Origin of the sequence: Psychrobacter sp. NZS113 (assembly GCF_015864825.1) — a bacterium.
Classification (GTDB): Bacteria; Pseudomonadota; Gammaproteobacteria; order Pseudomonadales; family Moraxellaceae; genus Psychrobacter.
This window is the reverse complement of sequence record NZ_JADYWL010000005.1, coordinates 230,687-316,880: the sequence shown is the minus strand read 5'-3', so window position 1 is coordinate 316,880 and position 86,194 is coordinate 230,687. Positions and strand designations below refer to the sequence as shown.

Below are 86,194 nucleotides of genomic sequence, written 5' to 3'. Positions count from 1 at the left end.
AAGTTGTCATATTTTTCTCGGAATTGGACTTGGCTTTTTTCTGTATTTGGATAGGGATATAACATTAACTGCTCCTTGTTGTGAGAAAGGCATATTAAATGCCTTAAACTGATCTTCCTGATCGAGTCTTAATTTCATGCTACTGATATTCTTATTCAAGTTAAAGCTAATTTTTACGTTAAACATTTCAATTATCTATTACTAAAAGTTATAGCTTTAAATAAAGGCGGATGGGTCTCTTTGAGAGTATTTTCCATGTTATTTTTTGAGTAAAGTTCGAAGAACAATCTAGTAGTACAAATCGACAATTTTTTATAGCTTAATTTTTCATGGATCACTTTCAATGATTAATAAAAGCTCTGATCGTTACGATCAAACACTCCCTAAGGAAGTGCAGCTGAAACAGTTGGGGGTAATGTGAATAGAAAGTGAGATTGCAGAGTGAATTAATATTAGTATTGTTGAGCGTTCATCCTAAACCTGTTAATCGGCCTTAACGCTAAGAGTGATGCGGTTTATTTTTTCGTATTTATCAATAACAGAGTCAGATAAACGATATATTATAAAGAACAAATGTTTATATATGGAACGCGGATGTATCACTAAAGACAAGGTCGCATTGATAGATTGGTACAGCAAAGCTTAAAAAAATGGTGATATATTCATTCCACTATAAAAGTATTACAGCATTAACCTCGCTTAAAGTATTACATAGGCCTCTAAACTCAGTTGCCTGGTACTACTTTTAAATCAAATCAACTATAAGCTCAGCTGCGACGCTCATCAAAAACTGAATGAGAAGGAATAGTTGTCATGCAAAAACTTAATAAGATATTAATTCATAAAATGATGATAGTAGGATTATCAAGTGGTTTAACCATACCTGCTGTTGCAGATCTTGGCATTGTAAATACTTTAATGAACAAAGGACTCGCTACTACTCAAGCCACTCTTGGCTATATGTACAGTACCGGTGATGATGTTAGTCAAGATGATGTTAAAGCATTTGAATGGACTAAAGCCGCTGCTAATAGAGGAAGGGCATTTTCCCAATATGCACTTGGAGAGATGTACAGCAATGGCACTGGTGTACGTCAAAACGATGCCAAGGCCATTGAGTGGTATGAAAAAGCTGCCAATCAGGGAAATGCTGAGATTCAATTTAATCTTGGCGCTTTTTATCAGCACGGCGAAGGTATTCCTCAGGATTATGATAAAGCAGTTGAATGGTATCGGCAGTCAGCCGATAAAGGTTTTGCACTAGCTCAGTATAATCTCGCTGGAATGTACGATAAAGGCCAAGGGGTGAGTCGGGATTATGCAGAGACACTCAAATGGCTAAGAAAGGCTGCTGCTCAAGGATATGCGGGAGCTCAAAACAATATTGGTGATATGTACGAAACTGGTAGAGGGGTTAAAATTGATAATGCAAAAGCGGCTGAATGGTATCTGAAAGCTGCAAATCAAGAAATAGCCGAAGCGCAGAACAGTCTGGGCTTGATGTACTTTGAGGGCAGAGGGGTGGAGCAGGATAAAGCTAAGTCCCAAGAGTGGTATAGCAAATCTTGTGACAACGGATATCAGCCGAGTTGTGATGAGTTGTCGCTAATTGAATAGTAGAAACTGTCATTCTAAAAAATTAAAACAGACATTTATTTATCAAGTGTTAGCCATGAGGTTATCACTTGGCATAACTTTGTCAGCTGGAGCCGATGAGTTCTTTGAAAGTATGACTGTTTTAGCAGAGCAGAATGGTTCTTCAAATTCAGTACACTCAATGTGCATGGATTGGGATAGATAGAGCAGGACAGTATGGAACGCCAGATACAACAGAGCCCCTGATATCAGGGGCTCTAGATGTTCTATAAGATAGTATAGGACTATGTATTGGTACCAGTGGTCGGACTCGAACCGACACGCTTATTAGGCAACGGATTTTGAATCCGTCATGTCTACCAATTCCATCACACTGGCATGTTAGGTAATAATATCTATCAGATAGGTATTATCGAATTGGGCTACAGGGTTAACTCTGTATAGGCTGCGTATTATAGCAGGCTATTTTTGATCGTCAAGAATTATTTTATATAATTTGCGATTAAATCAAAAAAAGCCTATGTATTCTATATATCACTTATCCTACAAAGGCACGTTCAACTGCATAATCTGCTTGAACACCCATACGTGGTGAGACGGTTAGACCAAAGTCATCCAAAATAGCAGAAACTTCTGCGTTGAATGGCATGCTACCGCAAATCATCACACGATCATCTTCTTTATTCATCGGTGGTAAGCCAATATCTTCAAAGAACTTGCCCGATTTCATAAGGTCAGTGATACGGCCTTGGTTTCTAAACTCTTCACGAGTCACAGTCGGATAGTAAATGAATTTTTCGCGGAACCATTCACCAAAGATTTCATCATTGGCCAACTCGGTTTCGAACATCTCACGATAGGCCAAATCTTTGGCATGACGTACGCCATGTACCAAAATGATTTTATCAAAACGCTCGTACACTTCAGGGTCACGTGCTAACGCCAAAAATGGTGCCAGTCCTGTGCCAGTTGAAAGCATGTATAAATGCTTGCCCGGTAATAAATCATCTAGTACCAGTGTCCCTGTCGGTTTTTTGCTAACCAACAGCTCATCACCTACTTTAATGTGTTGCAGACGTGAGGTCAGTGGGCCATCTGGCACTTTAATAGAGAAGAACTCTAATTGGTCTTCATAATTGGGGCTAGCAATCGAGTAAGCACGTAATAATGGCTTGCCATCGACGACGATACCAATCATCGCAAATTCACCATTACGAAAACGTAGGCCGTCGTCGCGAGTGGTTTTTATACTAAATAGAGAGTCATTCCAATGACGAACCTCTGTAACCGTTTCGGTGCGAAGTTTTGACATAAAGTCCTCGTTAAGTAGTCGCTGTGTGCGTCAACAGTATTAATTGAATGTGTCATTAGGGGTTAGCACTGCATCAAATTTTTATTATGATGACGATTAAATGGTCAGGCAGTGTCCAAATGTCGACGTATATTTTATATCTTATTAATGAGATAAAGGCCACTATTATCGTGATGCAATCTATTCTCAATAATAATTCTCGCTCATAATACCAAAATTTAAAATAAAAATCCGCCTAGCCGCTACTATGTGGCATGATAAAATGGAATATCGTTAGTGAGTAATTGTGTATCACTGGATAAAACTGGTTTATATTGGCAGGTTTTGGTTATTAGTAGATTTCTTGGAGACTTTTATGTCTGGTGACGATGCACAGTTAGATAACCATCATCATGCACCCATAGTGGGCTATCACCGTGCACCATTATCACAAAAATTTGGTGCGCCACGTCAGCCAAATTTGGTAGCGCTAACCAGTGTTATCGAAATGCTCGCGCCTTACGATACACCAGCAGCATTCGTGGGCTTGGAAGCGTTTAGCCATATCTGGATCAGCTGGCAGTTTCATCATAACTATAAAATAAAAGACAACGCTGTGAATGAGGCAGATAGTAGCTTTCGCCCACAAGTACGACCACCACGATTAGGTGGCAATCAAAAAATAGGTGTGTTTGCCAGTCGTAGTATGTATCGTCCGTCGGCACTAGGATTGTCTGTCGTCAAGCTTGAGCGCGTAGAGGTAATACAGGGACGAGCATTTCTTATTATTAGCGGTGCGGATATGATAGATGGTACGCCTATTGTCGATATTAAACCGTATGTGGCGTATAGCGATGCGCTTGTAGAGGCAGAGAGTGGATTTGCACCTTCTGCTCCTGAGCTGTTAGCGGTGACGATAACTGAATCTGCTTACGAGCAGTTTTTAGCGTTAGCTAATACTGGACAGCTTATTAATAATGACGAAGAGATAAATATAGAGCAGGATACGGTTACGACGCTTATGCATCAGATGCAAAGTCAATTATTACTCTCTGATATCGATATTATTAAGGCACTCATTGCGCAAGATCCTCGTCCAGCGTATCGTCGTACTCAAATAAATATGCCGTTTACCATGCGCTATAAATCTGTTGATGTGAGCTTTCAGTTGATAGCGGTAGATGAGCTACAAATAACCGCCGTTGTAGAAGTGATATGAATTGATATCATTCTCGACTATATACTCTAAAATGATAAAAGAAGAAAAATATGTCTGAGCAGAAATATTCAATAGTGATTGATTTACGTTGGTGTCTAGATGAGCTGTTGGCAGATAAAGTTATTGACCAACGGGGCTATAATTTAGTCATTACTAGTCGCCGTGATAAGACACAGCATCCACTGTTGACCATCAACGAGTTTGGTTTACCAAATGGCCATGCGCTTGATAGTGACTCTGAGAGCAAATTAACATTGCCGTGGCTCAATCAATGGTTGGCTGCTAAAGCGGGTATGCCACTCGTGCGTATCGACCCTCTAAAAGTTGATGTCCCTGCTGTGACGCAGCTGATGTCCTTCGAATATGCACGCTCACAGCATATTTTGCCTATTGAAGTCACACTAGATGAAGTCGTCATCGGCACAGATCAGCCGTTTCATACCGATTGGCACTCAAATATTGAAAAGCTGATTAAATCTAAAACTTATCGTACGGTCTATATTAATCCTGAACAGATTAATCGTTATCGACAAGAGTTCTATCAAGTCACGCAAGCCATTGCAGGCGCGAATAGTGTTCACAAGCGTGCGGCAGCTGATGTCACCAATGTCGAAGCGTTATTGCAATTAGGTGATAACACCAATCCCGATGCGAACGATCAACATATCGTCAGAGTTGTTGACTGGCTGTTGCAATATGCTTTTGAGCAGCGTGCCAGTGATATTCATTTAGAGCCGCGGCGTGAGACTGGCAAGGTACGTTTTCGTATCGATGGCGTGCTGCATACCGTCTATGAGATGCCTTTAGCAATTATCGTTGCGGTCACGGCACGAATCAAAATCTTAGGACGACTTAATGTCGCAGAAAAGCGTAAACCACAAGATGGACGACTAAAAACCCGTACGCCAAAAGGGTTAGAAACTGAGCTACGTCTTTCTACCATGCCTACTGCGTTTGGTGAAAAATTGGTCATGCGTGTATTTGACCCTGAAGTACTGGTGCGTTCATTTGCGCAGCTTGGCTTATCCGGCAAGCAGCTTGAGACGTGGCATGAGCTGACGGCGCATCCCAACGGTATTATTTTGGTCACAGGTCCAACGGGATCGGGTAAAACCACTACGTTATATAGTACGCTCAAGCAGCTCGCCACAGAGCAGGTTAACGTTTGTACGATTGAAGATCCTATCGAGATGATTGAGCCTGCTTTTAACCAAATGCAGGTAAATCCAGGCGTTGATTTGCATTTCGCGGAGGGTATTCGCTCCTTGATGCGTCAAGATCCAGACATCATTATGGTCGGGGAGATTCGTGATGCAGAAACGGCAAATATGGCTGTGCAAGCTTCTCTAACTGGGCATTTGGTGCTTTCGACGTTACACACCAATGATGCACCCAGCTCTCTCACTCGTTTGCATGATTTGGGTATTCAGCCGTTTTTAACCTCTGCTACTATACTAGGAGTGATGGCACAGCGCCTGCTACGTACATTATGTACGCATTGCAAGCAAGCCGTTGATGTCACGCCAGATAGTGAGATTGCGATTCAGTGGCAAGAGTTGGTACAGCCTTGGCGCGCGCCAGCCCCAGCACAAATCTATACTGCAAATGGTTGTGAGCACTGCCGTCATACAGGTTACCAAGGGCGTGTGGGCCTCTATGAAATCATGCCGTTGTCAAACGAGCTAAAAAAACTGGTTGCAGCTGACTCGAGCTTAGACGTACTTAAGCAGCAAGCGTACCGTGAAGGTGTGCAGCCACTAAGGTTGTCTGGTGCAAAACGTATTAGTGAAGGGGTAACGACCATAGAAGAGGTAATGCGAGTAGTACCCCTTAATTAAGGATCAAATCGTGAACCGCTTTTAGCGCTCCCAACGTACATTTTGACGAATGATTTTGGCTGGCGTGCCGGCAACCATGCAGTTTGGTGTTTCGACTGGCTTGTTGACAAACGAGCCAGCTGCGATAATGCAGCCACTAGCAATAGAGACATTTTTAGAAATGGTCACATTGGCAGCAATCCAGATATGGTCCCCTAAAATGACGTCAGAATGTGCTTTGTTTACTCGTACATTGGTCTCTATATCATAAACCTTGTGGACGTCAGTAGCACGAATCTCAATACCACGAGATATCATGCAAGATTCACCAATGGTCACGCTTTTATCACGTGCCAAAATATAGCAGTCAATGGCCGTAGTATGGTTACCTATATGAATGTGCAAATGATTACCAACAATCAATAATTGCCCAGAGAATTTAACCTTCTCTCCAATGGTTATGCGATTATGACTGCCATTGATGTCTATTTTTAGCTTATTAAATTTACCATGCTCACCGATATTAATTTGATTGTCATCACCTTGACGAATGGTAATAACTGAATTGCCAATAATACGTGCATCTGCGGCAATATCGATATGGTTACGATGCCCTTTGTCTTGTAATAAAAACCGTTGTCCGTACAGCTGTTTGGGCAATAATGTCTTGATAATAGGAGGCAGGGTAATGATTTTTTTATGGGTCATAATAAAGGGCTTATGCAAGTCGTCAAAAGGATAAAAGTGTCTGCTGGTTAAGCGTTTTATAGTGTACCGTCAAACAGCACTTGAAAATAGCCTATTCTAGAGCAATAAATACAGTTATCTATAGTCAATCCTCTATAAAATAGTTACAGCGTTAACCTTGCTTGAAGTATCAGATATACATCTGCACTCGGTTGCCTTGTATCTCTTTTAAACTGAATCAACTATATTCGAAGCTTTAACTTTAATATCTTTTATTTATCAATTTTTATTAACGAGATTTTTATGTTTACTGATACTCACTGTCACCTTAACCGTTTAGATTTAACAAAGTACGATGGCCAAATGTCTGGCGCAATAGCCGCTATGAAAGAAGCCAATGTCACTCGTGCGATGGCGATTATGTGTGATTTTGCCGAATATGATGATATCGCTGACATTATCAAAACGTATGCGGATGAAACACTGAATCTTGGTATGAGTGTGGGCATTCATCCTTGTGAAGATATGGCTATATTACAATCAGCGACCGTTGAGCGCCTGATAGAAACGGCCAGTGTTGATCATGTATGGGCAATAGGAGAGACAGGATTAGATTATTACTGGTCAACGGAAAATAAAAAAGAACAACAAGCCAGCCTTGCCCGTCATATCCATGCCAGTCAAAGTCTGAAAAAGCCACTCGTCATCCATATGCGTGATGCTAAAGAAGATACAATCGACATCTTAAAATCTGAAGGAGCAGAACACGGTATTATCCACTGCTTTACCGAGGATTGGGAGACTGCAAAAAAAGCACTCGATTTAGGGTTTTATATTTCATTTTCAGGTATCGTCAGTTTTAAGAGTGCGCAACAAATCAAAGACGCCGCAAAAAATATGCCTAGAGACAGACTGCTTATCGAAACCGATAGCCCTTATCTAGCGCCTGTGCCTAAACGTGGTAAACCTAATGAGCCAGCCTATGTGCCCTACGTGGCCAGTTGTATCGCAGAGATGTATGGCTGTAGTAGTGAAGACGTTGGTGCATTGACTGCAAAAAACTTTGAAAATTTACTGGCACAGTATCATTAAAATGGTTATGCTATGACCAATCAGTCATTTACCATGTAGCCTTATAATGACCTGCTCCAAGCAGACGTAATTATATGATTGCTAATGACTATATTAGAAAATATGAGCATATTCCTTGTCGACCTCGCGCAGTCTCTGTATGGCTCCATACTCTTGATGTTAGTGTGTTAACGCAAACGACAGTCATATGCTTAATCTTATTAAGTTTTGGGAGAGACTATGAGTCGTCAGCATCAGTTCAAGGTACGAGAAGAAAATATCTTAGCAATGGCAGAGCAATTGCTACTTGAGTCGGGCGATGGTGATATCACTTTAGACAGTTTGGCAGACCAGCTAGATTTGGCTAAAGGGACACTATATAAGCATTTCTCCAGCAAAGATGAGCTCTATTTGCGTATTATTATTCGTTACGAAGAGCATCTGTTTAATATCAATCGTATTGATGATTGTCCATCGGCAGGTGTCGCTCGGATGATTTTTCAGCAGCTGTTCAATCCACAAAAAGCAATGCTACTGAATCAAATCGAAGAGCGTTTGGCTGCATCGGTAACAGGGCTCAATCGATTATTTGGTGAGTTGTATGATATCCGTCGTCAGCGTATGAAACGTTTGATTGATATCATCAGTGCTTATTTGAAAGATGAGCACAGCAGTTTGAGTACGCGAGATTATCTATCGTCTATTTGGGCCATGGGTCAAGGCGGTGCTGGACTATTGAATTCGAGCTTTTACCAGCGTTACTTGGGTCGCCGAGATACTTTGCGTTATGCGTTTGTCCAGCAAATACTAGAGTTGCCTAGTCATTATCCTGCTGTGGACGATGAGGTGATGGATGAGGATATGCAGGAATTGGTAGAACAAATTGAGACTGAGTCAGAAGAGCATCGCAATACCAATTATTAAGCGGTTTATTGCCTCTTAATACTGTCTATTCAGTTTTAATGTCATAAGCAATATCATTATAAGAGCTGTGTGTTGTCATATTTATCATGGCAACACACAGCTCTTAGTTTTTTATAGCTTTCAAAAATTAATGAAGCATGCCGAGCCCTACAGCACGCTAGTCTTCTAATAGGGTTTCTTCCGTAGATTTCCAGTTATAAGCACCATAAAACAGCATCTGTGCTTGACGAGTACAGTTATGCAGCATCATCTGTTTATTCTCTTCAATCTCGTTCAAGTCGATCTCGTCATCATGGTCTTCCGTATACGTCAACTCCAACCAGTCGATAATCCAAGAAAAGAACATATTGACCCCAGCTTCAGCCAATAACCGACGGTCATAGTCATTGATATGAGTAAATGCGGGCTGCAGTGCTAGGTCATCTGCCAAGCCTTGAGCATGCTTCTTTGTGAGCTCATTGATGGCTTTTCGGACAGACTCTGAGCCGCCATAACGTTCACTGACCAAAAACTGCCAGTAATAAGGCTGATCGCTCACCATATATAAAAACAGCTGAATACTCTTGGCAATTTGACGATCGAAGCTACGCTTGCGGCCAATCTGTAAGCTATCGCTTAATATGGCCAATGTGCCTCCTAACTCTTCAACCACCAACGCACGTCCGAGCGACTCCATATCATCGAAATGTCGATAAAATGCGGTCGGTACTACGCCGACTTCACGCGTGACTTGTCTTAGGCTGATAGAGCTAAAAGATTGCCCTGTCATACATAAATCGAGTACGGCATTAAAAAAGGCGTGCCGAGTTTGAAGTTTCTTTTGTTCGCGACTGCTCATAATATTTCAAAATTGTCCGGTAGGTGTTTATCATACTCATTTCAGCGCAAAAATACGAATGAAATACGCAACTTGTATTCATTTACTAAACCATACACTGGTCTTTTAAACCATTGTGCCCCAATGACCCTGCAATTCCTGCGCCAATCGATACGCTTCATGGTCATTCATGCCAGTAATAAAATCTAAAATATTTAAAATATTGTGATAAGTATTATCTGATAACTCGCGGCGATGTTCGCAAAGGTGAGGTTGTAGCAGCATAGACAGACGTTGCTGCTCAAAGGACATAGATTGAGGGTCAGATGTTACTCTACTACCTGTCCAAGCCAATGGCATAAAAGCATCTAATAAACGATGCAAGCATTGGTTGGCCATTAGCTCCATTCGTACTTTGTTTGGGTGATTGAATATTTTCTCACGTGCCAACTGCTTAGCTTGGTTAATACCACTTTGTACACTGATATCACAGTGGTCAAATAAACTGCCTTGGAGTTTTCCGGCAAGCAAGGCATCACTATTGGAGACAAAGGCGTCGGTCACCGTGTTTACCAAACGCATCATGGCACGTGCTCGCAATGAGGCAAGACTCTGCCTAACGGACATGTGTGCTGGTAAGTTAATACTATTAGGGCGCTCACCAATCAGCTCATAAAATATCGTGGCGACTTCCTCGTAAGTGAGCATGTTAAGGTTGATGCCGTCCTCTAAATCTATGAGCGCGTAACAGATATCATCGGCTGCTTCTAGCAAATACGCCAGTGGGTGTCTGGCAAAGCCATCATGTTGCTCTGAGCGCGGCAGATTCAAGCAAGCTGCTAACTCTTCTAGCTGATCCGCTTCGCTATAAAAGCAGCCAAATTTTTGCACGTTGGTTGCAATGCCGCCTGAATGTAAGCTGTGAGAGGTATCGTTGCTATGTGTCGCTAGCCAAGGGTATTTCATAAAGGCACCTAAGGTCGCACAAGTAAGGCGCATGCCACCTTTGTCCGGATGGTGCTCATTACGTGCCAATAGCCGAAACCCTTGAGCATTACCCTCGTATGCTAATAGGTCCAAGCGCTCGTTGCTGTTCAAAGCTTGCAAAACAGTGTGACGATCCGGATTGATAAACCAATCACGAATGGCATACTCTCCTGCATGACCAAAAGGTGGGTTGCCAATATCATGAGCGAGGCAGGCGGCTTGTACAATAACGCCGACGTCCGCTGGCGAGATACCTGATGGTAAGCCATTGCCTAATTTATCATGGAGCTTTTCTGCTGCCATCATTGCTAAAGAACGTCCAATACACGAGACTTCAAGCGAATGCGTTAAGCGAGTGTGAATCCCGAGCTGATTGGTCAACGGATGGACTTGGGTCTTTTGATTGAGCTGTCGAAAGGAATGTGAAAACACCAGTCTGTCATAGTCTTTATGAAACTGAGAGCGGGTACTCGTATTGGCGTTAAACTTTTTGGAAGCGCCAAGACGCTGTGAGTTGAGGAGATGAGACCATTGGACGGTAGGGGATGACAAAGAGGTGGGTGTACTTAGCATATTAAATATCCGAAACCAAGGGAGTCTATAGCATAGCAAAATAGCGCCCTTGGTACAGATATATAGTCAGAGAACTACATTAAGATTTCTGGCAGTTAAAAAGGACGTCTTCCTTTTCGATAGCCACATTACCGTCCAATGTTTTATTGAGTAGTGTTGCCTTGTCACCATTTACTTGCCAGATGATGCCATGGGTATCATCTAGGCCAATATCACTCATATAGATTTTTTTATCGGTGCTTTCATTGAGATCAGAGGCAGCAGTCAAGTAATACTCTAGACCATCGATGAGCAGGGTCGCTGTCTGTGGCGTACTGTCGTTACCGTAAGAAACATCAATAGTAGCAGTAGGCTCACAAGAGAATGGTGTGCCTGCACTGGCATGGTCATGGCCTTCGTGCTCATCATGATCGTGCCCTTCATGTTCTTCGTGATCGTGTCCTTCGTGGTCATGACCCTCATGTCCTTCGTGCTCATCATGATCGTGTTCGTCATGCTCTTCGTGCTCATGCCCTTCATGATCATCTACAGCGGTTACTACCTCAGCGTCAGTGCTAGGTTGACAGCCCAATAGTGAGCCTGTCACCACACTGCCTATGAGCGCAGCACCTGCGAGTTTAGAAAAAGAGAAATAAGCAGCCATAATATACGTCCTCAAATAAGCAAAAATAAAGATATGTTATAATATAACAATTAATGCACAAAATAAAGCCGATGATAGAGAATATCCATCATCGGCTCATTAATTTTAAATGCTATTTAACGCTTAAAGTTATACGTTAAAACGGAAATGCATCACGTCGCCATCTTGCACGATGTATGTTTTGCCTTCTAAACGTGATTTACCAGCAGCAGCTGCGCCTTTTTCACCATTGTGTTCGATGAAATCATCATAAGCAATAACTTCGGCACGAATGAAACCACGCTCAAAATCAGTATGAATCACGCCAGCAGCTTGCGGTGCGGTTGCGCCAATAGCGACGGTCCAAGCACGTACTTCTTTAACACCAGCGGTAAAGTAAGTTTGCATGTCAAGTAAGTCATAACCACCGCGAATGACTTGATCAAGACCAGCTTCTTCCATATCCATCTCAGCTAGGAAGTCTTTTTTGTCGTCTTCATCAAGCTGAGCGATTTCAGATTCGATTTGGTTACATAGAGCGATGACGATAGAGTCTTCACCAGTCGCATAGTTGCGAACGGCATCAAGGTAAGGGTTGTTTTCAAACCCATCCTCAGCGACGTTAGCGATATACATCGTAGGCTTTAGTGTGATTAAACCATAGCTTCTGATGAGTTTTTTCTCATCAGCATCTAGATCTGCTGCACGTGCTGCTTTACCTTCTGCTAGCAATGGCTCGATTTTTTTGAAGATATCAAGCATAGCACTAGCGTCTTTATCACCGCCTTTGGCTTTTTTGGTCAAGTTGAATATAGCGCGCTCAACGGCCTCTAAATCTGCCAATGCAAGTTCGGTATTGATGGTTTCGATGTCATCAATCGGGCTGACGCGGCCATCGACGTGAACGACGTTGTCATCATCAAAGCAGCGTACGACGTGAGCAATCGCGTCAGTCTCACGAATATTAGCTAGGAACTGGTTGCCCATGCCTTCGCCTTTTGACGCGCCTGCGACTAGACCTGCGATATCAACAAACTCCATCGTCGTTGGTAGTACGCGTTCAGGATTGACGATATCAGCCAGTTTCTTTAGGCGTGGATCTGGTACTGGTACGATACCCGTGTTGGGATCTTTGGTACAAAATGGAAAGTTTTCAGCGGCGATTCCCGCTTTGGTCAACGCATTAAACAAGGTGGATTTACCCACGTTTGGTAGGCCGACGATGCCGCAATTAAAACCCATAACATTCTCTCAATGTATTAATAAAATCAGTTGGTATAAAGATTGGTTAAATGATAAATCAAAATTGGGCACATTGTAGCAAATTTACCGGAATAGGGGTGAGGTTGTTGTATTGTATACTGAGATTTTGCTTTTGGTCATTACTGACAATTTTGCTGTTTTATCGATTATGGTAAGCTGTGCTATAAAGCGATAGTTTGGCTTGTAGGCGTATAAAAGACAAGCATCTGTGACTCGCTACACTTTACGAGCAATCCTCATTATGAACACCAAATGCTCTCAGTCAAATGCAGCTAAAATAAAATGAAAGGCAAAATTCTATAATGACTACCACGATCTTTGACACGCGCCACTATAATTATCCGCAGAATTTCATCGAGATTAAGCCCAAGCTGGCACGTCTAGAAAAGGCGATTAAAAAGCTAGAGGCAAATTTAATCGATGCTGATGACGATGCAAATATTGAGTTACTCAATCAAAGGTTGAGTGGTGAATTAGGATTAAAAGTAGACTATGCCCGCGAATTGAATCCTGACCAATTATTAGCAGCCACGACTATCGAAGGCAAAGTATTGGTTATAGCAGGAGCTGGCTCAGGTAAGACTAAAACGCTAACGTACCGCACCAGTTATTTGTTAGAGAACGGAGTTACGCCCAAAAGCATCTTGCTACTGACCTTTACGCGTAAAGCCGCCAATGAAATCAAAAGTCGTGCAAAGACTTTATTGACCAATAGTTTATCTGATGAAGATTTGGCCAAGGATAAACTACCAACTGATAAGCGGCTCAACGATATCACTAGTGGTACATTTCATTCGTTTTGCAATATGCTATTGCGCCAGTATTCAGGGCTGCTGGGTATCAATCCGCGATTTACGATTTTAGATACTGGCGATAGTGAAGATGCCATCGACTTAATTCATAAAGAAAAAAAGTATCCTGCGCAAACCAAAAGCCAGGCCTTTCCACGTAAGAAAACATTGCAAAATATTATTTCTAGCTCTCGGAATAGACGCATTCATATCCGCGATTTAATCGAAAGCAGTTATCCTGATATCGCCGTACATATTCCGATTATCGAGCAATTGGCGGTCGATTTTCATGAGTATAAGCGTGCCAATCATCTCTATGATTTTGATGACATAATTAGCCAAGTTGTGCGCCATTTGAAGACCAACGACACCTTTCGGCAAATGCTACAAAACCAATATCGCTATATCATGGTTGATGAATATCAAGACACCAATATTCCGCAAAAGCAGCTGATAGATTTGATTTGTGAACCTGAGTCGGTATCACTGATGGTGGTCGGTGATGACAATCAAAGTATTTATGCTTTTCGCGGTGCCAATTACGAAAATATTCTGTTATTCGGTGAGACCTATCCTGATGCCAAGCTCATTAAGCTCGAACAAAATTATCGTAGTACGCCCGCTGTTTTAGATTATATCAATGCCTTGTCAGCGCAAATCACGCTAGGCTACCAAAAGCAACTGTACTCTGGCGCATCGATAAGTGGGTACAAGCCAATATTTAGCCCCCTAAGCAATGAGACAAAAGAAGCCAAATATATCGCTGATAAAATTATCGAGCTAAAGTCGGATCATGACTACAATGATTTTGCGGTACTGTGCCGTACGTCGTTTCAGTCTAACTATGTCCAGCTAGAGTTTATGGAGCGTCATATTCCATTTATCGTGGTGGGTGGTATAAAGTTCGTTGAAAGGCGACATATCAAAGATGTTTTAGCCTTTATTAAAATTCTTTATAACCCTAATGATACGATTGCATGGCATCGTATTTTGACCTTGTTCCAAGGGGTTGGGACAGTCACCGCGACGCGTTTGACCCAAGCGATTAATGCCGATAATAACTCCTTTGAGCCACTACTCACAGCGAAGTTTGCTAAAAAAAGCGAACAGCTTGAGCCTTTATACAATACGCTTACTAAGGCAAATCAGGCTGAATCAGTCGAGACGGTCATTGAGCTGATTTTAGAGTTCTATATTCCTGTCTTAAAAACGATTGAAGAGAATTGGCGAGAGCGTAATGAGGATTTCCGTGTGCTTAAAAATTTGGCAACAGAGCACAGCAGCCTTGATAACTTCTTAGAAAATTTGGCACTTGACCCACCCAATGACTCGGTCGCGACAACCAGTCAACCTGAAGAAGAAAGCAAAGATAAAGTCACTATTTCGACCATTCATAGTGCGAAAGGGCTAGAGTGGCCAGTGGTATTTGTTAATTCACTGGTCGATGGTATTACGCCGCATCATCGCTCGTTGGATGATTTTGAGGAGTTAGAAGAGGAACGAAAATTATTCTACGTTGCTTGTAGTCGAGCTAAGACCAGACTGTATCTCACTGCGCCTGATTACTTTGCCAGTTATTCAGGGTATTTTGACAAGCCATCACGCTTTATCGCGGAGCTATCTGCGGATGAGGTCACCGTCGAAACTTCTAAACAGATGAGAGAGGAGAATGATGATCCAGTATGGTGGTGATATTATGAGTATATTACCACTATACTGGCATTGACTGAATTGTATATATTTAAGTGTCAGTCTCTGTTTACGTTTTACTATCTAGGTTGGCATCAATTTCAGTTTCAATATCGATCTGTGGTGCATCAACAGTAGTGACGATTCTAGATTCAACATATGAGCTGCTATATGCTGTGTCGGTAGTGATTGGATAAATCTCTAAACGTTCCAATTCTGCTAATAGATCTTGGATGACTTCACTTTTACGAGTGACAAAAGTGGAGGCAAAGCAGCGCCAGAATTTCCAGCCCGCACGCTCCAAAATACGCTGACGTTGCATATCGCTGTCCCATTTGTCAGGCCCATGATATCTATCACCATCACATTCTATGGCTAAGCTGTTATCGTTTTCACCTTCGACAACCATATCAATTCGGTAAGCACCTGCTTTAACCTGCGGAACCACTCGATAGCCTCTCTCAATCAGAAGATCAAAGATTTCTGTTTCAAAGGGGGTCTCACATTTATCGCGCAAATCAGAAACTTCTTCTTCATCCTGCATGAAAGGTGCTTGAAAGTGTTTGATAAGCGCTGATCGATAGTGATCGGCTTGGCTTAGCTCATCCAGTTCAATACTGCGCACCAAATACATTCTATCGCGCGCTCGTGAGGCCGCGACATTCATCCGCTGGGCGAAGGTGTCTCTCGTTTGTGCATGGGCAGCTCCGGGTGCCACGACTAATGATAAAAACATGATATCGCGCTCTTTACCCTGAAAGGTTCTAGCATCACCGCAGGCAATATCAAAAGTGGTCATCACGGCTTCATCCAACTCTTTATTGAGTATCTCCATAATGTTGTGTGCTTGCTTATTGCCTAGCAATGAGACAACACCGATGGTTTTACCTTTGTAAGCTGGGTCAGAGACGAGGGTTTTGATTTCATCGACAATAAATCTGGCTTCTGATGGGTTAATATCAGAGCCTTTAAGACGATAGCCATCGGTGACATAAATATCAATCAATGGCGGGTCCAAGCGCTCTGAGGGTTTGGCTTTACGCAAAGGTATCAGCTCATGGTTATAAAACTCACGTTTTGAGAACTCAATAATAGGTGCAACACTGCGAAAATGTTCTTTTAGCATCACACTGCTATCTGCAAAAACGACTTTAAATAAATCATATATTGAGCGATCAGGTGACATTTGTGAGCGATAAACTGGGACTTGGTTGCTTAAGTACTGTGACATCAGATTGCGAATTTTTTCGATATCGAGACCGACGCCTTCTGGTGATACTTGCTTATCGTCACCAACGATTAATACTTTTTTGGCTCTCATAATGGCTGGCAACGCCGTTAAATCAGATTGAGACGCTTCATCGATGATAACCAAGTCAAAACTGCCAAATTCTGCTGGCAAGGATTCAGAAATACGATAATGCGGCATAATCCAACATGGAATAGCAGCACTTGCTCCCGCAGAGGCTTCGCGCGCTTCACGGCGATAATAGTACGCACCTTTGCCTGTTCCCTTACCGATACGCATAATGGCAGAGCGGTATTTTTCTAAAGATGCTCTCACGTCTGGCGTCGCATTTTCTGCGACCTTTAGCCAAGCTCTTTTGGTGATGGCTTCTTGATAGAGTCTTGCCAGATTTATTTCTAAATTGCCACGAGTTTTGGCCAGTTGAACCAATTCCTTACGACCATCGATACTGTCGATAAAGCTTGTTAATCGATTAAGACGCCAAATTTGTTGCCAGTTATCCGGCAGTAATTCATCAGGTTGCAAGCTATCTGATTGCCAGTGATTCGATGCCAATGTGCCTTGAGAGTTATGACAAGGTTCAAAACGCAATTTTTTTGCCCAAAGTGGTGCACCGTTATCTTCAATGAGCTGGGTAATGTCAGTGACTGTCTGTAAGTCTGTTGCAAGGTTATTCACGCGTTGCAGCTCATTCAACAGCTCTTGATAGTCTGCTTGTAGTTGATCATCAGATAAGCTCGGGTCACCAATATTTTGAGTGACAAAGGCCGTCATTTTTTCACTGATATTGCCTTTACAGTCAGCGAGGTTATCAAGTAATGTCTCTTTTAACGTGAGACTTTCAGCCAGACTATGTCTTTTTAGATGTTGTTTAAGAACACTTTCAATCTCAGCCAAAATATCCGTGTCATAAGGTGCTGCAGAAATAACATCCCAATCTATGAATATAGTGCTTAATGCTTGCTTGATACTGTGCTGTAAGTGGTTACTAGCAACTATTTCGTCATATAGATGAACGGCTGAATGTAATACAGACAAGTTATTAGGCGATACCTCAAATATTGGTAGGAACAGCTCATTTGATAAGGCATTCCAGCGAAGTATAAGCGCTTGAGCTTTTTTTCTAAACGTTATAAAGCTGTATATATATTGCCAATCTGCCGTACTTGATGGTGCTGATGAGACTATCGTAATAGACTCAAGGCTTTTCTTTTCAGCAGACTTACCAAAAATACCAGCGAGACCAAATGGTTTTTTGCCTTCAGATAAATTTTTCACCGCGTCAACGAGCTCTGGATTTCTATCAAAATCATCAGTCATTGTAATAGGTTTGGTTAAATAAATAGTTCTCTCATCAAAAAGCGCTTTGATTTCATCGTTTAGTATAGTTAGATGCCCGATGATGTCTTGCTTGGTCTCATTAGCTAAATGCTGCTGAATATCCGTCGTCCAGCTCTGCCCAACAGTTGCACTTTTTTGCAGCAGATCAGTTAAACGAGATGTATGAGAAGCGACTTCGTGAGCAATATCTAGCGTGCTAGCACTGTCATTGATTAAGCTTGGTAGTTCTCCTTGTTGCTCAGCTGCTTGCGACTCATTGAGGTAACTTAAATCCTTATGAAGTTGCTTTATAGCGTTGGTAGGCGGCATGTCTGCAACAGCAGGAATCTTTTTATCAAGATAACTCAAGTCATGGCTGAGGTTTACTCTTGCGTCTTTTAGCGCTGTGATATCAGCATGAGTAAATCGAGGCTTAAATATCTCTTCTATGCTCAATTTATCTGGAAAGCTTTCGATAAGTTGCCGGTTTCGAGCCACTTCAGTCGCGGCATCTATGGGCTTGATCGTTTCATTATCGATGGTGATATCATCAAGGTTTAACCGTGCCCAAGCCGTAATTTTATTATCCGTGCTGGCCAACTGTGCATGGATGGTATCAATTTGATTGTCAAACATGAGGATGTCTTTTTTGTAGGCCTCACGGTTGATACTAGATACTTCGCTCGATATTTTTTTGATGGTATGTTCAAACTGCTTTAGACCCTCGTTTTCACTGGTCAGCAGGCTAACGGCGAGCGGGCGAATAGATTCAGGCAATTGTCCTTGCAGCACTTTTAGTGCAGGGTCTTTCATCGACGTGACTAGTACCCGCTTGCCAAGTGCTAAGTAATGACAAATGACATTGGCAATAGTATGGGTCTTACCTGTACCAGGCGGACCTTGAACGACCACGCCATCTTGAACATCCAACTGTTGTATGATTTGTACTTGTTCATCGTTAAATGCTTTAGGGAAATATAGCTCGGCTGGCATGCCAGTGTAGCTATCACTGCCACTGACCATAGATAGACCACGATAAGCAGGCAATATGATGTCTTTATTTTCTGTGGCGGGTTCTGTCAGCATTGCTTTAAGAGCGCTCGGCAAATCGATATCAGTGGCTGTTTCGAGCTGAATGGATAAATTGTTCAAATCTTGCAAAAATATATTGTTACTTCTGGGGCGCGCCATAATGACCCAAGTACCAGTGACGATTAGGTTGTTCTGCGCTTTAGGTATTTTTCGATCATCTACACCAGTATGGTCTGGCTGATAAACGCCAGACGAGTCAAGCAAAGTAACGGCTGATTTTAAGATAGGCTCATAGCTACTTGGCAAAAAAGGATTTAATAACACGTCTTCTGAATCATAAAATTCTTTGCTGTTCTTTAATAACTTGGCCAAACCTTGATTTTCTTCTATAGAGAAAGGTTCAGTTTCGAGCGTGGGAGCAGATAGGGTAGGCTTGATGAGTAACGCCATCGTTTTTTGATCTAAGGTAATTTCAACAGATTGCGTCAATAGGGGATACTTTATTTGTTTGCTACTTTGCTCATCATCAGTGCTTTTTCGTATGGCAATACCCACACCCCATACCAGCTCTAGCTGTGCATCGGCGAGATTGCCCTGAAGCTGTTGATTAAGCATAAATAAGCTAGAATACAAAGCAATGCTTTGGCGAACGAGTTTCTCTTGTGCTAGCCAAGGTTGCCAAATATCTTTGAGGTACGTATTGAATTCATCTTGTACCATGTCTTTTTCAGGAAAGTCTTTTAAATAAATCTCTACCTCTAACGATTCATTTTTACGATTATTGTCAACTTCAAACGGAGTGAATACCTCTGTAGATATCAGACCATTATCGATGAAGGGTTGTACAGATGTTTTTTCTTTTAGGGAGGGGCGATCGCCAAACTTGACTGGCGATACTAACCAATTTGCTAACAGCGAGCTGCTAGGTTTAGGCGATGAGTTTTCACGTAATCGTTCTAGGCGTAGCCAAACATTTTCAGCGCTATCATCTGTGATATTTAGGCTAATACCAGGCAGGCCTAATACTTGCTCTTCTGTACAAGTGAAGTCACTGTGCTTCGTAAAGTCTTGAGTAGGTGCTTTTTTCATCAAAGCGCATTGTTTGATGAATTCAATCTGAGAGGCCAGTCTTTGTGCGTAAATACTCATCTATTAAATTTTCCCAATCATCAAAAAACATCGATTAATATCACTGAAATCATGCTAATTTTATCTTTTTAATATCACTTACTCTGTATTTAAAGATAAATAACTTTAAGAAAAAACCAAACTATAGCACAGAAATTTATATCGATAGATGGCAACTGATATTTGTTAAAATTATCGTTAGCAGTCCTTATTATTGATATTATTAATTAATTTTTTTATTAAGTATTTCTACATATCATTTTATAGCTTTGAGTTTCATTCCTATCAAAAATACCTTTTCGAAAACCCCATAACTAAAAGTGTTCAACCCAAAAATATTTTTCAGATAAGGGTTTAATATCTAGCTCAATGCGTTACTATTACCACCTAATTCTGTTAGACCCTCATATTTGATACTCTGTATTAACACCCTAAGAAAAGGATAGGTTATGCGCTATGAAGTGATCGTTATCGGTGCAGGTATGGTTGGCACGTCAGTTGCGTGGCATTTACAAAAAAACAATTCACAAGTATTGATGCTAGACAAGAAACTGCCAGGGTCAGAGACCTCGTATGGTAATGCTGGATTGATTCAGCGCGAAGCCATTCATACCCATCCTTTTCCTCGTCAATTGACTGAGATGATCAGAGTATTACCGAACCAAGGTACTGATATTCGCTATCGTATCCCAGCGATTCTGCGTTACCATCAAGCGCTGCTACAATACTGGAAATACTCTGTACCTGCGACTGTTAAGCAAATCGAATCAGAGTGGCAGACACTGATTGAGCATTGCACCAGCGAACATCAAACGATGATTGAAGCATCTGGTGCTGACGAGCTAATCACGCGTGACGGCTGGTTACAGCTGCATCGTTCTGAAGAGACGTTTAAAGAAGCGCAAGCAGCAGCTATTGATGCACGTAACCAAGGGGTTGAGCATAACGTACTAAACCTTGAAGCACTAAAAGCCATGGAGCCTAGTGCCAATTTTGAAGGTTTCGTTGGTGCGATTCATTGGAAAAACTCTTGGCAAGTATCGAACCCAAGCTCGCTAGTCAAAGCGTATGCAAAAAATTTCCAAGAGATGGGCGGCACGATCAAAGAGAGCGATGTAAAAGAAATCGTACAAGATGGTGAAGGCTGGAAAATCATCACTGATAATGACACTTACTATAGTGATAAGTTGGTCATTGCAGCGGGTCCATGGTCGAACGACTTGATCAGACCACTAGGTTATAACCTGCCATTGTTCCCAATGCGTGGTTATCATCAGCATTTCAAAGTGACGGAAAAAAACACCATCAATCACAGTATGTTTGATATGGACAAAGGCTTCGTAATGGGTCCAATGCAGCAAGGTATTCGTATCACAACGGGTGCTGAGATGACTACTATGGATGCACCAAAGAACTTTGGTCAATTAAAAACCGTACTGAAGCTGGCTCGCAAAATTTTACCATTAGAAGACGCGGTAGAGTCTGAAGCTTGGGCAGGATCACGTCCTTGTATGCCTGATATGAAGCCAGTTATTGGTCCTGCAGACAAGCATGACAAATTATGGTTCGCATTTGGTCACAGTCATCAGGGTTTCACCTTAGGGCCTATGACAGGGCGTTTGGTTGAAGAAATGATTCATGAAAAGCCATTATTGGTAGACCTTGCCCCATTTAGTGCTCAGCGTTTTTCGAAATAAGAGCGTATTTGCTAGATTTATCTCAGACTTAAGTTAATAAATTGAAGGTATATAACATGATAAAGAAGCTACATAGCACGCCACGTATGAGCAGAATTGTCGTCCATAACCAGACCGTATATTTGTGTGGTCAGGTGGGTAATGCAGAAGACGATATCAAAGCGCAAACGTTGACTTGTTTGGAAAAAATCCAAACTTTGTTAGAAGAAGTCGGTAGTGACAAATCAAAGCTGCTGTCAGTAACGGTCTGGATTAAAGACATGGCAGATTTTGCTGCTATGAATGAAGTCTATGACAAATGGTTTGAAGGCATTCAGCCTCCAGCCCGTGCTTGTGGCGAGTCAGCCCTAGCACGCCCTGAGCTATTGGTTGAGATGATCGCCATCGCTGCTGAGTAAAAATTACTCATAGCACCTGTACTAAATAAAAAAGGCCATGATAGCGATATCATGGCCTTTTTATTTTTTTTGTCTTCTCATGGATTGGTTGTCAGCACTTTTTATAAGCTATCGAAGTAGTCTAGAATAAATTTGATCAACTTATGTCTTATAAAATTATGAATTTTTGTGTTACCTGTTACTATACGACAGAAACAATTTTGAGATAATCAATGTATTTTGAGAAGCTGTAATGTCTTCAGCACTCATAACACCAATACTATGAATATTTTTAGCTGGTTGTATTTTGTTTTTATTAGATATTTTTGAGGAAAATCACGTGGAAATTTTAGGTTCTATTATACTTATAATTGCAGGTATTATGATTCTTGTTTATAGCATTAAGTTAATTATCATTGCTTTTCAAGAATCAATACTCTGGGGGCTTTTGTATCTGTTTCTTCCATTTGCCAATTTATATTTTATTATCACTCGCTGGCCAGAATGTAAGTCACCATTTTTGAAATCATTGGTAGCTTTTGCATTTATAGTCTTAGGAGCTGTGATGGCTTCACCATCGATATCGTATTAAAGTAATAGCAATCAATAAATTAGTGACGTGTTCAAAATGATTTACTGCTTGAAATAACTACCTAAAAAATAGCGCCCTCATGATTTGAGGGCGCTATTTTTTAGGTAGTTATTTTATTATCTGATTTATCTGGAATGGAATATAAATTTAGTACGCGCCTTCGCTATAGATAAGCTCGTAGCTGTGGCTATAAATTTCAACGATGTTGCCAAACGGGTCTTCCATATAAATCATGCGATATGGCTTTTCACCAGGGTAGTAGTAACGTGGTTTTTCCATACGCTTTTTACCGCCTGCTGCAACCATACGCTCAGCCAGCTCTTCAACATTTGGATCTTGGACACAGAAGTGGAAGATACCAGTTTTCCAGTATTCAAAATTATTTTCAGGGTTTTCTTGATTTTTGAATTCAAAAATCTCAACACCAATACGGTCACCAGTAGATAGATGAGCGATACGGAAGCTGCCCCAACCTGAACCGAATACTTCAGTACACATCTCGCCAATCGGACTGTCATCTTCGACAATCTCAGTTGGTTCCATGATGGTATACCAACCCATTACTTCAGTATAGAATTTCACGGCTGCATCTAGGTCAGGGACTGAAAGACCGATGTGCGAAAAGCTTCTTGGATAAACGTTGTTCATATTGTGCTCCTGTTTGCTGTACTCTTGTTTAACGTGAGGCCAGTATACAAACAGAAGATAATTACGTAAAATTATCATTTATTATAAAGATAAGTATTAAATGTAATGATAAATATCACATGGCTACGTACCTTCTGCACGCTTGCTGAAGTTGGGCACTTTACTCGTACGGCTGAACGTCTATACATGACGCAGTCCGGTGTGAGCCAGCACATAAGTAAGCTAGAGGAGCAGTTGGATACGGCCTTGTTGATTCGACAAAGAAAGCAGTTCTCATTGACTAATGCAGGTGAGCAGCTGTATAAAGAAGCAGGCGAGATATTGCAGCGCTTATCAAATCTAGAGCAGCGAATCGGTGAGGATCCACCTTATGAAGGTCTAGTGCGACTGATGTCACCGGGTAGTGTGGGGCTTAAGCTGTATCCGCAGCTGTTGACACTTCAGCAGCAGCATCCGAATCTAGTGATTGATTATCGCTTTGCACCCAATGCTGATATCGAACGAGCACTGGCAAATCACGAGATTGATATTGGTTTTATGACGGATATCTCAGGGGATGAGACAGTTAGCTGCAAACCCGTGGCGCAAGAATCACTGATACTAGTGACACCTGCGGCTACAGTAGAGCCAAGTTGGGAGCAGCTCATTGAGCTTGGATTTATTGATCATCCAGATGGTGCACATCATGCAGGCATGCTACTGACTGCTAATTATGAGCAATTCCAACATATCAATGATTTTAAGAAAAAAGGCTTTTCTAATCAGATAGGTTTGATTTTAGAGCCCGTCAGCAGGGGACTTGGGTTTACCGTGCTACCTGCACACGCAGTGGCTGCTTATCCAAAGCCTGAGCTTATTCACAGTCACTATCTGCCCGTTGCCGTTAGCGAGACGCTATATCTTGCCATAAGACGACAGCAGGCACTCTCTAATAGAATGCATACTGTCATTGATGAAGTAAAGAAATGGCTATAGAAATAGAGCAAGGTCAACATAGTATTAATGGATACATACGCTGACTATAAATTATAAATCTAAATTATGCCATTGACTGACCTAATTTGATGGCTGCTGCAATATTAGCTGCTGTCGTTTCGATATTGTCATAAGCCTGACTCAGCACATTATCGAGGGTATCTATCTTTTGAATACTTGGCATGATGACATCGAATTGGCTGGTTTGCGCATGTTTTAGACCGTCTACACTGCCGCAGATAGCGATGACAGGCGTATTACTGGCTTTAGCAATATGACTGATACCGCCTGCCACTTTACCCATGGCAGTCTGTACGTCTAGTTTACCTTCACCAGTGATGACCAGATCAGCCTCAGCGATATGCTCAGACAAATGAGCTACTTCGGCGACGGTGTTAAACCCTGATTTTAACTGCGCGTTAAAAAACGTCATCATCGCATAGCCAAGACCTCCAGCGGCTCCTGCGCCTTCGACATTTTGGCAATCATCATAGCCTTGCTGGTCGCACACAGCCGCAAAGTGACTCAGAGCCTTATCCAGTTCGTTGACTTGCTCTGGATAAGCGCCTTTTTGCGGCCCGAACACGGCACTCGCGCCCAATAGTCCGCATAATGGGTTGGTCACATCACAAGCGACCTCAAATACCGTATCGAGAACCTTTGCATTAAGATGACGATTATCAATCCTATGCAGCTGGGCAAGTGCGCCACCACCATGAGTGAGCAAGCTGTCATTGACATCATGAAATGTCATACCCAGTGCCATGAGCATGCCAAGACCTGCGTCATTGGTTCCACTACCACCGAGGCCAATGATGATACGCTTGGCGCCTTCATCTAAAGCATCAGCAATCAATTCACCGACACCATAACTACTGGTAGTAACAGGGTTACGTTCTGTTGCCTTTAACAAATGTAATCCACAGGCTTGAGCAATCTCGATGACGGCAGTATTATCCGGTAATAGCAAGTATTTAGCCGTGATCGGTCGCATTAAAGGATCATGTACTCTAACGTCTTTCCAGCGTCCGCCTAGCACATAAGACAATACTGCAGAGGTGCCTTCACCGCCATCTGCCATTGGCAATAGCGTATAGTCAGCATCAGGAAATACCTGACTAAAACCAGATTGAATGGCGCGGCAAACATCCAGTGCTTCTAAGCTTTCTTTGAACGAGTCGGGGGCGATTAAAATCTTCATGAATGTCTCTCTGGGTATTTTTGAACGTCTTTTTGGATATTTTCGCGAATGTGTTAAATAAATACTAAGGTTAACAGCCAGATAAACACAATACTGGTCACGCCTTGAATACCAGTTGCCATTGAATGGGCTTTGTATGCCTGTGACACACTCATGCGGCTGAACTGACTGACAATCCAAAAGAAGCTGTCATTGGCGTGTGAGATAGTCATAGCACCTGCACCAATGGCCATCACACAAAATACGCGACCCAGCTCACTGTCTAGACCAATTTGATCCAATAACGGTGCAACCATCGCAGAGGTAGTGACTAGTGCGACGGTGGTCGAGCCTTGGGCAGTCTTTAGTGCAGCAGAGACGATGAATGGCATAAAGATACCAAGTCCTAATGCAGACAATGTCGTACCTAAATAGTCACCGATTGGTGTCACTTTTAGCATGGCACCAAACGCACCACCAGCGCCAGTGATCAATAAGATAGGAGCGGCGACTACCAAACCTTGTGAGATACTGTCACTGATCTGCTGTGTTTTTTGCTCGGTATTAATAAGTAAGAATGATAAAAATAGACCAATGAGCAGTGCCGTTAGTGGATTACCAATGAATACTAAGATGTCTGTCAATGTACCACTACCAAACGGTGCGCTTGGGAAGTTGGCAACAGACGATAAGCAGATCAATAGGATAGGCACGATAATAGGTAAGAATGCCATCGTTGCTGACGGCATATTACTATAGTCATCACGCGTTTTCATGTTTTCAGGTAACGTTGCTGCTGGTGCATCCAGCGCATCTATATTATCAGGCGTCACATTCAGAAAACGGTTAGACCACCACCAGCCAGCCAATACAGCAACGGCTGTCACAACCACACCGACCATGATGACCAAACCTAGATTGGACTCTAATCCTAGGTTGCCTGCCGCGGCAATTGGACCTGGTGTCGGTGGTACGAAAGTATGCGTTGCGTACAAACCCGTGGCTAAGGCAATACTCATCGCCACGCTAGAGACTTTTAAACGCTCGGCCAAGGTCTCTTTTAAAGAGTTTAAGATAATGTAGCCTGAGTCACAGAATACCGGTACTGACACGACTGCACCGACGATAGACATGGTCAGAGTAGGGAAGCGTGGCCCCAAAACTTTGATAACGGTTTCTGCCATGACGATGGCTGCACCAGTTTTCTCAAGGATTAAGCCGATAATGGTACCGAATACAATCACTAGACCGATATAACCTAAGATACCACCGAAGCCATCAGAGATTGTCTTGGCGACAGTATTAAGTGGTACTTGGTAGAATAGTGCCACCAAAAATGCTGACAATATCAACACTAAAAAAGGATGCCACTTTAATTTTGCGGTAGCGAAAATAATAAAAAGAATGGTCAGCACAAGCCAAAATACAATCATCACTGTCTCAATATGGTTTATATCTTAATGGATTATTCACGCGAACAGGCATCAATAACGATACGAAATTTTGAAGGGGCATATTTTATAGTAAATAGACGCGACTAGGAAATACATTCGTGAAATATATGGGGTTATCGATAAGGTTTTTACGATTTACTAGGTATGGCTAAGAGGTAATAAATATATCTTAAGATGCTTTTATGAGGGTTGTTAGCTTATAGAACAGTGATTATTGAATTTTAACCAAAAAAACTGGCCATTTTAAATGACCAGTCGTTGTGCACAGCATGTTTAAAGCAGTATTTAGTTGGTATTTACGCGATTTTATCGAATCGTGCTTTATTACCTTCTGCTACTATCGAGTCGAAACTCACACAGATACCTTCGTTATCCAATGTTGCGTACCAATGGTCGTCGTTACTGCCCGTCATTAGCTGAAAATACTTATCGTTGACGATTCTACCCACGGTATAAACCTCACCTTCTAAGTAAACATCGTTACCTTTGATACATATTAATTTGTCATTAGTGCTTATCATATTATCGTACCTTATTATTATCTACAACTCGGAACCAGTAGAGTAGATATGGCTATAATAGCAATTCATTGCACGGTAATATAGATGCTTTATATATGGTATCTTGTTGTTAAGTATAAGTTTTTTTGGACATTTATTACGGCCAGTTACTGGATTATTTCATTGCAGAAATCTTTAATAAAAGGACAAATATAGCGGAGTTTAAAAGGAGAATATTGTTTGTTAAAATCTCAAACTCAATCCATATTAGACTACTATCGCAAAGCGTAGACGTAAAAAAACCAGTGACATAACATCACTGGTTTTTTATGTAGACTGAAACTAGATATACTAAAGATTACTCTTCAGAATAGTCTTCGCTTTCGTCTGCAACGTCGTCTTCGTCATCGTTGTTACCTTCTTCAGAAAGAATAGTAACTAAGATGCTAGCAGTAACGTCATGATGTAGCTGAATATCAACATTATATTCGCCAACTTGACGTAAAGTGCCTTCAGGAAGCTTGATTTCAGCACGGTCTACTTCTAGACCTGAGTTAGTCAATGCTTCAGCGATATCGCGAGTACCGATAGAGCCAAATAGCTTGCCTTCGTCGCCTGATTTAGCACGCATGATGACGTTAACGTCAGTTAGCGCATCAGCACGTTCTTGAGCAACAGCTACGTCTTTTGCTTCTTCAGCTTCAAGTTCAGCACGACGTGCTTCGAACTTTTCAATGTTAGCTTTAGTAGCAGGTAGTGCTTTACCCAAAGGGATAAGAAAGTTACGTCCGTAACCTGGTTTCACATCGACGGTTTCACCGAGTTTACCAAGGTTGACGATACGCTGTAACAAAATAATTTGCATGAGTCATTCCTAGTTAATTAACGGTTAACCCTGATGGTTATCAGTGTATGGAAGTAGCGATAAGTAACGAGCTTGCTTGATAGCAGTAGCTAGTTGACGCTGATATTTAGTAGATGTACCGGTAATGCGGCTTGGTACGATTTTACCATTATCACTGATATACTGTTTTAGCAATTCAACATCTTTATAATCGATGTGAGTGATGCCTTCAGCAGTGAAACGGCAGAATTTGCGACGGCGATAGAAACGTGCCATGAGTATTCTCCTTTAATTAGTCTTCACTGTTGTCGTTGTCGTCGTTATCGTTTTCACGACTGTCTGGACGACGAGTAGTTGCTTTGCGTGCGCGTTTTTCATCGGCATTCTTGGCTAACTGCGACTCTTCAGTGACGGCGTCGTCACGGCGCATAACTAGACTACGAATGATCGCGTCGTTATAACGGAATAATTCTTCAAGTTCAGCTAAAGTCTCACCGTCAGTTTCAACGTTGAAAAGAACGTAATGAGCTTTGTGAATCTTGTTGATTGGGTAAGCCAATTGACGGCGGCCCCAATCTTCTAAACGATGGATAACACCGTTGTTGTCTTGAACTAACTTGATGTAGCGCTCAACCATGCCGACCACTTGGTCGCTTTGGTCTGGGTGTACAAGTAACACCAGTTCGTAATGTCGCATTATGACTCCTTACGGATTAGTAGCTATTAACCCTATGTTAATAGCAAGGAGATTTATAAGGTAAGCCCGAATCCTATCAAATTTTATAAAAATAATGAGGAATAAGCTTAGTTTATAAAGCGCCGTATTATAACAGTACTTATTCATTAACACAAAGGTTAATCACTGAGGTGCTGTCAATAAAATATAAAAATGGTGAATATGTCTTTACCAATAAAAAAAGCAACGATCATACGTTGCTTTTTTATCATATATAAGACAGACCCTAATAACCAAAATCATAAGACGGTTATTTTGTTTTTGGCTCTTTCACTATCTGACTGCTGTCTGCTTTTACAACTAAGGTTTTAGCAAGTTTGTCATGCCAGCCAATATTTTCAGGGCTTTTTGATGCCATATAGTAGTGAATAGCAATAATCACAAAACCTAAAAAGCTTGTAAATGAGAATAGTAAATTGTAGATAATAAATAGCAGTAACGTACGCATACCAATGAGCTTGATAAAAGAAGGCAGACGATGCGTGGTTTGATCCACGACGCGAATACCGGTAATCAGCTTACCCAGTGATTGACCACGCATGGTAATAAATACCAGCTGCAGTGCAAATAAGCCAAAGACCATAACTTGCGACATCATCAACGTGCTGCTAGGAAGGCTCTCCATCAGCGTCATTGAGTATTGATAAGCCGCGTCCATATCTTGGATGTTTTGGAATTTAGTGTAATCCACATCCATTTTAGTCAATGCCATGACTAGTGGGAAAATAGCTAGTATGTATAACAAGCCATTGAGAGCAGTTGCCAAGACTCGTGACATGATAGGTGCAAGGACAACATTACCGACGACTTTGTCTTTGCTCGAGCCAGCCTTATTGCCAGTAGACTTGTTCAATGACACGTTGTGATGCGGCGTATGATGACGATTGGTTGTCATGTCGGCTTTAGCATCTTTACTGGTATCTTTTGGACGTTCAGGCTTGCCATATAATCTATCTAACGATACTGACTTGCCGTCCTGTCCATCATTGACGTTATCTTCAGGAAAAACGGTAACGTTATTGATAATAGAGTCATTGGCCTGAAGGCTATTAACGTTGGTCGGTCGATAAACCGTTTGGTTATTGGTTAAGTTACCGACGCGCTGCCATTGGTCTAGGCCGTCGTGCCATATCAAATCGTCAAATAATACTTCACCAGATGTGAGCATGATATTGAGCTGATCCAAACTATATGGCCCAGCTTGTACGTTATTTCGAGCAAGGAAAATCTGCATAATTGCCTGCATAGTTAGTCATGTCTTCATACATTATATTAGGGTCTATTTGAAAAAATCAAATAGACCCTAATAGCCGTACTTTTAATGACTGTGTAAATGACCGCTACGAATGAACGTAATGGCTTACTTTGATTCTTCGCCAGCCAAGAATAACCACGTATCTAGTACTGAATCTGGGTTCAATGATACTGAGCTGATACCTTGCTCCATTAACCAGTAAGCTAGATCTGGATGATCTGATGGGCCTTGACCACAGATACCGACATATTTGTTTTGCTTACGGCAAGCATCGATAGCCATAGTTAACAGTTTCTTAACCGCAGGGTCACGCTCATCAAATAGATGTGAGACGATGCCTGAGTCACGATCTAGACCAAGGGTCAACTGAGTCAAATCGTTAGAACCGATTGAGAAACCATCGAAGTATTCTAAGAACTCTTCTGCTAATAGCGCATTGGTCGGTAGCTCACACATCATGATGATGCGTAGGCCGTTCTCGCCACGTTTCAGACCGTTTTTCTCAAGTAACTCGATGACTTGTGCTGCTTCGCCAACGGTACGTACGAAAGGAATCATAATCTCGACGTTAGTCAGACCCATTTCATCACGAACGCGTTTCAGTGCTTTACACTCAAGCTCGAAGCAGTCACGGAAGTTGTCAGACACATAACGACTAGCACCGCGGAAACCAAGCATTGGGTTTTCTTCTGATGGCTCGTATAACTTACCGCCCAACAAGTTAGCATATTCGTTTGATTTGAAATCTGACATACGAACGATGACTGGCTGATCCATAAAGGCAACGGCTAGGGTTGAAACGCCTTCGACCAATTTGTCCACATAGAAGTCAACAGGTGAGGCATAACCAGCGATACGCTCTTGGATTGCTTGTGATATTTCACGTGGCAAGCTGTTCATGTTTAGCAATGCTTTTGGATGCACACCAATCATACGGTTGATGATGAACTCTAGACGCGCAAGACCAATACCTTCGTTTGGCATTTGGGTGAATGAGAACGCACGATCTGGGTTACCAACGTTCATCATTACTTTGAATGCTAGCTCTGGCATCGTTTCAACAGAGTTGGTCTGTACTTCAAAGTCAATTTGGCTCTCGTAAATGAAACCAGTATCGCCTTCAGCACAAGAAGCGGTTACGTCTTGACCGTCAACCAATAGCTCAGTTGCATTACCACAACCAACGATGGCTGGAACACCTAGCTCACGCGCGATGATAGCTGCGTGACACGTACGGCCACCACGATTAGTGATAATAGCAGAAGCACGCTTCATGACTGGTTCCCAATCCGGATCAGTCATGTCTGATACGAGTACATCACCTTCTTGTACTTTGTCCATCTCGTTTAGGTTGCTAACGATACGTACTTTACCTGAACCGATACGTTGACCGATTGAGCGGCCTTCACATAGGATTTTTGCGTCAGTCGTGTTGATGATATAGCGTTCCATGACATTGCTGTCTTGGCGGCTCTTAACTGTCTCTGGACGCGCTTGAACGATAAAGATTTCGTTAGTGTCACCGTCTTTGGCCCACTCGATGTCCATTGCTTGACCGTAATGCTTTTCGATCGTTACAGCTTGTTTGGCAAGAGAGGTTAGCTCTTCAGTAGACAATGAGAACTGCATGCGATCTTGTTTTTCAACATCGACAGTTTTGACTGATTTGGCAGTACTGCCTTCATCGCCATAAATCATTTTCTTATGCTTGCTACCTAGGTTACGGCGAATAACCGAAGGTTTACCGTTGGCTAGCAATTGTTTTGAGATGTAGAATTCGTCAGGGTTTACAGCGCCCTGTACGACCATTTCACCTAGGCCATAGCTTGAGGTGATGAATACGACTTGATCAAATCCACTTTCGGTATCTAGCGTGAACATCACACCGGCTGCACCAGTTTCTGAACGTACCATACGTTGTACGGCTGCAGATAGTGCAACACCTTCGTGCTCAAAACCTTTGTGTACACGGTAAGAGATAGCACGGTCATTATATAGAGAAGCAAATACTTCTTTAATCGCAATAAGAACGTTATCAATGCCACGAATGTTCAAGAAAGTTTCTTGCTGACCAGCAAATGAGGCATCTGGCAAATCTTCGGCAGTGGCAGAAGAACGTACAGCAACAGCGATGTCTTCGCCGCCGCTCATAGTCTCAAATGACTCGCGCACTTCTTGCTCAAGATCTTTTGGCAGCTCTTGCTCAATAATCCAAGTACGAATTTTCTTACCAGTTTCTGCAAGTTTCTTTACATCATTCACGTCTAACGTTTTTAGCTCACTATTAATCTTATCTAGTAAGCCAGTTTCGTTCAAGAAACGGTTAAATGCATTTGACGTGGTGGCAAAGCCGCCTGGAACACTAACGCCTAAATCAGATAGATGGCTGATCATCTCGCCAAGCGAGGCGTTCTTACCGCCGACCATCTCAATATCGTCTTTTCCTAGCTGATCAAGATTGATTACAAGTGCTGTAGATTGCGCTGCCATGATAACTCCAGAAAATAAGGTTATTTAGTAAGGATTATAACGGCGAATTATACCGCTATATTAGGACAATTTCGAGGGGTTAAATCAAAAAACTTGTGAAAAAGATACAAATTATGGGGTTTGCTACATAATTTATGGCCAGTATCATAAATTTTGATTTTTAGAATTTTTATAAAATATAGATAAAAGCTGATATAAATGCTGTTTGCTAATCATTTATGGACTTATAAATGGATGGTTCAAGGGGTGAAAAAGTCGGGTTAGCAGCTATTTATGATAAATACTTATATATAGTAGGAAGTATTGAGGTGATATGAGCATGAAAACGCAGTGAGCAGAGTTGTTTAACATTAGCCATGACATAAAAAGTAGTGTGGGTTTCTAAGTGTACGCCTGTAACATTGATTTCTATTAGGTCGCTATTATGCGTATAATGTCAGGCATAAATAGTGTAGGCCTAGCATTATATAAATGTTGGATATAAGCACTTATATAGTCAATCCCTTATAAAGGGGAAATGGTGTCAGTCTCGCTTAGTTTATTACTTGTAGCACTTTCACTCGCTTTCCTTGTATCCAAATTATATTGAACCGACTATATATAGGTCTAGAGTAGATTAAAAACAAAAGCTAAATAAAGATTACCATGAGTGTTTCTAATTGAGGTGTCAACGTTATGTACTCAAGCAATCCATCTGAACAAGTTAAGTCCACTATCCAAAATCACAACGCGTTGAACTTGGACAGCTCACAAGCCATTAGAACGGCATTTTTTATCTCAGATGGTACAGCGATTACAGCTGAGACACTTGGCCGTGCTATTTTGAGCCAGTTTGCGTCAGTTCCTTTTGAGACTCGTGTCTTGCCATATGTTGATAGCTTAGAGCGTGCTGACGATGCTGTTGAGCAAATCAATATGGCCTATCAACGAGACGGCTTTTTGCCTTTAGTGTTTGATACGATTGTTAATCCTGATATTCGTGAAAAAATTAACGCAGCACAAAGCTGTAATCTGGATATGTATGAAGGTTTGATCGGGCGTGTGGCAGAAGAGACAGGCGTAGAGCCAGACGGTCATTCAGGTCATGCACATGATGATGTCGACTCTGAGACTTATAAAGAACGTATTGATGCCGTTCATTTTGCTTTAGACAATGATGATGGTGCCCGTACTCGTCATTATAATGCAGCCGATATTATTTTGGTAGGTGTGTCACGCTCTGGTAAAACACCGACCTCTTTATACTTAGCATTACAGTTCGGTATTCGAGCTGCTAACTATCCTTTGACCGAAGATGATTTGTACGACAATCAATTACCAAAAGCATTGCGTGAACATAAAGACAAATTATTCGGCTTGCTCATCGATACTGATCGCTTGGTAAAAATACGCCAAGAGCGTCGCGCGGGCAGTCGTTATTCGAGCTATCAGCAATGTCAGCAAGAACAGCGCGCGATACAAGGTATTTATATCACACATGGTATTCCAAGCTTGGATGTCTCTGAGATGTCTGTTGAAGAAATTGCGACTCGTATTTTACAGAAGACAGGCCTCAAACGTCGTATTGGTTAAGGGTTCGTTTAATCAAATCAAATGTTAATCGATTTGACCATAGTCGGTTCAATATAATCTCATTATCATATAGAGAACATTATGAGTTCAGCTTATAAATCTAGCAAAACCCCTTTATTATTGGCCAGCTTATTGAGCGCCGTGACGTTACTTACTGCTTGTCAGACGTCGCGTGAGCCGGTGCCTGAGCCACGTTATGTGCCGTCCATCGTATTGGGTGACGCACAAACGCTAACGATTCTGCCAAATCGAGTCGCCTGTGCCTCTGCATTACCGATGCAGTGCTTACTTGCCAAATCAAGCAAAGATGGTAGTATTTTTCAAATTCCTTATGATTGGATTGAAGATTTTCAGCCAACGCTCGGTACTGAATATGTGATCAGTGCTCGCCCGCAGATTGACGAGGCAAAGCAGAGTCTTACTGGGTATTGGACATTACAAAATATTGTGTCACAACGTATGGTAGGCAAGCCTCAGTAATGTGATTCCGACTCATTTAAATACTGACTCACTCACGGTCTAGACATTAAACACACCAGTAAATATAAAGAGGATATGATGGGAAGTAAAAAACCAAGCGACGCGACTAATGATATCGGTGAAGATACCCATACCGAAGTATCTAACAAAGCGGATGGTCACATACCTAATCCTGAGCACACTGAGGGCAAAAACAAACAACAGAAGATTGAACAAACCCACGAGCAAGTTACTGATGATGTGATGCATCACCCTGATCTAGTGAATCCACTTGATGACACGCGAATTGATATCAAATCTGGTTTTAACAAAGACTCTCGCCGTCTAAAAAGCGATAATCATGAGTATGAATATGACGCCGTTGTTTTAGGAGCAGGTCCTGCTGGTGAAGCTGCTGCGATGAAACTGACTAAGTCTGGTAAGAGAGTCGTGGTCGTTGATCCACGTGACCAAGTGGGCGGCAACTCTACTCACGTGGGTACCATCCCCAGTAAAGCACTGCGCCAATCAGTATTTAACTTGATTAACTTTCGCCGTGATCCGATGTTTACCAAGGCGATGGAATATAAACAAGTACCGCTAAATGAAGTGTTGGCTAAAGCGCGTCAAGTAATACGTCGTCAAGTCAGTACGCACACACGATTCTATGAGCGTAACCGTATCGAAGTGATTCAAGGTTGGGCAAGTTTCGTTGATGAGCACACGCTACGTATTGAAACCGATGACAATGTTTTTGAAACCATTACTTTCAATAAAGCCATCATTACCGTCGGTAGCCGTCCTTATCGTCCTGATATCTTAGACTTTGACCATCCCCGTGTTTTTGATTCTGACAAAATCTTGCAAATGGATTATGTCGTCAAAAAAATCATCATTTATGGTGCAGGCGTGATCGGTTGTGAGTATGCGTCTATCTTTACAGGTCTTGGTTACAAGGTTGACTTAATTAATAACCAAGATCAGCTGCTCAATTACCTAGACAGTGAAATTAGTGATGCCATCGCGCATGACTTTAGGCAGTTTGGTGTACTCATTCGTAGTAATGAAGAGATTGATCACCTTGAGACGCATGATGACTACGTGGTCTTACACTTAAAGAGTGGTAAGCGAATCAAATCTGATGCCATCCTTTGGTCAAATGGACGCTCAGGTAATACAGAGGGCCTAAACCTAGAAGCCGTTGGCCTAAAAGCCAATAGCCGTGGTCAGCTAAAAGTAGATGATACTTACTGTACTGGTATCGAAAATATCTACGCCGCTGGTGATGTAATCGGTTGGCCATCTTTGGCATCTGCGGCCTATGACCAAGGGCGCTGTGCTGCTGCCTTTATGGTAGGTGATAGCGATGCTGAGCCAGTATCAAGTGTGCCGACTGGGATCTATACGATTCCTGAAATCTCTTGTATCGGTAAAACTGAGCAAGAGCTAACGGATGAAAAAGTTCCGTATGAAGTGGGTCAGGCGTTCTTTAAGCATCTGGCACGTGCACAAATCATCGGTGAACGTTCGGGCGTACTAAAGATTTTGTTCCATCGTGATACGTTAGAAATCTTGGGTATCCATTGCTACGGTAACCACGCTTCAGAGATTATCCATATCGGTCAGGCAGTCATGAAGTGTAAGAGCAATAACACGCTTGAGTACTTTGTGAATACGACATTCAACTATCCAACGATGGCGGAAGCGTACCGTGTTGCGGCATTGAATGGTTTGAATCGCGTCTTTTAAGACGAGCTTATCTAAGTAAAGTAATATTAATAAAAAAGCGCCTGCACTATTAATTAATAGTGCAGGCGCTTTTTTGTGACTTATTCATTAATCTAAGCTCAGAGTCTGTGTAGAAGAGCTATGTTTTATGCAACTGTCTTACTTTGCTTGTCAGTGTGATACCAGCGAATGAGCATGAGCAGCATAAAGTAAAATACCCATAGAGCAGCCAGTGCATAAAATCCAATAGCGACTTGTGAGACGCTTGCGCCCATTTGGTTAAGCTGTACCGATGTGTTGACCCCAGGTGTCGTGGGTATCAACCAGCGTATGACTTGTAAAAACGCGGGTAATTGGTCAGCGGGCCACGGATAGCCACTGATAAAAAACATCGGTAAAGAGCTAAAAATAAGAATTTGCATACCACGTTCACGTTGGCGAAACCATAGCCCCAATACACAGCCGAGTGTGGCCACGGTTGGACAAAATAGCAGTAGAAAGAATAAACTGCCGAGCATGTTCTGTCCGCGCGGATAGTGATGCAGCTCAAATGCCCAGCCATAATAAAAACAGCCAATAATAAAGCTACACATACTAAGCGCTGCAATACGACCTAGCCAGCCACGGATAGTGGTCCTATGACGACGCTGCTCGTACCATGTGCCAATCAACATCGTCGTTGACATTAAAAGCGTTTGTTGCAAAATCAGAATAGACACGGCTGGTACGACGTATGCACCATATCCTTCAGTTTGATTGTATAAAGGCATAATTTGCAATGGGACTGCTTGGGTATTAGCCGTCGCTGTTGATGGATAGATGCCTTGAGCCACACTTTTTTTAACTTCGATACCTGCTGATACCGTGCCAACCGCCTTTAAAAATCCCATCTGTACATTTTTATTTAATAAAAAATAACCACCATTGCCCAATACACTGACGCTTGCCTTTTTGCCAGACATCACTTGCTGTTCAAGTCCGCTCGGAATAACCATATATCCAGCGATTTCATCTGACCATATGGCATCTTTGGCATCTTGCTCATTAAGAAAGCGCTCCGTATCTAACTGCGGACTGGCGCTCGCATAACGAACGATAGTCCGTGACAGATTGCTATTGTCATAATCAATGATACCAACAGGCACATGATTGATCACTTCGGTTGAGTAAGGCCAAGGATAAAAGAAACCGTAAATAATAGGAGCAATCATTAACAGTAAAAGAACGCCTTTGTCAGTAAAGATATCTTTTAAGGTTTGCAAAAACCCACCAAGAAAATTCTGTGAATTTTTGTGTGTCTGTGCGTGTGGCTTTACCGTTGTAGTGGTTGCACTCTCTTTTGGTGAAACTGACATTAGCGTGCTCCCCAACGTTCAGGATGCACCAGCGCCCGTTTGGTTAATAATGTGGTCAGGAGCATCGCAATCGTCGTGGCTAGGGTAAGCCCGTAGACGATCGGCAATGAAACCGCAGCAGGCGCATGCATCTGTAACTGTGCAATGTGCAACTTTAAGTAATGGGTAAGCGGGAGCACATCTGACCAATGCTGAGCATTGTCACTGATGGCGATATACGGAAAAGTCACACCCGCAAATGCGTAAGACGGTGCGGAAATAAAACCAGTAGAAGACAAGCCCATGCGCAATGAAAACGAATTTAACGTTAAGATAGCACCGAGAAAGAACGAGAGCAGCATCAATAGTAATAGACCGATATAAGTAGCAATAATGGAACTAATAGCAACGGACTCTTGCGGCGTGGCAAACCAAAGTGCCATCATGGACCAAATGCTATAAGCCAATAATGGCCAAAAATATTTTCCCAATAAGCCGAACAGTAATATTGAAATACTCACTTGTCTGGACTTGGTATTATTTTTAGAAGTTTCTGTCTTCTCATCAGTATGGCTGTGCTGACTTTCTGGCACTGTGCTGGTTTGGCTCGCTTTAATATTTGTTAAATTAGCACTGTCATGCTGATTGTTATCCGTATCACCATTCGAAATAACATCGTACCAGTGACCGATGTTTTTATCACGCAGCTCACGTCCTATAGTCGTTGCACCAATCACCATTGCTAAAATATGCAGTAGTGCAGGGATAACCGTTGAGGCTAAAAATTGTTGATAGTTAGTTGCAGCATTGAACAGGCTGATACGCTGTATGCTAATCGGCGAGTAGGCAATCGCTGCTTGTGAGGGTGCCATACCTTGCTTGACCAAACGCTGTATCTCGACGCCTGCTGATAATGTGCTAGCAACCGTTTGCACGCTAGTTTGAATGATGCCCGAATGCGTGCCGTACTGCGCGTTTACTTGCAAAACCAAAGGAGCTGGCTTGCCAGATAAAATATTACGAGAAAAATCTTCAGGAATAATGACCACTGCATAGATATCGCGTTGCAAGATAGCGGCCTCTGCATCAGATTCTGAGGTATAAAGCTGTTTTACCATCAGAGTTGGACTGGCTTCCAAGTAGCGTACAGCCGTATTAGCAACAGGACTGTTGTCTTGATCTATGACCCCAATGGGCAAATCTGTAATCTGAGTTTGTGAAAAAATCCACCAAATCAGCAGTACAGTTGCGAATGGTATCCAAACTACCATGGCTAAATCCCACGGATTTTTGGCTAAAAACCGTCGCTCATAGGTAGCACTACGTAAAAAAGCCCTAATTAGCTTGGTCATTCGCATGGGCTACTCTGGGCTTTTATTAGTAGTAGGGTTGATGCGTACAACGACACTCATGCCTGAGCGAATTCGTGCATCAGGCGTCGTTGGGCGTGCTTTTACCTCAAAAGTACGTACATCAAAGCCATCATCATTGTTGGTCGGACGCCAAGTGGCAAAGTCAGACAACGTCGAAGTGGCGTAAACTGTAAACTGTTTTGTATAAGGTTTATTCGCTGAGGATAGCGCTGGAATCGTCCCCGTAAACTGCTGGCCAATTGCTAACTGGTTCAAATACGTTTCAGTGACGTTGAGCACTACCCATTGGTCATTGGTATCCACCAAAGTGAGCAATGGCACACCTTGACCGATGACTTCGCCTGCATTGACAATGACATTATCTACGATACCTGCTATTGGGCTTCGTAAATTCGCTTCATCTTTTGCGACGAGTGCTTCATCGAGTTTTGCATCGACTTGTGCCACTTGTGCGGTGGCAGCTGACTTATCTTCACTACGTGCGCCTTCCATCGCCAAGTCATATTGCAAGCGTGCTGCTTCCGTTTGGTCTTGGGTAGCGAGATATTGAGCGTATGCTTCATCACGTTTTTGTCGTGCCATTAGCCCTTCTTCATACAGGCGATTGACACGTTGATAGGTGTTTTCTGCCAAGTCCGATGCCGCTTTATTGGCTTGCCATGCTGCTTTTGCTTGGGCGATTTCTTGTGGGCGGGCGCCATTTTCTGCTTTATCTAACTGGCTTTGTGCCATTTGCTTACCAGCACGTGCTTGATCAATTTTGGCATTAATCTCAGGTGAGTCCATTTCAATGAGCTGTTGACCAACAGTGACAGCATCCCCTTCGGTGACCAAAATTTTAGAAATACGTCCCGGTACTTTTGCAGCGATGGATGTTTGCTGCATCTGCATCTGCCCTTGTAAGGTAGTGACATCAGGTTCGCTGTGCTGATTACTCCTGTATAGACCATAAGCCACCATGCCTAATACAATCAGAATAAATAGTGCCAGAAGCCCCTTTTTTATCATGGCAGATTTATCAGCTTTTGCTGCATCGCGCTTATAGTGAGGCACTGTCTGCTCTTGTTGGGTATCAGGTGCGTCTTCTGCAGAATCGACTGAAGTTTGACCATCTTGAGGGAGTACTGGCTCGGTTGAATCAGATGATTTTTTTGAGTGGTCTGATTCGTTTGGAAATTCAGTCATGACGGTGAGGTTCCTAAAGCAACAAAGTTGAAAATAAAAGGGTTATTACTAGTACACTCGAGTAGCATAAGGTTTGGCGTCTTCTATGGCTTCAGAGTTAAAAATCGCACCAAAAGCGACGATGAATGCTGAATAATAAAGCCACAGCATAATAACCACGGCAGCCGACAGTGCCCCAAACTCAGCACTATAGTTATTAAAGTTTTGCACATAAATTGAAAACAGCACAGACAGTACAATCCAAAGAACGGTTGCCAGCGCCGCGCCTGGCACCAGTTTTTTTAGTGCGACAGCATCACGGTTAGGAGCTAGGCGATAGAAGCCTAAAAAGCTCAGAAAAATGATGCCAGTCAATATCGGCCACCTGCTCCAAAGAGCAATCGTCTTAGCGATTTGAGGGAAGGGGAAATAGGCTGCGGCTAATGGAATAATAGCGATAGAAGAGACCGCTATAATTAGGACCACGACTGCGGCAAAGGTCAAGCCAACTGATCGAATGGTACTTTGTATGAAGCTGCGCTCTTGGCTGATATGAAAAGCAAGATTGACAAGAATGATTAAAGACTTGATACCTTTAGAGCCAGCATAAAGAGCAAGTAAGGTCGATATAATAAGACTGAAAGTGAGTGTGGATGCAGTGTTAGAGACCAGATCGCTTAGGCGTGAATTGAGGACTTCGTATACAGTATCAGGTACAAACGGACGCAAAATTGAAATCTGTTCTTGCATCTCAGCGGGCGAAAACGCGAGACCATATAGCAGTACAAATACCGCCATTACTGGAAAAATTGACAAAAACCCAAAAAACCCAACGCTCGCGCAATGTGCCCAAACATTAGAGGTGTTTGCGATACGCCATGTCCCTAGTAAAGATTTAAACAAGCCAGTTATCGATTTAAAAGTCAGTTTTTTCATAAAATAGTTATTCATAATAGGATGAGTATGGTGTTGGTAGCACTATGATAATCAGTATAGTCAGTCCACTATAAAAGTATGACGGTGTTAATCTCGCTTGAAGAATTCAATATCGCTCTTCGTTCAGTTGCCTTGTCACACTTTTACATTGAATCGACTATCATATACGTTTATCAAAATAGGCATTTATCAAGATGACCTATGATTGTTTATATCAAATCATTATTCGCTATACAAAGTCGGCAATTGAATGTCGGCGGCATTCAGATAAGCGTTAAACGCGAGAGGCGTGCCGCAGCTTTGCATGAGAGCCGCCAGTGACTGTACATAGCTGTTTGCTGCTTGTGCTTGTTCAGTACGTGCTTTGAGCGACTGTGTCTGAGCCTGCACTACCTCGATAGGGGTGTTCACGCCTTCTTGAAGTCCCAATCGGCGCAAACGCAATACTTCTGCAGCCAGATCAACGTTGCTTTGTAATGCTTGATAACGTGACTGAGCATTGTTTACATCGTGCCAGTTCTTTTCAACCAGCAGCAGTAGATTGTCACTGACTTCAATTTCAGACAAATCTGCTTGGCGGATTTTGGCATTGCTTGATGCCAGCGATGCAGTTTTGTCCAGTCCTCCCCACAATTTCCAACTTGCCGAAACACCAGCGACCCAACTGGGGTCTTTTTCAATCTGACTATAACCATATAGCATGACAGTAGGCTTATAACCTGTATCGGATAGTGCATGTAATTGTTGAGCTTGCGCGCGTTTGGCAGCTACTTTTTGTAGACCTGGATGATTGGTCAGTGCCAGATCTTGAAAGTAATTCACATCGGCTAAGGGACGGCTAGAGACGAATAGCGGGGTAGTAGGTTTGATGCGATATTCGGTACGCAATAGGCGTTGTAGGGCCATCATTGCAAGGCGTGCATCATTGTTGGCATTGACAGATTCGCTTTTTGCATCGGCCAGTGCAGACTGTGCTTCCAACCGATCAACACGAGAGATGAAGCCTTCTTCAAACAGTCGCTGAGCCATATGGTCAGTCTGTTGCAAGGTATCATAAGCGTCTTCGCGTAAGTAGGCCGCAATGATGGCCAACTGCGCTTTAAAATATCGCTCGATCAATGTGTTATACAGCTCGTTTTTATCCAACAAACTGTCTGCGACGGCTTCTTGAGTACGGGCATTGGACGCGCCTGTCAGTGCAGTTGTACGTCCAGCAGTATAAATAGGCCATAAGACGCCAAGTCCTGCACCCGACGTTGAGCCTGAGCGTTTTAAATTATAAGAATCTGGGATACTCTCGTCAACCAAGCTCTCAAAATCTGGCAAGTTTGGTATAGATGGGACTAGGCTATCTATTTCGCTGACCACACCGCTTTTGAGTGAGGATAGATCAACGTCAGTATCTAGATGATAAGCAGTCGCTGATACTCGCGCAAATACCAGTGGGTTGTCTAAGGTACTTAGCGCATCAGTCTGATAGTCACTTGCGGCGATTGCTGCTTGATTGGCAGCGATTTTTGGCGATACTTGTAATAAAATATTTTGGGCTTGTTCGAGGCTAAGTAAGCTAGGTACTTCTAAAGGATAACTATCATCGATGCTTTTATGAGTGATCGGGTCGATAACCGTAGACAAACCAATCGGTTGCTGAGCTTTATTCAGTTCTTGGTTGGTAGTAACTGAGCTATTTTGCCCATCAATAATTTGAGTGTCGCCTAGATAGTCAGCATCAGTAATTTGCGTCACGTCATTCTGGAGTTCAATATTACTCTCGCTTGCACTTGCGACATTAGACGCTGAAGCTATAAGCGCAACCATCATCACCGAATTAGATAGAGTCGATAAAGCAAATTTCATAAGTCACATAAGCCATTAATTAGAATACGAGGTGTTTTGGTGTCAGATAACGTCTTAAATATAGCGAAAGTATGAACCATTGTAGCTATTTACCGATGGAAAAAAGTCGAAATATTAGTTTATTGCAGAGACCAGAACTTTGTTATCAATAACAAAGCGTACACTGTAGTGCCACAATGGTGACGGGTCAATGCTCAATATTCTCCTGTTTTCTATTGTATAGTCAATAGCAGTATGATAGAGAACCGATTTAGTTTTAAAATATTCGTTTATAAGTAACGTGATAGCGAATAGCATGGGTGGCGTATTTTTAGGATTGAGCAAATCATTACTAAATAATTATTATTTTTAAATGACATTATTAGGTAATGTACGCAGTAATACATAACGAATCAGTGAATCAATACACCAATTAATAAATCGTATAAACAATACCAGTAGAAGGTGAGTGGCATGGCAGGATATATTTTGGCTTTAGATCAAGGGACAACATCGAGTCGCGCGATATTGTACGATGACCATGCAAGTCCAATAAAGATGGTACAGCAGCCTACAACGCTGCAAACGCCAAAAGCTGGATATGTCGAGCAAGATGCACAACAAATTTGGCAGACTCAGATAAGCTGTGCGCATGATGTAATCAATCGGGCAGGCCTACTTGCTACCGATGTCGACAGTATTGCAATTACCAATCAGCGTGAGTCTATTGTTATTTGGGATAAGCAAACGGGCAAGCCCTTAGCGCCTGCTATTATTTGGCAAGATCGCCGTACGGAACGCTATTGTCAAACATTGGCTGCTGAAGGGGCGACTAATGATATTGATGAAGACATGGCAAGTGAAGTACAGCGTATCACAGGCTTGCGTTTAGACCCTTATTTTAGCGCGAGTAAAATTGCTTGGTTGCTTGAAAACAATCCTAAACTGAGCGTGCGTGCTAATAAAGGTGAAATAGCGGTCGGTACCATAGACAGTTGGCTTATCTACAAACTGACTGGCGGAGAGCATGTCATTGATGTGACCAATGCTTCTCGTACGTTACTTTATGACATCCATAAGCTGGCATGGTCCGAGTCGCTGTGTGCGAGGTTTTCGATACCCATGAATATATTGCCAAAAGTTCTGCCTTCTGATGGTGATTTTGGCAAAACTAAAAAAGGTCTATTTGCCAAGCAGATACCCATCCATGCGGTATTGGGTGACCAGCAAGCAGCGCTTTTTGGGCAAGGCTGCCTCGATGCTGGTATGGCAAAAAACACTTATGGTACAGGGTGTTTTATGCTGATGAATATTGGCCAAAAACCAAAACTCAGTGAGCATAAATTATTGACGACCATCGCTTGGCAAAGAAAACCTGTGCCAACTCGTTCAGAGAATTTATCGTTTGATCAAATTGTTCAATCAGGCAAGCGTATGCTACAGCCACCCAAAAAAGAAGTGACCTATGCGTTAGAGGGCAGTGTTTTTATGGCGGGCGCGATCGTCCAGTGGCTACGCGATAATCTGGGTATGATTCAAAAAAGCAGCGATGTTGAAGATTTGGCACGGCAGGTAGACAGTAGTGAGGATGTGGTTTTGCTACCTGCATTTACAGGACTGGGTGCACCTTATTGGCGCTCTGATATCAGCGCGAGTATCACGGGCATGAGCCGTGGTACAACCAAATCTCATATTGCGCGTGCAGCTCTAGAAGCAGTGGCTTATCAAACTTACGATGTCCTCATTGCCATGCAAAAAGACAGCCCTCATCCGCTGACTGAGCTGAGAGTAGACGGCGGCGCGGCCAACAATGACTTGTTGATGCAGTTTCAGGCCGACCTATTAAATGTGCCAGTACTGCGCCCGAGAGACACAGAAATTACTGCCAAAGGAGCTGCATTACTAGCAGGTCTAAAAACTGGACTGTATGATGAAACAACGATGCGAGCATCATGGCAAGTTGAGCGGATTTTTGAACCTACAATGTCTAGCGATATTCGCGAGCAACACCTTAATAAGTGGAAACAAGCTGTTGAGCGAGCCCTAAGAACGATATAAATAGTTAAGTAGGATCATCCAAGCGCTGTAATTATTTAACGGAAGATTACTTAACGTTGTCGAGTATTCCACAAAAACGTTATAAAGATACAGGCTGTAACGCAACGCAATCGTAACTTGGACACAGTTTACATAATCTGCCTATCTGTTGTTATCCATAAATTCTTATACTTTAGTCGAATTAAGCAAACGTGCTGATTCTTCAGTAACTGATAAATTGGCAATTCTAAGATTCATGATTTAAAAACGAGCACTTAATAAATCTAATATATAACAAATAATTAAGGATAATAATATGAGTAACCATGACAGTATTGATCGCAGTGAAGTAAAACATATGTCAAAAGAAGCAAAGCAAGATCTAAATGCTGACGTTATCACTGGTGAGCCAGGCTCACATCCATTAGGAACAGGTATCGGTGGTGTAGGCGGTGCAGCAGCAGGTGCAGCTATTGGTACAATGGCGGGTCCACTAGGTACTTTAATCGGTGGTGCTATTGGTGCTATCGTCGGCGGTGGCGCTGGGCATGCAGCAGCAGAAGCTATCGATCCTACCCATGAAGAAGCGTATTGGCGTGCAGAGCATGCCAATGTAGATTATTATAAAGAAGGTTATGACTTCGACCGCGACTTACATCCAGCCTATGCAGTAGGTTATGCTAACCGTGCTCGTTATCCCGCAGATGCTCGTTTCGAAGATCATGAATCAGATTTAGAGCGTTCATGGCACGAAGTGAAAGGCGAGTCGCGTATGGAGTGGAACGAAGCACGTAGAGCATCGCGTGACGCATGGAACCGTGTATCGTAACAAAATTTATGCAACGGTTTGTGCTAATTAGTAGACTAAAATCAACTAGTTAAAACTAACAGTACATTAAGTGTAAGTAAGCATACAGTGTATAAGCTTACTCTCTCATCACCAAATTTAGTAAAGTTGTAGATATTGCTATATTAATGCACAGAATAACTTAGATTTATGCAGTTTCAAAGCTCTCAAAGATTTCTTTGGGGGCTTTTTTACTGTATATTGTTTGTTATAAATGCATGTTATTTCCAAAAAACACTATTAAAAACAAATGTTAAGAATATTAATAGTAGGTAATCCATGACTAATAATGTAAAAGAGAATAATACAAAGCAGTTTTATATAGCTACTGCTAATTTGCTCAATTTTGCCAACCCCAATCGTATCTATTACGAGAATGCCCCCGCTTATAATAACAATGAGTATGAGCATAAATTACACGGTATTAATGATTTACTATCAAAAGCACATGCTGATATCATCGCTGTGCAAGAAGTATGGGATAGTGAAGCGCTCGAAGCATTGGCAGTATCGTTAGGGTTTAAGGCAGAGCATGTGGTCATTCCATTGGCCAGTAATGATATGTCGAGTCCTTATACCCAAGGCAAAGGGGCACAAAATACGCCTGCTGTAGGTATTATCAGCCGTTTTGAGCAACTAGAAAGTAGTTTGTTAGAAGAGATTTTACCCAAGGCGGTAATTGATGTTCCTGATATTGGTCCTTATCAGCGATTCAATCGTCCTCCGTTGGTTGTACGTGTTGATGCATATGGCCAACCAATAACGATTATCACTGCTCATCTTAAGAGTAAGCGTGCTTTTTTCTTACGTGATAAAAATGGCAGCCTGTTAGAAGATATGGACGATCCTAATATCAGAGTTCGTGCCAAACTGCGCAGTTTATGTATGCGTGCCGCAGAAGCCGCTTCTATTCGTATGTCTATTATAGAGCGTCTGCAGCATACTCATGAGCCATTGATTTTGTTAGGTGATATGAATGATGTCACAGGTAGCGTAACCACCCAATTAATGGCTGAAACGGGTGAAGTCAACTACGACAAAAGCATGCGCGATATCGCATTGTTCGATGCTGCTCGAATTCAATCACGCTATGGCTGGATGAAAGATGTGGCATATACCCATATATATCAAGGCATGCCAGAAATCATTGATCAGTTGTTCGTTTCAGAAGAGTTTTTGCCTGACAGTAAGTTTTCGCTCGGTCAGGTTGAAAGGGTGGACTATTTCAATGATCATTTAAAATGGGATTATGCAGATAGAGTCACTGATCATGGTATTATAAGAGCGAAAATAAAACTTAATAATTAGTTTTAATATATTAAATTGCACTAAGCGGTCAACTCTATTAAATTGTTGATCTACACATTATTTTTAACCCATTTATCTCCCTTGCTTGATGGTGTACAAGCGTTTATGATGCGTCTCCTTTAGATGTAGTAGCGCTCATATTGACGCTATATTAATCACTAATAGGATGTGATTCTTTCATTTCGGATAAATATTATCCAGTGAAAATTGTATTTATAAAATAGGGTGTAACTTTAAGAGACTTATAATGAGCGAAAATAAAGACGAAAAGATTGAAGACGTGTTGGTAGACTCGGAGCTGGCAAAAAAGCTTGTACCAAATAAATTTAAGTTTACGAGTCAGCAAGGCCGTGCACGCCGTCAAAAACTGTTGGCTGGTGCAAAAAAGCTGAGTGAAACATTACCCATCAATGATATTACCTTGGCTGCTGTCTGTGAAGAAGCAGGTATTCCAAGAGCATCTGCTTATCATTTCTTTCCTAATATCGAAGCAATATTTTTAGCATTACGCTTTTTGAATGCCATTGAAATATTAGAAATAGTAGAAACGGTTGATGTTGGTAGTTATGATAGATGGCAGGGTTATTTGACCGCACTGATTGACCAGTGTGTGACGATATTCCATAAGGATGAAACCAAAGCAAAGCTCATCTATGACACTAACACGCCTGATTTTGAAGGTGATAGTTTTGGTGAAGACATCAACCATCAGATCGTTGATTTGGTTTATAAGCGTCTATCAGAACGTTATGAGATGCCAGGTTTCCATGACATCCAAGATACCTTGTTAATTGCTTATAGCATTATCAACTCTATATTTACGTTATCTTATCGCCGTCATCAGAAAATCACTGATGACTATATCCAAGAAGCGAACACTGCATTTATTGCCTATTTACGTTGCTACCTACCAGAAAAGCTACCACGTAAAAAAGTATCAGTGTAGAACGATTGCTTCACGAATATATAGAAAAAGCCGACATAGTATGTCGGCTTTTTTGTGTTTACTATATTTAGGAGGGATGGCTATCAATACGGCTACAGTCGTTTTATAGAATGGTTTTATGAAATCGAAATTAACACTTGTCCTCGGCAGACATCATGACCCGTGTCCAAAGGGGCATACTGCTTATAATAACGGACGATTAGCTGTTCTAAATTCACATTGGTCTGTGAATCGTGCGCATTCACATAAGCCTCGCGTGCTTGCTCAAGCCAGCGGTCTGCCATACGAAAGTGCATACTTGACTCTCGCCAGCCACGTTCACATTGATTGGTGGCTGCCCAAATGAGGGCCACTTCGCTAAAAGCTATCTCGCGTGGTGCTGAGACGATACCATTGCTCTCTTTGAGAGCACTTAAAGTTGCCCATAGATCAGGACGCATGAGAGCAGAGTGGGCAGGTATATCTTGGTCTAGGGCAATTTTTTGTGTCGTATCAGTCTCTAGCGCTTGTAGTATAGGTTCGGCCATTTCTGTCGCCATGCTACCAGCAGGCGATTTGCTATTCATACTGTCTTGATGAATAGCATAGTTTAGCCATGCTTGTGCCTTATAAGCAAGATACTGCTGCTGCGCGGTTTTATCGGCTTGTTGGTAAGGTTTTAGCTGGGCTACCATACAGTTCAGGACGCGTTGCTCATTACTTTGGTACCTATAAGAAGGCACTTGAGCTTGAGCATCATTACGACAATCAGTAGTGCTATGCTTGTCTACGATCTGTGCAGTATGACTTTCTGCTAAAACGGGTGAGACAATGGTTAGCAGGACTGCTGCCGAGAGTGCAGTATATATTGGCTGTTTGCACGAAATGGCTTTAATGACAGATTTAAACATGATGCAAACCTTGTATTAAGGTAATAAGTATTGATATTTATCATTATTATGGCTAGATTTAAGGCCTATCAGCTGATGACAAATAACAGAGTCAGTGCAACATTGTCATCAGTATCTGAGAACAATGTTGTCAAACTATAAGGTAGAGTCACTGACTAGGCGTGTGTTTTTGCGTGGATCTTCACGTTTGAATAGATCTTCATCAAACTTAAAGCGTAGTCTAAAGTATGCGCCTTGTTGGGTCGTGTCATCATAAGCGATATCTTCGTCTTCGAATCCCATGAAGTTATAACCGAGTGACAACCACAAGTTAGTCATAGGACTATATCCTACTTCAGCACCAAGCATATAAGACATGTCTTCCGCTTGCTTGTTCCAGTAAGTGCCTGCCTGCACACCTACATCCCAACGTTCACTGATGTCATATAAACCGCGACCATAAAGCGCATGTGCTGTATTGTCACTGACAATATTGTCAGCATCATATTCTGTATATTTACCAGCATAGCGTCCAGACAATGTCATCGCACGAGTTGGATGGTAGTTGCCATTCCATGACCAAACGATGGTGTCTTTTTTATAAGGGTCAGTGCCTGTAGCATAGTCATCTAAGCGATACTCAAGCTTGGCTAACATATCAAGTTGGTTACTATTGTAATCACGGTATGCTGCGCCCAGCTGAAAACGGTTGATAGTGCGATAACCATCCTCGTATTCAATCTGTGAATAAATATCTTTGGCTAATAAGGTAATATCATCGGTATAACGGTAAGCGATGCCTGCACTACCTAGCAAGGTATCGCTGGAATCGGCCCAACGTTTTTCTAGTCGACCTGAAGCCTTATAGTTTTCTTTGGCAAGATACTCAACCCCAAATCCTACTGCTGTTGCGGTACTGTCGTCATCATCATCATCATCATCATCTTTTTCTAGTGATTCTACACGCTCAAGTAAGGTATTCAAGGTTAAACCATCTTGTACATACCATTTGTTTTTAAGGCCGATGGCTGCTTCTGCTTCGCGCGCACTAATGGTATCGCTGGCACGGTATTCGCTATATACTTTGCCGTCTTTCATATAGTTGGCGTCAAAACCCACCACAGTATGTTGGTGCTCATCTGTATCATCAAGCCCATAAGTGCCTGACAAGTCGTTGATAAGCTCATGACGCGCATATAAACGGCCTAAGTTAGCAAGTGGTGTTTCGGCACCCACAGACGTAGCATTGCGTGAGCTTTTGCTAATGTCTTGTTCATATTCAGCAAAAACCAAACTGTTATTCAGCTTAGGTAGGCGTGCAGTAATACGAGCACGAGCGGTGGTGCCTTCAAGATTTACATCGGTGCTACTATCGTCTGTGAAAACATCGTCATCTGTGGTGTCGATATTTTCTTCTTTATAATAACGCACACCTACTTCACCAACAATATTGGTGCTCAAACGTTGTTCAACGGTGGCTTGTATGCCGTCAATACTCTCGTCAGTGGTATGGTCTTTACTACTAACACCTTCAAACTTAAGCGATGTTTTAGCGTTATCCAATGTATGAACAACATTTAAACCAGATTCAGTACGCCCAGACGTTAATGGTGATGCCGCAGTGACAAAGCCTTCATCTGCTTTGCTGTAATAAGCTTTAGCGCGGGTTTGCTTATTGTCGTTATAATTAAGCTCAACGCGTAAGGCATCGCCTTTGGTATTGGTATCACCAATGACACTGCTTGATTCATAATCAGGATTTTCTGCAGTGTTTTTGGCATATTCTGCAACCAGTTTTAACTTGTCGTTAAAACGCACCACACTGTTAATGCTGGCCAACTCTTCTTTGTTCAGTGGGTCATCACTATTGATGTAACTACCACCGACAGAGACTTTGTCTGTCAGTTGATGCTTTGCTGCCACACCGCCGACCCAGTATTTTTCGCCGCCTTCATCAACCTCAATAGTGATGCGTAAATAAATAGGGTTGCCGTCAACATCTTGGCTGGCAATAGGCGACTTTAAGTATAGACTACGGCTAACGGTGTCGATTTCGTAATCTGATAGTGATGTTAGGGTTTCACGGCTGATAATAATTCCGGAATTGTTCGCATCACGTGTGATGATTTCTACGGTTTCAGAGTTTTCTAATACGTCATCAAAATTATCGGCAAGGTCGTATGGGCCTGAAATACCTAGGCCACGGGTTTCACTAACACGCTGTGACGAGCTGGTTTCGGCAGCAAAGGCAGTAATACGCGTTTTGCCGTTTTCATATTGACCCTTACCACCTGTTAGCGTACGACTGTACTGACCAAGCTTGATACCTTCATCATTGTCAATTTGGGTTTTTAGATCGCCATACATAGCAAACGAGCGACCTTTATCAAGACGTACGTACAGCTTGCTAGTAGATTGAGCGTCAAACCCTTTGGCTGATGAATCGCCGTATACGGGATAGTATTCGCCAGGGTCAATATCACGGAATAAGCGTTCACCTTTTTTATCGCTATCATAAGATAGGGTGAGGAGGTAGTCGCCCCGCACTTTACCTTTTAGGAACATCGCCGCACGGCCGGTTGCTGAGTAGTCATCATTGCCTGCAAACTCATGTAACTCTTGCTCAAAAGCGCCCTGTGCATCGGTAATACTACTGCCATCAAAGTCTTTGAGTGAGATAGCGCCTTCTACGATACCAACAGCAATCAGCGGACGCAATTTGGCAGTAAACTGTAATGGAATAACTTGTTTGCTACTGCCAGTATCAATAGTCAGCTCGCCCTTACCGGGAGCGCTTGGGGCGATAACTGAAACCAACAGCTCACCACCGTTAACCGTAACTTGTGTGCCAGCTTGATTTTTATTGCTGTCTTCAAGGTTAATGCGACCGATATTTGTATCAATAGTAAGAGCGGTTGCTGGAATGAACGCACGGTTGTCACGATCTTTCAAGCTAATAACCACTTGGTATTCGCTCATGCCATCCGCTTCAACTAAGTAGTCTTGAGTACGATAATCAATGGCTTGCAAGCTATCTGGTGTTAATACATCAATAGATTGTTCTGATATAATTTTTCCGGTCACGTCTTTTGCGACACCACGCAAGGTGTTACGTCCACGTTTTAGCTCGACGGCATAGTAGTCAAAAGCAGCGACACTTTGCTTTTCTTGTTCTGCTGTTTTACCAATTAATTCATCAGACACAGCCTTACCATTGGCATATAACGTAAAGTTCGATCCTAGTGGCGCCTGAATTTGTACCAATTGTTTGTATGAGGTCAGTTGTTGGCCTTCACCCAAGTTGATAAAAGCGACATCGTTATTAGCGACTTGTTTAAGGTATTCTTCAAGCTCTTTTGGTGCAGGTGGCAAAATGGTAGTGATGGCTAAATCTACTTTAGCCTCATGAAATGTCGCTAAATCATTGATAATTGCTGAATCACAGCTGATACTTTGATCCAAGCCGTCAATTGACTTACAACCGCTGGCATCAACATTGTCATCATCAGTGTCGTAATCAGGTTCTAACACAAGTTCGCTTTTGATGGCTTGTTCTAGCGCATTGTTTTTAGCGTTAATGCTTTTGCTACGAGCAACAAGCTCCTCGTTTAAACGTTCAGTGCTATCTGCCATACCACTTACAATGGCAAAGTCTGCACGATGCAATTCACCATATTTTAGATCGACAAAACGGCTGCCAGCATCGCCAGCATTACGATTACTTTGGGTAATCAGTTCTGTTTCTCTCGGTAGCGTAGTGCGGTCTACTTTGAGCACGTGCGTTTTCGCACTTACCCCATAAAAGTTGTATTTACCTTCAGAATCAGTGACGATGAAGCTGCCGTTTTCCATGTAGATACGGATACCTGCAACGCCAAGCTCGCCTGCTTCTTTTTGCTGAATACCGTCACGATTGATGTCGTGATAGACTTTACCAATAATAATGCCATCGGTGTTCATCAAGCCACGGCTAACCTCAACTGGCCACTGTGCCTCTCTCGAAACCAATGCTTGGTCTTGGGCGTTACGTGCAGTAGCAGTGGCACGGTTGATACCATCACCGCCTAATGCAGTTGAGCCAATCAATACGCGATACGTGATGCTCTTGCTCTCACCACTGCTCATATCACCCAAACTTAAGACCTTGTATTTGCCTTCGGTCGTAAACTCTGTGGTTTGGCTCGTGCTACTGCTATAACTCAGACTGCCTGAAACGTAAGCAAAGCCACGTGGTAGGGCATCTTTTAGCTCTACATCATAAGCGGTTGCTGAGCCGTCGTTTTTGACGGTGATGCTATAGTTTACATAGTCACCAAATTCGGCAGTTTTTACATCGCCTTCTTTTGTGACTTGTAAGCTTGCGGCATCATTAGTGATGGTTATTTTATTTGAGACTTGTTCAGTCACGTAAGATAAGTCGGTTTGACTGGGTTGTTGATTCAAGCCAACAGAAGGCGCAACACAAGCAACCAGTTTAGCGGTAAGTATGTCATTACTTAAGGTTTGAATAATGGTATCTGTCACCGCATTTGCATTATTTGCGGTAGCCGCTGTTAGACGATATTTACCAGTATTATTGCCAGTTTCTAATGCTTTCAGCGAATAAGTATCACCAGTTGTTGGAGAGGTAACCGTTATCCACACTTGGTCAGGTTGATCCGCTTGAACATTACACTGTGCAAAGCTTGCTTCAACATAGACACTTTCGCTAACTTGCGACGTGCTTTTTGTGCCACTAAAACTAGACGACGAAAAATTGATGCTAGGAGCAACAATCGTCAAGCTATCGGTCACTGAGGCTGTAATAGATTCGTCAGACAGCACCACTGCGCCAATTTTTATATCAGCGCTATCACCGTCTGCAGCACTAAGGTCAGTCAATGCTTGTACAATCAGTTGTATGCTTTCGCCTTGACCAATTTTGATCTGTTTGAGATCTGTGATTTGCAGGTCATTTGCATCAATCAAACCATCTTTGTTAATGTCTTGGTACACTTTGAAATTAGACAAGCTGCTTGGATAATCATAGCTTAACGAGATGGTTTCATCATACGTGCCATTATTAGACAGGACATTGATCCACTCAGCAGTTGCACCCACACTGACGGTTTTTGACAAAGGCTGGGTCAAAGTGATGGCATGTTGGGGTAGGGTAAAGGCTGTAATATTAACCTTATTAGAAATACCCGCTTGCACGCTACCGTCAGCCGAGTGGTAGCTGACACTGGCCGTATTATTAATATCAATAACGCCTTTGCCATCTTCAGCATGAACCATATTTGCTTGCATAAGTAGCATCGACGTGGCTAACGTAGTCAGCGCTCCAATACGGAAGCGTGGGTTACGAGACGAAGATATTGCGTGATGCATATTCAGTAATCCTACTTATGAAAGAAAATATAATAAAAATAGTGTCATTTTGATTGGGTGGTGTGCCCTTGTCTTAATCTGTGATTAAGACAAGGACGAAAACAATAAATGAAACAGGTTGTTAAGGCGTTAATAACCTATTAATTCGTAGTAGTGCTACCAGCCTGTGAGATTGTGGCAGAGAACTTGATGGCCGCACTCGCTTTGGCAGCTAAGGTTGCAAATGTACCTTTAACCAAAGGGCTTACCGTACCGTCAGTGGCCGTGGCGTTTGATGCAAAATCGCTACGATAGGTCACGTTCGTATCTAATGTATCTGATACCACGATGTTGCTAATGGCTGTGGTCGTGAAAGTGTTGGTGGCTTCAAGTTTATAAAAAATACATTGGCCTGCCGTTGCTGTGCTAGCAGTTTGTACCCAGCGGCTATCGGTATAAGCGATACTAGCGGCCGTTACGGTACAGTTATCAGCCAACTGGTATTTTTGTAGGTTGATGCCTTGCATGGTGGTGGTAGAGGTAGTGCTAACGTCAGCAGGTTTTGCTGTGCCAGAAACAGTCCCTTGTGGTAATACGGCAATGGTCAAGGTTTCGTAGTTGCCAATGTTATTCACGCCGCCTGCAATGTTACTAGTACCAGTAGTGACAACCTGTACGCCGATGATAACGGAGGCATTTGGCGCTAAACCAGCAGTGGCTGCTGCATTTAGGTCATAAATACCATTAGTACCAGTCAAGACAGTCTCAGTAGAGTCATAAACACCGTTGCTATTAGCATCTACAAACACGCGAGTGATAGCAATGTTTGGGTCGTCAGTGGTGCTGTTAGTGGCCGCAGTAGGCGTGATAGATAACTTAACAGCGCCCGCAGTAGAACCTGTGGTGGTAGCTTCTGTTATGTCTGTACCTTTGTTAGTAATGGTATAAACATAAGTATTGCCAAGGCTTGCACCGCTCGTTACTAAGGCAACTTCTTTGCTTTCACCTGCTGTGATGGTCAGAGATCGGGTTTGGTTACTAGTCGTGATAGTTGCATTGGTGTTGTTGTCTTTACCCAAGGTGCCATCTTCGTAGTTCTTCTCAGTGACTGATTTATCGTTTGTATCACCCGAGCTATCAACAAGGTCAAACGTGCCGTTGTCGGCCGTACTGTCAGTTACCACAGCATAGTTAGTAATAGAGGTTGCTGTGGTGGTAACGGTGCTGTCTTTTTTCGCACGGAAAGTGATCGTGATGGTTTCGCCTATCTTGATATCCTGATCCGTTACTGTGATAGTTTTGGCGTCTGTTCCAATAACCACAGTTTTCGCTATACTGCCTGCACTAGCGGTCACAGTTGGGGCAACGTAGTTGGTTTCGGTAGATTTAATAGCGACCAAACCCGTTGGTATGGCATCAGATATCTTGACGGCCGTACCCGCTAATGTGCCTTCGTTTTTGACAGTAATCGTATAAATAATATAAGCACTAGAATTATTCAAATCAAAAACTTTGGTGCCAAGATTGGTCGTTGCTGATTTTGTGATGGCATATAGCGGCGTTGTAGTGATGGCATTGTCAGTGTTGCTCGCAGCAGCAGTTTGGCTTTTGCTGGTTAAATAAGTACTGGTTGCCGTCACGGTCAAGATACCGTTTTTATTGATGATACGCTCTGCATCAGCAGATGTATTAACAGTGATTTCTGCACTTTGATTGGCCGCAAGTACGATCTTACCGTTGTTAGCGATGGTTACTGCACTACCAAAATTTACGCCACTTTGCTTGATTTGATAGACGATGGTGCTAGTAGTGAGGTTGTAATCAAAATCATCCCCTGTTGCGTTAGCAAGGGTGATGGTATAGGTATCAGAGACGTTACCAGCATTGGTCAACGTATGGGTGAACGCTACGGCTGATTTGGCTTGAGGGTTGATAGTGAGATTTTTGTTCAGGTCATCACCAACAGTGCCACCAGCAGCGGTATCATCATTGGTCGCAATTAAGCTAAATGCCCCTTTTTCTGATACGTTCACTACCACTTCGTTTGACGTTACAGTTTGTGATGTTGTATTACCTGCAACAGTATAGGTAGCTGATGCTTTGTTTTTCACTGAAAAAGCATTGGTAGCATCATATGACTGAGTGGCAGCATTGGCAGTGACAGTACCCATTGCAGCGACAATACCAACAGTTAATACTGAATATTTAAATAGATTTGGTTTCATGCGGTAGTTTTCCTAGAGATATAAGTAATAAAGGGTAATAACAATTAGTTAACAGTGGCGTTGAGTGCAACATCTGCTGATTTTTTCGCAGGTAGATGTTTGATATTCCAACGAAGAGCTTTGTATTCTGATAAAGGCACTTCAACCACCTTTCCGTTTACTTTGCGCATGAGGGGCATATCTGCATAGTTTGTACCATCTGTAGTGGCTTGTGCGCTATTCGGTACTGCTTCACCAGTAAACTTCATGTTTGCGGGAATAGGCAGTGTGACTGCCACATCATTAATAGACTGATCGATCGTGTTGGTATATTTGGCACGGTACTGTACAACTTCCCCTTTTTTTGCATCCGATGCAGCAACGTAGGTTGCTTTGCCTTCAGCAGATTTAATGACTTTGTTGGCTTGTAATTCCATTTTCAAAGCGTCTGCTGCATGTGCATTGGCCAGAAAACTGGCACATAATATAGAGGTCATGACTAATTTGGTTGTTATGGCAGAAAATTTCATAATGTGTTTCTCTTTCAGTAAAAAATGTTTATCTCACTTCAACAAACCAATTCATTTCGTGAATTTTTCCAACGTGTTTTCAGCATGTTCTGTATGTTTGATGTAAGTAAAATACGTTTTTAGTATTCTTAAGGTAATTATATATCGTTTATTATTTAAGCTCAGAAAAAGCAGATAGAGTGAGTTATAAAGCAGCTGAATGGTAAGAATACCCAGTTAAACAGGCAAAAAAAAACAACTGTCGATCAATAAATGATATCGACAGTTGTTCATGTTGGGTAAGGGCTGTAGAGGATTACTTAGAAGTTTATTTGGACTGCGTTGATCCATACTGAGTGTTGAAATAGAAGGTGCGAGCGCTCCTTTTCGTCAATACGGTAGCTATAGTAGTAATAGTCCCATTCTGACCTTTGACGAGACTATCGCTGTAAATGCCAGAGGCTCGTGTTGGATTTGCCAATACAGAAGTAACCGTGGTATCTGCTGGATTACTAGCGTCATTTTTTTGTAGCACATCTTGCATAATAAAGTTGCTAATATCCATATTTGCGCGATTTGTGGCTGTAATTTTGTAAGCAATACATTGACCTGGTTGTACATCGGCACCATTCGTCGAGCTAGATAATGCATTCTTACTATAGGTGGTGACTGTAGTCAGGTCTGTAATATTACACGTATTTGCTGCTTGCTCTTTTTCAAGTACGATGGCTGAGTTGTTGGTAATCACTCGGCCAAAATCATTACTGGAGTAACTATAGGTATTGGTTACTAAGCTGACGGTACGTTTATCAATCGTTGTGCGTACAGGATAGGCGGTACCACTATAGGTTTCAATGAGACAAACAGAGCTTTGAGTACCGATGACACTGCTAGCGATGTTAAATTGGTAAGTACCAATATCGCTTGCGTTTGTCGATGTTAAGGTTTGTGTGGCATAGGTTTTGGTTGGGTTTTCACACTTATCCACTAACGTAATGGTACTACCAGAGATACCAGTTTCAGTAGGGGCGTTCAATATGCCGTTGAAATAGTTTGAGTTGCTATACACGCCACTTGTGATGGTGCTGTTGGTGGCATCAGCTTGGGCATCGGTAATGCCACCATTGTCATTAAAAACAGTACCTGAGAACACATAGTTAGGACTATTTGTGATAGTACATGTGATTTCATCACCATAGTTTAAATTGGATAACGTAAATGAGCTGGCTGTGCCAGTAGGCATCACCGTCGTACTGCCCGTTGAGCCATTGGTACAAGCATAACTGGCATTATAGTTGCTAATGCTCCCACCATTTAAAATGCGCTCTGCAATAGTATAGCTGGTTGAGTCTTTTAAAGTCAGAACGGCGCTAGTACCATTACTAACGGTTGTAGTAGTACCTGTAGTCGTCACAGCGTCTACAACGGTTGTGCCATTGGTAACTTCAACTTTGAACTGATCACTACTATTGACACGAGTACCATTTAGTACTGTTTTTATGATTATTTTGGGTGGTGCAAGACAAAAGTAAAAGTCTGAGTAGCCAACCGCATGCGGGCTGTTTACTTCGCTTAGTGTATTGTTATGTTTTAAGTTGAGTGCGATATCCGCGAGTGTGTAATTCCAATTTGCATCAATCGTACAACCCCCAGTACTACAGTTCAGACCTTTTTTACCAGTCACAATAGTACCGGCAGTGTTTATGGTTTGATACGCGCTGACGTAAGTCAGCTTACCGCTATTGGCAGACACATCTACTTGTTCTATATAGGGTGTTAAGCTATTGGTCGTTAGGGAGTCTACATCTTGAATTTTGTACCCTGTCTTACTGGTAGGTCGGTTAACCGTGATATCCAATAAATGATTTGTCTTAGACGTCGTTGAAATTGGAGAACTATGCACCAAGTTTAATGCTGACGTGGTCACACCGCTAAGACTATCGTAAAAAGGTGATGTAGCATTTGCTGGTGAGCTTATGCTAGTAGTGGTCTTATCTACAATTGAAGAAAAGCTGATGACAAATGTCTTATTGCCTGACGTTTCTGCGAAAGTGAATGTTTTAGTCGTGTTTCCTGCTGTCCAACTGAGTGCTTGAGAAGTGACAGGGGCTGTGTCCGTTGAGGTAGGAGCAGAAGCTCCGACGTAATACATTTTATGATTTGCAGGACAGGCGGCAACTGTAGATGTTGGATTCTCAGATGGGGCAAAAGCACTTGCTCTTGCTCCAATGGTTACGACTGTGCCCATAATCAAAATAGACGCAGTCGTTATGCCAAACATGAGCGTAGAGTTTGAATAGTGCTTTAAACCTTTTGTTTGACACTTGTCCATTTGAAGCCTCTAGATGATATTTACTGTAAATACAGTTTTACCGTATAAGAAAGGTAATTTGACGTATCTATATAGTAAAGCCTTTATGAATCAGCCTATAGCCAAAAAAGACGAAAGGTTTGTTTAAACGATAAAACGTTATCTTCAATATCAGTTCTCAGCGTTGAGGCTAGTAGCAATGAGACTAGTAGCGACGAGGCTAGTAAAGCCATACATCAATAATTATTTACCTAATAACTAATCATTATTTATTTTAAAAATACTTGTCATATCGTCATTTCTCTACAGCTATAAACATTTAGGTTATAAGCGCCTATAATAAAGAGTTATTATCGTTTGATAATTGACTGTAGGCGTTGAGTGATGACTTTGTCCTGACTACCTAACTATTCCATTCATATGTAATGGATAGCACTGCTACTTTTAGAATCATTATATTAAGCGGTTCGACATTGTAGAGCGGTAAAGTACGGTCATACACGCTTCAATATGAAACGTAACTTCTTAAAATTAACAAGGACGTCATTGAGCACATAATGTATATAAGACAGTATTGAGTAATACTTTGATTTAATAACTTCCTGCTATTGCGCAGGATTGACTGACAAACAAGGACAACAATGATGAATTATTATAAGGATGCTGATAGCACCGAAACACAGGAATGGCTGCAGGCTTTTGAGTCTGTCCTCAAACATGCGGATAAAGATCGTGCTCAGTTTTTGCTAAAAGCCTTGTACAACATGGCGGTTCAAGAAGGACTGCCTTTCAATCGATTAGACACCGCTTACGTTAATAGTATTGCTGTCGAAGATGAGCCGATGTACCCAGGCGATCTAGGCATGGAGCGTAAAATACGTGCTTTGATTCGCTATAACGCACTTGCTATGGTTATGCGTGCCAATAAGAATGACGATGATCTAGGTGGTCACTTAGCGACATTCGCCTCTAGTGCGACGCTTTATGAAACGGGTTTTAACCATTTCTTCCGCGCGGCTAGCGATCACTTCGGTGGTGACATGATTTATTATCAAGGTCACTCAGCGCCAGGTATCTATGCCCGTTCTTATTTAGAAGGTCGTTTGACCGAAGATCAGCTTGACAACTTCCGTCGTGAAGTAGGCGGCAAAGGTCTATCAAGCTATCCGCATCCATATCTAATGCCGGATTACTGGCAGTTCCCAACGGTATCGATGGGACTTGGTCCAATCATGTCTATTTATCATGCCCATGTACATCGCTATATGGAAAACCGTGGATTACTAGAAAAAGAAGGTCGTAAGATTTGGACATTCTTAGGTGATGGTGAAACGGATGAGCCAGAAAGCTTAGGTGCTATCTCTCTTGCTGGTCGTGAGAAGCTGGACAACCTAATATGGGTAGTCAACTGTAACTTGCAGCGTCTGGATGGTCCAGTCCGTGGTAACGGCAAAATCATTCAAGAGCTAGAGTCAGTATTCCGCGGCGCAGGCTGGCGAGTCATCAAAGTCATTTGGGGCGGCAACTGGGATTCGTTACTTGGTAAAGACCATACAGGTGTGCTTAAGCAGCGTATGGAAGAAGTGGTGGATGGCGAGTATCAGCTATATGAAGCGCGTACGCCTGAATTTACTCGAAAAGAATTCTTCGGTAAATATCCAGAGCTAGAAGAAATGGCAGATGCCCTGACTGACGAAGAGATCTCGCGTCTGAACCGTGGTGGTCATGATCCAGTTAAAGTTTATGCTGCATTTAGTGAAGCCATGAAAACCAAAGGCCAACCGACTGTTATTTTAGTTAAAACCGTTAAAGGTTATGGTTTATCTGCCCAAACGCAAGCGGTCAATAAATCGCATCAGGTGAAAAAACTTGATCAAGAAGCCTTGATGTATTTCCGCGATCGTTTTGATTTACCGTTTACTGACGCACAGTTAGAGACTCTACCATTCTACCGCCCTGAAGAAGGTTCAGCGGAGATGAAGTATCTTAAAGGTCGTCGTGAGTCGTTAGGTGGTCATCTGCCAAACCGCCGTAGTGGTCATATTCCACTGAATATCCCTGAACTATCGATGTTCGATCGGGTATTAAAAGGCAGTAATGGTAAAGAGCAATCGACGACCATGGTATTCGTACGCTTACTATCAGCGATGCTTAAAAACAAAGACATCCAAGATCGTGTCGTACCAATCGTACCTGATGAAGCACGTACTTTCGGTCTAGAAGGTATGTTCCGTCAACTGGGTATCTACTCAGCTGTTGGTCAAAAATACACGCCAGAAGACAGTGAAGCATTGATGGGCTATAAAGAAGCTATCGATGGTCACATGTTAGAAGAAGGTATCAACGAAGCAGGCGCAATGAGTACGTGGATTGCATTAGCAACCAGCTATTCTGTGAACGCGTTACCGATGATTCCAATGTATATCTACTACTCGATGTTTGGTTTCCAACGTGTGGGTGATTTGGCTTGGGCGGCAGGTGATTGTCAAGCACAGGGCTTCTTATTGGGTGCAACAGCTGGCCGTACTACCTTGAACGGCGAAGGCTTGCAGCATCAAGATGGACATTCACAAATCTTGTTCAATGTCGTGCCTAACTGTGTGACCTATGATCCATGCTTTGGTTATGAATTAGCAGTGGTTATGCATGATGGTTTACGCCGCATGTATGGTGAAGGCGAGCGTGTCTATTATTACCTAACGCTAATGAATGAGAACTACGAGCAACCTGAAATGCCAGAAGGTGCCGAGGAAGGTATCAAACGTGGTATGTATCTGCTCGAGGACAATGGCTCAGCACAAGTGCAGCTATTGGGCTCAGGTGTTATCTTACGCGAAGTACAAAAAGCCTCACAGATCCTAAAAGATGAGTTTAATATTACGTCTAACGTATGGAGCGTGACCAGCTTCAACGAGTTGACTCGTGATGGTATGGTATGTGACGACTACAACCGTCTGCATCCAATGGATGAAGAGAAAGTGCCTTGGGTTACTGAGCAGTTGGCACCGCACGAAGGTATTGTGGTCGCAGCGACAGATTATATGCGCAATTACTCAGAGCAAATCCGTGCTTGGTTACCCGACAACCGTCCTTATACCACGTTAGGTACTGATGGTTATGGCCGTTCTGATACGCGTGAAAACTTACGCAGTTTCTTCAACGTTGATGCCGCACATATCGTTGTTGCAACGCTTAAACGTCTAGCGGATGAGGGTGAAGTTGAGATGCGTTTGGTTAAAGACGCTATTTCTAGCCTAGGCATTGATGTGGATCAGCCACCAGCATGGCAACAGCAGTCTTATTCGGATCACTCTCCAGATGCGCCAGCACCAGGTAACGTCAATCCAAATCCTGTACCTGAGTTCGTTGCTGAAGATGATGAAGAAATCAGTAGTGAAGGTCGTGCTGAAGATCAAGCAGATGCAAATGTACTCAATGATGGTGATGTCAAAGAATAATAACCATAAGACTAGGAGATAAATCATGGACATTAAAGCCCCCGATTTGGGTGTTGATAGCGCCGAAGTCAGCGAGATTATGGTAGAAATCGGTGATGTCATCGCAAAAGATGACAACATCGTATTATTAGAATCTGACAAAGCCTCAGTTGAAGTCCCAAGCTCTGCTGCTGGTAAAGTCACCAAGATCAATATTGCTATTGGTGATCAAGTTAGCGAAGGCATGGTGCTGATTGAGCTTGAGAGTGCAGAAGACAGTGCGGAAAGTGATGATAGCGCTGCTGATGACAATCAAGAAGCGAGTGATACAGAAGAAGCCGCTGCTGCTAAGCCAGAAGCAAAAGCTGAGCCAGCTGAGACTGAATCAAAGTCATCAGAGTCTAGCGCCAAGCCAGTTGCGAATGCTAGTAAGTCAACGACTCATGCACTACCTGACTTAGGTGTTGATGAAGCGCAAGTTTCTGAAATTATGGTCAGTGTAGGCGATACAGTGACTGCGGATCAGTCGATTTTATTGATTGAATCTGACAAAGCATCTGTCGAAGTACCAGCACCAGAAGCTGGCAAGATTGAAAAAATCTTAGTCCAGACAGGTGATATGGTCGCCAATGGTCAAGACTTTATCGTTATCATGAGCAGTGGTACAGACGCTGCTGATGAGAGCGAATCTGCATCAGATAGTTCTGAGTCGAAAGAGTCAGCACCAGCCAAATCAGAAGAGAAAGTTGCTGCTAAAACAACTGGTGAGCCAAAACAGGCAGAAAAATCTACAACGCCTAACGTGGTCGCCAGTAAGAAAGCTGAAAAACTGACAGAAACACAAGTCAATGAAAAGCTGGTCGATGTTTATGCAGGTCCAGCCGTACGTAAGCTTGCACGTCAGTTGGGTGTGGATATCACAAAAGTAAGTGGCTCAGCACTGAATGATCGTATTCTAAAAGAAGACTTGTTTGCGCATGTCAAAGAGAGTCTGACCACTCAAAAAGCAGCACCTGCCAGCAGCGGTGTGGCGAGTTCAGGCTTACCAAGCTTACCTGACATGAGTAATACTGAGATTTGGGGTGAGACATCTACACTAGACCTTAGCCGTTTACAGAAAGTGTCGATACCACAGCTCAATTACAACACATTGCTACCGCAAGTGACGCAGTTTGACTTATCAGATATCACTGAGACAGAAAAATTACGTGGCGAGTTAAAAGGTGGTATGAAGGCAGAAGGTATTGGCTTCACTATCTTAGCCTTTGTGGTCAAAGCGACGGCCTATGCATTGACTCAGCACCCACGCTTTAATAGTCATTTAAGCGATGACAATACTCAAGTTATCTTGCGTAAAAGTGTCAATATGGGTATCGCAGTGGCAACTGATGACGGCCTCATCGTACCAGTTATCAAAAACGTGCAGGATAAAGGTCTGAAGCAGATTGCTATCGAAATCGGTGAGCTTGCCGTTAAAGCGCGTGATAAGAAGCTTAGCACCAAAGATTTGCAAGGAGCTAGCTTTACTATCTCAAGCCAAGGTAACCTAGGTGGTACAGCGTTTACACCACTAGTGAACTGGCCACAAGTTGGTATCTTAGGTGTGTCTGAGGCAAGTATGCAGCCACGTTGGGATGCCAAAAAGCAAAGCTTTGAGCCACGCCTGATGCTACCGTTATCATTGTCTTACGATCATCGTGTGATTAATGGGGCAGACGCTGCAGTATTTACTCGTTATATTGCAACGCTACTGGCTGATCCACGCCGCATTTTGCTATAAATTTAATAACATAATAGTATTGGTTTGAAAAAAGACTGTCTACGGACGGTCTTTTTTATGCGTTGATTTTTGAACGCAATTAAGATGTATTGAACATGCACAAGTAGGTGTTACAAGCGAATTAGCAACATACTTGGACAGTGACCGCTTTTGTTTTCATTAAATAACAGACACAAAAAAGCCAGTAGATACCGGCTTTTTTATTACTATAAGTACGACTTAATAAAACAGACTTCTAATTAGAAGTTTTTTACGTAAGCAATGCCATATACCCAAGGGCTGATATCTACTTCACCAAGATCTTCGCCATTTAGGCTTACGTCTGATTTGATGTCGATATAACGTGCATCAATACGGAAAGCATCTGTTGGAGTGAATGGGAAATCAACACCGATATGACCAGCAATACCAACGCTATCGTCGATCTCTAAGTTAGCTGAACTGCCAGTATATAGCTTCTCTTTAAAGAAAGTCGTGTAGTTCACACCAACACCAATGAAAGGCTTGATGTTTAAAGGGATGTTATAACCATCAAAGTGATACTGAACAGATAGAGTAGGTGGTAAATGTTGAGTTTCACCTTCAATTTCAGTGCCATCAGCAGTTGTCAATGTGATGTCATGATTGAATGGAATCGCTGCTAGTAATTCGACACCAACGTTATTAGCGATAAAGTATTCGCCAGTAAGTGTTGGGCGCGCATCGCCACCAACATCAACAGACAGAGAGCCATCAAGAGTACCGTTATCACTCTTAGGGTCAACATAGTGTGCACCGGCAGCAACTGACCAAGTACCAGCAGGTACTGCAAAAGCAGTTGTCATAGTAAGTGCAGTAGCAGCGGCTAAAACTAGGGATTGTAGTTTCATCGTTTAGTTCCTCAGTGTGATAGATTATTATGGGTCAGTTTCTAATAAGGGATGTCAATAGTTACTGATACACAATGTCATAATTATTGATTAAACTGTAACATTATGACTCTATTATAATACAAAACCGTTTTATCTGTAAGGTTTTAAACGTATATTAAAGATTTTTATCTCATAAATTACAATATAAAGTCATTTATATTGATATACGTAGTCTTTTTCTAGAATAGCCAACTATTGTAAGAAAGAGAAGTGACTGATATTGTTATAGGGAAATACGGTGAGTATCTTGGTAATGATTGCTTTTGAGGTTCTAAGATATTAGGTATTTTATTTATTCATTGAATGATTATGGTATCAAAATAGGCGTAATATACTATGCTTGGCTATTGTAGTAACTCTCCTCTACGCTGTGACAATGCCTATTCTATAAAAATATTGAATCGGATGGACTCTTGTTGTCCTGAATGCAGTCTATTTCTACTGCCTGCACAGGATGTCAGTCAGCAACTGTATACTGACGAGCAGTTTTTACGATTTGCTATTATGGTAATTATCTTTACGTTATTTACGGTAGTTTATGTTTACTATTTTTATAGTGCTTTACCGTGACTTCTCATAAATATCTATTTTGCGACTGTCAGCGCGCTTAGAGTACTATACTGTTAAGTATCTACTAATATAAGATCGGTGTTTCACCGCATAGGGACGGTATGCTATTCCAATCTATACGGCGCCTACGTATTTTTGTTTATAATATTTTACAAAACGATGAGCATGACACGCTCTTCAGTCGTTATATCGACTATTTTTTAATATTTTTGATTATGACGAATGTGGCTGCCGTGATTGCAGAGTCAGTCGATAGTTGGTATTACCCTTACCAAGATTATTTTACGTGGTTTGAAAATTTCTCTATTGTGGTGTTTTCTATCGAATACATGCTACGGTTGTGGAGCGTGGCTGAAGTAAAGCCAGATGGCACGACTTGGCGACAGCGTTGGAATTGGCTCAAAAGCCCGTCGGCATTGATTGACTTGATCGCTATCATCCCCGCATTTTTAAACTTCTTTGTCTCCATCGATTTACGTTTTTTACGTATTCTACGTTTATTTCGTATCCTCAAACTCACGCGTTATTTTGCTTCGATGCGTATCCTGCTGGTGGTCATCAGTAAGGAAAAAGGCTCTTTCCAAGCAGTTATCTTTATCTTAATTATTATGATTGTAACGGCCTCTAGTGGGATTTATTTGGTTGAGAATCATGCACAGCCAGAAGAGTTTGAGTCTATTCCTAAAGCGATGTGGTGGGCTGTGGTAACACTTACGACAGTGGGCTATGGTGATGTCACGCCGATTACCAATGCGGGTAAAATATTGGGTGCAGTAATTACTATATTGGGTGTGGGGTTAGCAGCATTACCTGCAGGTATCCTTGCGACAGGTTTGGCCAATGAGCTTGCTCAGCGTCGTGAAGGGCTTGAGCAGCACTTTCGAGAGCAACTGATCGATAGTGATTTTGATTTAGTACAGAATCAGATGATGATCGATAAGATTCGCCGCGAGCTAGGATTAGATAAAGAGCAGGCGCAAAATATTGTGCTGCAGGTACTGCGTGAGCAAGAGCTTGAGCGCCGTGAAAAAGAAGTGGAAATAGGGCAGAAGAATTTTTGCTCACATTGTGGTGAGCGATTGTAGAAAGGTGGTTTTTTTACTATGAATTTCATTCAAAAAAGGGTGCGGCGTTTTTATAACGTCGCACCCTTTTTATACACTATTACTTGGTGAGTATCGTACGAATGCTATATCCCTTGTAGAGGGAGTGCACGTGCCAATTCGTGAGCCACCTCTTGCGCGGCAATTGCCAAATCTTCGGCAGGAAGCGGTAAATTCTGTAATGTTAGATGCCAGTCATCTATTTCTCGACGTAAATGAGCGACCCAAAGCGTCGTACAGTCACGCGGTAACTTTTTGAGATTGACTTCAAAACAATGGTTGCCTTCATCATCACTTAAGTGAATCTCGCCTGTTTTTACTCTAGAAAACGGATGACCATGGTAAGAGTTGGCAATCATAGCAATATGAGTGATATGTGTTGGAATCTTATCTAAGTATAGTCTGATTTGCTCTTGATCGAGAGGGGCCAAATACATCGCTTGCTCACCGCGATCTTTACCGTTTAAGCTATCACCCTGATGCTTAACCGATTCAGCTTTGTCACGCAATTGCTTGAACCAAACGATGTCACTGATCGTACAGTTTTTGTCATACAGCACACAGGCCAAATCAATATCAATCGCGCTTTGATTCTTTTTAAAGCGTTTAAACAACCCTTTTGGTTCAATCTTAGTAAACTCATAGTTTAGCGAAAAAAATAAGGTTCCTGCATCTAAGCCCAGTCCTTTTAAACTGTCTGACAGTAACGGTGATGGGGCAGTGATCGACATAGTGTTCCTTATTCGTTCTTAAATTTTAATAGAGGTATATTGAGTTTAGAGATTTGAATACGTTTAACTTTTAACGTCATAGCTATTAGTCGTTATCTATCCAGTCGCTATTCATCATCTAAAGACTTGTCTAATACCGCTTGATATAACAGTTGAGGTTTTGCATCCAATAGACCACTGCCAAAACCGCGCAACCACCAGACCAGTTGTGAAGTTAGATTGACCGTTGCCTGTATAGTCAGTTTGTCGTCATCTAACGTGACTGTTTGATCGTCGCTGAGCTTACTTTCAGTGAGGCTTTTGCCTGCTTGTGTGGTGAATTGTAGCTCGATAGCTGTATTTTTACCATGGTCAGGCAGTTCACTGAATAATGGATGACTAAAGCCCATGCCACCTGCATCTAAGTACGTATCGAGTTGAAAATTGTCAGGCGTTTTCGCTGCGCTTTCGAGTATCTCAACACTGGCAAAGCGATGTAGCGCAAAGGTACGAATGACAACTTCGGGATCATCGGTACGAGTTGCTAGTAGGTAGATGATGACACCACGTTGAATGATGGCAATAGGGTTTAGGATATATTCACTAGATTGCGACTTATCACTGCGCGTATAGCAGGCTTTAATTTGTAGTTGATAAAATAGCGCGTGATAAATATTGTCTTTGCTATCCAAGTCGATATGCGGTGCAATCAATGGCTGCGTGGCAGGTTCAATGCGTACTCTATCTATCCAGGAATGTGTGACTTTACTGTTTTTAAGTTGGCGCCGTGCTAAGTCAAACCAAGGAAACAGTTCATCTAAAATAACAGGAGGTAGTAATTGAGTGAGATTGGCCTCAACCATGTTAAAGGCCACCGCTTGCGATAAGTTCATATGCGGTAAGCTTTGTAGCGGAGCGTCATCGCACCAGCGCCAGCCTTGTGGATTGGCATTATTTTTTTCGATAGGGAAACGTTTCGCCAGCGCATTTAAATCACGCTGTACTGTGCGTAGACTGATATCAAAACCTGCCATCATCAGTTGCTCATAGATATGCGTGGTGCCTACCCAGCGATTGCGCTGTAATTGCGACAGTACCTGCCATTGGCGAGCAGTCGTCGCTGCCCCATGTCGATTATCGTTGCTCACTTCCGAGGTACTATTGCTCTCAGCGGCTAGCGCTTGGGTTTGCTCGTTAGCGTCTGTCTGAGTTTGAATGTGATCGGCGTCAGTCGGATGTACAGTCATTAGGAGGTAGCCTTTATGAAGTATCGAGTCAGTTTTTGTATGGAAATTTTATATGCTAGTGGCGGGTCAGTAACTCTATATCATCGCAGAAAATCCCCGTAGCGTCTAGCAACGGAGATTATTCAATAATTCTGCTGTATATGAACTTATATAGCATCAATAACTCGTTAAGTATCACTATCCTGAGTACTTGGTTCGTTATGGGTATCTGCTTTGCTATCAATGATTATAGTGCTGTCATCCTCTTTACATTTTTCTTTTTTTCTCTTATCTACTTTTTTTTGACGTTTTTCTTTTTTCTGTTTTTTGTCTTTCTTTTTTGATTTTTTATCATCAATGTCATCATCGCTATCTTGGTTTTCATCCCATAGCATCAAACGGCTTAACACTTTGCCAAACAGTGTGTCTTTGCGATAGCGATTTTTTTTGTTCATGGTATCGATAGGCAGGCCAGTCATTAGCGTCAGTGCTTCACTCAAGGTATGGACACCATAAATATGGAATTCATCGGCATTGACGGCAGTAATGATATCGTCGCGTAGCATGAGTTGTTTGACGTTTGCCATCGGAATGACAACACCTTGCTGACCCGTTAGCTCTTGCTCTCGGCAGGCGTCAAAGAACCCTGCAATTTTAGAGTTGATACCGCCTACTGCTTGCACTTCACCCAACTGGTTCATAGAGCCAGTAATCGCAAAAGACTGATCAATCGGTACATTTGCTAAGGCGGATAACAGCGCACAGCCTTCACTAACGGTGGCGCTATCACCATCGATATGGGCATAGCTCTGCTCAAAAGCGAGTGAGGCGCTAAAGTTTAAGGCATGATGTTGGCTAAATAATGCACGCAAGTAGCTGGTCATAATTAGCATGCCTTTGGCGTGTAAGCTGCCACCCAAGTCTACGTCGCGCTCGATATCCAGAATCTCACCAGTACCAATATTTGGCTGAATAACAGCCGTAAGACGTGCTGGCATGCCAAATTCACTATCGGCATAGCTGACCACCGTTAGCGCATTGACTTGTCCAACAGCATTGCCTTGTGTTTGGATGAGTTGCTGACCGTTTTTAAGCTCATCCCAATACAGGTCACGTAAATACCCTGAGCGCTCGTCCATATCTTCGATAGCTTGGGTGACATGATTGGCATCGACGATATTTTTACCGCTCAAACGTGCATGGCGGTTCGACTCATGCAACAGCTTAATCAATAAATCACTATGCAGGCTAAGTCGATCTTGGTCTTCTGCTTGTAAGCTCAAATGCTCAAGTAGGGTGGCTTGTGCACTACGATCGAACGGATAGAGGTTGGCATAATCAATGATGTCAGCCATTTTCGCGACCAATGCCAGTTCGTGTTCACTGGTGCGAACCACATCATCGTGGAAGTCGGCACGAACTTTGAATACCGCATCAAACTCAGGCTCAAGCTCTAACAGCTCATAATATAAATCTGCTTCGCCAAGTAAAATAACTTTAATATCAAGGTCGATAGGGGCAGGCGCTAGCGATAAGCTTCCTGTGAGTGTGAGCATCTGCTCAAGACTTGAGAGTTTAATTTTACGGGATTGTAATGCACGCTTGAGACCCTGCCAAGCATATGGGTGTTCTAGTAAATGACTGGCTTCTAATAACAGGTAGCCGCCATTGGCACGGTGTAAAGCCCCCGCTCGAATCATACTGACGTCAGTGGTGACGGTGCCCAGTTGCGTGATTTGCTCGACATGACCCAACAAATTTAAATGCGTCGGCAAATCTTCAAAAACGACGGGTGCGCCACTATCAGCTGCGTGGCTGACAATGACATTGACGGCATAACGACTGGGTGTTGTGGTCAGAACGGCCGTTACAAATTCTTCATCATCGCCATTAACGATACGCTCTACATGAGTGACCATATCGGCAAATATCGCTTTGAGATAATCCACAACTAGCGGGTGATTGGCAAATTGTTCATAAACAGGCGTAAATAAAGGCTGTAGCGCACGGCGTGCAATATTGCGATGCAGTGCTTCTATCGCATCATTGGCTTCGTCCTCTAACTGCTCTAACGCGATGGTCAGCTGACTCAAGCGTTTTTGCATGTGATTCTTTTGGACAAAGTTATTCAGCTCAGCTTCGTATTCACTGTTGCCATATTCGTTAGTGCTGTCATCGTTACTGTTATCAATACTGGTATTGATATTAGAAGTATCAGCGGTGCTATTGTCCTCTATCGTGGAGGGAGCTTCATCATTGTTAGAGTACTTTTCATGCTTGACTTCAGCATCGTTATTTTCTGTGGGTAGCTTGCTTGGGTGCACAAACATGGCTTTGTTATCAAAGGAGCGGAACGTCAGCGCTAAGTCATACTGTTTACCTTCAGCATTGAGCACTTCATAAGCCTGACTCTCTTTTTGATGAGTGTCGTTTTTGATGGCTTCGATTTTACTTTGGTATTGGTCACTACGAAAACGTTGACTCAGTCGTTTCTTGGCTTGTTGCCATAAATTATTAACTTGCTGCTGCAATAGTGAGGCTTGACCGGCAGGCAGGCGTAGTGCCAGAGGAGTGCGTGGATCGGTAAAGTTGTGCACATAGACCCAATCATCTGGCGTCGGTGCATCGGCTGCGATGCGTGTCAGCAAGCGGCTGATTACGGTACGTTTACCCAAGCCATTTTCACCTGCTGCAAACACATGGTAGCCACTGGCTTTGATGTCCAAAGCGGTGTGCAAGGCTTTGAGCGCGCGCTCCTGACCAAAGCCAACATCTAAATCTGGTGCCGTACGTGTATCTGTCGGTAGCTCACTTAGCTCGCTATAACGCTTTAATTGCTCAGCGCTAATAAGGCAGCGCTGCTTTACCTCAATAAAGAGTGGGTGCGGTGCTTTTACTTTTTTGTCATTCGTCAAGGTGTCTGTCAATTCAGCGATGGGTGTTGCCATATTATTGGTGTCTTTTTTATTAGCGTCTCTTGATATTTTAGAGATAGGGGCGTGTGGCTGTTCGGTCATAGGCGTAGGAGATATCTTTTTAAAAAGGTGGAGTGTTGATCTCTATAATTGGTTTTATGCTATCAGGTATTCATATTCATGCTGAACTTTTTATACTTTATATTGAATAGTTAACCAAGAGATTTTACAAGGTATTTTACAAGATGCAGCAACGTTTTAGCTAAATCATTAAACGCAATTTTGTATCATTATGAGATATACCAGTGTGTATGATGAATAAATGAGAGACAAATTAACAGCGAGTTTATTGCCGTCAAAGGAGAATAACACCTCAATACAGGCCTAGATAGTATAAGATGTCTCACATTGGCGCAATCTGCAACTATTCAATAGACAGAGTGCATGATAAAATAGACGGTTCACATGTCAAAACTGGATAACTCGTTGTATGTCAGCTTCCGATAAAATCACGTCATCATCTGCTAGTACAGGTACTATCCATATTGATCCTACTGGCTTTGTAAAGCTCGGATCACAATTGCCAGTGCTGGCCAACACTCTGACTAAAGCAGTTCATGAGCTCGGTCTATCCTTAAGTGAGACGCAGCAGCGCACACTATTATTGTACTTAGACCAGCTTTTGTTGTGGAATAAAGCGTATAATCTGACCGCTATTACTGATCCTGAAGAAGCTTTAATTAAGCATGTAATTGATTGTTTGGCTATTATAACTCATTTGCCATCGGGGTCATTGCTTGATATCGGTACAGGTGCAGGATTGCCTGCCGTGATTATTGCTATTTGCCAACCTGAGCGCCAATGCACAGCACTTGATAGTAACCAAAAGAAAATCCGTTTTATTAAGCAAATTAGTAGTGAACTTGGTTTGAGTAATATGCAGCCGATAGCTTCTCGTATTGAAGCACATGAAGCAAGCTATGAGGTGGTTACCTCTAGAGCGTTTGCCAGCTTGATAGATTTCGTCGATGTGGCACAGCCAAGGCTAGCAGATAATGGTCACTTGTGTGCTATGAAAGGTAAGGCGCCAAATGAAGAAGAACTGCAAGCGTTGGATAGTGATTGGCACATAAAAACAATCAAGCTAAAAGTACCACGTTTGCACGATAGTCGTCATTTAATTGAATTGTCTCGCAAAAATGTCTAAGCTATGAGCACCTTACAGTCATGAAGTCGCCATCATGAAACAGTGACTGCCCGATTGTGAAACGTAGTTTACGTCTGTAGGTAAATGACATAATATTTAAATGGTATCGAGACAGAGCAAGTCGTTTGTACAACGAATGAATGAATATGCCTCGCTTTTTAAATATAGAGCTAAAAAATAACAGTAACAAATTCTAATTAAACTGAGTGAGTGTATGGAAATCATAGCGATTGCGAATCAAAAAGGCGGCGTGGGCAAAACCACGACGGCGGTAAATTTGACCGCTAGCTTGGCTGCAAAGCGTAAGCATGTACTACTGATTGACTTAGACCCACAAGGCAATGCGACCAGCGGTACAGGCGTGGACAAAAATGAACTGGCGCTGACCATCGCTGATGTTTTACTCGATGGTGTATCACTGTCGGATGCTATTGTTACCAGTCCGGCAGGGTTTGATGTTATCGGTGCCAATCGTGATTTGGCTGGGATGGACATCACCCTGATGAACAAAACCAATAGCCATGAATTGTTTAAAACATCGATGGCGACTTTGGTTAACGATCAGATAGCGGCTAAAAAACCTGCTTACGATTATGTCGTGATAGACTGTGCGCCCAGCTTGAATTTATTAACGATCAATGCACTGGTTGCCACAGACAGTGTCATTATCCCGATGCAGTGTGAGTACTATGCACTAGAAGGCCTAGCAGATTTATCGCAGACGATTGAGCGACTCACTGAGCTGAATCCGAAGCTCTATATTCGCGGTGTGGTGAGAACGCTATTTGATGCGCGTAATACATTGGCTCGCGATGTGTCCGCTGAACTGGAAGCACATTTTGGCGATATCATGTATAAGACTCATATTCCAAGAAATATTCGCTTGGCAGAAGCGCCTGCGCATGGTTTGCCAGTTATTGCGTATGAGAGATGGTCAAAAGGGGCACGTGCCTATCAAAAACTAGCCGCTGAAGTGATGAAGCAAAGCAGCTAGTTTTGGCTGTAGGTAAAAGTTTGGTGATAAAAGTATCAACCAAATTAAATAATAAAGCACGAAATATCGTATTTATGAGTAATGAGTAAGCCGTATTCACAATCATTTGGCTTTTATTTTAGCGTTATAGGATAGGTAATCATGGCGAAGAAAAGAGGATTGGCTGCCAATCGAGGCTTAGATGCCTTGCTTGGGTCAATCAAAAAAGAAAAGCAAATCACTGCGTCTGCCTTACAAGATGATATGGCAGCGCGTGATAATACTTTGCCAGCTGTAACGCCAGAGACTGATATAACAAACGCAAGCACGCCCGCTCAAACAGGTCGTGCAAAAGACAATGAAAAATCAACTACAAAGCCAACCGTTCTAGAGGCTGCTGATTCTAGTAATCGTAAAGCACGTGCGCCACGGACTATGAATAAGAGCAACATTCACAAAACTGGTGCTAATAAAAATCGGGTTAATGGAACAGACACCAGTGCCTCTGAAGATCAAATCAGCTTGGTTCAAATTGATGTGACACGATTACAAGCAGGCAAGTATCAGCCGCGCCGTGATATGAGTGAAACTGCGCTTGCCGAATTGGCTTCTTCGATTGAGCAGCATGGTGTCATGCAACCTATTGTTATTCGTCCATTATTGGCAAATGAAGATAAGAGTGAAGCATTTGTTACTCATGAAATTATCGCTGGTGAGCGCCGTTGGCGTGCTGCAAAAATGGCAGGTAAAGCAGTAATACCGGCGATTGAGCGCGCATTGTCAGATGAGTTGGCTATTGCATTGGCACTGATTGAGAATATTCAACGAGAAGACTTGTCCGTGATTGAGCAGGCAGCAGCATTACAACGCTTTCATACTGAGTTTGGTATGAGTCATGCGATGATTGCGGAAGTTGTGGGCAAGGCACGTACGACGGTATCGAATCTACTGCGGTTGAATCAGCTGCACGATACCGTAAAAGATCATTTAGCAACTAGCGCACTAGATATGGGTCATGCCCGCACGCTTTTGGCACTATCCTCTGAGCAGCAGCCGATTATTGCACAAAAAATCATCGATGGTGGCATGACCGTGCGTGAAGCTGAAAAGCTCGTTAAGTCCATTTTGCAACCAGCTCCCAAAGCCAATCGTACTGAACAAGCACAGTCTCATGACGCGGAACGTTTGACACAAAGACTGACGGATATGCTTGGGGCCGAAGTAAAGCTTAAGCATAAAAAAGACGGACAGGGTAGTGTTGAGATATTTTTTCAAAATCAAGATCAGTTGGCCGCCTTGATTAAGTACATAGAGGCACAGGCTTAAGGTATTCATCCAGTTTGTAATGACTGCACAAGTCTAAAGTATCTTGGTTACCACTATTTTTATAAAAATATAAAAGAGAGCGAGTATGTGGGAGTTGGTAAAAGCAGGTGGTTGGTTGATGACACCTATCGTGGTGTGCTCAATACTAGCATTGGTTATCATCATTGAGCGTAGCCACACTTTACAATTTAATAAAATTGTACCTAACAGATTGCGCGAACAATTGATAACTCGCCTACGCGAAAATGGCGGCATCGGCCGTACACAATTAATGAATGTGAAAGAAAAGACACCTTTGGGTGATATTTTGGCAACGGGTTTGCTTTATCGTCAGTATGGTTTAGAGTCAATGACGATGCATATGCAAAACCGTGCTAGCGTACAAGTTCATCAGTTAGAAAAAAATATCAATATGCTTGGCACTATAGGCGCAATTGCACCGTTACTTGGTTTGTTGGGTACGGTATTGGGTATTATCTCTTCGTTTTTAGCGATTACTGATGGCGCGATGCAAGACCCAACAATGCTTGCCGCTGGCGTATCACAGGCATTGATTACAACTGCTGCTGGTATGATTGTTGCGATTCCTGCATTGGTTGGCTATCGTTATTTTCAGCGCCGGATCATTGATATCAATGCCCAGTTTGAAACTCAAGCAGGGTTGATGATTCAAGAGTTGTATGACTACCAGTTGCTAGGAAATGTGCATACTTCTGGCTTTGATACGCTTAATGCTGATGTCTCACTGGATGGCACGGTAGGTAATAATTCTGTCGTAGGTTCGCTAACTTCAAGCGATGGGGTCACAGTGGCTTCTTAGTACTGTTTTTGATACTAAAGGTCAGACGAATTATCCAGTTATCCTATTTGCATTTTAAACACGCCTTAAGCATAGTAAAAATATTAAAGAGAGTGATATGCGCTTTAGAAAACCAACCGTTGAGCCACTTGAAATTAATCTAACACCCATGATTGATTGCTTATTATTTCTAATTGTATTTTTGCTGCTTGCGACCTCGTTTAATCATTTTAGTCGCTTGAATATTATTCTCCCTGAAGCTGAAGGTGTCGCGCTTACAGAACAAAACAACAGTATTGAAGTGGCGGTACAAGAAGATGGCAGCTATTTGGTGAATGGTATCACCCTTGCCAGTAGCAATGAGGCTGAGTTGATTAGCATGCTACAGCAAGAGGCAGGTAGTAATCGTGATATGCTATTTGTGATTGCTGCTGATGCTAACGCTACTCATCAATCTGTTGTGCGAGTGATGGATGTCGCAGGAAAACTAGGGTTTTTGAATCTCAATATCAGTACGGTTGTGCCACTTGGTCAACCATTACCGCAATAATATATGGCTATATTAGTGTCATAAATACTCCTATAAAACTGTGCTTTGAGTACAGTTTATTCATATCATAATACCCAAATTGAGGCTTTTATGAGCCAAACATATCAATCCGACTCTACAAAAAAATCTGCTAAAAAATCATCAGCAGAGCCATCAGATATACCTAAACGCAAGACATTATTACGTCTGTTACGCTATCTCAAGCCATATTGGTGGGCGTTAGCATTAGTGGTTTTAGGTTTTGCTATCAATGCTGGAACAGAGATATGGGTGGCCAAACTTCTACAGTACATCACTGATGCTATCAACCAAGGTGATCAAAGCAAACAGAATTTGTTTCCACTGCTTATTATCACGTTGTTTTTTGTGCGTGGTTTGGGTAGCTTTTTGGGTAATTACTATTCTGCTTTGGTTTCACGAAATCTGGTATATGAATTGCGAGTAGAAGTCTTTAATAAGCTGCTGCGCTTGCCAAGCTCATTTTATCTTGCTAATCCAGCAGGTACTATCTCATCAAAGTTGATATTCGATGTTGAACAGGTCACGGCGGCCAGTACAGAGTCAATGAAGACCTTGCTGCGCGATGGCTTGACGGTATTAGCATTGATCGGATTTTTGCTCTACAGTAATTGGCGTCTAACTTTAATTTTATTCCTCGTACTGCCACCGATATTATGGCTCATTCGTATAGCATCTAAGCGTTATCTCAGGTTATCTAAGGGTATTCAAGAGACGATGGGTGATGTTAGTCATATTACCAATGAAGTCATCGGTGGCTATCAGGTGGTTAAAAACTATGGTGGCCAAGCATATGAAGCCGAGCGTTTTGACAAAACATCGAAAAAGAACTTACTCCAAGGCATGAAGGTAGTCGTTACCAATAGTATCAATACGCCAGCAGTACAGCTACTGATGGCAATAGCCATGTCGGTTGTGGTGTGGCTCGCACTGCGTCCATCAGTCATCAATAATATCTCGGCTGGTGAGTTTATCTCATATATTGCAGCTGCAGGACTGCTCAGTAAACCAGTGCGTTCACTGACGGATATTAACCAGAAACTGCAAAAAGGTATCGCGGCTGGTGAGTCGATTTTTGCTCTGCTAGATGAGCCCGAAGAAAAAGACACGGGTGTGATCAGCTCAGCCCTAACGGGTGAGATGAAGCTCGATAATGTCAGTTTAATCTATCCAGATTCGACAGTGGCACTGCGCGACTTTACGTTAGATATACGTGCAGGAGAAACAGTTGCACTGGTAGGGCGTAGTGGTGCTGGTAAGTCATCCTTGGTTAATTTATTGACGCGTACTTTATCAACTTCCGCAGGGCAAATCACTTTAGATGGTATGCCAATCGAAGATATCAAACTAGAGAGCCTACGTGCTCAGATAGCGATGGTTAATCAGCAAGTGGTACTGTTCAATACGACGGTATTTAACAACATCGCCTATGGTAGCTTAGCCAATAAGCGTCAGTCTGAAGTTGAGCGCGCTGCAAAAGATGCCTTTGCTCATGACTTCATAATGAAAATGCCGAATGGCTATCAGAGTGAAATTGGTGCCGAAGGTCTGCAGTTGTCAGGTGGGCAGCGTCAGCGCTTGTCTATCGCGCGTGCACTATTAAAAGATGCACCTATTCTAATTTTAGATGAGGCAACCAGTGCACTAGACAATGAGTCAGAGCATTATATTCAGCAAGCATTGGATAATGTGATGAAAAATCGCACGACACTGGTGATTGCACATCGATTAACGACCATTGAGTCTGCCGATCGTATCGCTGTATTGGATGCCGGGCAGATTGTCGAGCTAGGCACACATACAGAGTTGATGCAGTTACAAGGCTATTATGCACAGATGTATGACCGCGATTTTGAATAGGTTGATATGATTTTATTCCAATATACATTGGAAGGTATTTCGGTACTGAATTTATAGAATAAGTGGTCCATAATCATGAGCATTGAAACGACAGTGACACGTGCATGGCAACGCCAAGCTATTTGGTTGTGGCTATTATTACCTATTAGCTGGTTGTACGGACTCATTACAATGCTTCGGCGTCAAGCTTATAAAATTGGTTTACTGTCAAGTTATCGCGCACCCATTCCTATCATGGTAATCGGAAACATCAGCGTTGGTGGTAGCGGTAAAACACCATTGATTATTGCTTTGGCCAATGAGCTACAATCACGAGGCGTCAAGGTGGGGGTCATTAGTCGCGGTTATGGTGGTGATACCAGTCAGATGCCAGCATTGGTTAATGTTGGTAGCTTACCTAATATAGTTGGCGATGAGCCGTGTTTAATCGTTAGCATGACAGGTGCCGCGATGGCAGTCTGCCCCAATCGTCAGCAAGCAGTGACCACTTTATTAGATGCCTATCCAGATTTACAATTAATTATTGCAGATGATGGTTTGCAGCACTATGCATTGCAACGTGATATTGAATGGATTGTCGTTGATGCGGCACGAGGTTTTGGCAATGAGCAGCTACTTCCCACTGGGTTTTTACGTGAGCCGATGTCACGATTAGAAGGTGCAAATGTCATCTACCATGAAAAGTTAGAGACAGAAGCCATTTATAATAATAAAGACAGTTTGCCTCTAGCCAATCGCTTGACTATGCACCTAGCGCCTGACAAGTTGCAGCACCTGTGGCAACCTGCACCAACTGATTCTAAGGTAAATATTAATACACCTAGACAGGGTAGTCGAGTACACGCTGTCAGTGGGATCGGTTATCCACAGCGTTTCTTTGATACCTTGGGTTCTATTGGCTTTGAGGTAATCGGTCATCCTTATCCTGACCATTATGATTTTAGCTTGGCTGAGCTCTTGCAGTATCGAGATTATCCCATTGTTATCACTAGCAAAGATGCAGTGAAAATAAGAGCATTGCTAGTTGAATATACAAGCAAGCAAGCACTGAATGATGAGTATAAAGAACTGGTCAGTAGGCTGTGGGTATTACCAGTGACAGCCGTACTTTCTGATAGTTGTTATGACAATCTAGACGAGCAACTAAAGATATTAGGTATTCAGTCTGATCCTGATATCAGTATGAAAACTACATGATAGATAATCGCTAATACTTTATTTTGCTGTAAAAATTTATAGGAACAAACTATGTCATTAGTCGCCACACCTGCCAAAACTCATATTGTTATTCCTGCTCGCTTTAAAAGCACACGACTACCTGGCAAACCATTACTACAGATACATGGTAAGCCGATGATTCTTTGGGTGGCTGAAAAGGCTCAGACAGCACACTTTGCAGATGATATGTGCATTGCAACTGATGATGCAGATATCGCGAAGGTATGCACGGATGCAGGATTCGATGTCGTAATGACTAGCCCTGATCATGCCTCAGGCACAGATCGTTTAGCAGAAGTGGCTGCTATAAACGGTTGGGCTGACCATGATATCGTGGTCAATATGCAAGGCGATGAGCCGTTAGTACCGCCGCTATTATTAGAGCAGGTAAAAGCACTTTTAGTCGCAGATGATGAGAGTGTGATGGCCACTTTATGTGAGCCTATCGATGACTATGATACTTTTATGCGCCCATCAGTGGTAAAAGTGGTCAGTCAACAATCCAATGATTTACAGCGTGCACTTTATTTTAGTCGCGCACCCATTCCTTGTGATCGTGATGTCGTGTTGGCTGAGGATAATCAAAGACAACCACCGAAAAATGCGTATCGTCACTTGGGCTTATATGCTTATCGTGTGCGTCTATTACAGCAGTTTGTACATTGGCCACAGACGCCGCTCGAAATGCTAGAAAGCTTAGAGCAGCTACGTGTGTTAGAAAACGGTGGTCATATCGCCATTGCTGCCGCCGCTTGTCATTTACCAGCAGGTGTTGATACGCAAGAAGACTTAGATCGTTTAAATGGCATGAGCCTAGCTGACTTTTTAAATCCTATCGGTAGTCTATAGATTAATAACCTAATTAAAAATTTATACCTTTTATTTAAAGCGTCATTAACGCGCTATATCCTGAATAATCGAGCAATGTTATAGGGCGACAGCTATGAGTGACGAGACAGGAAATACGGGTACAGCAGATATCAACGACGGCATTTATTTTGCACCCTTATTGCCATGGCAGCAGTCGTTATGGTCGCAACTGACAGAGCGTGTATTGCAGCAGCAGTCTTTACCTCATGCGCTACTAGCAGCAGGTATGCAGGGTATGGGCAAGCGTGCTTTTGTATGGCGACTGGTCGCTTGGTTGCTATGTCGCAGCCGTGACAGTCATCCAATAGGTGCTTGTGGCACGTGTGAGAGCTGTCAATGGTTGAGATCAGGCACCCATCCGAGCTTGCAAGTATTGCCACTGGTCAGTATGCCTATCAGTGCAGAGCATGCTGATAATAAAGAAAAATCAAACAGCACCGCTAAAGACAAAAAATCCAGTAAAACTGCTAGCAATAGTGCTCTCAAGACCAAAATTGATGATATCCGCGCCTTACAACCTTTTATTTATCAAGGTGGACAAGGAATGCGGATTTGCGTGTTAGATCATGCGGAGAAAATGACGATTGCTGCAGCCAATGCTCTACTAAAAACCTTAGAAGAACCACAAGCACAAGTGCATCTGTTTTTGATTAGTGATACGCCTGCCCAGTTGCTGCCAACCATTAAAAGTCGCGTACAACAGCTGGCATTACAAACGATTGAGCCTGCGATAGCGGTAGACTATGTAACAGGTGAGCTAGGTCATACTATCAATCGTGAAGCAGTCAGTACCTCTGCCATTCAGCAACTTATTCAGCTGGCAAATGGTGCGCCTTTAGCGGCGATAGCACTGGCACAAGCGCCTTGGTATAGTAAACGTGCACTGTGGTTGACGACGTGGCAAGCATTACGTAGTGGCAAGCGCAGCAGCATTGCAGCCAGTGATTATTGGCAGAATCAACTAAATATAGCAGAGTTTATCCAACTGTCTGAGCTGATGTTGCTCGATATGCGCCGTGTCTGCTTAGGACTGAGTGAATTACAAAAAGACGTCAACTTATCAGCATTGTTAGAGACTTATCAACCGACTGACAATGGGTTGGAAGCATTTGCGAATAGCTTGCAGCAAACCAAAATTGCACTACAACAAAATGTGCAAGAAAAATTTGCCTATGATAAGCTAATGCAAGAACTGGCATACTTATAAAGCGATTTTATGGCATTTGATTATTGCTTGGTAATGGATTCAGTGCTTTGCTCTACATAGCGTTAGTCACTTATAAAAACACACTTAACCCAATTCATAAAGGAAGCTAACTATGGCGATGCCAGGACGCGGCGGGGTATTAACCTGCCATATTGAAAATATCGAAATGTTATACGCCAGTTACTTATCCTTTGTGACGAATGGTGCATTGTTTGTACCTTCGACTCAAGATCAACAGCTAGGTAATGAGGTGTTTATCGCAGTTACCTTACCGAACTCTAGCGAGCGTTTACCTATGAACGGCAAAGTGGTTTGGATAAACTCTAAAACCCAAGGTGGTCGTCCAGCAGGTTTTGCCGTACAAATTGGGACAGATATTTCTGGTCAGCGAATCAAAAACGAAGTTGAGCGACTATTGGCTGGTAAAGTAGATGGTTTACAGGCGACTTATACGATGTAGCTTGTATAACTATCCATATTTTTATCCATTACGATAATTATTTTTGCATAAATATCGCTATAAAAAAGCAGCCTTATACTTGGTATAAGGCTGCTTTTTAGCAAAAGTGTTAAAAAAACTGGCGGAGTATAAGCACGTTCTAATAACGCGGCGGCACGTACATATCATTTGGGATAGGTTCACGGTAATATTCATCATCGCGTTTTCGATTGGGTAATTCGACCTCGTCACGAGGCACCTCTTTATAAGGGATTTGTTCGAGTAAATGGGCAATACAGTTTAGCCTAGCACGTTTTTTATTGTTACCTTCTACCACCCACCACGGCGCTTCAGGAATATGAGTGCGCTCAAACATGGTTTCTTTTGCTTTAGTATAATCTTCCCAAAGTCGGCGTGATTGTAAATCCATTGGTGAGAGTTTCCACTGCTTAAGTGGATCATATATTCGGCTCATAAATCGTGCATGTTGTTCATCATCAGTAATAGAAAACCAGTATTTTACTAAGCGAATGCCTGAGCGTACGAGCATACGTTCAAAATCAGGCACCGATTGAAAAAACTCTTCATACTGTGCATCTGTACAGAAGCCCATCACGTGCTCAACACCGCCGCGGTTATACCAACTACGGTCAAATAATACAATCTCGCCAGCTGCTGGTAAGTGGGCGACATAACGCTGAAAGTACCACTGCGTTTGCTCGCGTTCCGTGGGAGCAGGTAATGCGGCAACACGGCAAACTCTGGGGTTCAAACGCTGAGTGATACGTTTAATGGCACCACCTTTACCAGCAGAATCACGCCCCTCAAAGATAACGACAATGCGCTCACCGCGATCAACGACCCAATCCTGTAGCTTTATAAGCTCTCGCTGTAGTCGGACCAGTTCATGAAAGTACGTACGTCGGTCTAGCTTTTCTTGCTCGCTCATCTCGCGTCCATCAAAACGAAAATCACGTGCACAGTCATCTATTTCATTTTCTAGTTCTTCATCATAAGTATCAATTAAATCTTGATGCATTTTTCGACGTAATTCATCGTCTAGAACTTCTTTTTCGATACGTTCTGAAAGAATAGCTTGTTCTCGATTATATTGTTCCACCTGCTTTTTAGTTGCTAAAGATTCAAAGTCAGTTGTTATACGCGGTTCTGTCATCACAAGTTTCTCAGAACTAAAAATGATTTGTCTTAGCTTTTCTAATAAATATTTTGTCTTACCCATAAATATTACCTTTGGTTGGCATATTGGATTTTGTAAGATGTTGCTTCCTGATTCACTTTTATAATAACAAACTATAGACAATAAAAAATGCCCTTTAATTGAATTAAAGGGCATTTTTTGCAGACGATGCTGATTAAAACGATAGCTCAGCATGTCTCTCTATACTAAAAGCAATCCAGACTACTTTTCTAGAATACAAGTCACGCCTTGACCACCCGCTGCGCAGATAGAAATAAGGGCACGGCCTGAGCCTTTCTGATCCAGTAGTTTAGCAGCAGTTGCTAAGATACGACCACCAGTGGCAGCAAATGGATGACCTGCTGCTAATGATGAACCATTAACGTTTAGCTTAGTACGGTCAATAGCGCCTAGCGGTGCATCAAGTCCTAAACGCTCTGAACAGAAGCTTTCATCTTCCCAAGCGGCCAATGTTGATAACACTTGTGACGCAAAGGCCTCATGGATTTCATAAAAATCAAAATCTTGTAGTGTTAGACCAGCACGTTCCAGCATACGCGGTACGGCATACGCAGGCGCCATTAGCAGACCTTCAGTCGTGCCTGATTTGCCGATGAAGTCAACGGCAGCTGTTTCTTGATGAACGATATAAGCCAATGGCTTCAGACCATGCTCTTTTGCCCATTCATCAGTACCCAATAGTACACAAGAAGCGCCATCAGTCAGTGGGGTAGAGTTGGCTGCTGTCATCGTTGGATTGGCATTCTTTTTGCCAAATACAGGTCTGAGTTTAGCCAATTTTTCTAAAGTTGTATCTGGGCGCAGGTTGTTATCACGAGTCAAACCTTTGTACGGCGTGATTAAGTCGTCAAAGAAGCCTTCATCATAAGCACGTGCTAGATTTTGATGGCTGCTAAAAGCCAGCTCATCTTGCGCTTCTCGGCTGATATTCCACTCAAGTGCTGTAATGGCTTGATGATCGCCCATTGATAGACCAGTACGTGGCTCACCGTTTTGTGGTGAATCGATTAGGTCTTTTGGATTTAGACCCATCAATGCTTTCAGGCGTTGTTTGTTGTCTTTTGCGGCACCCAGTTTGATAAGTACTTTACGTAGGCCATCACCAACTGCGATAGGCGCGTCAGAGGTGGTATCAACACCGCCAGTAATGGCTGAATCGATAAGACCTAATGCGATTTTGTTGGCAGAAGCAAAGGTCGCTTGCAAGCCAGTACCGCAAGCTTGTGAGATGTCATAAGTTGGGGTATGTGGGTTCAGTGCGGTATTTAGCGCAGCTTCGCGAGTTAAGTTGATATCGCGGCTTAGTTTCATCACAGCACCAGCCACTACTTCACCTACGATTTCGCCTTGTAGGTTATAGCGTTCAACCAAACCATCTAAAGCAGCTGTTAGCATATCGGTGTTGCTGACATCAGCGTATGAGCCGTTTGAGCGAGCAAACGGGATACGGTTGCCACCTAAAATAGCCACTCGGTTTAGATTTGAGGTAGGTTTGGCTGTGCTGGTCTTTTTAGCAGTAGCAGCAGAAGTTTTAACAGCAGTCGTCGCGGCTTTATCTTCAGTTGCTTTTTTGTCCTCAACCGTTTCAGCTTCTTTAGTCGAAGCACTTACAGTTTTTTTAACAGCTGTTTCTTTTTTAGTGCTGTCAGTAGGAGTCGTTTTTGCATTTTCGTTTTTTGTATCACTGGCTTTTACAACAGTGCTTTCGATAACAGGGCTATCAGGGTGGTTGTTTTTATTACTCATAATATTATCCTTAAAAAATATGGGTAGAAGAAAAAGAGGGTAATAATAAAAAATTCAATCGAATTAAAAAAATACAGTTAAAAGATTTAAAATAGATAAGAGGTAAATATTATCATTTATTATGCGTGATGGCTGTTTAGGATAAAGCGTTTTTACGACCTTACTGTATATCTTTAGCAAACTATGTGACACTTATATATAAGGTTGATACTGGCTTTGAAAACAGTTAATAATATAACTTTCTTAGACTGGCTGGTGTTGACTATTAACATTGCATAAAAGCTGTTTTGATAATATATTGTTATCGATAATTCTATTTATCATAACTTATAGGTCTGATTTTAGCATAATGTTATGGTTTTTAAATCTAGAAAAAGCGGCCGTCTTGTGTACTTGCTTGTTTACAGATTTTTGTGGACATTGTCAGTTTTTGGACTTGTTTATGATGGCAGTGTATAGTTAGGCCAGTTTTGTACGCACTTACTAAATATCAATAATTATAAT

The 86,194-nt window shown here is 42.4% G+C and carries 62 protein-coding genes and 1 tRNA gene; 30 read left to right on the top strand and 33 right to left on the bottom strand.

From position 1 onward, the window contains the following. Positions 1 to 813 precede the first annotated feature (813 nt). On the top strand, positions 814 to 1,617 hold the full coding sequence (locus tag I6E61_RS09755; RefSeq protein WP_197133905.1) for a tetratricopeptide repeat protein: 804 nt from the start codon (positions 814 to 816) through the stop codon (positions 1,615 to 1,617). 271 nt (positions 1,618 to 1,888) lie between these two features. On the opposite strand, the gene I6E61_RS09750 is transcribed toward I6E61_RS09755, so the two are convergent. After that, positions 1,889 to 1,974: transfer RNA gene (locus I6E61_RS09750), tRNA-Leu, on the bottom strand. Between the two features lie 160 nt (positions 1,975 to 2,134). Continuing rightward, a complete protein-coding gene (locus I6E61_RS09745; protein ID WP_110923088.1) occupies positions 2,135 to 2,908 on the bottom strand; it encodes a ferredoxin--NADP reductase in 774 nt (257 codons plus the stop codon). Positions 2,909 to 3,263: 355 nt separating this feature from the next. Here I6E61_RS09745 and tsaA point away from each other — a divergent pair, with 355 nt between their 5' ends. Then, entirely contained in the window at positions 3,264 to 4,106 is an 843-nt protein-coding gene (gene tsaA, locus I6E61_RS09740; protein ID WP_197133903.1) for a tRNA (N6-threonylcarbamoyladenosine(37)-N6)-methyltransferase TrmO, read from the top strand. Positions 4,107 to 4,156: 50 nt separating this feature from the next. After that, positions 4,157 to 5,944 (top strand): GspE/PulE family protein, encoded by a 1,788-nt coding sequence (locus tag I6E61_RS09735; RefSeq protein ID WP_197133901.1) that lies wholly within the window; start codon positions 4,157 to 4,159, stop codon positions 5,942 to 5,944. Between the two features lie 21 nt (positions 5,945 to 5,965). On the opposite strand, the gene I6E61_RS09730 is transcribed toward I6E61_RS09735, so the two are convergent. Next, a complete protein-coding gene (locus I6E61_RS09730; RefSeq protein ID WP_197133899.1) occupies positions 5,966 to 6,631 on the bottom strand; it encodes an acyltransferase in 666 nt (221 codons plus the stop codon). Between the two features lie 282 nt (positions 6,632 to 6,913). Here I6E61_RS09730 and I6E61_RS09725 point away from each other — a divergent pair, with 282 nt between their 5' ends. Together I6E61_RS09725 and I6E61_RS09720 are read left to right on the top strand one after the other, a co-directional pair. Further along, a complete protein-coding gene (locus tag I6E61_RS09725; protein ID WP_197133896.1) occupies positions 6,914 to 7,702 on the top strand; it encodes a TatD family hydrolase in 789 nt (262 codons plus the stop codon). A 219-nt stretch (positions 7,703 to 7,921) separates the two neighbouring features. Further along, on the top strand, positions 7,922 to 8,605 hold the full coding sequence (locus I6E61_RS09720) for a TetR/AcrR family transcriptional regulator (protein ID WP_194197404.1): 684 nt from the start codon (positions 7,922 to 7,924) through the stop codon (positions 8,603 to 8,605). 157 nt (positions 8,606 to 8,762) lie between these two features. Here I6E61_RS09720 and I6E61_RS09715 read toward each other — a convergent pair whose 3' ends face one another. From I6E61_RS09715 to ychF, 4 genes are all read right to left on the bottom strand, one after another. Continuing rightward, entirely contained in the window at positions 8,763 to 9,443 is a 681-nt protein-coding gene (locus I6E61_RS09715) for a TetR family transcriptional regulator (RefSeq protein WP_110923082.1), read from the bottom strand. A 105-nt stretch (positions 9,444 to 9,548) separates the two neighbouring features. Then, on the bottom strand, positions 9,549 to 10,982 hold the full coding sequence (locus tag I6E61_RS09710) for a deoxyguanosinetriphosphate triphosphohydrolase (RefSeq protein ID WP_197133894.1): 1,434 nt from the start codon (positions 10,980 to 10,982) through the stop codon (positions 9,549 to 9,551). A 79-nt stretch (positions 10,983 to 11,061) separates the two neighbouring features. Beyond that, positions 11,062 to 11,625 (bottom strand): hypothetical protein, encoded by a 564-nt coding sequence (locus I6E61_RS09705; protein WP_197133892.1) that lies wholly within the window; start codon positions 11,623 to 11,625, stop codon positions 11,062 to 11,064. Between the two features lie 129 nt (positions 11,626 to 11,754). Further along, positions 11,755 to 12,846: a redox-regulated ATPase YchF gene (gene ychF / locus I6E61_RS09700; RefSeq protein WP_197133889.1), complete on the bottom strand. Its 1,092-nt coding sequence runs from the start codon at positions 12,844 to 12,846 to the stop codon at positions 11,755 to 11,757. 323 nt (positions 12,847 to 13,169) lie between these two features. Between ychF and I6E61_RS09695 the strand changes: the two genes are divergently transcribed. Beyond that, the gene (locus I6E61_RS09695) at positions 13,170 to 15,350 is read left to right on the top strand and encodes an ATP-dependent helicase (protein ID WP_197133886.1); all 2,181 of its coding nucleotides are present in this window, start codon (positions 13,170 to 13,172) and stop codon (positions 15,348 to 15,350) included. Between the two features lie 67 nt (positions 15,351 to 15,417). Here the strand turns inward: I6E61_RS09695 and I6E61_RS09690 are convergent, their stop codons facing one another. Then, the gene (locus tag I6E61_RS09690) at positions 15,418 to 20,097 is read right to left on the bottom strand and encodes an AAA domain-containing protein (protein ID WP_197133884.1); all 4,680 of its coding nucleotides are present in this window, start codon (positions 20,095 to 20,097) and stop codon (positions 15,418 to 15,420) included. Between the two features lie 428 nt (positions 20,098 to 20,525). On the opposite strand from I6E61_RS09690, the gene I6E61_RS09685 reads away from it, so the two are divergent. The 3 genes from I6E61_RS09685 to I6E61_RS09675 all read left to right on the top strand — a co-directional run bounded on the left by I6E61_RS09685 (position 20,526) and on the right by I6E61_RS09675 (position 22,742). Next, positions 20,526 to 21,773, top strand: a complete 1,248-nt coding sequence (locus I6E61_RS09685; RefSeq protein WP_197133882.1) for an FAD-binding oxidoreductase — start codon at positions 20,526 to 20,528, stop codon at positions 21,771 to 21,773. Positions 21,774 to 21,832: 59 nt separating this feature from the next. Next, positions 21,833 to 22,171, top strand: coding sequence for a RidA family protein (locus tag I6E61_RS09680; RefSeq protein ID WP_197133983.1), 339 nt, complete (start codon positions 21,833 to 21,835; stop codon positions 22,169 to 22,171). Positions 22,172 to 22,490: 319 nt separating this feature from the next. After that, positions 22,491 to 22,742: a hypothetical protein gene (locus I6E61_RS09675; protein ID WP_320158584.1), complete on the top strand. Its 252-nt coding sequence runs from the start codon at positions 22,491 to 22,493 to the stop codon at positions 22,740 to 22,742. Positions 22,743 to 22,889: 147 nt separating this feature from the next. On the opposite strand, the gene I6E61_RS09670 is transcribed toward I6E61_RS09675, so the two are convergent. Further along, complete coding sequence (locus I6E61_RS09670) at positions 22,890 to 23,390, bottom strand: lactoylglutathione lyase family protein (protein WP_194197411.1); 501 nt, start codon at positions 23,388 to 23,390, stop codon at positions 22,890 to 22,892. A 105-nt stretch (positions 23,391 to 23,495) separates the two neighbouring features. Between I6E61_RS09670 and I6E61_RS09665 the strand changes: the two genes are divergently transcribed. Then, complete coding sequence (locus I6E61_RS09665; protein WP_197133880.1) at positions 23,496 to 24,365, top strand: LysR family transcriptional regulator; 870 nt, start codon at positions 23,496 to 23,498, stop codon at positions 24,363 to 24,365. Positions 24,366 to 24,429: 64 nt separating this feature from the next. Here the strand turns inward: I6E61_RS09665 and I6E61_RS09660 are convergent, their stop codons facing one another. The 8 genes from I6E61_RS09660 to ppsA form a co-directional block, all read right to left on the bottom strand. Next, positions 24,430 to 25,566: a glycerate kinase gene (locus I6E61_RS09660; protein WP_197133878.1), complete on the bottom strand. Its 1,137-nt coding sequence runs from the start codon at positions 25,564 to 25,566 to the stop codon at positions 24,430 to 24,432. 53 nt (positions 25,567 to 25,619) lie between these two features. Next, on the bottom strand, positions 25,620 to 26,978 hold the full coding sequence (locus I6E61_RS09655; protein WP_197133876.1) for a GntP family permease: 1,359 nt from the start codon (positions 26,976 to 26,978) through the stop codon (positions 25,620 to 25,622). Positions 26,979 to 27,295: 317 nt separating this feature from the next. Then, positions 27,296 to 27,520 (bottom strand): hypothetical protein, encoded by a 225-nt coding sequence (locus tag I6E61_RS09650; protein WP_197133874.1) that lies wholly within the window; start codon positions 27,518 to 27,520, stop codon positions 27,296 to 27,298. 337 nt (positions 27,521 to 27,857) lie between these two features. Beyond that, entirely contained in the window at positions 27,858 to 28,364 is a 507-nt protein-coding gene (rplI, locus tag I6E61_RS09645; protein WP_197133871.1) for a 50S ribosomal protein L9, read from the bottom strand. Positions 28,365 to 28,388: 24 nt separating this feature from the next. Beyond that, positions 28,389 to 28,619 (bottom strand): 30S ribosomal protein S18, encoded by a 231-nt coding sequence (gene rpsR, locus I6E61_RS09640; protein ID WP_010198808.1) that lies wholly within the window; start codon positions 28,617 to 28,619, stop codon positions 28,389 to 28,391. A 16-nt stretch (positions 28,620 to 28,635) separates the two neighbouring features. Continuing rightward, positions 28,636 to 29,040, bottom strand: coding sequence for a 30S ribosomal protein S6 (gene rpsF / locus I6E61_RS09635; RefSeq protein WP_197133868.1), 405 nt, complete (start codon positions 29,038 to 29,040; stop codon positions 28,636 to 28,638). Between the two features lie 289 nt (positions 29,041 to 29,329). Continuing rightward, on the bottom strand, positions 29,330 to 30,325 hold the full coding sequence (locus I6E61_RS09630) for an RDD family protein (RefSeq protein WP_197133865.1): 996 nt from the start codon (positions 30,323 to 30,325) through the stop codon (positions 29,330 to 29,332). A gap of 114 nt (positions 30,326 to 30,439) precedes the next feature. Then, positions 30,440 to 32,824, bottom strand: a complete 2,385-nt coding sequence (ppsA, locus tag I6E61_RS09625) for a phosphoenolpyruvate synthase (protein ID WP_197133862.1) — start codon at positions 32,822 to 32,824, stop codon at positions 30,440 to 30,442. 738 nt (positions 32,825 to 33,562) lie between these two features. On the opposite strand from ppsA, the gene I6E61_RS09620 reads away from it, so the two are divergent. From I6E61_RS09620 to sthA, 3 genes are all read left to right on the top strand, one after another. Beyond that, on the top strand, positions 33,563 to 34,396 hold the full coding sequence (locus I6E61_RS09620; protein WP_197133978.1) for a pyruvate, water dikinase regulatory protein: 834 nt from the start codon (positions 33,563 to 33,565) through the stop codon (positions 34,394 to 34,396). 81 nt (positions 34,397 to 34,477) lie between these two features. Beyond that, entirely contained in the window at positions 34,478 to 34,876 is a 399-nt protein-coding gene (locus tag I6E61_RS09615; RefSeq protein ID WP_197133848.1) for a DUF4377 domain-containing protein, read from the top strand. Between the two features lie 78 nt (positions 34,877 to 34,954). After that, on the top strand, positions 34,955 to 36,604 hold the full coding sequence (sthA, locus tag I6E61_RS09610; protein WP_227685756.1) for a Si-specific NAD(P)(+) transhydrogenase: 1,650 nt from the start codon (positions 34,955 to 34,957) through the stop codon (positions 36,602 to 36,604). 125 nt (positions 36,605 to 36,729) lie between these two features. On the opposite strand, the gene I6E61_RS09605 is transcribed toward sthA, so the two are convergent. From I6E61_RS09605 to I6E61_RS09585, 5 genes are all read right to left on the bottom strand, one after another. Next, complete coding sequence (locus I6E61_RS09605; RefSeq protein ID WP_197133844.1) at positions 36,730 to 37,938, bottom strand: ABC transporter permease; 1,209 nt, start codon at positions 37,936 to 37,938, stop codon at positions 36,730 to 36,732. Then, positions 37,938 to 39,269: an ABC transporter permease gene (locus tag I6E61_RS09600; protein WP_227685755.1), complete on the bottom strand. Its 1,332-nt coding sequence runs from the start codon at positions 39,267 to 39,269 to the stop codon at positions 37,938 to 37,940. The genes I6E61_RS09605 and I6E61_RS09600 overlap by 1 nt, the downstream gene beginning before the upstream one ends. 9 nt (positions 39,270 to 39,278) lie before the next feature. After that, positions 39,279 to 40,475 (bottom strand): HlyD family secretion protein, encoded by a 1,197-nt coding sequence (locus I6E61_RS09595; RefSeq protein ID WP_197133797.1) that lies wholly within the window; start codon positions 40,473 to 40,475, stop codon positions 39,279 to 39,281. Positions 40,476 to 40,523: 48 nt separating this feature from the next. Further along, positions 40,524 to 41,390 carry a YihY/virulence factor BrkB family protein gene (locus I6E61_RS09590; protein WP_197133780.1) on the bottom strand — a complete coding sequence of 289 codons (867 nt, stop codon included), beginning with the start codon at positions 41,388 to 41,390 and terminating at the stop codon, positions 40,524 to 40,526. 222 nt (positions 41,391 to 41,612) lie between these two features. Then, complete coding sequence (locus tag I6E61_RS09585) at positions 41,613 to 43,247, bottom strand: TolC family protein (RefSeq protein WP_197133778.1); 1,635 nt, start codon at positions 43,245 to 43,247, stop codon at positions 41,613 to 41,615. 453 nt (positions 43,248 to 43,700) lie between these two features. On the opposite strand from I6E61_RS09585, the gene glpK reads away from it, so the two are divergent. The 4 genes from glpK to I6E61_RS09565 all read left to right on the top strand — a co-directional run bounded on the left by glpK (position 43,701) and on the right by I6E61_RS09565 (position 48,364). Next, on the top strand, positions 43,701 to 45,284 hold the full coding sequence (gene glpK, locus I6E61_RS09580; RefSeq protein ID WP_197133761.1) for a glycerol kinase GlpK: 1,584 nt from the start codon (positions 43,701 to 43,703) through the stop codon (positions 45,282 to 45,284). A 295-nt stretch (positions 45,285 to 45,579) separates the two neighbouring features. Beyond that, entirely contained in the window at positions 45,580 to 46,092 is a 513-nt protein-coding gene (locus tag I6E61_RS09575; protein ID WP_197133758.1) for a hypothetical protein, read from the top strand. Between the two features lie 297 nt (positions 46,093 to 46,389). Further along, the gene (locus I6E61_RS09570) at positions 46,390 to 47,418 is read left to right on the top strand and encodes an endonuclease/exonuclease/phosphatase family protein (RefSeq protein ID WP_197133755.1); all 1,029 of its coding nucleotides are present in this window, start codon (positions 46,390 to 46,392) and stop codon (positions 47,416 to 47,418) included. 247 nt (positions 47,419 to 47,665) lie between these two features. Then, positions 47,666 to 48,364 carry a TetR/AcrR family transcriptional regulator gene (locus tag I6E61_RS09565; protein WP_197133752.1) on the top strand — a complete coding sequence of 233 codons (699 nt, stop codon included), beginning with the start codon at positions 47,666 to 47,668 and terminating at the stop codon, positions 48,362 to 48,364. Between the two features lie 116 nt (positions 48,365 to 48,480). Here the strand turns inward: I6E61_RS09565 and I6E61_RS09560 are convergent, their stop codons facing one another. The 5 genes from I6E61_RS09560 to I6E61_RS09540 all read right to left on the bottom strand — a co-directional run bounded on the left by I6E61_RS09560 (position 48,481) and on the right by I6E61_RS09540 (position 59,627). Further along, the gene (locus I6E61_RS09560; protein ID WP_197133748.1) at positions 48,481 to 49,254 is read right to left on the bottom strand and encodes a hypothetical protein; all 774 of its coding nucleotides are present in this window, start codon (positions 49,252 to 49,254) and stop codon (positions 48,481 to 48,483) included. 135 nt (positions 49,255 to 49,389) lie between these two features. Beyond that, a complete protein-coding gene (locus I6E61_RS09555; protein ID WP_197133745.1) occupies positions 49,390 to 54,603 on the bottom strand; it encodes an SdrD B-like domain-containing protein in 5,214 nt (1,737 codons plus the stop codon). 140 nt (positions 54,604 to 54,743) lie between these two features. Then, positions 54,744 to 56,807, bottom strand: coding sequence for a hypothetical protein (locus I6E61_RS09550; protein ID WP_197133742.1), 2,064 nt, complete (start codon positions 56,805 to 56,807; stop codon positions 54,744 to 54,746). Positions 56,808 to 56,851: 44 nt separating this feature from the next. Then, the gene (locus tag I6E61_RS09545; protein WP_197133739.1) at positions 56,852 to 57,316 is read right to left on the bottom strand and encodes a hypothetical protein; all 465 of its coding nucleotides are present in this window, start codon (positions 57,314 to 57,316) and stop codon (positions 56,852 to 56,854) included. A 307-nt stretch (positions 57,317 to 57,623) separates the two neighbouring features. Continuing rightward, positions 57,624 to 59,627 carry a hypothetical protein gene (locus I6E61_RS09540; RefSeq protein WP_197133736.1) on the bottom strand — a complete coding sequence of 668 codons (2,004 nt, stop codon included), beginning with the start codon at positions 59,625 to 59,627 and terminating at the stop codon, positions 57,624 to 57,626. 623 nt (positions 59,628 to 60,250) lie between these two features. Between I6E61_RS09540 and aceE the strand changes: the two genes are divergently transcribed. After that, the gene (gene aceE / locus I6E61_RS09535) at positions 60,251 to 63,064 is read left to right on the top strand and encodes a pyruvate dehydrogenase (acetyl-transferring), homodimeric type (RefSeq protein ID WP_197133733.1); all 2,814 of its coding nucleotides are present in this window, start codon (positions 60,251 to 60,253) and stop codon (positions 63,062 to 63,064) included. 25 nt (positions 63,065 to 63,089) lie between these two features. Next, entirely contained in the window at positions 63,090 to 64,823 is a 1,734-nt protein-coding gene (locus I6E61_RS09530; protein ID WP_197133728.1) for a 2-oxo acid dehydrogenase subunit E2, read from the top strand. A 239-nt stretch (positions 64,824 to 65,062) separates the two neighbouring features. On the opposite strand, the gene I6E61_RS09525 is transcribed toward I6E61_RS09530, so the two are convergent. Next, complete coding sequence (locus I6E61_RS09525) at positions 65,063 to 65,692, bottom strand: OmpW family protein (RefSeq protein ID WP_197133725.1); 630 nt, start codon at positions 65,690 to 65,692, stop codon at positions 65,063 to 65,065. 713 nt (positions 65,693 to 66,405) lie between these two features. On the opposite strand from I6E61_RS09525, the gene I6E61_RS09520 reads away from it, so the two are divergent. After that, entirely contained in the window at positions 66,406 to 67,389 is a 984-nt protein-coding gene (locus tag I6E61_RS09520; RefSeq protein WP_197133722.1) for an ion transporter, read from the top strand. 104 nt (positions 67,390 to 67,493) lie between these two features. Here the strand turns inward: I6E61_RS09520 and I6E61_RS09515 are convergent, their stop codons facing one another. From I6E61_RS09515 to I6E61_RS09505, 3 genes are all read right to left on the bottom strand, one after another. Continuing rightward, on the bottom strand, positions 67,494 to 68,138 hold the full coding sequence (locus I6E61_RS09515) for a TerD family protein (protein WP_197133719.1): 645 nt from the start codon (positions 68,136 to 68,138) through the stop codon (positions 67,494 to 67,496). Between the two features lie 107 nt (positions 68,139 to 68,245). Next, positions 68,246 to 69,364, bottom strand: a complete 1,119-nt coding sequence (locus tag I6E61_RS09510) for a YafY family protein (protein ID WP_197133716.1) — start codon at positions 69,362 to 69,364, stop codon at positions 68,246 to 68,248. Between the two features lie 167 nt (positions 69,365 to 69,531). Then, on the bottom strand, positions 69,532 to 72,360 hold the full coding sequence (locus tag I6E61_RS09505; protein ID WP_197133713.1) for an ATP-binding protein: 2,829 nt from the start codon (positions 72,358 to 72,360) through the stop codon (positions 69,532 to 69,534). Positions 72,361 to 72,748: 388 nt separating this feature from the next. Here I6E61_RS09505 and rsmG point away from each other — a divergent pair, with 388 nt between their 5' ends. The 10 genes from rsmG to I6E61_RS09455 all read left to right on the top strand — a co-directional run bounded on the left by rsmG (position 72,749) and on the right by I6E61_RS09455 (position 82,746). Beyond that, positions 72,749 to 73,465 carry a 16S rRNA (guanine(527)-N(7))-methyltransferase RsmG gene (gene rsmG, locus I6E61_RS09500; protein WP_197133710.1) on the top strand — a complete coding sequence of 239 codons (717 nt, stop codon included), beginning with the start codon at positions 72,749 to 72,751 and terminating at the stop codon, positions 73,463 to 73,465. 214 nt (positions 73,466 to 73,679) lie between these two features. Further along, positions 73,680 to 74,459 carry a ParA family protein gene (locus I6E61_RS09495; protein WP_197133707.1) on the top strand — a complete coding sequence of 260 codons (780 nt, stop codon included), beginning with the start codon at positions 73,680 to 73,682 and terminating at the stop codon, positions 74,457 to 74,459. A 141-nt stretch (positions 74,460 to 74,600) separates the two neighbouring features. Further along, a complete protein-coding gene (locus I6E61_RS09490; protein ID WP_197133704.1) occupies positions 74,601 to 75,764 on the top strand; it encodes a ParB/RepB/Spo0J family partition protein in 1,164 nt (387 codons plus the stop codon). An 85-nt stretch (positions 75,765 to 75,849) separates the two neighbouring features. Next, positions 75,850 to 76,584, top strand: a complete 735-nt coding sequence (locus tag I6E61_RS09485; protein ID WP_227685754.1) for a MotA/TolQ/ExbB proton channel family protein — start codon at positions 75,850 to 75,852, stop codon at positions 76,582 to 76,584. 97 nt (positions 76,585 to 76,681) lie between these two features. Further along, positions 76,682 to 77,113 carry a biopolymer transporter ExbD gene (locus I6E61_RS09480; RefSeq protein ID WP_197133701.1) on the top strand — a complete coding sequence of 144 codons (432 nt, stop codon included), beginning with the start codon at positions 76,682 to 76,684 and terminating at the stop codon, positions 77,111 to 77,113. A 90-nt stretch (positions 77,114 to 77,203) separates the two neighbouring features. Beyond that, positions 77,204 to 78,991 (top strand): lipid A export permease/ATP-binding protein MsbA, encoded by a 1,788-nt coding sequence (msbA, locus tag I6E61_RS09475; RefSeq protein ID WP_227685753.1) that lies wholly within the window; start codon positions 77,204 to 77,206, stop codon positions 78,989 to 78,991. 75 nt (positions 78,992 to 79,066) lie between these two features. After that, on the top strand, positions 79,067 to 80,188 hold the full coding sequence (gene lpxK / locus I6E61_RS09470) for a tetraacyldisaccharide 4'-kinase (protein ID WP_197133698.1): 1,122 nt from the start codon (positions 79,067 to 79,069) through the stop codon (positions 80,186 to 80,188). A gap of 51 nt (positions 80,189 to 80,239) precedes the next feature. Then, positions 80,240 to 81,058 carry a 3-deoxy-manno-octulosonate cytidylyltransferase gene (gene kdsB / locus I6E61_RS09465; RefSeq protein WP_197133695.1) on the top strand — a complete coding sequence of 273 codons (819 nt, stop codon included), beginning with the start codon at positions 80,240 to 80,242 and terminating at the stop codon, positions 81,056 to 81,058. A gap of 94 nt (positions 81,059 to 81,152) precedes the next feature. Further along, the gene (locus tag I6E61_RS09460) at positions 81,153 to 82,286 is read left to right on the top strand and encodes a DNA polymerase III subunit delta' (RefSeq protein ID WP_197133692.1); all 1,134 of its coding nucleotides are present in this window, start codon (positions 81,153 to 81,155) and stop codon (positions 82,284 to 82,286) included. Positions 82,287 to 82,398: 112 nt separating this feature from the next. After that, the gene (locus I6E61_RS09455; RefSeq protein ID WP_197133689.1) at positions 82,399 to 82,746 is read left to right on the top strand and encodes a PilZ domain-containing protein; all 348 of its coding nucleotides are present in this window, start codon (positions 82,399 to 82,401) and stop codon (positions 82,744 to 82,746) included. A gap of 139 nt (positions 82,747 to 82,885) precedes the next feature. On the opposite strand, the gene ppk2 is transcribed toward I6E61_RS09455, so the two are convergent. Together ppk2 and I6E61_RS09445 are read right to left on the bottom strand one after the other, a co-directional pair. After that, positions 82,886 to 83,965, bottom strand: coding sequence for a polyphosphate kinase 2 (gene ppk2, locus I6E61_RS09450; protein WP_265091293.1), 1,080 nt, complete (start codon positions 83,963 to 83,965; stop codon positions 82,886 to 82,888). Between the two features lie 180 nt (positions 83,966 to 84,145). Continuing rightward, positions 84,146 to 85,690: an acetyl-CoA C-acetyltransferase gene (locus tag I6E61_RS09445; protein WP_197133673.1), complete on the bottom strand. Its 1,545-nt coding sequence runs from the start codon at positions 85,688 to 85,690 to the stop codon at positions 84,146 to 84,148. Positions 85,691 to 86,194 lie beyond the last annotated feature (504 nt).

What these genes read in the sequence shown, in the direction of transcription:
- I6E61_RS09710 (WP_197133894.1), bottom strand. Translation starts at nt 10,982, where the DNA reads ATGCTAAGTACACCCACCTCTTTGTCATCCCCTACCGTCCAATGGTCT.
- I6E61_RS09575 (WP_197133758.1), top strand. Translation starts at nt 45,580, where the DNA reads ATGAGTAACCATGACAGTATTGATCGCAGTGAAGTAAAACATATGTCA.
- tsaA (WP_197133903.1), top strand. Translation starts at nt 3,264, where the DNA reads ATGTCTGGTGACGATGCACAGTTAGATAACCATCATCATGCACCCATA.
- msbA (WP_227685753.1), top strand. Translation starts at nt 77,204, where the DNA reads ATGAGCCAAACATATCAATCCGACTCTACAAAAAAATCTGCTAAAAAA.
- sthA (WP_227685756.1), top strand. Translation starts at nt 34,955, where the DNA reads ATGGGAAGTAAAAAACCAAGCGACGCGACTAATGATATCGGTGAAGAT.
- I6E61_RS09730 (WP_197133899.1), bottom strand. Translation starts at nt 6,631, where the DNA reads ATGACCCATAAAAAAATCATTACCCTGCCTCCTATTATCAAGACATTA.
- I6E61_RS09735 (WP_197133901.1), top strand. Translation starts at nt 4,157, where the DNA reads ATGTCTGAGCAGAAATATTCAATAGTGATTGATTTACGTTGGTGTCTA.
- I6E61_RS09655 (WP_197133876.1), bottom strand. Translation starts at nt 26,978, where the DNA reads ATGATTGTATTTTGGCTTGTGCTGACCATTCTTTTTATTATTTTCGCT.
- I6E61_RS09595 (WP_197133797.1), bottom strand. Translation starts at nt 40,475, where the DNA reads ATGACTGAATTTCCAAACGAATCAGACCACTCAAAAAAATCATCTGAT.
- I6E61_RS09755 (WP_197133905.1), top strand. Translation starts at nt 814, where the DNA reads ATGCAAAAACTTAATAAGATATTAATTCATAAAATGATGATAGTAGGA.
- I6E61_RS09685 (WP_197133882.1), top strand. Translation starts at nt 20,526, where the DNA reads ATGCGCTATGAAGTGATCGTTATCGGTGCAGGTATGGTTGGCACGTCA.
- ppk2 (WP_265091293.1), bottom strand. Translation starts at nt 83,965, where the DNA reads ATGGGTAAGACAAAATATTTATTAGAAAAGCTAAGACAAATCATTTTT.
- I6E61_RS09485 (WP_227685754.1), top strand. Translation starts at nt 75,850, where the DNA reads ATGTGGGAGTTGGTAAAAGCAGGTGGTTGGTTGATGACACCTATCGTG.
- I6E61_RS09600 (WP_227685755.1), bottom strand. Translation starts at nt 39,269, where the DNA reads ATGACCAAGCTAATTAGGGCTTTTTTACGTAGTGCTACCTATGAGCGA.
- I6E61_RS09550 (WP_197133742.1), bottom strand. Translation starts at nt 56,807, where the DNA reads ATGAAACCAAATCTATTTAAATATTCAGTATTAACTGTTGGTATTGTC.
- I6E61_RS09540 (WP_197133736.1), bottom strand. Translation starts at nt 59,627, where the DNA reads ATGGACAAGTGTCAAACAAAAGGTTTAAAGCACTATTCAAACTCTACG.
- I6E61_RS09690 (WP_197133884.1), bottom strand. Translation starts at nt 20,097, where the DNA reads ATGAGTATTTACGCACAAAGACTGGCCTCTCAGATTGAATTCATCAAA.
- rplI (WP_197133871.1), bottom strand. Translation starts at nt 28,364, where the DNA reads ATGCAAATTATTTTGTTACAGCGTATCGTCAACCTTGGTAAACTCGGT.
- I6E61_RS09495 (WP_197133707.1), top strand. Translation starts at nt 73,680, where the DNA reads ATGGAAATCATAGCGATTGCGAATCAAAAAGGCGGCGTGGGCAAAACC.
- I6E61_RS09585 (WP_197133778.1), bottom strand. Translation starts at nt 43,247, where the DNA reads ATGAAATTTGCTTTATCGACTCTATCTAATTCGGTGATGATGGTTGCG.
- I6E61_RS09630 (WP_197133865.1), bottom strand. Translation starts at nt 30,325, where the DNA reads ATGCAGGCAATTATGCAGATTTTCCTTGCTCGAAATAACGTACAAGCT.
- I6E61_RS09695 (WP_197133886.1), top strand. Translation starts at nt 13,170, where the DNA reads ATGACTACCACGATCTTTGACACGCGCCACTATAATTATCCGCAGAAT.
- rpsR (WP_010198808.1), bottom strand. Translation starts at nt 28,619, where the DNA reads ATGGCACGTTTCTATCGCCGTCGCAAATTCTGCCGTTTCACTGCTGAA.
- I6E61_RS09455 (WP_197133689.1), top strand. Translation starts at nt 82,399, where the DNA reads ATGGCGATGCCAGGACGCGGCGGGGTATTAACCTGCCATATTGAAAAT.
- I6E61_RS09560 (WP_197133748.1), bottom strand. Translation starts at nt 49,254, where the DNA reads ATGTTTAAATCTGTCATTAAAGCCATTTCGTGCAAACAGCCAATATAT.
- I6E61_RS09490 (WP_197133704.1), top strand. Translation starts at nt 74,601, where the DNA reads ATGGCGAAGAAAAGAGGATTGGCTGCCAATCGAGGCTTAGATGCCTTG.
- ppsA (WP_197133862.1), bottom strand. Translation starts at nt 32,824, where the DNA reads ATGGCAGCGCAATCTACAGCACTTGTAATCAATCTTGATCAGCTAGGA.
- I6E61_RS09545 (WP_197133739.1), bottom strand. Translation starts at nt 57,316, where the DNA reads ATGAAATTTTCTGCCATAACAACCAAATTAGTCATGACCTCTATATTA.
- I6E61_RS09725 (WP_197133896.1), top strand. Translation starts at nt 6,914, where the DNA reads ATGTTTACTGATACTCACTGTCACCTTAACCGTTTAGATTTAACAAAG.
- I6E61_RS09525 (WP_197133725.1), bottom strand. Translation starts at nt 65,692, where the DNA reads ATGAAACTACAATCCCTAGTTTTAGCCGCTGCTACTGCACTTACTATG.
- I6E61_RS09605 (WP_197133844.1), bottom strand. Translation starts at nt 37,938, where the DNA reads ATGTCAGTTTCACCAAAAGAGAGTGCAACCACTACAACGGTAAAGCCA.
- glpK (WP_197133761.1), top strand. Translation starts at nt 43,701, where the DNA reads ATGGCAGGATATATTTTGGCTTTAGATCAAGGGACAACATCGAGTCGC.
- kdsB (WP_197133695.1), top strand. Translation starts at nt 80,240, where the DNA reads ATGTCATTAGTCGCCACACCTGCCAAAACTCATATTGTTATTCCTGCT.
- rpsF (WP_197133868.1), bottom strand. Translation starts at nt 29,040, where the DNA reads ATGCGACATTACGAACTGGTGTTACTTGTACACCCAGACCAAAGCGAC.
- I6E61_RS09565 (WP_197133752.1), top strand. Translation starts at nt 47,666, where the DNA reads ATGAGCGAAAATAAAGACGAAAAGATTGAAGACGTGTTGGTAGACTCG.
- I6E61_RS09715 (WP_110923082.1), bottom strand. Translation starts at nt 9,443, where the DNA reads ATGAGCAGTCGCGAACAAAAGAAACTTCAAACTCGGCACGCCTTTTTT.
- aceE (WP_197133733.1), top strand. Translation starts at nt 60,251, where the DNA reads ATGAATTATTATAAGGATGCTGATAGCACCGAAACACAGGAATGGCTG.
- I6E61_RS09665 (WP_197133880.1), top strand. Translation starts at nt 23,496, where the DNA reads ATGATAAATATCACATGGCTACGTACCTTCTGCACGCTTGCTGAAGTT.
- I6E61_RS09555 (WP_197133745.1), bottom strand. Translation starts at nt 54,603, where the DNA reads ATGCATCACGCAATATCTTCGTCTCGTAACCCACGCTTCCGTATTGGA.
- lpxK (WP_197133698.1), top strand. Translation starts at nt 79,067, where the DNA reads ATGAGCATTGAAACGACAGTGACACGTGCATGGCAACGCCAAGCTATT.
- I6E61_RS09530 (WP_197133728.1), top strand. Translation starts at nt 63,090, where the DNA reads ATGGACATTAAAGCCCCCGATTTGGGTGTTGATAGCGCCGAAGTCAGC.
- I6E61_RS09570 (WP_197133755.1), top strand. Translation starts at nt 46,390, where the DNA reads ATGACTAATAATGTAAAAGAGAATAATACAAAGCAGTTTTATATAGCT.
- I6E61_RS09705 (WP_197133892.1), bottom strand. Translation starts at nt 11,625, where the DNA reads ATGGCTGCTTATTTCTCTTTTTCTAAACTCGCAGGTGCTGCGCTCATA.
- I6E61_RS09445 (WP_197133673.1), bottom strand. Translation starts at nt 85,690, where the DNA reads ATGAGTAATAAAAACAACCACCCTGATAGCCCTGTTATCGAAAGCACT.
- I6E61_RS09505 (WP_197133713.1), bottom strand. Translation starts at nt 72,360, where the DNA reads ATGACCGAACAGCCACACGCCCCTATCTCTAAAATATCAAGAGACGCT.
- I6E61_RS09520 (WP_197133722.1), top strand. Translation starts at nt 66,406, where the DNA reads ATGCTATTCCAATCTATACGGCGCCTACGTATTTTTGTTTATAATATT.
- I6E61_RS09460 (WP_197133692.1), top strand. Translation starts at nt 81,153, where the DNA reads ATGAGTGACGAGACAGGAAATACGGGTACAGCAGATATCAACGACGGC.
- I6E61_RS09745 (WP_110923088.1), bottom strand. Translation starts at nt 2,908, where the DNA reads ATGTCAAAACTTCGCACCGAAACGGTTACAGAGGTTCGTCATTGGAAT.
- I6E61_RS09670 (WP_194197411.1), bottom strand. Translation starts at nt 23,390, where the DNA reads ATGAACAACGTTTATCCAAGAAGCTTTTCGCACATCGGTCTTTCAGTC.
- I6E61_RS09650 (WP_197133874.1), bottom strand. Translation starts at nt 27,520, where the DNA reads ATGATAAGCACTAATGACAAATTAATATGTATCAAAGGTAACGATGTT.
- I6E61_RS09720 (WP_194197404.1), top strand. Translation starts at nt 7,922, where the DNA reads ATGAGTCGTCAGCATCAGTTCAAGGTACGAGAAGAAAATATCTTAGCA.
- ychF (WP_197133889.1), bottom strand. Translation starts at nt 12,846, where the DNA reads ATGGGTTTTAATTGCGGCATCGTCGGCCTACCAAACGTGGGTAAATCC.
- I6E61_RS09660 (WP_197133878.1), bottom strand. Translation starts at nt 25,566, where the DNA reads ATGAAGATTTTAATCGCCCCCGACTCGTTCAAAGAAAGCTTAGAAGCA.
- I6E61_RS09480 (WP_197133701.1), top strand. Translation starts at nt 76,682, where the DNA reads ATGCGCTTTAGAAAACCAACCGTTGAGCCACTTGAAATTAATCTAACA.
- rsmG (WP_197133710.1), top strand. Translation starts at nt 72,749, where the DNA reads ATGTCAGCTTCCGATAAAATCACGTCATCATCTGCTAGTACAGGTACT.
- I6E61_RS09615 (WP_197133848.1), top strand. Translation starts at nt 34,478, where the DNA reads ATGAGTTCAGCTTATAAATCTAGCAAAACCCCTTTATTATTGGCCAGC.
- I6E61_RS09515 (WP_197133719.1), bottom strand. Translation starts at nt 68,138, where the DNA reads ATGTCGATCACTGCCCCATCACCGTTACTGTCAGACAGTTTAAAAGGA.
- I6E61_RS09590 (WP_197133780.1), bottom strand. Translation starts at nt 41,390, where the DNA reads ATGAAAAAACTGACTTTTAAATCGATAACTGGCTTGTTTAAATCTTTA.
- I6E61_RS09510 (WP_197133716.1), bottom strand. Translation starts at nt 69,364, where the DNA reads ATGACTGTACATCCGACTGACGCCGATCACATTCAAACTCAGACAGAC.